This is a genomic window from Alloalcanivorax marinus, from assembly GCF_016906305.1.
GTDB classification, from domain to species: domain Bacteria; phylum Pseudomonadota; class Gammaproteobacteria; order Pseudomonadales; family Alcanivoracaceae; genus Alloalcanivorax; species Alloalcanivorax marinus.
On record NZ_JADDOL010000005.1, the window covers coordinates 112,988 to 228,330 of the forward strand.

General features: G+C 66.7%; 99 protein-coding genes and 1 tRNA gene (2 of these 100 running past the window's edge). 44 read left to right on the top strand and 56 right to left on the bottom strand.

The window, feature by feature from the left end:
* The 4 genes in view from IM760_RS06260 to IM760_RS06275 are tightly spaced (at most 60 nt apart) and all read left to right on the top strand, a layout consistent with a single transcriptional unit that may run on beyond the window.
* Positions 1-411 carry the final stretch of a SulP family inorganic anion transporter gene (locus IM760_RS06260; protein ID WP_204427677.1) on the top strand. Its footprint begins 1,281 nt before the window's first position, so 411 of the gene's 1,692 nt are visible here — the last part of the coding sequence; its start codon lies off the left edge, out of view; its stop codon occupies positions 409-411.
* A gap of 58 nt (positions 412-469) precedes the next feature.
* Positions 470-1,141 carry a monofunctional biosynthetic peptidoglycan transglycosylase gene (gene mtgA / locus IM760_RS06265; protein WP_204427678.1) on the top strand — a complete coding sequence of 224 codons (672 nt, stop codon included), beginning with the start codon at positions 470-472 and terminating at the stop codon, positions 1,139-1,141.
* Positions 1,142-1,201: 60 nt separating this feature from the next.
* Complete coding sequence (locus IM760_RS06270; RefSeq protein WP_204427679.1) at positions 1,202-2,275, top strand: META domain-containing protein; 1,074 nt, start codon at positions 1,202-1,204, stop codon at positions 2,273-2,275.
* A 23-nt stretch (positions 2,276-2,298) separates the two neighbouring features.
* Positions 2,299-3,000, top strand: coding sequence for a type 1 glutamine amidotransferase (locus IM760_RS06275; RefSeq protein WP_204427680.1), 702 nt, complete (start codon positions 2,299-2,301; stop codon positions 2,998-3,000).
* 149 nt (positions 3,001-3,149) lie between these two features.
* Here the strand turns inward: IM760_RS06275 and IM760_RS06280 are convergent, their stop codons facing one another.
* Positions 3,150-4,835, bottom strand: coding sequence for a 2-isopropylmalate synthase (locus tag IM760_RS06280; protein WP_204427681.1), 1,686 nt, complete (start codon positions 4,833-4,835; stop codon positions 3,150-3,152).
* Positions 4,836-5,113: 278 nt separating this feature from the next.
* Here IM760_RS06280 and IM760_RS06285 point away from each other — a divergent pair, with 278 nt between their 5' ends.
* The 3 genes from IM760_RS06285 to IM760_RS06295 all read left to right on the top strand — a co-directional run bounded on the left by IM760_RS06285 (position 5,114) and on the right by IM760_RS06295 (position 6,979).
* A complete protein-coding gene (locus IM760_RS06285) occupies positions 5,114-5,602 on the top strand; it encodes an Lrp/AsnC family transcriptional regulator (RefSeq protein ID WP_204427682.1) in 489 nt (162 codons plus the stop codon).
* 182 nt (positions 5,603-5,784) lie between these two features.
* Entirely contained in the window at positions 5,785-6,246 is a 462-nt protein-coding gene (locus IM760_RS06290) for a flavodoxin family protein (protein ID WP_204427683.1), read from the top strand.
* A gap of 112 nt (positions 6,247-6,358) precedes the next feature.
* The gene (locus tag IM760_RS06295; protein WP_204427684.1) at positions 6,359-6,979 is read left to right on the top strand and encodes a YbhB/YbcL family Raf kinase inhibitor-like protein; all 621 of its coding nucleotides are present in this window, start codon (positions 6,359-6,361) and stop codon (positions 6,977-6,979) included.
* Between the two features lie 115 nt (positions 6,980-7,094).
* Here IM760_RS06295 and bioD read toward each other — a convergent pair whose 3' ends face one another.
* Genes bioD through bioB form a run of 5 tightly spaced genes read right to left on the bottom strand, consistent with a single transcriptional unit; the run spans position 7,095 to position 11,669 of the window.
* Entirely contained in the window at positions 7,095-7,736 is a 642-nt protein-coding gene (gene bioD, locus IM760_RS06300; RefSeq protein WP_204427685.1) for a dethiobiotin synthase, read from the bottom strand.
* Positions 7,737-7,758: 22 nt separating this feature from the next.
* Positions 7,759-8,559, bottom strand: coding sequence for a malonyl-ACP O-methyltransferase (locus IM760_RS06305; RefSeq protein ID WP_204427686.1), 801 nt, complete (start codon positions 8,557-8,559; stop codon positions 7,759-7,761).
* Positions 8,522-9,340 carry a pimeloyl-ACP methyl ester esterase BioH gene (gene bioH, locus IM760_RS06310; protein ID WP_204427687.1) on the bottom strand — a complete coding sequence of 273 codons (819 nt, stop codon included), beginning with the start codon at positions 9,338-9,340 and terminating at the stop codon, positions 8,522-8,524. Before bioH ends, IM760_RS06305 begins: the two co-directional genes overlap by 38 nt.
* On the bottom strand, positions 9,328-10,485 hold the full coding sequence (bioF, locus tag IM760_RS06315; protein WP_204427688.1) for an 8-amino-7-oxononanoate synthase: 1,158 nt from the start codon (positions 10,483-10,485) through the stop codon (positions 9,328-9,330). The genes bioH and bioF overlap by 13 nt, the downstream gene beginning before the upstream one ends.
* 14 nt (positions 10,486-10,499) lie before the next feature.
* The gene (gene bioB, locus IM760_RS06320) at positions 10,500-11,669 is read right to left on the bottom strand and encodes a biotin synthase BioB (protein WP_204427689.1); all 1,170 of its coding nucleotides are present in this window, start codon (positions 11,667-11,669) and stop codon (positions 10,500-10,502) included.
* A gap of 85 nt (positions 11,670-11,754) precedes the next feature.
* On the opposite strand from bioB, the gene IM760_RS06325 reads away from it, so the two are divergent.
* Positions 11,755-12,456: a ComF family protein gene (locus tag IM760_RS06325; RefSeq protein WP_204427690.1), complete on the top strand. Its 702-nt coding sequence runs from the start codon at positions 11,755-11,757 to the stop codon at positions 12,454-12,456.
* A 4-nt stretch (positions 12,457-12,460) separates the two neighbouring features.
* On the opposite strand, the gene IM760_RS06330 is transcribed toward IM760_RS06325, so the two are convergent.
* A complete protein-coding gene (locus IM760_RS06330; protein WP_228233545.1) occupies positions 12,461-13,177 on the bottom strand; it encodes a 2-phosphosulfolactate phosphatase in 717 nt (238 codons plus the stop codon).
* A 137-nt stretch (positions 13,178-13,314) separates the two neighbouring features.
* On the opposite strand from IM760_RS06330, the gene IM760_RS06335 reads away from it, so the two are divergent.
* From IM760_RS06335 to IM760_RS06355, 5 genes are all read left to right on the top strand, one after another.
* A complete protein-coding gene (locus IM760_RS06335; RefSeq protein WP_204427691.1) occupies positions 13,315-14,547 on the top strand; it encodes an acyl-CoA dehydrogenase family protein in 1,233 nt (410 codons plus the stop codon).
* Between the two features lie 65 nt (positions 14,548-14,612).
* A complete protein-coding gene (locus tag IM760_RS06340; RefSeq protein WP_204427692.1) occupies positions 14,613-14,954 on the top strand; it encodes a 4a-hydroxytetrahydrobiopterin dehydratase in 342 nt (113 codons plus the stop codon).
* Positions 14,955-15,466: 512 nt separating this feature from the next.
* Positions 15,467-15,871 (top strand): hypothetical protein, encoded by a 405-nt coding sequence (locus IM760_RS06345; RefSeq protein ID WP_204427693.1) that lies wholly within the window; start codon positions 15,467-15,469, stop codon positions 15,869-15,871.
* Between the two features lie 15 nt (positions 15,872-15,886).
* On the top strand, positions 15,887-16,345 hold the full coding sequence (locus tag IM760_RS06350; protein ID WP_204427694.1) for a YiiD C-terminal domain-containing protein: 459 nt from the start codon (positions 15,887-15,889) through the stop codon (positions 16,343-16,345).
* A 348-nt stretch (positions 16,346-16,693) separates the two neighbouring features.
* Positions 16,694-18,808, top strand: coding sequence for an IgaA/UmoB family intracellular growth attenuator (locus IM760_RS06355; protein WP_204427695.1), 2,115 nt, complete (start codon positions 16,694-16,696; stop codon positions 18,806-18,808).
* Between the two features lie 16 nt (positions 18,809-18,824).
* Here IM760_RS06355 and hemE read toward each other — a convergent pair whose 3' ends face one another.
* From hemE to IM760_RS06410, 11 genes are all read right to left on the bottom strand, one after another.
* Entirely contained in the window at positions 18,825-19,886 is a 1,062-nt protein-coding gene (gene hemE, locus IM760_RS06360; RefSeq protein WP_204427696.1) for a uroporphyrinogen decarboxylase, read from the bottom strand.
* Between the two features lie 114 nt (positions 19,887-20,000).
* Entirely contained in the window at positions 20,001-21,422 is a 1,422-nt protein-coding gene (locus IM760_RS06365; RefSeq protein WP_204427697.1) for an FAD-dependent oxidoreductase, read from the bottom strand.
* A gap of 11 nt (positions 21,423-21,433) precedes the next feature.
* The gene (gltB, locus tag IM760_RS06370) at positions 21,434-25,900 is read right to left on the bottom strand and encodes a glutamate synthase large subunit (protein ID WP_204427698.1); all 4,467 of its coding nucleotides are present in this window, start codon (positions 25,898-25,900) and stop codon (positions 21,434-21,436) included.
* A 172-nt stretch (positions 25,901-26,072) separates the two neighbouring features.
* Positions 26,073-27,566: an SPOR domain-containing protein gene (locus tag IM760_RS06375; RefSeq protein ID WP_204427699.1), complete on the bottom strand. Its 1,494-nt coding sequence runs from the start codon at positions 27,564-27,566 to the stop codon at positions 26,073-26,075.
* The gene (aroB, locus tag IM760_RS06380; protein ID WP_204427700.1) at positions 27,556-28,635 is read right to left on the bottom strand and encodes a 3-dehydroquinate synthase; all 1,080 of its coding nucleotides are present in this window, start codon (positions 28,633-28,635) and stop codon (positions 27,556-27,558) included. Before aroB ends, IM760_RS06375 begins: the two co-directional genes overlap by 11 nt.
* Before the next feature lie 33 nt (positions 28,636-28,668).
* Positions 28,669-29,202, bottom strand: a complete 534-nt coding sequence (gene aroK, locus IM760_RS06385) for a shikimate kinase AroK (protein ID WP_338021372.1) — start codon at positions 29,200-29,202, stop codon at positions 28,669-28,671.
* The gene (locus IM760_RS06390) at positions 29,199-31,337 is read right to left on the bottom strand and encodes a type IV pilus secretin PilQ (protein WP_204427702.1); all 2,139 of its coding nucleotides are present in this window, start codon (positions 31,335-31,337) and stop codon (positions 29,199-29,201) included. Before IM760_RS06390 ends, aroK begins: the two co-directional genes overlap by 4 nt.
* A gap of 21 nt (positions 31,338-31,358) precedes the next feature.
* Positions 31,359-31,895 carry a pilus assembly protein PilP gene (locus IM760_RS06395; protein ID WP_204427703.1) on the bottom strand — a complete coding sequence of 179 codons (537 nt, stop codon included), beginning with the start codon at positions 31,893-31,895 and terminating at the stop codon, positions 31,359-31,361.
* Positions 31,896-31,906: 11 nt separating this feature from the next.
* Entirely contained in the window at positions 31,907-32,587 is a 681-nt protein-coding gene (locus IM760_RS06400; RefSeq protein ID WP_204427704.1) for a type IV pilus inner membrane component PilO, read from the bottom strand.
* The gene (locus IM760_RS06405; protein ID WP_204427705.1) at positions 32,584-33,174 is read right to left on the bottom strand and encodes a PilN domain-containing protein; all 591 of its coding nucleotides are present in this window, start codon (positions 33,172-33,174) and stop codon (positions 32,584-32,586) included. The genes IM760_RS06400 and IM760_RS06405 overlap by 4 nt, the downstream gene beginning before the upstream one ends.
* Positions 33,171-34,238 carry a pilus assembly protein PilM gene (locus IM760_RS06410; protein WP_204427706.1) on the bottom strand — a complete coding sequence of 356 codons (1,068 nt, stop codon included), beginning with the start codon at positions 34,236-34,238 and terminating at the stop codon, positions 33,171-33,173. The genes IM760_RS06405 and IM760_RS06410 overlap by 4 nt, the downstream gene beginning before the upstream one ends.
* Positions 34,239-34,435: 197 nt before the next feature.
* Between IM760_RS06410 and IM760_RS06415 the strand changes: the two genes are divergently transcribed.
* On the top strand, positions 34,436-36,973 hold the full coding sequence (locus IM760_RS06415) for a penicillin-binding protein 1A (protein ID WP_204427707.1): 2,538 nt from the start codon (positions 34,436-34,438) through the stop codon (positions 36,971-36,973).
* A 124-nt stretch (positions 36,974-37,097) separates the two neighbouring features.
* Here IM760_RS06415 and IM760_RS06420 read toward each other — a convergent pair whose 3' ends face one another.
* Together IM760_RS06420 and rpmE are read right to left on the bottom strand one after the other, a co-directional pair.
* A complete protein-coding gene (locus IM760_RS06420) occupies positions 37,098-38,372 on the bottom strand; it encodes a malic enzyme-like NAD(P)-binding protein (protein WP_204427708.1) in 1,275 nt (424 codons plus the stop codon).
* Positions 38,373-38,472: 100 nt separating this feature from the next.
* Positions 38,473-38,694, bottom strand: a complete 222-nt coding sequence (gene rpmE, locus IM760_RS06425) for a 50S ribosomal protein L31 (protein WP_204427709.1) — start codon at positions 38,692-38,694, stop codon at positions 38,473-38,475.
* Between the two features lie 128 nt (positions 38,695-38,822).
* Here rpmE and IM760_RS06430 point away from each other — a divergent pair, with 128 nt between their 5' ends.
* From IM760_RS06430 to tatC, 15 genes are all read left to right on the top strand, one after another.
* Positions 38,823-41,009 carry a primosomal protein N' gene (locus tag IM760_RS06430; protein WP_204427710.1) on the top strand — a complete coding sequence of 729 codons (2,187 nt, stop codon included), beginning with the start codon at positions 38,823-38,825 and terminating at the stop codon, positions 41,007-41,009.
* A 106-nt stretch (positions 41,010-41,115) separates the two neighbouring features.
* A complete protein-coding gene (locus IM760_RS06435) occupies positions 41,116-42,672 on the top strand; it encodes a DHA2 family efflux MFS transporter permease subunit (RefSeq protein WP_204427711.1) in 1,557 nt (518 codons plus the stop codon).
* 33 nt (positions 42,673-42,705) lie between these two features.
* Positions 42,706-43,845 (top strand): HlyD family secretion protein, encoded by a 1,140-nt coding sequence (locus IM760_RS06440; protein WP_204427712.1) that lies wholly within the window; start codon positions 42,706-42,708, stop codon positions 43,843-43,845.
* 72 nt (positions 43,846-43,917) lie between these two features.
* Positions 43,918-45,681, top strand: a complete 1,764-nt coding sequence (argS, locus tag IM760_RS06445) for an arginine--tRNA ligase (protein ID WP_204427713.1) — start codon at positions 43,918-43,920, stop codon at positions 45,679-45,681.
* Complete coding sequence (locus IM760_RS06450) at positions 45,681-46,331, top strand: SPOR domain-containing protein (protein ID WP_204427714.1); 651 nt, start codon at positions 45,681-45,683, stop codon at positions 46,329-46,331. The genes argS and IM760_RS06450 overlap by 1 nt, the downstream gene beginning before the upstream one ends.
* Before the next feature lie 98 nt (positions 46,332-46,429).
* On the top strand, positions 46,430-46,969 hold the full coding sequence (gene hslV, locus IM760_RS06455; RefSeq protein WP_204427715.1) for an ATP-dependent protease subunit HslV: 540 nt from the start codon (positions 46,430-46,432) through the stop codon (positions 46,967-46,969).
* A complete protein-coding gene (gene hslU / locus IM760_RS06460; RefSeq protein WP_204427716.1) occupies positions 46,969-48,318 on the top strand; it encodes an ATP-dependent protease ATPase subunit HslU in 1,350 nt (449 codons plus the stop codon). Before hslV ends, hslU begins: the two co-directional genes overlap by 1 nt.
* 183 nt (positions 48,319-48,501) lie before the next feature.
* Positions 48,502-49,200 (top strand): DUF8198 family protein, encoded by a 699-nt coding sequence (locus IM760_RS06465; protein WP_204427718.1) that lies wholly within the window; start codon positions 48,502-48,504, stop codon positions 49,198-49,200.
* Positions 49,201-49,211: 11 nt separating this feature from the next.
* Positions 49,212-50,000: a bifunctional demethylmenaquinone methyltransferase/2-methoxy-6-polyprenyl-1,4-benzoquinol methylase UbiE gene (ubiE, locus tag IM760_RS06470; protein ID WP_204427837.1), complete on the top strand. Its 789-nt coding sequence runs from the start codon at positions 49,212-49,214 to the stop codon at positions 49,998-50,000.
* Complete coding sequence (locus IM760_RS06475; protein WP_204427720.1) at positions 50,000-50,629, top strand: ubiquinone biosynthesis accessory factor UbiJ; 630 nt, start codon at positions 50,000-50,002, stop codon at positions 50,627-50,629. The genes ubiE and IM760_RS06475 overlap by 1 nt, the downstream gene beginning before the upstream one ends.
* Entirely contained in the window at positions 50,629-52,245 is a 1,617-nt protein-coding gene (locus tag IM760_RS06480; RefSeq protein ID WP_204427721.1) for an AarF/UbiB family protein, read from the top strand. The genes IM760_RS06475 and IM760_RS06480 overlap by 1 nt, the downstream gene beginning before the upstream one ends.
* Before the next feature lie 84 nt (positions 52,246-52,329).
* Positions 52,330-52,668, top strand: a complete 339-nt coding sequence (locus tag IM760_RS06485) for a phosphoribosyl-ATP diphosphatase (RefSeq protein ID WP_204427722.1) — start codon at positions 52,330-52,332, stop codon at positions 52,666-52,668.
* A gap of 2 nt (positions 52,669-52,670) precedes the next feature.
* A complete protein-coding gene (gene tatA / locus IM760_RS06490; RefSeq protein ID WP_138773009.1) occupies positions 52,671-52,901 on the top strand; it encodes a Sec-independent protein translocase subunit TatA in 231 nt (76 codons plus the stop codon).
* 63 nt (positions 52,902-52,964) lie between these two features.
* Positions 52,965-53,351: a Sec-independent protein translocase protein TatB gene (gene tatB, locus IM760_RS06495; RefSeq protein WP_204427723.1), complete on the top strand. Its 387-nt coding sequence runs from the start codon at positions 52,965-52,967 to the stop codon at positions 53,349-53,351.
* Positions 53,344-54,111, top strand: a complete 768-nt coding sequence (tatC, locus tag IM760_RS06500) for a twin-arginine translocase subunit TatC (RefSeq protein WP_204427724.1) — start codon at positions 53,344-53,346, stop codon at positions 54,109-54,111. The genes tatB and tatC overlap by 8 nt, the downstream gene beginning before the upstream one ends.
* A gap of 15 nt (positions 54,112-54,126) precedes the next feature.
* Here the strand turns inward: tatC and IM760_RS06505 are convergent, their stop codons facing one another.
* From IM760_RS06505 to dtd, 4 genes are all read right to left on the bottom strand, one after another.
* Positions 54,127-55,089 (bottom strand): alpha/beta hydrolase, encoded by a 963-nt coding sequence (locus IM760_RS06505; protein ID WP_239549650.1) that lies wholly within the window; start codon positions 55,087-55,089, stop codon positions 54,127-54,129.
* A gap of 59 nt (positions 55,090-55,148) precedes the next feature.
* Positions 55,149-56,963 (bottom strand): Lnb N-terminal periplasmic domain-containing protein, encoded by a 1,815-nt coding sequence (locus IM760_RS06510; RefSeq protein WP_204427725.1) that lies wholly within the window; start codon positions 56,961-56,963, stop codon positions 55,149-55,151.
* 68 nt (positions 56,964-57,031) lie between these two features.
* A complete protein-coding gene (locus IM760_RS06515) occupies positions 57,032-57,511 on the bottom strand; it encodes a DUF3015 domain-containing protein (RefSeq protein ID WP_204427727.1) in 480 nt (159 codons plus the stop codon).
* Positions 57,512-57,660: 149 nt separating this feature from the next.
* Positions 57,661-58,098, bottom strand: coding sequence for a D-aminoacyl-tRNA deacylase (dtd, locus tag IM760_RS06520; protein ID WP_204427729.1), 438 nt, complete (start codon positions 58,096-58,098; stop codon positions 57,661-57,663).
* Between the two features lie 47 nt (positions 58,099-58,145).
* On the opposite strand from dtd, the gene IM760_RS06525 reads away from it, so the two are divergent.
* Positions 58,146-58,709, top strand: coding sequence for a DUF3261 domain-containing protein (locus tag IM760_RS06525; protein WP_204427731.1), 564 nt, complete (start codon positions 58,146-58,148; stop codon positions 58,707-58,709).
* On the opposite strand, the gene pip is transcribed toward IM760_RS06525, so the two are convergent.
* The 10 genes from pip to IM760_RS06575 all read right to left on the bottom strand — a co-directional run bounded on the left by pip (position 58,609) and on the right by IM760_RS06575 (position 70,769).
* Entirely contained in the window at positions 58,609-59,592 is a 984-nt protein-coding gene (gene pip / locus IM760_RS06530; protein ID WP_204427733.1) for a prolyl aminopeptidase, read from the bottom strand. The genes IM760_RS06525 and pip overlap by 101 nt on opposite strands.
* A 76-nt stretch (positions 59,593-59,668) precedes the next feature.
* On the bottom strand, positions 59,669-61,093 hold the full coding sequence (ntrC, locus tag IM760_RS06535) for a nitrogen regulation protein NR(I) (RefSeq protein WP_204427735.1): 1,425 nt from the start codon (positions 61,091-61,093) through the stop codon (positions 59,669-59,671).
* The gene (gene glnL / locus IM760_RS06540; RefSeq protein ID WP_275579263.1) at positions 61,090-62,199 is read right to left on the bottom strand and encodes a nitrogen regulation protein NR(II); all 1,110 of its coding nucleotides are present in this window, start codon (positions 62,197-62,199) and stop codon (positions 61,090-61,092) included. The genes ntrC and glnL overlap by 4 nt, the downstream gene beginning before the upstream one ends.
* 125 nt (positions 62,200-62,324) lie before the next feature.
* Positions 62,325-63,074 (bottom strand): DUF4124 domain-containing protein, encoded by a 750-nt coding sequence (locus tag IM760_RS06545; protein ID WP_204427737.1) that lies wholly within the window; start codon positions 63,072-63,074, stop codon positions 62,325-62,327.
* A gap of 169 nt (positions 63,075-63,243) precedes the next feature.
* Positions 63,244-64,650, bottom strand: a complete 1,407-nt coding sequence (glnA, locus tag IM760_RS06550; protein ID WP_204427739.1) for a glutamate--ammonia ligase — start codon at positions 64,648-64,650, stop codon at positions 63,244-63,246.
* Between the two features lie 223 nt (positions 64,651-64,873).
* Positions 64,874-65,122, bottom strand: a complete 249-nt coding sequence (locus IM760_RS06555) for a sulfurtransferase TusA family protein (protein WP_204427740.1) — start codon at positions 65,120-65,122, stop codon at positions 64,874-64,876.
* 3 nt (positions 65,123-65,125) lie between these two features.
* Complete coding sequence (locus IM760_RS06560; protein ID WP_204427741.1) at positions 65,126-66,229, bottom strand: tRNA (5-methylaminomethyl-2-thiouridylate)-methyltransferase; 1,104 nt, start codon at positions 66,227-66,229, stop codon at positions 65,126-65,128.
* 75 nt (positions 66,230-66,304) lie between these two features.
* Entirely contained in the window at positions 66,305-68,158 is a 1,854-nt protein-coding gene (locus tag IM760_RS06565) for a sulfatase-like hydrolase/transferase (protein WP_204427742.1), read from the bottom strand.
* Between the two features lie 77 nt (positions 68,159-68,235).
* Complete coding sequence (locus IM760_RS06570) at positions 68,236-69,231, bottom strand: alpha-L-glutamate ligase-like protein (RefSeq protein WP_204427743.1); 996 nt, start codon at positions 69,229-69,231, stop codon at positions 68,236-68,238.
* Entirely contained in the window at positions 69,231-70,769 is a 1,539-nt protein-coding gene (locus IM760_RS06575; RefSeq protein ID WP_204427744.1) for an inactive transglutaminase family protein, read from the bottom strand. Before IM760_RS06575 ends, IM760_RS06570 begins: the two co-directional genes overlap by 1 nt.
* A 371-nt stretch (positions 70,770-71,140) precedes the next feature.
* On the opposite strand from IM760_RS06575, the gene typA reads away from it, so the two are divergent.
* A complete protein-coding gene (gene typA / locus IM760_RS06580) occupies positions 71,141-72,949 on the top strand; it encodes a translational GTPase TypA (RefSeq protein ID WP_204427745.1) in 1,809 nt (602 codons plus the stop codon).
* An 83-nt stretch (positions 72,950-73,032) separates the two neighbouring features.
* Here the strand turns inward: typA and IM760_RS06585 are convergent, their stop codons facing one another.
* The gene (locus tag IM760_RS06585) at positions 73,033-73,383 is read right to left on the bottom strand and encodes a putative signal transducing protein (protein WP_204427746.1); all 351 of its coding nucleotides are present in this window, start codon (positions 73,381-73,383) and stop codon (positions 73,033-73,035) included.
* Between the two features lie 89 nt (positions 73,384-73,472).
* On the opposite strand from IM760_RS06585, the gene trmL reads away from it, so the two are divergent.
* A complete protein-coding gene (gene trmL, locus IM760_RS06590; protein WP_204427748.1) occupies positions 73,473-73,943 on the top strand; it encodes a tRNA (uridine(34)/cytosine(34)/5-carboxymethylaminomethyluridine(34)-2'-O)-methyltransferase TrmL in 471 nt (156 codons plus the stop codon).
* Positions 73,944-74,060: 117 nt separating this feature from the next.
* Here the strand turns inward: trmL and secB are convergent, their stop codons facing one another.
* The 3 genes from secB to IM760_RS06605 are packed head-to-tail and all read right to left on the bottom strand — an operon-like array spanning position 74,061 to position 75,208.
* Entirely contained in the window at positions 74,061-74,522 is a 462-nt protein-coding gene (secB, locus tag IM760_RS06595; RefSeq protein WP_204427749.1) for a protein-export chaperone SecB, read from the bottom strand.
* A gap of 12 nt (positions 74,523-74,534) precedes the next feature.
* Complete coding sequence (grxC, locus tag IM760_RS06600) at positions 74,535-74,792, bottom strand: glutaredoxin 3 (RefSeq protein ID WP_204427843.1); 258 nt, start codon at positions 74,790-74,792, stop codon at positions 74,535-74,537.
* Positions 74,792-75,208, bottom strand: coding sequence for a rhodanese-like domain-containing protein (locus tag IM760_RS06605; RefSeq protein ID WP_204427750.1), 417 nt, complete (start codon positions 75,206-75,208; stop codon positions 74,792-74,794). Before IM760_RS06605 ends, grxC begins: the two co-directional genes overlap by 1 nt.
* A gap of 92 nt (positions 75,209-75,300) precedes the next feature.
* On the opposite strand from IM760_RS06605, the gene IM760_RS06610 reads away from it, so the two are divergent.
* From IM760_RS06610 to IM760_RS06620, 3 genes are read left to right on the top strand one after another with little or no spacing between them, the layout of a single operon-like run.
* Positions 75,301-76,452, top strand: a complete 1,152-nt coding sequence (locus tag IM760_RS06610) for a murein hydrolase activator EnvC family protein (RefSeq protein WP_204427751.1) — start codon at positions 75,301-75,303, stop codon at positions 76,450-76,452.
* A gap of 39 nt (positions 76,453-76,491) precedes the next feature.
* Entirely contained in the window at positions 76,492-77,802 is a 1,311-nt protein-coding gene (locus IM760_RS06615) for a S41 family peptidase (protein ID WP_204427752.1), read from the top strand.
* Positions 77,799-78,572 (top strand): divergent polysaccharide deacetylase family protein, encoded by a 774-nt coding sequence (locus tag IM760_RS06620; RefSeq protein ID WP_338021373.1) that lies wholly within the window; start codon positions 77,799-77,801, stop codon positions 78,570-78,572. Before IM760_RS06615 ends, IM760_RS06620 begins: the two co-directional genes overlap by 4 nt.
* On the opposite strand, the gene IM760_RS06625 is transcribed toward IM760_RS06620, so the two are convergent.
* From IM760_RS06625 to hisB, 8 genes are all read right to left on the bottom strand, one after another.
* Positions 78,569-79,450 carry a bile acid:sodium symporter family protein gene (locus IM760_RS06625; protein ID WP_204427753.1) on the bottom strand — a complete coding sequence of 294 codons (882 nt, stop codon included), beginning with the start codon at positions 79,448-79,450 and terminating at the stop codon, positions 78,569-78,571. The two genes, IM760_RS06620 and IM760_RS06625, sit on opposite strands and share 4 nt — an antisense overlap.
* Positions 79,451-79,519: 69 nt before the next feature.
* Positions 79,520-81,313, bottom strand: a complete 1,794-nt coding sequence (locus IM760_RS06630) for a toxin-antitoxin system YwqK family antitoxin (RefSeq protein WP_204427754.1) — start codon at positions 81,311-81,313, stop codon at positions 79,520-79,522.
* 41 nt (positions 81,314-81,354) lie between these two features.
* Positions 81,355-81,768, bottom strand: coding sequence for an alternative ribosome rescue aminoacyl-tRNA hydrolase ArfB (gene arfB, locus IM760_RS06635; protein ID WP_204427755.1), 414 nt, complete (start codon positions 81,766-81,768; stop codon positions 81,355-81,357).
* A 35-nt stretch (positions 81,769-81,803) separates the two neighbouring features.
* Positions 81,804-82,250 carry a YaiI/YqxD family protein gene (locus tag IM760_RS06640; RefSeq protein WP_204427847.1) on the bottom strand — a complete coding sequence of 149 codons (447 nt, stop codon included), beginning with the start codon at positions 82,248-82,250 and terminating at the stop codon, positions 81,804-81,806.
* 20 nt (positions 82,251-82,270) lie between these two features.
* On the bottom strand, positions 82,271-83,044 hold the full coding sequence (gene hisF, locus IM760_RS06645) for an imidazole glycerol phosphate synthase subunit HisF (RefSeq protein ID WP_204427756.1): 774 nt from the start codon (positions 83,042-83,044) through the stop codon (positions 82,271-82,273).
* A gap of 10 nt (positions 83,045-83,054) precedes the next feature.
* On the bottom strand, positions 83,055-83,837 hold the full coding sequence (gene hisA, locus IM760_RS06650; RefSeq protein ID WP_204427758.1) for a 1-(5-phosphoribosyl)-5-[(5-phosphoribosylamino)methylideneamino]imidazole-4-carboxamide isomerase: 783 nt from the start codon (positions 83,835-83,837) through the stop codon (positions 83,055-83,057).
* Positions 83,838-83,936: 99 nt separating this feature from the next.
* Positions 83,937-84,581: an imidazole glycerol phosphate synthase subunit HisH gene (gene hisH / locus IM760_RS06655; protein ID WP_204427760.1), complete on the bottom strand. Its 645-nt coding sequence runs from the start codon at positions 84,579-84,581 to the stop codon at positions 83,937-83,939.
* Positions 84,582-84,649: 68 nt separating this feature from the next.
* Positions 84,650-85,261 (bottom strand): imidazoleglycerol-phosphate dehydratase HisB, encoded by a 612-nt coding sequence (gene hisB, locus IM760_RS06660; protein ID WP_204427761.1) that lies wholly within the window; start codon positions 85,259-85,261, stop codon positions 84,650-84,652.
* 86 nt (positions 85,262-85,347) lie between these two features.
* Between hisB and IM760_RS06665 the strand changes: the two genes are divergently transcribed.
* Entirely contained in the window at positions 85,348-85,659 is a 312-nt protein-coding gene (locus tag IM760_RS06665; RefSeq protein ID WP_204427762.1) for a GNAT family N-acetyltransferase, read from the top strand.
* A 166-nt stretch (positions 85,660-85,825) separates the two neighbouring features.
* Here IM760_RS06665 and IM760_RS06670 read toward each other — a convergent pair whose 3' ends face one another.
* Complete coding sequence (locus IM760_RS06670) at positions 85,826-87,748, bottom strand: sensor histidine kinase (protein WP_239549652.1); 1,923 nt, start codon at positions 87,746-87,748, stop codon at positions 85,826-85,828.
* A 155-nt stretch (positions 87,749-87,903) separates the two neighbouring features.
* On the opposite strand from IM760_RS06670, the gene IM760_RS06675 reads away from it, so the two are divergent.
* The 5 genes from IM760_RS06675 (at position 87,904) to IM760_RS06695 (ending at position 93,442) form a co-directional block, all read left to right on the top strand.
* Complete coding sequence (locus IM760_RS06675; RefSeq protein WP_204427763.1) at positions 87,904-90,135, top strand: AsmA family protein; 2,232 nt, start codon at positions 87,904-87,906, stop codon at positions 90,133-90,135.
* A 4-nt stretch (positions 90,136-90,139) separates the two neighbouring features.
* Positions 90,140-91,207 (top strand): A/G-specific adenine glycosylase, encoded by a 1,068-nt coding sequence (gene mutY / locus IM760_RS06680; protein ID WP_204427764.1) that lies wholly within the window; start codon positions 90,140-90,142, stop codon positions 91,205-91,207.
* Positions 91,208-91,226: 19 nt separating this feature from the next.
* A complete protein-coding gene (locus IM760_RS06685) occupies positions 91,227-91,511 on the top strand; it encodes an oxidative damage protection protein (RefSeq protein ID WP_204427765.1) in 285 nt (94 codons plus the stop codon).
* Between the two features lie 49 nt (positions 91,512-91,560).
* Positions 91,561-91,636, top strand: a tRNA-Phe gene (locus tag IM760_RS06690).
* Positions 91,637-92,134: 498 nt separating this feature from the next.
* Complete coding sequence (locus tag IM760_RS06695; RefSeq protein ID WP_204427767.1) at positions 92,135-93,442, top strand: PstS family phosphate ABC transporter substrate-binding protein; 1,308 nt, start codon at positions 92,135-92,137, stop codon at positions 93,440-93,442.
* A gap of 53 nt (positions 93,443-93,495) precedes the next feature.
* Here IM760_RS06695 and IM760_RS06700 read toward each other — a convergent pair whose 3' ends face one another.
* Positions 93,496-94,278, bottom strand: coding sequence for a helix-turn-helix transcriptional regulator (locus IM760_RS06700; RefSeq protein ID WP_204427769.1), 783 nt, complete (start codon positions 94,276-94,278; stop codon positions 93,496-93,498).
* A 66-nt stretch (positions 94,279-94,344) separates the two neighbouring features.
* Positions 94,345-106,488, bottom strand: coding sequence for a filamentous hemagglutinin family protein (locus IM760_RS06705; protein ID WP_204427771.1), 12,144 nt, complete (start codon positions 106,486-106,488; stop codon positions 94,345-94,347).
* A gap of 178 nt (positions 106,489-106,666) precedes the next feature.
* On the opposite strand from IM760_RS06705, the gene IM760_RS06710 reads away from it, so the two are divergent.
* Genes IM760_RS06710 through IM760_RS06720 form a run of 3 tightly spaced genes read left to right on the top strand, consistent with a single transcriptional unit; the run spans position 106,667 to position 108,931 of the window.
* On the top strand, positions 106,667-107,389 hold the full coding sequence (locus IM760_RS06710) for an STN domain-containing protein (protein ID WP_204427773.1): 723 nt from the start codon (positions 106,667-106,669) through the stop codon (positions 107,387-107,389).
* Between the two features lies 1 nt (position 107,390).
* On the top strand, positions 107,391-107,942 hold the full coding sequence (locus tag IM760_RS06715) for an RNA polymerase sigma factor (RefSeq protein ID WP_204427775.1): 552 nt from the start codon (positions 107,391-107,393) through the stop codon (positions 107,940-107,942).
* Positions 107,939-108,931, top strand: a complete 993-nt coding sequence (locus tag IM760_RS06720; protein WP_204427777.1) for a FecR family protein — start codon at positions 107,939-107,941, stop codon at positions 108,929-108,931. Before IM760_RS06715 ends, IM760_RS06720 begins: the two co-directional genes overlap by 4 nt.
* Here IM760_RS06720 and IM760_RS06725 read toward each other — a convergent pair.
* The 7 genes in view from IM760_RS06725 to IM760_RS06755 are tightly spaced (at most 57 nt apart) and all read right to left on the bottom strand, a layout consistent with a single transcriptional unit that may run on beyond the window.
* Complete coding sequence (locus IM760_RS06725) at positions 108,928-109,359, bottom strand: YbjN domain-containing protein (RefSeq protein ID WP_204427779.1); 432 nt, start codon at positions 109,357-109,359, stop codon at positions 108,928-108,930. The genes IM760_RS06720 and IM760_RS06725 overlap by 4 nt on opposite strands.
* Complete coding sequence (locus IM760_RS06730; RefSeq protein ID WP_204427781.1) at positions 109,359-110,027, bottom strand: DNA repair protein; 669 nt, start codon at positions 110,025-110,027, stop codon at positions 109,359-109,361. Before IM760_RS06730 ends, IM760_RS06725 begins: the two co-directional genes overlap by 1 nt.
* Positions 110,028-110,048: 21 nt before the next feature.
* Complete coding sequence (locus IM760_RS06735) at positions 110,049-111,731, bottom strand: putative porin (protein ID WP_204427783.1); 1,683 nt, start codon at positions 111,729-111,731, stop codon at positions 110,049-110,051.
* A 44-nt stretch (positions 111,732-111,775) separates the two neighbouring features.
* Positions 111,776-112,483, bottom strand: coding sequence for an energy transducer TonB family protein (locus tag IM760_RS06740; protein ID WP_204427784.1), 708 nt, complete (start codon positions 112,481-112,483; stop codon positions 111,776-111,778).
* A 20-nt stretch (positions 112,484-112,503) separates the two neighbouring features.
* Complete coding sequence (locus IM760_RS06745; protein ID WP_204427785.1) at positions 112,504-112,929, bottom strand: ExbD/TolR family protein; 426 nt, start codon at positions 112,927-112,929, stop codon at positions 112,504-112,506.
* Positions 112,930-112,939: 10 nt separating this feature from the next.
* Positions 112,940-114,850: a DUF2341 domain-containing protein gene (locus IM760_RS06750; RefSeq protein ID WP_204427786.1), complete on the bottom strand. Its 1,911-nt coding sequence runs from the start codon at positions 114,848-114,850 to the stop codon at positions 112,940-112,942.
* A gap of 57 nt (positions 114,851-114,907) precedes the next feature.
* Positions 114,908-115,343, bottom strand: partial view of a ShlB/FhaC/HecB family hemolysin secretion/activation protein gene (locus IM760_RS06755; RefSeq protein WP_239549653.1) — the final stretch only. 1,187 nt of this gene lie beyond the right edge of the window; 436 of the gene's 1,623 nt are visible here — the last part of the coding sequence; its start codon lies beyond the right edge, outside the window; its stop codon occupies positions 114,908-114,910.

Here is a 115,343-nt window from a genome sequence, read left to right on the forward strand (position 1 = left end):
CTGGGCCTGCACGCCGCCGGCACCCTGCGCGACCGTCGCCTGCACAACCTGCCGCCGATCGCGCCGGGGGTGCTGGCGCTGCGCCTGGACGCCTCGCTCACCTACCTCACCGCGCCGCTGCTGGACCGCTTTATCCGTGAACGGCTGCGCGATGAACCGGACCTGCGGGTGGTGCTGATCTGCGCCTCGGCCATGAACGCCATGGACGCCACCGGCGCCGATACCCTGGAAAGGCTGCAGGCCGACCTGCACGCCCGGGGCGTGCGGCTGGCGTTCTCCGGCGTGAAGAAGCAGGTACGCGATGTCATGGCGCACACCGGCCTGCTGGAACGGTTCGGCGAGGCCAATCTGTTCGTCAACAACCGTGACGCCATCGAGGCTCTGGGCGAGACAACGGCCTCGGCCACCTGACAAGCGCGCCGGTTTTGGAGAGAATCGGGACTCCGAGAAGCAGGATACGATCCGCCGCATGAAGCGATTTTTTCTTTCCGTACTGGGCTTGCTGGTGATCGCCGCCCTGGCGTCCCAGCTCTGGTACCTGGGGCTGGTGCTGCAGCTGCGCGGCCAGAACCCGAAGGACACCGCCTTCATGGAGCGCGCCCGCGCCCATGGCCAGGTGAGCTACCAATGGCGCGATTACGAGCACATCGCCGACGACCTGAAGCGCGCGGTGCTGATCTCCGAGGACGCCCGCTTCGTGGAGCACTCCGGCTTCGACTGGCGCGGCATCCGCCATGCCATGGAGCGCAACGAGGAAGCCGGCCGCCCGGTGGCCGGCGGCTCCACCATCACCCAGCAGCTGGCCAAGAACCTGTTCCTGAGCTCGGAAAAAACCTATACCCGCAAGCTTCAGGAAGCCCTGATCGCGGTGATGCTGGAGCTGTCCCTGTCCAAGCAGCGCATCCTGGAGCTGTACCTGAACACCGCCCAATGGGGCAACCGGGTGTTCGGCGCCCAGGCCGCGGCGCGCCACTATTTCGGTGTCGACGCCGACCAGCTGTCCCCGGCCCAGGCCGCGCAGATGGCCGTGCTGCTGCCCCGCCCCAGCTATTACGACGTGCGCGGTACCACCGACTACGTGCAGCAACGCACGCTCTGGATTCAGGAGCAGCTGCCCCTGGTGCGTATCCCGTCGCCTTGAACTTGTCGGGCGCGCGGGACTCTGTGTTCCGTGGCCCTGTGAAATTCTGGAGACCGCCGTATGAGACCGTTCCGGTTACTCGTCCCTCTTGTGTTCCTGCTCACCGCCTGTGACGACCCGGCACCGCCCGCCGCCCCCGAGCAATCCACGGAGGTGCCCGCCGAAGCCCCGGCCACCCAGGCCCGTGAGGGCCTGGCCGGCATCTGGCGCCCGGCCGGTGACAGCGAACTGAACGCCCTGGTGCTGGAAGACGACGGCCAGCTGTATCTGGTCAATGGCGGGCCCCGCCGGGGCCTGCGCTGGGAGAAAACCGACCAGGGCGCACTGGCCCTGCACTACCTGGACGACGGCGGCCTGATCGTCGACCAGACCCTGACCGCGACCCTGGACAACCCGGCCCTGACCCTGGAGGGCGACTCCCCCTTCGCCGGCGAATACCGCCGCGACGCCACCGACATCGGCACCGTGGAAGGCCGCCTGATCCTGCCGGAGGACGCGGCCATACCGGAAACCGGGGTGGTGGTGCTGACCCTGCGCGACCTGTCCGGCGGCGACAGCGCGCCGCTGGCCCAGCGGCTCACCCGCCTGACCCTGGAGGGCGACCTGGCCCAGCCCTTCCGTCTCTATTTCGACCAGAGCCGGGTGGCCGCCGACCGCCGTTACGGCCTGGACGCCCGCGTGCTCGCCGACGGCGCCACCCTGTTCGCGATGCCCGCGCCCCTGCGCGTGCTGGACGACGGACAGCGTCCGGTGACCCTGCCGCTGAGCCCGGCCAGCGCCAACGCCGGCCTGGAAGACACCTACTGGAAGCTGCTGCAGGTGGAGGGCCGCCCGGTGCCGGCGCCGGAGGGGCAGAATCGCCAGGCGCACCTGGTGTTCCATGACCAGCAAGGGGAAGTGAAGGGCAACACCGGTTGCAACACGCTCAGCGGGCGCTACCAAAGCGAAGGGCAGCGGCTTACTCTTGAGAACCTGACCAGCACGGAAATGGCCTGCGCCGGCGACAATGTGGCCGAGGGATTCATGGACGTGCTGAACCGCACCCGGCGTTTCCAGGTGGAAGGCCAGCGCCTCAATCTCTATGACGGTGAAAACGGTCTGCTGGCGGTGCTGCGGGCGGAGTACCTCTATTAGGAACCTGTATCGGGAAACCCTCTATGCGCGTCCACTATCTGTCCCATGTACCGTTCGAAAAACTGGGAACCATGGCCGGCTGGCTGGAGCGTCAGGGCCACACGGTGAGCGGTTCGCGGCTCTATCACGGTGACCCGCTGCCGGACCCGGACCAGTTCGACGCCCTGATCGTGATGGGCGGCCCCATGGGCGCCGACGACGAGCAACGCTATCCCTGGCTGGACGGCGAGAAACGCCTGATCGCCGCCAGCCTGGAACGGGACCGCAAAATACTGGGCGTGTGCCTGGGCGCGCAGATCATCGCCCGGGTGCTGGGCGCGCCGGTGACCCGTAACCCGCAGCGGGAAATCGGCTGGTTCCCGGTGCAAAGCACCGAGGCCGGCCGCGCCGACCCGATCGGCGCGGTGTTCGACGACGGCCAGCCGGTGCTGCACTGGCACGGCGACACCTTCGCCATTCCCCACGGCGCCGTCCATCTGGCGCGCAGCTGGGGCTGCGAAAATCAGGCGTTCCGCTACGGCGAGCGGGTGCTGGGCCTGCAGTTTCATCTGGAGCTGGCGCCGGACAACGTGCGCGCCCTGTGCCACGAATGCGCGGACGAACTGCGCGATGGCGGCCCCTGGGTACAGAGCGAAGCGGAAATGCTGGCCCACCCGCCGCTGTTCGACGACGCCCGCCGACGCCTGAACCGCTTGCTGGAAGTCTTCCTGCCGGAGCCCGGCTGAAGGAAGCAGCCCACAGCGCCGAGGCTCGCTGCTAAGCGGCTCAGGGCGCGCCCCCGCTGGAGGGGACTTCCGCCAAAGCGCGATGAACCAAAAAAAGCCCGCCCCTCTTTCGAAGGGCGGGCTTTTTCGTGGCCCGGGGGCCGTTCCGGTCAGGCCCGGGCGCGGGCCGGCTGCTCGGCCTCGGAGGCCGCCACCCGGCCGGCGGCGGACAGAATCGCCTGCAGCGCGGCGGCGGTGGTGTCCGCCGCCAGGGCCACGGCGCTCTGCACCTGCTCGCCCACCTGCACCCGCACACAGGCCATGGCGTTGGCCTCGGTGTTGTCGCCGAGGGAGTACTCGTCGAACGCCTCCACCCGGATCTGCCAGCCGTGGCGACGATTGAGCGCGTCCACCAGGGCACCCATGGCGCCTTCGCCGCGACCTTCCAGGTCCACCGTGGCCCCTTCCTCGTCGCCGACGCTGATGCGCGCCCGCACGCCGTCGTCGGCGCGGTGCAGGTCGTAGGAACGCAACGTCCAGCCCGCCGGCACGTTCAGGTAGTCGCCGTTGAAGCGGCGGTGAATCCGCTCACCGGTGATCTCGCCACCGTCTTCCTCGGCGTCCTGCTGCACCACCATGGCCAGTTCCTGCTGCAACCAGCGCGGCAGGCTGATGCCGAAGTCCCGCTCCAGCACATGGGCCACGCCGCCCTTGCCGGACTGGGAGTTGATGCGCACCACTTCCTCGTAGCGGCGGCCCAGATCGTGCGGGTCGATGGGCAGATAGGCCACGCGCCAGATGTCGCCCGGGGTATAGCGCGCCAGGCACTTGCGGATGGCGTCCTGGTGGCTGCCGGAGAAGGCGGTGAACACCAGATCCCCCGCATAGGGATGACGCGGGTGGGTGTCGATCTCGGTGATCTCTTCCACCAGGGCGCGGATTTCCTTCATGCGCGAGAAGTCGATCTCCGGATCGATGCCCTGGGCGTACAGGTTCATACCCGCGGTCACCAGGTCCATGTTGCCGGTGCGCTCACCGTTGCCGAGCAGGGTGCCTTCCACCCGGTCGGCGCCGGCCATCACCGCCAGCTCCGCGGCGGCCACGCCGCAGCCCCGGTCGTCATGGGTGTGCACGCTGATCAGCACGTGCTCCCGGTAGCGGATGTTCTCGTGCACCAGTTCCACCTGGTCGGCGAACACGTTCGGCGTGCTCACTTCCACCGTGGCCGGCAGGTTGATGATCACCCGCTGGCCCTGGTCCGGACGCCACACTTCGTTGACCGCGTCGATCACCTCGATGGCGAAATCGGTCTCGGTGGCACTGAAGGTCTCCGGCGAATACTGGAACGACCATTCGGTGTCCGGCTGTTTGGCGGCGGCGTCACGCACCCACTCGGCGGACTTCACGGCGATCGCCTTGCAGCCCTCCTTGTCCACGTTGAACACCTGCTCGCGGAAGGTGGGCGAGGTGGCGTTGTAAATGTGCACCACCGCCTTCTTGGCGCCCTTGAGGGACTCGAAGGTGCGCTCGATCAACTCCTGGCGGGCCTGGCTGAGCACCTGGATGTGCACGTCGTCGGGCACCAGGTCTTCCTCGATGAGGGCGCGGCAGAAGTCGTAATCGATCTGGCTGGCGGACGGGAAACCCACTTCGATTTCCTTGTAACCGAGCTCCACCAGCAGCTTGAAGAAGCGTTTCTTCTGGGCCACCGACATGGGCTTGATCAGCGCCTGGTTACCGTCGCGCAGGTCCACCGCCGCCCATAGGGGGGCTTTCTCGATGCGCTTGGACGGCCACTGGCGGTCCGGTTTGTCGATGGTGGGGAAAGGCGCGTACTTGCGATGATCGAAACTCATGGGTTGCTCCAGATTGTGTTGTTTTGCCGGGTTGGCCTTGGCGTTGGGCCGCGACCGGGATCACCGGTGGGGCGCGGCGTGGCGCCGGAAAATCGGTCCCGGTTCCCGCCCGGTAAGGCGGGAACCCGACCGACCGCGAGGCGACTTGTGATCGTCTCGCGGCACAGGAACCAGTCTAGGCATCCGCACCGACAATGTGCTTGCTTTTTTCTTCTTATTTCGCCACCTTCCGCAATGTTCCGCTTTTTATTTTAATGATTCCGAGGTTTTGTTGCGCCATGGAGAAAAAACTCGCGAAACTCGACCGCACCGACGTGCGCATCCTCGACGCCTTGCAACGCGACGGCGGCCTGACCAACCAGCAACTGGCGGAGCAGGTCGGCCTGTCGCCCTCGCCCTGCTCCCGGCGGGTGCAGAAGCTGGAGGAAGCCGGCGTCATCCTGCGCCGGGAAACGGTGCTCGACCCGCGCCGGCTGGGGCTGGATCTGACCGCCATGATCCAGATCAGCATGGACCGCCACACCCCGGAGCGCTTCGCCAACTTCGAAGCCACGGTGGCCGAGTACCCCCAGGTGCAGCAGTGCTATCTGGTCACCGGCCAGGAAGCGGATTATCTGCTCAAGGTGGTGGTGCCGGACATCGACCAGTACCAGCAGTTTCTGCTCAACAAGATCACCCGCATCGAAGGCGTCACCGGGGTGCGTTCCAGTTTCGTGATGCGGCGGGTGATCGATACGTCGGCGCTGCCGTTGACGTACATGGATTGAGTTGAAAGTTAAAAGTTAAAAGTTGAAACGCGGGCGGGCGCCGGGAAGCTGGCCCGCCGTGCCCGCGCTTATGGCACCGAGCTGCCCGCCGTCTGTCCATTTTGGCCAGCGCCGCCCGTTCAACTTTTAACTTTCAACTTTTAACTTGCCCCTTTTCTCATCCCCCCTGCTACCCTGGCCCCATGAAGCGTTTACTGATCGTTGCCCATGCCCCTTCCCCCAATACCCGCCGGCTTGCCGAGGCGGCGCTGGAGGGCGCGCGCGATGGAGACGTCGAGGGGGTGGAGGCGGTCTGGAAACCGCCCCTGGAGGCCGGCGCGGAGGACGTCATGGCCTGCGACGGCATCCTGCTGGGCACCACCGAGAACCTGGGCTACATGAGCGGGGCGCTGAAGGATTTCTTCGACCGCACCTATTACGCGGTGATCGATGATAAGCAGGGGCTGCCCTGCGCCCTCTATATCCGCGCCGGCCATGACGGCACCGGCACCCGCCGGGGGATTGAGTCCATCGTCACCGGGTTACGCTGGAACTGGGTCCAGGACCCGCTGATATGCCGTGGCGAGTGGCGCGATGACTTTCTCGAACCGGTGCGTGAGCTGGGGCTGTACCTGGCCGCCGGCCTGGACGCCGGGATTTTCTGAACCGGAAAAGCGCCGTTGCCCACCCTCCTCCGGATTGGGTGTACCCTTGAAATCCGGGTGGCGGGCACACACCACTCAATCACGAGTTTCATTTCCCGAGCAGGAGGACAGCATGCGCATCACCGTGGAAGGTATTTCCGAAGGACAACCGATTCCCGGCCAGTTCGCGTTCGCGGTGCCCCATGCCCAGGACCACATGGCCCTGAGCGACAACCGCAATCCCCGGGTAACGTGGGACGGCGTGCCGGAAGGCACCCGCAGCTTCGCCGTGGTGGTGGTGGACCCGGACGTGCCGTCCGATGCCAGCAACGTCAATCAGGAAGGCAAAACCCTGGCCGAGGAAATGCCCCGGGTGGACTTCTACCACTGGCTGCTGGTGGACATCCCCGCCGAAGTGCGCGAAATCGCCGAGGGCGAGGACTCCGACGGCGTGACGCCGCGCGGCAAGAGCACCGGCCGGGTGGAGAAAGGCGTGCGCGGCGCCAACGACTACACCGACTTCATGGCCGGCGACCCGGACATGAAAGGCGTCTACGGCGGCTACGACGGCCCCTGCCCGCCCTGGAACGACGAGCGCCTGCATCACTACACCTTCACCGTCTATGCCCTGGACGTCACCAGCCTGGGCCTGGACGGCGACTTCCGTGGCGGCGACGTGATGAAAGCCATGGAAGGGCACATACTCGACCGCGCCAGTGTTACCGGCACCTATACGTTGAAAGCGAACGTTTGAGCCGTCAGCACGGCGATAGCCAGTTAAAAGTTAAAAGTTAAAAGTTAAAAGTTAAAAAAGGGGGAGGCCCGGTCGGGCCTCCCTTTCAACTTTTAACTTTTAACTTTCAACTCTCCTAGACCACCGTGAACGCCCCCGGCAAATGCTGCCGCAGGGTGAGCAGATTCTCCTCCCGCACATCCATCTCGCCGAAGCAATTGGCCACCGTCCCCGTGTAGTGCAACCCGTCGGCGCGGATCGCCTCGGCGGTGAGCAGGGCGTGGTTGATGCAGCCCAGTTTCATGCCCACCACCTGGATCACCGGCAGGTTCAGTTCCACCGCCAGGCCGGACAGCATTTCCCGGTCGTTGAGGGGCACCCGCCAGCCGCCGGCGCCTTCCACCAGCACCAGGTCCGCCGGGTGGCTGTTGAGGGCGCCGCGCACGTAGCCGGCCAGTTGCGCCAGGGTGATGCGCCGGTTTTCCTGTTGGGCGGCGATGTGCGGCGCGATGGCCGCGTCCAGGGCCACCGGGTTCACCACCTCATAGGGCAGCGCCACCGAGGAGGCCGCCATCAGGTTGAGCGCGTCCTCGTTGCGCGGGCCCTCGGCGGTGCGCTCGCAACCGGCGGCCACCGGCTTGAGGCCGTAGCAGCGCAGCCCGGCGTCCCGGGCCCGTTCCAGCAGACGACAGCCGACCCAGGTCTTGCCCACCTCGGTGTCGGTGCCGGTGATAAAGAACACGCCCTTGAGCACGGGCAGCGGTGGACGGTCACTCATGCGGGGTCTCCTTGAACCCGGGTCAGCGTAGGGCGTGCACGAACAGCACCCGCCAGGTCAGCGGCAGGCCGGCGGGCTGACGGCGCGCTTCGTAGGCGTCGCACATGGCGCGCCAGGCGCGTTTGCCGGTGAGCCCGGTGGCGCCGCCCTGGACATGGTCCACGCCGGTGGCTTTGAACGCGCGCACCAGGCTTTTCACGTCCGGGTAGTGTTCGGTGAAGGTCAGGTTTTCGGCGTGCTGAAGACTCAGCCCGGCGCCGGCCAGGGCGCGCCGCCAGTCCGGTTCCGCCGGCAGCCGGTTGACGTGGGGGCGGCGGTCCGCCGCCGCCCAGCTGTCGGTCATTTCGTGCAGGGAGCCGGCCAGCGGCACCGCCAGCAACAGCGAGCCCGCGGGCATCAGCACCCGCGCCAGTTCCGCCGCGACCCGCTCCGGCGCACACCATTGCAGGGCGAAGCTGGAAAACACCAGGGCCTGCCCGGCGTCCGCCAGGGGCAGGCGCTCGGCGTCCGCGCACAGGGGCTGGAAGCGCGGGCCGGTACGGCCGCGCGCCGCCGCCTCGGCGAGCATGGCCGGCGACAGGTCCACGCCCAGCCAGCGGCTGGCCGGCCAGCGCGCCTGCTGGGCGCGGGCCAGGGGCGCGGTGGCGCAGCCCAGGTCCAGGGCGCGCTCGCCGACCAGCTCCGCCGGCGCCATGTCCAGCAGGCTGCGGGCGCAGGCCAGCTGCAGACCGGCGTGGGCGTCGTAGCTGGCGGCGGCGCGCCCGAAGCGCTCGCCCACCGCCTGCTTATTCATCCAGGAAGCGGTGCTGGCGATGGAAGTCATCGACGGCGCGATTGAAGGTATCGGGAGCGGACAGAAACGGCACATGGGCGACCTGCTCGATCAGCGCCGTATCGCCGCGCTCGTTGAGCAGCGGCTCGACGGCGGCCATCGCCGCCGCCGGCACGATATGATCGCGCTCGCCGAAGATCATGCGCAGCGGCGGCGTCAGCGACGCCAGGTCCGCGCGCAGGTCGGTGTCGCGCAGGATCGCCAGCCCTTCGCGCAGGGCGCGGTGGGCCGGCAGACCACAGAAATAGAGAATCTCCTTGAGGCGGGCCACATCCTGACGCATGGACTCGGCGCCCTTGCAGTTCAGCGCCAGAAAGCGCACCAGGGTGCCTTCGTAGTCCTCCCGGCACATCTTCTCGAAGGCGTCGAGAATCTCCGGCTTCATGGCCGCCGGCCAGTCGTCGGCGGCGGTGAAGCGGGGCGTGGTGGCCACGGTGACGATGGATTGCACCCGCCGCGGTCGGGTCAGGCCCAGGCGCAGGGCCACCAGACCGCCCAGGGACCAGCCCAGCAGATGGGCCCGCTCGGGCATCACCGCCGCCACCTGGTCGGCCAGAAAGTCCAGGGTGTAGTCGTCGTTGGGCAGCGGGCTCTGGCCCATGCCGGGCAGGTCGATCACCGTGACCCGGAAGTGTTCCAGCAGCGCCGGCACGATGTCGTCGAACACGATGGCGTGCAGCCCCCAGCCGTGCAGCAGCACGATGTCGCCGGCGTCCTGATCGGCCCGGCCGGTGCACCGGTAGGTGTTGTGAAAGGGCATCAGCTTGGGCACTTGGCGGCCTCCAGAGCGTTCAGCAGAACATCCACGTCCGCCTCCTCGTGAGCGGCGGACAGGGTCACCCGCAGGCGCGCCTGCCCCTCCGGTACCGTGGGCGGACGGATGGCGGTGACGCGCACGCCCCGCTCCGCCAGCGCCCGGCTCAGCGCCAGGGCGTCGCCGTCGTCGCCGAGCCGAATCGGCTGGATCGGCGTGTCCGACGCCATCAACTCGTAGCCAAGCCCGGCGGCGCCGCGCCGGAAGCGGTCGATCAGCGTGGCCAGCTTGTCGCGCCGCCATTGTTCGCGGCGGGCTTTGTCCAGGCTCACCAGGGTGGCGGCGGCCACGGCGGCGGGCAACGCGGTGGTGTAAACGTAGGTACGGGCGAATTGGATGAGTGTCTCGATCAGATCCTCGGAGCCGGCCACGAACGCCCCGGCGGTGCCCAGGGCCTTGCCCAGGGTGCCCATGTACACCGGCACCCGATCATTGACGTCCTGGGCGAACAGGGTGCCACGGCCCTGGCCATCGAGCACGCCCAGGCCATGGGCGTCGTCCACCATCAGCCAGGCGTCGTGGGCCTCGCAGGCGGCCAGATAGTCGGCCAGCGGCGCCTGGTCGCCGTCCATGCTGAACACGCCGTCGGTGACCACCAGCTTGCGCGGCGCCGGGCTGCGCGCCAGCTGCCCGCCAAGGGCCTCGGCGTCGTTGTGGGCGAAGCGCCGGGAGCGGGCGCCGCTGAGCTGGCCGGCGTCGAGCAGGGAAGCGTGGTTGAGGCGGTCCTGAAACACGGCGTCGCCGGGGCCCACCAGCGCAGTCAGGGCGCCCAGGTTGGCCATATAGCCGTTGGAGAACAGCAGCGCCCGCTGGCGGCCGGTGTGCTCGGCCAGCGCTTCTTCCAGTTCCTGGTGGGGACGCTGATGGCCGCACACCAGATGGGAGGCGCCGCTGCCCACGCCCCAGCGCAGGGCGGCGTCGCGGAAGGCGGCGATCACCTCGGCGTCGTTGGCCAGGCCGAGATAATCGTTGGAACAGAAATTCAAAACCTCGCGGCCGTCCACCCGGGTGACGCGCCCACTGGGCGCGTCCATCATTTGGGGCCGGCGATAGCGCTGCCGGGCGCGCCGCTGGTCCAGGCGCGCCTTGAGATCAAAGCCCAACGGAGCGCTCCGGGTCAGGCGTCCACCGGCCGCTGGGCCGGGCGTCCGGTGTCCTTGTCGAGCACGTGCTTGGCGGCCCGCTTGCCGTCGGCCTGATAGGCCATGGCGTCGTGGTAGAGGCCGCTGTCCGCCGCTTCCTGCTCGGCCACCTGCTGGCGCAGGGCCTCTTCGTGGGCCTCGTCGGAGGCCTCGTGGCGCGGGTCCAGCGGGTGGATGCCCAGGCGCTCGAACAGCTGCTTGTCGTGGTTGGCTTCCGGGTTGTCGGTGGTCAGCAGGCGCTCGCCGTAGAAGATCGAATTGGCGCCGGCCAGGAAGCACAGGGCCTGGGCCTCGTCGTGCATTTCCTGGCGGCCGGCGGACAGCCGCACGTAGGATTCCGGCATCAGAATGCGCGCCACCGCCACGGTGCGCACGAACTCGAACGGGTCCAGGTCGGCCACGTCCGCCAGCGGCGTGCCCTCGATCTTGACCAGCATATTGATGGGCACGGATTCCGGATGGTGCGGAAGGTTGGCGAGCTGCTGCAGCAGGCCCACCCGGTCGTCCCGGTTCTCGCCCATGCCGACGATGCCGCCGCAGCACACCTTCATGCCGGCGTCGCGCACGTTGGCCAGGGTGGAAAGGCGATCGTTGTAGGTGCGGGTGGTGATGACCTGGCCGTAGTACTCCGGCGAGGTGTCCAGGTTGTGGTTGTAGTAGTCCAGGCCGGCCTCGGCCAGATCCTTCGCCTGGCCTTCGTCGAGCATGCCCAGGGTCATGCAGGTTTCCATGCCCAGCGCCTTAACCTGACGCACCATGTCCAGCACATAGGGCATGTCCTTGGCGCGCGGGCTGCGCCAGGCGGCGCCCATGCAGAAGCGCGAGGCGCCCTTGTCACGGGCGGCGCGGGCTTCTTCCACCACGCGCGTCACTTCCAGCAGCTTCTCTTTTTCCAGCTCGGTGTTGTAGTGGCCGGACTGGGAGCAGTACTTGCAGTCCTCCGGGCAGGCGCCGGTCTTGATCGACAGCAGGGTGCTCACCTGCACCGCGTTGGGATCGAACCGCTCCCGGTGTACCTGGGCGGCGCGGAACACCAGATCGTTGAAGGGCAGCGCGAACAGGGCTTCGATCTCACCCCGATGCCAGTCATGGCGTACGGCATTCATGGCGGATGGCTTACGGGGCGTGGCGGCGGCTACAGGCATGATGGTCTCTCCGAACGGTTGCCCAAAGCCTAGCAGGCCGCCGGGCTCTGTCAACTTGAGAACCCTTGCAAAGGTTTACGGATGGATGTTTTTTGATCTTTTTCGCGATGACGTGCCGCGTGGCCGCTGCGTGCTGTGTGCCCGGCCGGACGACACCGGCCTTTGCCGGCATTGCCGCCGGGAGCTGGACCTCCACTGTGCCCTGGACGGCCCTCTTTGCCGTTGCGCCCTGCCGGCGCCGGGGCTGGCGCCCGGCGATCTGTGCGGGCGCTGCCTGCGCCAGCCACCGGGCTTCAGCGCCGGCTATTGCCACTGGGCTTACCGCTTTCCGCTGGACCGGCTGATCAATGCCTACAAACACCACGGACGCCTGCCGGTGGAGCGCGCCCTGGAAGCGCTGGCCACGGCGGCGCCGCTGCCCTGGCCGGAGGCGGACCTGCTGTGCCCGTTGCCCGCCCATTGGCGGCGCCGCTGGGTGCGCGGTTTCGATCAGGCGGAACGGCTGGCGACGGCGTTGGCGGCCCATTGGCGCCGTCCCGTGGTGCCGCTGCTGCGGCGCCAGCGAGCCACCCGGCCCCAGCAGGGCCGCAGCCGGGCCTGGCGGGTGCGCAGCCTGCGCCACGCTTTCCGGGCACTGCCCGCCAGCCGTGGGCGGCGGGTGCTGCTGGTGGACGACGTGATCACCACCGGCGCCAGCGTGCGCGCCGCCACCCATGCGTTGCGGGAAGCGGGCGCGGAGGAAGTGCGGGTCTGGGCCCTGGCCAGGACGCTGGACGCGGGCCCCTAGAGGTCTAGCGCCCCGCCGGTACCACGTCGATACGGGGCACCGGCTCGTAGGTCACCCCCATCACCAGCGCGTCTTCGCCGGCGTCCGAGGCCGCCATCTCGATGTCCTGGGGACGCAGACGGGGGTGGCGGCCGTCCAGAAACTTGCGCGCGGCGAAGGCGTTGAGGGTGCGCTCCCGGGCCTCCTGCAAAGAGATGCCTTCGCCGCCCAGCAGAGTACGCAGGTATTCGGCGCAGGCCACGTCCTCGTCGCCGGTGGGGTGGGAGGCCACCAGCACCACCGTGGGCGGTGCCTGCTCGAGAATATAACGGGCGGTGGCGCGGGCATTGACCAGCGCCGCCACCAGCACCTGTCGGCTGTCCCGGGCGCGCAGGGTGGCGGCCACGCCGTTGGTGGTGCGCATGATCAGGTAGCGGTCACGCACATCGGTGTGGCGGATTTCCCAGGGCGAGTTGCCGTGGTCGAACCCTTCGATGGGCAGCGCCTCCACCTCGCCCACCAGCAGACCCTGCGGGTAATCGCGGCGCAGCGCGAAGGCGTCGTCGGGGCTGGCCACCGGATAGACATGGCTGGCGCCGCCGAGAAACGCCTCGTGGCAGGTGGTGAAGGCGCGAATCACGTCGATCACCACGGTGATGCCGTGAACGTTGTGGGGCGGGTTGTGCCCCTGGGCGATCTTGATCTCCATGCGCGCGGCCGGGTTGCTGAACGAAGCGGGCATTATGAAGGATGGCGCCGCCCCCTGAAAACGGCGGCGCCCCTGACCAATCCCACCAACGGCCCGGTCAAACCCGATCAATGACGCCCGCCGGGCGGCCTGCTAGCGTCGGGGCATCGTCAATCGACCCGGTGACCGTGATGATCGAATGGAACGAACAACAACAGATGATCCAGAAGATGGTGCGCGACTTCGTGGCCAGGGAAGTGGTGCCCAATCTGGACGACATCGAATACAACGGCGTGCCGCCCTACGACATCCTGCGCAAGATGATCAAAACCTTCGGCATGGACGTGATGGCCACGCAGAGCTTCGAGAAGCGCATCGCCCGCGAGAAAGCCGGCGAGACCGCCGCCGACCGGGGCGACCGGGAGGAAGGCGGCGGCTCCGGCGAACAGGCCGCCATGACCATGATCCCGATCATCGAGCTGAGCCGCCACGCCCAGGGGCTGGTCACCGCCATGGGCGTGTCCATGGGCCTGGCCGGCGGCGCCATCATGAGCAAGGGCACCCTGGAGCAGAAAGAGCGCTGGGCACTGCCGCTGCTGACCCTGGAAAAGGTGGGCGCCTGGGCGATCTCCGAGCCCAACTCCGGCTCCGACGCCTTCGGCCAGATGAAAACCCTGGCGCGCCGGGACGGCAACGGCGGCTATGTGATCAACGGCAGCAAGACCTGGATCACCAATGGCCCGTTCGCCGACACCATCATCCTGATCTGCAAGCTGGACGAGGAAGGCGTGGCGCCCCGGGACCGCAAGATCGTGTCCTTTATTCTCGACAGCGGTATGGAAGGGCTGGAGCAGTCCAAGCCGTTCAAGAAGATGGGCATCGGCAGCTCACCCACCGGCGAACTGTTCTTCAGTGATCTCAAGGTGGGCGCGGACCGGCTGCTGGGCGGCAGTGAAACCGCCTATGGCCGCTCCGGCGCCAAAGCCACCTTCATGCAGGAACGGGCCGGCGTGGCGGCCATGGCCCTGGGCATGGTGGAGCGGGCCCTGGAGCTGTGCACCGGCTACGCCCGGGACCGGGTGCAGTTCGGCCGGCCGATCGGCGACAACCAGCTGATCCAGCTCAAGCTGGCGAAGATGGAAGTGGCCCGCGCCAACCTGCAGAACATGGTGTTCCGCTATATCGAGATGACCGCCGCCGGCAAGCAGATGACCCTGGCGGAAGCCTCGGCCATGAAACTCTACGCCGCCCAGGCGGCCATGGAGGTGTCCACCGAGGCGGTGCAGATCCACGGCGGCTACGGCTACATGCGCGAGTCCCGGGTGGAGCAGCTGATGCGCGACGCCAAGATTCTGCAGATCTACGCCGGCACCGACGAAATGCAGATCATCGCCATCGCCCGGGATTTGATCGGCCGGGACTGAGCCGCTTGGAGCTTGTCGCCTGAAACTTGTAGCCTGAACCTTGTCGCCAACAAGGAGGATGTGCCATGACCCTGCAACAACAGCACTGTGAAGCCTGCCGCGCGGACGCGCCGCGCATCACCGAGCAGGAGGCCCGTGAGCTGCGCCCGCAGATTCCCGACTGGAAGCAGATCGAGGAGGACGGCGAGGAACGGCTGCAGCGGCAGTTTTCATTCAAGAACTTCGCCGAGGCCCTGGCCTTCACCAACCGGGTGGGCGACCTGGCCGAGGACGAAGGCCACCACCCGGCCCTGCTCACCGAATACGGCAAGGTCACGGTGACCTGGTGGACGCACAAGATCGGCGGCCTGCACCGCAACGATTTTATCTGCGCCGCCAAGACCGACGACCTGTACGAGCACCGCTGATGGACGCGCCGGCCCCCTGGCAACTGCGCGGCCGCGCCTTCGTGGCCGCCCTGGCCCTGCCCGCGTCGCTGCGCCACCAGCAGGGCGGCGCCGCCCCGGAGCTGGGCGAGCCGGTGCGCGGGCCGGCCCTGGTGATGCTGGTGGATTACCGGCGCTCCGAGGTGGGCCCCTATCAGGAACTGCTGTTCATGCCGGGCCCGTTCCGGTTTCCCGATGGCCGGCTGCGCTGGAGCATCGGCCGCATTTATGTGTCCATAGGGCCTGTTCACACTCCTTGCATCGCGCCTGCTGGGTGTCATTTTGGATCTCCAGCTAGGCGGAGGGAGTGCCGTTTGGTCAGTCCAAATAAGCGACCGACAACGACGCTGGAGGCCAAAAGGGCGCCAGCCCTTCGGGTTGCGGCTATAAATCCACCCCTCTGCGTTACTCGTCGTTCATTTGGAGCCACCAAACTTCTCTCCTCGTGCCTTGATGGGTGGATTTATAGCCGCAACAGGCACGATGCAAGGAGTGTGAACAGGCCCTGGGACAGCGCCGACAACGGCAACCGTAACTGGGGGCTGGACAAGCGGGTGGCCCGCTTCGACTGGCAGCGCCGGGGCCGGCGCGAACGGGTGGCGGTACACCACCAGGACCGGGAAATCGCCGCCCTGACCCTGGACCGGCTGGGCCCGGCCCTGCCCTTTCCCGGCGGCCTGCTGCCGGCCGGCTGGCGTACCCTGGGCCAGATCCGCGATGGCCAGCGTTTTCTCTACACCCCGTCGGTGCGCGGGCGGCTGGGCCTGGCCCGGCTGCGCGAGGCGCGCGGCGACGGCGAGCACTTTCCCACCCTGCAGGCGGGCCGTTCCCGGGGCGCCCTGGCACTGCCGGACTTTCATATGCACTTTCCGGTGGCGCGCACCGAGCCGCACCGATAACGGCAGGAGACTCCCATGGCCTTGAGTGAAACCGAAAAAGAACAAATCAAAGCGGCGTCGGACCGGACCTTTCCGTTCGTGGAACGCTGCGGCGCCCGCACCCTGGACGTGGACCGCGGCTATTGCCGCATGATGATGCCGCTGGCCCCCAATCTGAATCACGTGGGCATCATGTACGCCGGCGCCCTGTACACCCTGGCCGAGCTGCCCGGCGGCGTGATCTACCTGTCCTCGTTCGACGCGCGCCGCTTCTACCCCATCGTCAAGGACATGCGCATCCGCTTCCGCCGGCCGGCCACCACCGACATCACCGTGGAAGTCCACCTGGCCGAAGCCGAGATTCAGCGCATCCAGGCCGAGGCGGAGGCCAACGGCAAGTGCGACTTTGAATGGGACACGGAACTCAAGGACGCCCGGGGCGAAGTGGTGGCCCTCACCCATAACCTCTATCAACTGCGTCTGATCGGCAGCTGAGACCCGCCGTGACACAAAGGTCATTGTTCTGTACGCAAAGGGGACAGACCCCATTTTCACGGTTAATTACGCATGCTTAACAAAAATTTTGCCGTGGATGCAAAGCGTTTCTTGACAGTTCACGGAGGCCGGGGCTAGCCTGTAAACGCACCCTGAGGCGGGACGCCAAAAGGGTGCGATTTCGAGTGATATGAGAGTCTCTGGAAATCTTGCGCGGCCTTCGGGCCGCGTTTTTCGTTTGCGGCCCGCGGCCACCGGGAAGTGAACCGCATCACCCTCTCCCCTCCCCGGTCTTCCCGCTTCGCCAGGATACGTTAGCATGCCCGCTTGTTTCCCAAGGAGCCGGGCATGGTCCTTCTGATCCTGAAGTTCATTCTGCTGATGGTGGTGATCCTCACCTCCCTGTATTCCGCCCTGATGTATTCCGCCCGCAAGCGCGAGAGCGCCCGGCAGCTGACCGAGCTGCGCGGCCGTGCCGAGCCGCTGCGGCGCCTGTCCCTGGACGAGCGGCAGGCCCTGGCGCCCTTTCTGTTCCGTCCGGACCGCCCCGGCAAGCCGGTGCGCCTGCACAGCGAGGAGGTGTTTCCGCTGAGCGGCGCCTACCACCGTCACGGCATCAGCAGCCAGGGCAACCAGACCTGGCATCACATGATCGGTGGCGTGGAGGTGATTCTGCCGTTCGACGCCGAGCACTTTCTGGACCAGGACAACCAGGCCGAGGTGGTGTTCGCCGACAAGCTGGCGGTGGTGGTGCGTCTCAACGGCTTCGAGCTGCTGGAAGGCGCCGCCCGCGAGCAGCGCCGCGAGACCGCCCGGGACCAATGGCGGCGCGGCGAGTCCGGCCATCTGCAGGACGTGACCCTGGACGATGAAGACGCCCCCGGGGACCCGGCGGACGAAGACCTTCATCGGGTGGAGATTCTGCACCAGCGGGACGAAACCCCGGCGGAGATCGAAGCGCGCCAGGGGCGCGGCCTGGGGCTGCTGTCCGGGCTGTGCTGGTCGCTGGCCTTTGTCGCCGTGGCGCTGGCCGCCAGCCGGCAGAGCACGCTCTGGCTGGGACTGTGGGCGGCGCTGGCCGTGGCCGGGGCGGCCCTCGGGCTGTGGCTGTTCTGGCGACGCTGGCGCCCCGGCCCGGCGGGCAAGGTCAACCGGGTGACCGGCTACCTGAACCTGATGCCGGTGTCGGTGGATGAACAGCGGCAGACCGTTTCCGTGGCGCCGGTGCTGGGCGACAAGTTTCCGTTCTCCCTGCCCGACCACTGGCGCCCGCGCATCGAACTGGAACAGGGCCGGCGGCTGGACCTGGGCCTGCGCGTGGACGACTACTCGGTAGTGGACTATTCGGAGGCCAATACACCGGGGCGCCGTTTTTCCGTGGACGAGGAACAGCGGCGCCATCCGCCGGTGTACTGGGGCCGCCATCTGACCCTGGCCCTGGTGGGGCTGGTGGCGCTGGCCGCCGCCCTGACGGGCCCGGCCCGCCCGGTGCTGGACGCGGCGCAGGCCGGTCAGTGGCTGGCCGGTAGCGTCCCCTTGCCGGTGGACGACCCGGCCTCCCTGGCCACCGACCCGCCGGCGCTGGGGCGACGGCTGATGATCAGCGGCCGGGGCCGTTGCCAGGTCTCCGCCGGCGAGGGCCGTGTCCGTTGCGACCGGGTCCGCTGGGGCGGCGAGGCGCCGGTGCCGCCGGACCTGGAGGTGGACCCGCTGACCCGCTCCCTGCTGAACGGCGAGGTGCTGGAAACCCGCCGGGAGCGTTCCCTGGAGGTGATGGCGCTGATGCGTGGCGGCGGCACCGGTGACCGCCGGCCGCTGGTGGTCAGCAACGCCCGCGCGGTGCTGGCCACCATCGAGGAGGCCTGCCCGGATGACGGCGACCGGGCCTGCGCCGAACTGCGACGCCGGGCGCTCGCCACCTTCTATTTTCCGGCGGCGCCGGAAGAGGAGGACTGGGCCACCCTGCGCCGGCGCCTGGCCGAGGAGGACGATGCCCGGCACCGGGAAGCGGTGGCCCTGCAGGGACGCGTGGAGAATCTGCGTGGCGTCATGCGGCGGGTGGCGGAGCAGCGCCTGCGGCCACTCACCCGGCAACTGGCCGAGGCCCTGGCGGAGCAGCAGCGCGGCGGCGTGGTGCTCGGCACGGTGCGGGGCACCGACCTGATCGCGCTCCCGCAACAGGATCCCCACGGCCAGCGCTGGGACACGTTACGCGCCCTGGCCGGCGAACCGCATGACTTCAAACTGGATGGGGTGGTGGTGCGGCGTGACCACACCGAGGACGGCGCGCCGCTGTGGCTGCTGGACCCGGAGCGGGTGGACCGGGGCGGGCCGGCCCTGGCGAGGCTGCTGTGGGTGGCGGCCGCCGCGGGCCTGCTGCTGGTGCACGGCGTGCTGGCGCTGCGCGGCTATCTGGCCGCGAAAAGCCGGCGCCGGGCGCTGGAGCGCCAGTACCCGGCCTGAAGGCGAGGCGGGCGCCCTAGCGGGCGCCCAGCTCCACCACCGCTTCGATAAAGGCGCGGGCGTGTTCCGGGTCCACTTCCGGCGTGATGCCGTGGCCCAGGTTGAAGATGTGCCCCGGGTGGTCGCCGAAATCGTCGAGGATGCGCTTTACCTCGGCACGAATCGCCGCCGGTGGCGCGTACAGCACCGCCGGATCCAGGTTGCCCTGCAACGCCACCCGGTCGCCCACCCGCCGGCGCGCCTCGCCGATGTTGATGGTCCAGTCCAGACCCAGGGCGTCGCAGCCGCTGTCCGCCATGGTTTCCAGCCACAGGCCGCCGTTCTTGGTGAACAGGATCACCGGCACCTTGCGGCCCTCGTGGTCGCGGATCAGCCCGTCCACGATGCGCTTCATGTAGCCCAGGGAAAATTCCGGGTAGGCCTCCGCCGACAGGGCGCCGCCCCAGGTATCGAAGATCTGCACCGCCTGGGCGCCGTGGCGGATCTGCGCGTTCAGGTAGTCGGTGACCGCCCGGGCCAGCTTGTCCAGCAGGGCGTGGGCCAGCTCGGGACGACCGTAGACCATGCCTTTCAGATGGCGGAAATCCTTGCTGGGGCCGCCTTCCACCATATAGGTGGCCAGCGTCCAGGGGCTGCCGGAAAAACCGATCAGCGGCACCCGGCCGTTCAGTGCCCGGCGGATGGTGCTCACCGCGCGCATCACGTAGTCCAGGTCGCGCTCCGCGTCCGGCACCGGCAGCGCCGCGATGTCCTGCTCGCTGCGCACGGTCTTGCGGAATTTCGGACCTTCACCGGGCTCGAAGTAGAGCCCCAGCCCCATGGCGTCGGGGATGGTGAGAATGTCCGAGAACAGGATCGCCGCGTCCAGCGGGTAGCGCTCCAGCGGCTGCAGGGTCACCTCGCAGGCCAGCTCCGCGTTGCGGCACAGATCCATGAAGGAACCGGCCTTCTCGCGGGTGGCGCGGTACTCGGGCAGATAACGGCCGGCCTGACGCATCATCCACACCGGGGTGCGGTCCACCGGCTCGCGGGCCAGGGCTTTCAGGAAACGGTCGTTCTTCAGTGCGGCATAGGTCATCGGTGAACCCTCTTCTAAAAGTAGGAGCGGCTTTAGCCGCGATTGACCGTCGGACCCGATGCCGGCCAATCGCGCCTAAAGCCGCTCCTACACAGCCTTGCTCTACCGGGCGGGTTAAACGTCCAGGTAGTCGAGAATGCCCTTGGCGGCTTCGCGGCCTTCCCAGATGGCGGTCACCACCAGATCGGAACCGCGCACCATGTCGCCGCCGGCGAAGATTTTCTCGTTACTGGTCTGGAACGGGAACGCCTGCTTCTCCAGCGCGGTGACGCGGCCGGAGTCGTCGGTGGTGATGTTCTTGCCGTCGAACCAGTCCGCCGGGCTGGGGCGGAAGCCGAAGGCCACGATCACCACGTCGGCGGGCAGCACTTCCTCGCTCTCGGGGATCGGCTCGGGGCGGCGGCGGCCGTTGTTGTCCGGCTCGCCCAGTTTGGTTTCCACCACTTTGACACCGACCACCTTGCCGTTCTCGCCGACCACCTCGATGGGCTGACGGTTGAACAGGAACTGCACGCCCTCTTCTTTGGCGTTGGCCACCTCGCGGCGGGAGCCGGGCATGTTTTCCTCGTCACGGCGGTAGGCGCACACCACGCTGTCCGCGCCCTGGCGGATGGAGGTGCGGTTGCAGTCCATGGCGGTGTCGCCACCGCCCAGCACCACCACGCGCTTGCCGCTGACGTCGATGAAGTCCGCCGGGTCTTTCTCGAAGCCCAGATTGCGGTTCACGTTGGCCACCAGGAACGGCAGCGCTTCGTGCACGCCGTCCAGATCCTCGCCGGGGAAGCCGCCCTTCATGTAGGTGTAGGTGCCCATGCCCATGAACACCGCGTCGAACTCCTCGAGCAGCTCGTCGATGGTGATGTCCTTGCCCACCTCGGTGTTGAGGCGGAACTCGATGCCCATGCCCTCGAACACTTCGCGGCGCTTGGTCATCACCGGCTTTTCCAGCTTGAACTCGGGGATGCCGAAGGTCAGCAGGCCGCCGATTTCCGGGTAACGGTCGAACACCACCGGCTTGACGCCGTTGCGCACCAGCACGTCCGCGCAACCGATGCCCGCCGGGCCGGCGCCGATCACCGCCACCTTCTTGTCGGTCCACACCACCTTGGACATGTCCGGACGCCAGCCCATGGCCAGGGCGGTGTCGGCGATGTACTTCTCGGTGGCGCCGATGGTCACCGCGCCGAAGCCGTCGTTCAGGGTACAGGCGCCTTCACAGAGACGGTCCTGCGGGCACACGCGGCCGCACACTTCCGGCAGGGAGTTGGTCTGGTGCGCCAGCTCCACCGCTTCCATCAGGTTCCCCTCGCTGATCAGCTTCAGCCAGTTGGGGATGTAGTTGTGCACCGGGCACTTCCACTCGCAGTACGGGTTGCCGCAATGCAGGCAACGGTGCGCCTGATGCTCCACTTCCCGGGTTTCGAACGGGTAGTAGATTTCCTCGTAGCGTTCCTTGCGCTCCTCGATGTCCTTTTTCTTGGGATCGACCCGCGGAACATCCAGGAACTGAAAGTGATTGTTCAAACGTTCAGCCATGTTCTTCCCCGTTATGCCGGATTGGCGCGCGTGCTCTTGAGCAGGTCTTCCAGGCTGGCCGCCTTGGGTTTGACCAGCCAGAACTTACGGCTCATGGCATCGAAATTATCCAGAATGTGCTGGCCCCACTCGCTGCCGGTCTCGTCCACGAACTCCTGAATCACATGACGCAGGTGGCTGCGATGGGATTCGGTGGACTCGGAGCTGATGCGATGCAGCTCGATCAGTTCCGGGTTGATCCGGTCGAAGAAGTCGTTGTCCTCGTCGAGCACATAGGCGAAGCCACCGGTCATGCCGGCACCGAAGTTGTGGCCGGTGCGGCCCAGCACGGTGACGCAGCCGCCGGTCATGTACTCGCAGCAGTGATCGCCGGCGCCTTCCACCACGGCGTGCACGCCGGAGTTGCGCACGCCGAAGCGCTCGCCGGCGGTGCCGGAGGCGAACAGCTTGCCGCCGGTGGCGCCGTACAGACAGGTGTTGCCGACAATGGCGGTGTCCTGGGTCTTGAACGGGCTGCCCTTGGGCGGGCGGATCACCACCTTGCCGCCGGCCATGCCCTTGCCCACGTAATCGTTGGCGTCGCCTTCCAGGTACAGATGCAGACCGCCGGCGTTGAACACGCCGAAGCTCTGACCGGCGGTGCCGGTGAAGCGCACGCGGATGGGCGCGCTTTCCATGCCCAGGTTGCCGTGGTGCTTGGCGATCTCGCCGGACACGGTGGCGCCCACGGAACGGTCACAGTTGGTGATGGTGTAGTGGAAGGAACCGCCGGACTTGTTCTCCACGGCGGTGCGCATCTCGTCCACCATTTTGGCGTTGAGCAGGCCCTTGTCGAACGGCTCGTTGCGCTCCACCTGGCAATGGGTGGGCTTGTCCGCCGGGATGTGATCGTTACGCAGCATCGGCGTCAGGTCGAGGCGCTTGTGCTTGTCGGTGGTGCCTTCGATGCGCTCCAGCAGATCGGTGCGGCCGATCAGGTCCGGCAGGCTCTTCACACCCAGGGCGGCGAGCAGCTCGCGCACTTCCCGCGCCACGAAGGTGAAGTAGTTGATCAGCATGTCCGGAGCGCCGATAAAGTGATCCTGGCGCAGGTCGTCACGCTGGGTGGCCACGCCGGTGGCGCAGTTGTTCAGGTGGCAGATGCGCAGGTACTTACAGCCCAGCACGATCATCGGCACGGTGCCGAAACCGAACGACTCGGCGCCGAGAATGGCCGCCTTGACCACGTCCAGGCCGGTCTTCAGGCCGCCGTCGGTCTGCAGACGGATCTTGTCGCGCAGGTCGTTGGCGCGCAGCGCCTGGTGCGCCTCGGACAGGCCCAGCTCCCAGGGCGAACCGGCATAGCGGATCGAGGTCAGCGGGCTGGCCGCGGTGCCGCCGTCGTAGCCGGAGATGGTGATCAGGTCGGCGTAGGCCTTGGCCACGCCGGAGGCCACCGTGCCGACACCGGGCTCGGACACCAGCTTCACCGAAACCTGGGCCGCCGGGTTGACCTGCTTGAGGTCGAAAATCAGCTGCGCCAGATCCTCGATGGAATAGATGTCGTGGTGCGGCGGCGGCGAGATCAGAGTCACGCCGGGTACCGAGTGGCGCAGCCGCGCGATCAACGCGTTGACCTTGCCACCGGGCAGCTGGCCGCCCTCGCCGGGCTTGGCGCCCTGGGCGATCTTGATCTGCAGCACTTCCGCGTTGACCAGATAATGCGGGGTCACGCCGAACCGGCCGGACGCGATCTGCTTGATCTTGGAGACGCGCTCGGTGCCGTAACGGGCCGGGTCCTCGCCGCCCTCGCCGGAGTTGGAGCGCCCGCCCAGCCGGTTCATGGCGGTGGCTATGGCCTCGTGGGCTTCCGGGCTGAGCGCGCCCAGGGACATGCCCGCGGAGTCGAAGCGCGGCAGGATGGTTTCGATGGGCTCGACCTGATCCAGATCGATGGCGGTCACGTCCGGGCGCAGCCGCAGCAGATCCCGCAGGGTCGCCACCGGCCGCTCGTTGACCAGCGCCGCGAATTCCTTGTACGCCTCGTAATCGTCGTTCTGGGTGGCACGATGAATGGCGTGCACCACATCCGGATTGAAGGCGTGGTATTCCTTGCCGTGGATGTACTTGAGCACGCCACCGGCGTCCACCGGCTTGCGCTGCTTCCAGGCGTCCTTGGCGACGATCTTCTGATCGTTCTCGAAGTCCTCGTAGGTGGCGCCTTCGATGCGGCTCTGCACGCCGCGGAAACACAGGTCCACCACGTCGCTGGCCACGCCGATGGCTTCGAACAGCTGGGCGCCGCGATAGGAGGTGATGGTGGAGATCCCCATTTTGGAGAGGATCTTCATCAGGCCCTTGTTGATGCCCTTGCGGAAGTTTTTCTGCAGTTCCACCGGGTCACCGAGCAGCTCGCCGCTCTTCACCATGTCGGCGATCACGTCGTAGGCCAAGTACGGATAGACGGCGGTGGCGCCGAACCCGAACAGTACCGCGAAGTGATGGGAATCCCGCGCGGTGGCGGTTTCCACGATGATGTTGGCGTCGCTGCGCAGCCCCTTGGCGGTCAGGTGATGGTGCACCGCGCCGGTGGCCATGAGGGCGTGGATGGTGAGCTGGTCCTGGGCGATGCCGTGGTCGGACAGCACCAGGATCACCTTGCCGTCAGCCACCGCTTTTTCCGCCGCCGCGCACAGATCGCGCACCGCCTGTTCCAGGCCGGTTTCCGGCGGGTAGTGCAGGCTCAGGCGCTCATGGGCGTAGCCGGGCCGCTCGATCTTGAGCAGATTGGTGAACTTGGAGTGCGACAGCACCGGGGTGGCCAGGATCGCGCGGTCGGCGTGATCGGAGGTTTCCTCGAACACATTGCGCTCGGCGCCCACGCAGGTTTCCAGGCTCATCACGATGGCTTCGCGGAGCGGATCGATGGGCGGGTTGGTGACCTGGGCGAACTGCTGCCGGAAGTAGTCGTACAGCGGCCGCTGGCGCTGGCTGAGCACCGCCATGGGGGTGTCGTCGCCCATGGAGCCGGTGGCTTCCTGGCCGGATTCCGCCAGCGGGCGGATCACCTGATCGCGTTCCTCGAAGCTGATCTGGAAGAACTTCTGATAGCTCAGCAGGTCCTGCGGATCGATGTCGTCGGTACGCTCCACCTCGTGGTCGTAGTTGGCCTCGATGCGCAGGGCATTGTCCTTCAGCCACTGGCGGTAGGGATGGCGTACCTTGAGACGGTCGTCGATATCGCGGGTGTGCAGCAGCTCGCCCTTCTCGATGTCCACCGCCAGAATCTGACCGGGGCCGACCCGGCCCTTGGCGACCACGTCCTCGGGCTGATAGCTGTACACGCCGATCTCGGAGGACAGGGTGATGAAACCGTTCTTGGTGATCACCCAGCGGGCCGGGCGCAGGCCGTTGCGGTCCAGCATGCACACCGCGTAGCGACCGTCGGTCATCACCAGACCGGCGGGGCCGTCCCACGGCTCCATGTGCATGGAGTTATATTCGTAGAAGGCGCGCAGATCCGCGTCCATGGTGTCCACGTTCTGCCAGGCCGGCGGCACCATCATGCGCACCGCGCGGAACAGGTCCATGCCCCCGGCGAGCAGCACTTCCAGCATGTTGTCCATGCTGGAGGAGTCGGAGCCGCTGCGGTTGACCAGCGGGCTCAGGTCCGCCAGGTCCGGCAGCAGTTCGTTGTCGAACTTGTTCTGACGGGCCAGCGCCCAGTTGCGGTTGCCCTGGATGGTGTTGATTTCACCGTTGTGCGCCAGGAACCGGAACGGCTGCGCCAGCGGCCACTGCGGCGAGGTGTTGGTGGAGAAGCGCTGGTGGAACACCACGATGGCGGTTTCCATGGACGCGTCGCCCAGGTCCGGGAAGAACGCCGGCAGATCCACCGGCATCATCAGACCTTTGTAGGACACCACCGAAGCGGACAGGGAACAGACATAGAAGTAGCCGTCGTTCTCGATGCGCTTCTCGGCGTGGCGGCGGGCATAGAACAGCCGGCGGTTGAGCTCCTGCTCGGAGCCGTCGTCATCGGCGGACACCAGCACCTGCACGAAGCCCGGCAGGGATTGCCGGGCCAGCTCGCCCAGACAGGACGGGTCGGTGGGCACGTCGCGCCAGCCCAGCACGTTCAGGCCCTGGGCCTGGAGCTGCTCCTCGACGATGGCCTTCTGGGCGCGGGCGCGCTCCGCTTCCGGGTGGGTGAAGATCATGCCCACGCCGTAGCGTTCCGGCAGCGCCACGCCCAATTCGTCCGCCACCTTGCGGAAGAAGGAGTCGGGTTTTTTCAGCAACAGCCCGCAGCCGTCACCGGTTTTTCCGTCGGCATTGATGCCGCCCCGGTGGGTCATGCAGGTGAGCGCTTCGATGGCGGTTTGCAGGAGCTCGTGGCTGGCCTGGCCCTCCATATGGGAGATCAGACCAAAGCCGCAATTGTCCCGGAAATCTCCGGGCTCATAGAGCCCCTGCACCAGCTTGGAATTCTGCTGCATCAAAACCAATCCTCTTGAAATTCAGAGACTTACAGAAGGCGGTACGGGCGTCGAAAAGACAGCGACGGCAAAAAAGGGATAGGCATTCTACACGCTGAGCCCGGGGGCGACAAACGTCGCGAAGGCCCGACCCGGACAGGTCAGGCCGTGAAGCGGTCCGTTTCGGCGACGTTCAGCGCAGTTCCTTACGAATTGCCCCCATGTCCCGGGGGAAGGGGCCGCCCCGGCGCAACGTTTCGGGCAGCGATTCGCGGGCCTTGAGGGCCGCGTCGCGGCTGGAATACGGGCCCGCCAGCACCAGATAGACCTGTTCTCCGCCTCTTTCCGTGCGGTAGTAGGCACCCTCGCGGCCGATCTGGTCAAGCACCGCGCGGGCGCCGTCCTCACGACCGGTGGCCACCAGCTGCAGGAACCACTGATCGTCGCCCCGGGTGGCCAGCCAGTCCTCCTGGCGGTAGCCCAGGCGCGCATCCAGGCCGGACAGTTCCGGCTGGCCGCCGGGCACCGTGCGGTCGTCGGCGGCGGCGGTCTTGGTATCGGCGGTGTCAGCGGCCTTGGTGTCGGCGTTCGAGGCGGGCCGGGACGGCGTGGCCGGGTCCCGCGACGGCGTCGCCGCGGGCGCCTCGGCCGGGACCGGCCTGGTCGGGGTTTCGGCGCGTGCCGGCGCGGCGTCCGGTTCCGTGGGCGGCACCGGAGCGCCACCGGCGGTGGACACCGCCTGCTCGTCGCGGCGGCGGCTTTCCGCCTGCTCGAAATCCGCGGCGTTATCGTGGAATTCCGCCAGGGCGTTGCGGCTGCTTTCCGGATCCGACACCAGACCGTAGTCGTGGCCGTCCTCGCCGGTGCGCGGCGCCAGGCTTTGTTCCGGCGTTTCCGCCGGCGCCGCGTCCACGGTGCTGGCGGGCCCCTGGGGCAGCTCCAGATTCACTACCTTGTCGGCGCGCTCCGTGTCGTCGTCGCCGCTGGCCAGCCACAGCACCAGCACCACCAGAACCAGCGCGCCCACCGCCAGGCCATGACGCCAGGGCACCGGCTTGCGGGCCACCGGCGCGGCCTCGTCGGCGCGCTCGTCCAGCAGATGAAGCACCGTGCCCAGCCGCCCCTGACTGCGCGCCAGAATCTCGTCGGCGTCTTCCCGGTCCAGGGACAGGGCGTAAAAATCGTCGGCCAGCGCGATCACGTCATCACCGTCCAGGGGCGGCAGGCTGAGCGTATCGACCACTTCCAGGCCGCCCGCGCGAACCGCCTCGGCGCTGCCCGGCGCGCCGCCGAACACGTAGGCCAGACGCTGGCCCAGCTTTTCCTTGAGCGAGGCCATGGTGGCCAGCGCCGCCTCCGGCATGCTTTCGGTGTTGTCCACCACCACCACCAGGCGGCTGTGGGCCAGGGCCTGCTTGAGGGTGTCGGCCAACTCCGCCCGCTCGATGCCGAAGTGCACCAGCATGGCGTCGACCACGGCGTTGGCGCCGGGCTCCTCGGCGCCGTCCAGGCGGATCAGTTCGTAGTCGCCGACCAGGGCCATGGACAGCATGCCCAGCAGCGTGGACACTCCGCTGCCGGCCTCCCCTTCCAGTACCACCGTGGCGCTTTCGTGGGCGTGACCGTTCAGCGCGTCGAGCAGGTCGCCGCGCTCCGCGCCCTCGTAGAAAAAGTCCTCATCTCTCACAAAAGGCCTCGAGCGTTCGCGTCAATGCATTCGGATCGTATTCGCCTGTGACCAAAGCGTCGCCGATTTGGTTCAGCAGCACCAGCCGCAGGCGGCCGTTCTGGACCTTCTTGTCCAGGGCCATGAGATCGCTGAAATCCGCCCGGGTCATGCCCGGCGGCGCGGTGACCGGCAGCCGCCAGGCGGCCAGGCTGTCGATCACCCGGCGGCGGTCGGCGGCGTCGACCCAGCCCAGCTCACCGGACATGTGCGCCGCCATCACCATGCCGGCGGCCACCGCCTCGCCGTGCAGCCAGTCCCGGTAGCCGGTGAAGGTTTCCATGGCATGGCCGAAGGTGTGCCCCAGGTTGAGCAGCGCCCGGTTGCCCTGCTCGGTTTCGTCGGCGGCCACCACCTCGGCCTTGTTGCGGCAACTGCGCAGGATGGCTTCCGCCAGCGGCGCTTGCTGGCGGGCGGCCAGGGCCGGCTGATGTTCGATCAGCCAGTCGAAAAAGGCCGGGTCACGGATCAGCCCGTACTTGATCACCTCGGCCATCCCCGCGGCGAATTCCCGATCCGGCAGGGTATCCAGCACGGCGGTGTCGATCACCACGGCGCGGGGCTGGTGAAAGGCGCCGATCATGTTCTTGCCACGGGGGTGGTTGACGGCGGTCTTGCCGCCCACCGAGGAATCCACCTGCGCCAGCAGCGTGGTGGGCACCTGAATAAAATCCACGCCGCGCTGATAGCAGGCGGCAGCGAAGCCCACCATGTCGCCCACCACGCCGCCGCCCAGCGCCACCAGGGTGGTGGTGCGCGAATGGCGGTTCGCCATCAGGGCGTCGAAGATCGTTTCCAGGGTGGCCAGGGTCTTGTGGCTTTCGCCGTCGGGCAGAATCAGGGTGTCGCACTGCAGATCCCCGAGCCCGGCGGTGACCCGCTCCAGGTACAGCGGCGCGATGGTCTCGTTGCTGATCACCATCACCTGGTTGCCGCGCACGTGCTCGCGGATCAGGCCGCCGTCGAGCAGACCGCGACCGATATGAATGGGGTAACTGCGCTCGCCCAGCGCCACATCAAGCTTGTGCATAGTGTCTCGAATCGCCGGTGGGAAGGATCGGCATTATCGGTTGGCGTGTTCGCCCAGACAACCGAGCACCTGATCGGTGACCTTCTTCAGGTTACCGGAAGCGGTGGAGACCACGGCGTGCGCCACTTCGCGGTAAAGCGGGTCGCGTTTTTCCAGCAACGCCTGCAGCTTGCGCTCCGGATCGCCGGTCTGCAACAACGGTCGGTTGCGGTCGTTGCGGGTGCGCGCCAACTGAAGCTCCACCGGCGTCCACAGATAGATCACGCAACCGCGCTCGTGCAGATGACGCCGGTTGTCGTCGTTGAGCACGGCGCCGCCGCCGGTGGCCAGCACGATGCCGTCCAGGGCGGTGAGTTCATTGATCACGTCCCGCTCGCGACGGCGAAAGCCGTCCTCGCCTTCCACGTCGAAGATCCACGGGATATCGGCACCGGTTTTTTCCTCGATGACCCGGTCGGAATCGTAGAAGGGGCGGTCCAGGACCTGAGCCAGGTGGCGGCCCAGGGTGCTTTTGCCGGCACCCATGGGCCCCACCAGAAAGAGAGAGGTTACTGCCTTTTCATTCACCGACTGACCATTGCGTCTTTCACCAGGCGAGGCGTGATAAAGATCAGCAGTTCCTGCTTGTTATCACGGTTCACCTTCTTGCGGAACAGGGCACCCAGCCAGGGAATGTCACCCAGGAAAGGCGTTTTGATCACGGAGTTTACCGTTTCCTGTTGGAAAATGCCGCCCAGAACCACGGTTTCCCCATCATTGACCAGCACCGTGGTTTCCACCCGGTTGGTGTTGATGGCCGGGTTGTCCAGGTTGGTGCCCAGGGAGTCGTTGTTGACCTTGAGCTGCATGATCACGTCGCCTTCCGGGGTCACCTGGGGAGTGACCTCGAGACGCAGTTCCGCCTCGATGAATTCCACCGCCGTGGCGCCGGAGGCGGTGGCCACGTTGAACGGCACCTGCTGACCGGAGGCGATCACCGCCGGCTGCTGGTCGGCGGTGAGCACCTTGGGCGTGGCCACCAGCTCACCGTGCCCCTCGGATTCCAGGGCCGACAGTTCCAGTTCCAGCAGGCCGGAGTCCAGGGAGGTGAAGCCGATGGAGAAGCGGGTGGCGTCGGTGGATTCCACGCCCATGTCCACGATCAGGTCGTTGTTCTGTTCCTCGTCGAACTCCTCGAACTCGCCCAGGGAACCGTCGTCGTCGCGGTCGATGTTGGCGTAATGCAGCTGGCGCAGGGAGGTGTGGCGCCCGGACACGGCCCAGGATTCGCCGTCGCTGTAGAGGCTGTCGGTCCAGCCCAGGCCGCCCCAGCGTACGCCGAACTCATCGGCCACGTTGGTGCTGGCCACCACCACCCGGGCCTCGATCAGCACCTGCTGGACCGGCACGTCCAGACGCTGGATCAGGTCACGAATGTCCTCCAGACGAGAGGCGGTGTCCTGCACGATCAGGGTGTTGGTGCGCTGATCCACGGTCACCGAGCCGCGCTCGCTGACCAGAGAGGAGCCGTCGCCGCCACCCTGGGCGGTGATCAGCCCCTGCAGCTGTTCGGCGCGGGCGTAGTTGATGCTGATGTATTCGGTGCGCAGGGGCGCCAGGGAGGCCAGCTGCTTCTGCGCTTCCAGCTCCTGCTTCTCGCGGGCGGCGATCTCGTCCGCCGGCGCCACCAGCAGCACGTTGCCCACCTGACGCTTGTCCAGGCCCTTGGTCTTGAGGATCAGATCCAGGGCCTGATCCCAGGGCACGCTCTGCAGGCGCAGGGTGATGCGCCCGGACACGGTGTCCGAGGCCACCAGGTTCAGATCGGTGAAGTCGGCGATCAGCTGCAGCACCGAGCGCACCTCGATGTCCTGGAAGTTCAGGGACAGCTTCTCGCCGTCGTACTTGAACGCTTCCCGGCGCTGGCGCTCCTTCTCCGCCGGCGTCAGCGGTTTGACGTTGATGCTGAACAGATTGTCGGCCTGATAGGCCAGGTATTCCCAGGTGCCCTCGGGCTCGATGGTGACCACGGTGCCGCCGTCGGTGCGACGGGTGTCCACGTACTTCACCGGCGTGGCGAAGTCGGTCACGTCCAGCCGGCGCACCAGGTCGTCGGCGATCTCGGCGCCCACGAAGCGGGCGACGATCTTGCCGCCCTCCTCGCTCACGTCCACCGGCATGGAGGCCTTGGACAGGTTGATCATGACCCGGCCCTCGCCGTCGCCGCCGCGACGGAAATCGATGTCGCTGATGGCCGCCTCGCTGGCCACCATCGGCGACGGGCTGGCCGGATCCATGCGCGGCGTGCTCTGGCCGCCCCCCAGGGTGATCACCAGCTGCTGGCCCTCCACCCGGGTTTCGTAGCCGGTCAGCTGCTCCATATTGAAGATCAGCCGGGTGCGGTCCTTGGCCTCCACCACGGTGACGCTGCGCGCATTGCCGGTTCCCAGGTTATGGCGCTTGATGCCCACCGCGCTGTTGGTGTTCAGCAGGTCCAGGGCGATGCGCGCCGGCCGTTCGATGCTGTAGCCCTGCACCTGCGGCGCCCCGCCCTGGAAATCCAGCCGCACTTCCACGCCGTCGCCGGGCAGGGTATTGGCCTGCAGGTCGGTGAGCGTCGCCGCCCGTACCGGGGAAAGCAGGCTCACCCCGACCAGAACCAGCAACGCCGCGAACCAATGCCGGGGCGCTGCGCCTGTTGTTTTCAAATTTAAGAAACTCATAACTGGCATCCCCAGCAGCAGTTAGTCAGCAAGCGTAATATTCCGGGAGCGTTCCACCCAGCCCCCTTGTCCATCCGGCACGATTTCCACCAGCCCGAGCTGGCCGGCGCCCACGTCCACCACGCGCCCGTAGTTCTTGCCCATATGGCTGCCCACCCGCACCCGGGTGACCGCGCCGGAGGGGTCGGCGATCAGCGCTTCCAGCGGATTGCCCGGCCGGGTGATGGTACCGACCATGGCCAGCGAGTCGAGGCTGAACCCTTCCAGGTATTCCTTGGGCCGGCTCAGATCCGGCTCCACCGCGCGGCCTTCCGGCACTTCCAGCAGTTTCTGGTCCTGCGGCGGGCTGAACGGCGGGCGCAGCTTGTGCGCCGCGTAACTGTAGGTGGCGATCGGCTTGAACTCCGGCGGCGGCTCGATGCGGCCGCGCGGTCGCGCCTTGATCTCTTCCAGCCGGGCGTCCAGCTGGCCCAGATTGGCGCCGCCGCCGCAACCGCCGAGCAGGGCCGTTACGGTCACCACCATGATCCCCCGCGCGATGGCGTTTCGTGCTCTCATCTGTGTTCCCCTCAGGAGCGACCCTTCTTCCCGGCCTGTTTCTTATTGCCGTCGCTGCCGTCCCCGCCTTCCGCGTAGCGGTAGGTCTTGGCCGTGATGGCCATGTCCAGCAGCCCCCCGGGCTCCTTGTTGTCGCTCTTCAGCGGTGCGATCTTGAAATCATGGAGCGTGACGATCCGTGGCAGTGCCGCCACCCCGGACACGAATGAGCCGAAGCCGTGGTAATCGCCGATCACCCGGATATCGATGGGCAGCTCGGCGTAGAACTCCTTCTTGACCTCGTCCTTGAGCTCGATGGTCTCGAACTCCAGACCGCTGCCCAGGCCGGTGTGAGTGATGTCCTCGAGCAGGCCCGGCACCTCGGTGTCCCGGGGCAGCTGGCTCTTCAGGGTCTCGAAGCTGGCCTCCATTTCCACCAGCTGCTGGCGGTACTGTTCCAGGTTGTGGGCCTGGAACGCTTTTTTCTCGTAGCTTTCCAGCAGCGAGGCCTCTTCCCGCTCCAGCTGCCCGTGACGCGCGTTCAGATCCTTGATGGCCAGGAAGTAGCCGAGAAACAGAATCGCCCCGAACACCAGGATGGCGGCGCCGATTTTCACCGGCAGCGGCCAGCCGCCCACGTTCTCGAAGTCCAGGCTGTTGAGCTCGTCGATCAGCTCGCGCACATCCAGATTTTTCAGTTCGGACGCTTTCATTGGCCGTCCTCCTGTTCGTCCTCGCCGCGCGGCGAGCCCTGTTTGACGGTGAGCAGGAAGGCGTTGGCCTGGGCCTCGCCATCACTGCCACGGCTGGATTCCAGAGCGCGCACATTGAGCAGGTTGGGCTCGACGAACCAGTCGGAGGCGTCCAGGTTGCGCATCAGCCGGGAAATGCGGTTGTTGGATTCCGCCACCCCCTCGATGGTGTAAGTGTCGCCATTGCGCTCCACCAGGGTGTAATAGACGCCGTCCGGCAGGGTGCGCACCATCTGGTCGAACACATAGACGATGGTGGGCCGGTTGCCCTGCAGCTCCTGAATCACCTTCATGCGCGCCACCAGCTCGTCGCGGCGGCGCTGCAGTTCCTTGATTTCCTTGATCTGGGTGTCGAGCTTGGCGATGGCGCTCTGAATATGGTTGTTGCGGCTCTGCTGGTCGGCGATCTGGCTTTCCACCGCGCCTTTCCAGAGCCAGAAGATCAGCCCGGCGACGATGGCGGCGAAAATCAGCCCGGCCAGGAATTCCTGTTTCTTCTGCTTGCGCCGTTCCTCGCGCCAGGGGAGCAGGTTGATGGTGGTGGTCATTGTTCAAAGCTCCTCAACGCCAGGCCGCAGGCGATCATCAGCGCCGCGGCGTCGTTCGCCAGCGCCCGGGCGTTGACCTTGTTGGCCAGCGCCATGTCGGCGAACGGATCGGCCAGGGAGCACCCGGTTCCCACCTTCTCCTGGATCAGCTCGGGCAGCCCCGGAATCGACGCGGAGCCCCCCGCCAGCAGGATGTAGTCCACTTCGTTGAACTGGGTGGAACCGTAGAAAAACTGCAGGGAACGGTTGATCTGCTGAACGATGGATTCCTTGAACGGAAACAGCACCTCGCTCTCGTAGTCCTCCGGCAATTCGCCGGTCTTCTTGGCGAGCCCCGCCTCTTCCATGGAAATGCCGTAACGGCGCTGAATTTCCTCGGTCAGCTGCTTGCCGCCGAACAGCTGCTCGCGGGTATACACGCTGCGGCTCTGATGGAAGACGTTGAGGGTGGTCATGGTGGCGCCGATGTCGAATACCGCCACCGTATCCAGCTCGCCGGCATTGGGCAGGGTCGGCAGGATCATCTGGAAGGTGCGTTCCATGGCGTAGGCTTCCACGTCCACCACCTTCGGCTGCAGCCCGCCGATTTCCAGGGCGTCGGCGCGCATTTCCACGTTCTCGGTGCGCGATGCCACCACCAGCACCTCGACCCGCTCGGCGTTGTCCTGCACCGGGCCCAGCACCTGGAAGTCCATGCGCACTTCATCGAGGGGGAAAGGAATGTACTGGTCCGCCTCCACCCGCAGCTGGTTTTCCAGGTCGTCCTCGCTGAGCGAGGCGTCCATTTCGATCAGCTTGGTGATGGTGGCGGAGCCGGGCACCGCCACCGCGGCGGTCTTCACCCCCGGCCGGGCACGCCCCACCAGCCGCGCGATGACATCGCCGACCCCTTCCACATCGCTGACGTTCTTTTCCACCACCGCGTTGGCGGGCAGGGGTTCCACCCCGTAGCTCTCCACCTTGTAGCGGCCCCCCGTCCTGGACAGCTCCAGCAATTTGACGGCGGTGGAACTGATATCGATCCCCAGCAGTGTCTGGGCCTTTTTTCTGAGAAAAGGCAGCACAGTCGTCGTCCCATGTGTTTTTTATGGAGGCTTTTTTGCTTCAAAAATATGTAGTTACGTGGCTTTTATGCTCAACCACTTTAGAAATTAGTAATAACAGAACGGATATTAGATCACAACAACCTTTCCACCGTATAATGACCTGCTTCACGGGTCTGCTAGCCCTTTCTTCTGATCGTCAGAGCTATTGCAACAATATGCACTTGACCGCCTCCTGGATCCGGGCCCTCGCGCTCCTCGCCCTCGCCGCCATCACCGGCGCCCTGCTGATCCTCGCCGCTTGTTATCTTTACCTCGCCCCGCAGCTGCCCGCGGCCGTGGCCATTCGTGAAGTGGAGTATCAGATTCCGCTGCGCATCTACACCGCCGACGGCAAGCTGATCGCCGAGTACGGCGAGAAGCGCCGCGAGCCGATCACCTACGACGAGATCCCGCCGCTGTTCGTCAAGGCGGTGCTGGCCGCCGAGGACGAGCGCTTCTTCGAGCACCCCGGCGTGGATCCCAAGGGCCTGCTGCGGGCCGCCCTGGAACTGGTGCGCTATCAGGAAATCCGCTCCGGCGGCTCCACCATTACCATGCAGGTGGCGCGCAACTTCTTCCTCGACCGGGAACAGCGCTTCCTGCGCAAGTTCAACGAGATCGTGCTGGCGATCCAGATCGAGCGCATCCTCAGCAAGGAAGAGATCCTGGAGCTGTACCTGAACAAGATCTATCTGGGCCACCGCGCCTACGGCGCCGAAGCCGCCGCCCAGGTCTACTACGGCAAGCCGATCGGCGAGCTGACCCTGCCGCAGCTGGCGATGATCGCCGGCCTGCCCAAGGCGCCCTCCGCCTACAACCCGATCACCAACCCGGAGCGGGCGCGGCTGCGCCGCAACTGGATTCTGTTCCGCATGGAGGAAACCGGCGCCATCAGCCAGGAACAGATGGAGACCGCCCGCCAGGCACCGGTCACCGCCCGCTACCACGCCGCCAGCCCGGAGGTGGAAGGGGCCTATATGGGTGAGATCGCGCGCATCGCCGCCCAGGACCTGGTGGACAAGGACGTGTACACCGAGGGGGTGCGCATCTACACCACCCTGGACAGCGAACGGCAGAACGCCGCCGTCACCGCCCTGCGCCAGGGCCTGCACGACTACGATGAGCGTCACGGCTACCGGGGCCCGCTGGCCCACATCGACACCGGCGACCTGCCGGACCCGGGCTGGCCACGCCCCCAGGACACCGAAGCGGCGCCGGACCAGGACCAGCCGGAACCGGAACTGGCCAAGGCCACCGAACCGGACGACAGCAACGAGTTGGACGACGACCGGGCGGCCTGGGTGAAACGCTTCGGCGACCAGCCCGCCTATGGCCCGCTGCACACCGCCGTGGTCACCGCCCTGCGCGAGCGCCAGGCGGCGGTGCTGCTGGCGGACGGCAACCAGGCGGTGCTCGAATGGGACGACCTCAAGTGGGCCAGACCCGCCCTCAATAAAGGCTACATGGGCGAAGCGCCGAACCGCGCCGGCGACGTGCTCAAGGTGGGCGACGTGATCTACGTGCGCCCGGTGGGCGACAACCAGGACGCTCACTGGCGCCTGGCCCAGCTGCCCCGCGCCCAATCCGCCATCGTGTCCCTGGACCCGGACACCGGCGCGGTGCAGGCCCTGCAGGGCGGCTACAGCTTCTACGCCTCCAAGTTCAACCGCGCCACCCAGGCCCGCCGCCAGGTGGGCTCGGCGTTCAAGCCGTTCGTGTACACCGCCGCCCTGGAGAACGGCTTCACGCCGGCCACCATCATCAACGACGCGCCGGTGGTGTTCGACAGCAGCGAACTGGACGAAGCCTGGCGCCCCACCGGCGCCAGCGAGCGCTTCTACGGCCCCACCCGGCTGCGCGAGGCGCTCTACCGGTCGCTCAACCTGGTGTCGATCCGTATTCTGCGTCAGGTCGGCATCGGCCAGACCATGAACACCCTCAACCATTTCGGGCTGCCCACCGAGCGCTTCCAGCGGGACCTGTCCCTGGCCCTGGGCAGCGCCTCCCTGACACCCCTGGAGCTGGCCGGCGCCTACGCCATCTTCGCCAACGGCGGCTACCGGGTAACGCCCTACTTCCTGGAACGCATCGAGGACAAGAACGGCAAGGTGCTGTGGAAGGCGCCCCGGGTGGAAAAATGCGAAGCGCCCTGCGCGGTGGTCGACGACGGCGACGCGGTGGCGGAAAGCACCCCGGACCTGGATGAGGACGGCAAACCGATCCAGCCGCCGCCGGTGAAGGCGCCCCGGGTGGAAGACGAGAACATCATCTGGCTGATGAACAGCATCCTTCACGACGTGGTGGAACGCGGCACCGGCCGCGACGCCCGCCGGCTGGGCCGGGGCGACCTGCACGGCAAGACCGGCACCACCAACGACCAGGTGGACGCCTGGTTCTCCGGCTTCTCGCCGGCCCTGGTGGCCACCGTCTGGGTGGGCTTCGACAGCCCCGCCACCCTGGGCTGGGGCGAATACGGCGGCCGCGCCGCCCTGCCGATCTGGATCGACTATATGGGCAAGGCCCTGGACGGCGTGGAGGAGCGGTACCCGCCGCAACCGCCGGGCATCGTGTCGGTGCGCATCGACCCGGAAAGCGGCCTGCAGGCCCGGCCGGACAATCCGAATGCGATCTTCGAGTACTTCCGCGAGGACAATGTGCCGGAGCTGGAGTCGCCGCACAGCAACGACGGCCGCACCCCGGAGCAGATTTTCTAAATCCGTTGAAAGCGACAAGTTAAAAATTGAAAGGCAAAAACAAGAAGGGGGCGCTGCCGATTGGCAGGGCCCCCTTCGCGTTTCAACTTTTCACTTTCAACTTTTAACTGCCGCGCCAGCGGCCTTACAGCTCCGGGAAGATCTCGCTCAGCGAGTTGAGCGGGTAGTGGGACGGGTAGCCCTTGCGCGCCACGCCGGATTCCACCGCCGCGTTGGCCACCGCCGCCGACACCCGGCCCAGCAGACGCGGGTCATTGGGCTTGGGAATGATGTAGTCGGCCCCGAACTTCAGCTCGCCGCCGCCGTAGGCGTCCAGCACTTCCTTGGGCGGCGCCTCGCGCACCAGCTCGGCGATGGCGTGCACCGCGGCGATCTTCATTTCCTCGTTGATGGAGGTGGAGCGCACGTCCAGGGCGCCCCGGAACATGTACGGGAAGCACAGTACGTTGTTCACCTGGTTTGGGTAGTCCGAACGGCCGGTGGCGATGATGGCGTCGGCACGGGCGGCCTTGGCCACCTCCGGGCGGATCTCCGGGTCCGGGTTGGCCAGCGCGAAGATGATCGGCTTGGGCGCCATCTTCTTGACCATCTCCGAGGTCAGCATGTCCGGGCCGGACACGCCGATGAACACGTCCGCGCCATCCACGGCGTCGTCCAGGGTGCGCTTGTCGGTGTCGTTGGCCAGCGCCGCCTTGTACTGATTGAGGTCGTCACGGCGGCTGTGGATCACGCCCTTGCGGTCCAGCACCAGGATGTTTTCCTTGCGCGCGCCCATTTCGATCAGCAGCCGCACGGAGGCGACACCGGCGGCGCCGGCGCCCACGCACACCACCTTGATGTCCTGGATGCGCTTGCCCTGGATCTCCAGGGCGTTGAGCAGACCGGCGCCGACCACGATGGCGGTGCCGTGCTGGTCATCGTGGAACACCGGCACGTCGCACTGCTCCTTGAGCACGCGTTCGATCTCGAAGCATTCCGGCGCGCGGATGTCTTCCAGATTGATGCCGCCGAAGGTGCGGTGAATGCGCATCACGGTGTCGATGAATGCCTGCGGGTCCTCGGCTTCCACCTCGATATCGAACACGTCGATACCGGCGAACAGCTTGAACAGGATGCCCTTGCCTTCCATCACCGGCTTGGAGGCCAGCGCCCCCAGATTGCCCAGGCCGAGGATCGCGCTGCCGTCGCTGATCACCGCCACCAGATTGCCCTTGGACGTGAACCGGTAGGCCAGCTCCGGTTCGCGCGCGATCTCGCGCACCGGCTCCGCCACCCCGGGGCTGTACGCCAGGCTGAGGTCGCGGCTGGTCGCCGCCGGCTTGGTCACCTCAACACTGATCTTCCCCGGACGCGGTTTGGCGTGGTATTCCAGGGCCGCCTTTTTCAGATCCTCGGACATGGGGGTCTCCACAAACACTCAATGACAAAAAACACACTTTGAAAAGCAAAAAGCACCCTGGCGGGTGCTTTTCACAGGCAAGACTTCGAGCTTGTAGTATTTACTTGTTCTTGCCTGAGCGCATCATGCCGAAGCGCTGTTTGAACTTATCGATCTGGCCACCGCTGTCCGCCTGCTTCTGCTTGCCGGTGTAGAAAGGATGGCAGGCGGAGCACACGTCCACTTCGAGGCTGCCGCCACGGGTGGAACGGGTTTCGATCACGTTACCGCAACTGCAGGTCACGGTGACGTCCTGGTAATCGGGATGAATCTCTGGTTTCATAGCAAAGCTCCTTCTGGTGTCGCCACCCGAGCCTCTCGTCGGGCACCACACTGGCTTGCGCCGGGCAAAAGTGAAGGCGAATCATAACAGCTTGACACCGATGCGCAAGAGATAACCGGACGCTCCCCGTGCCTTCTCCCTCCGTTGTACAGGTCGCCCTGCCGGTGCCCCTGCCCGGCTGCTTCGACTACCGCCTGCCGGCGGACGGCCCGCGGCCGGAACGCGGCTGCCGGGTGGAAGTGCCGTTCGGCCGCCGCACCCTGGTGGGCGTGGTGCACGGCCTGGAACCCAGCGACCGCAAACAGCTCAAGGCCGTCAAACAGGTGCTCGACGACGAGCCGGTCATCGACCCCTTCCTTTATAGCCTGTGCGAGCGCGCCGCCCGCTACTACCACCACCCCCTCGGCGAAGTGCTCAACTTCGTGCTGCCGGCGTTGCTGCGCCAGGGCCAGCCGACCCGCGCCGGCGGCGAGGTGCGCTGGCGCCTCACCGACCGGGGCCACCACGTGGCGCCGGAGCGGCTGGCGCGGGCGCCCCGCCAATTACAGGCCCTGGAAATACTGGGCGAGCACCCGCGCGGACTGACCCCGGCCATGCTGGAGGCCCTGTCGGTGTCGCGGCCGGCGCTGCAGGCCCTGCGCGACAAGCAATGGGTGGAGCGGGTGGAAATCGGCCCGGCGGCGCCAGCGGAGGTGGAGGAAGTACGCGCCGAGCCGGCCCTGCGCGCCAGCGGCGAGCAGCGCGCCGCCATCGAGGCGATCACCGCCGCCGAGGGCTTCCAGCCATTTCTGCTCGACGGCGTCACCGGCAGCGGCAAGACCGAGGTTTACCTGCAGGCGATGGCGCCGGTGCTGGCCGCCGGCAAGCAGGTGCTGGTGCTGGTGCCGGAAATCGGCCTGACCCCGCAGACCCTGCGCCGCTTCCGCCAGCGCTTCGCGGTGCCGGTGACGGTGCTGCATTCCGGCCTCACCGACCGGGAGCGACTGGACGCCTGGGTGGCCGCCCGGGACGGGCGGGCACGCATCCTGATCGGTACCCGCTCGGCGGTGTTCACGCCGCTGGCCCGGCCCGGCCTGATCATCGTCGATGAAGCCCACGACGCCTCCCTGAAACAGCAGGACGGGTTCCGCTACCACGCCCGCGATCTGGCCACCTGGCGCGCCCAGCAACTGGACGTGCCGGTGGTGCACGGCAGCGCCACCCCGTCCCTGGAAACCCTGCAACTGGCCCGCGCCGGCCGCTACCACTGGCTGCGCCTGCGCGAGCGCGCCGGCGGCGCCGTGGCCCCGGCCATCGAACTGCTGGACGCCCGCGACGCCACCCCGGACCGGCCGCTGCTGCCCGCTTCGCTTTCCGCCATCGAGCGCACCCTGGCCAAGGGCGAGCAGGCGCTGGTGTTTCTCAACCGGCGCGGCTTCGCGCCGGTGATCCTTTGCCGGGATTGCGGCTGGCAGGATGAATGCCCGCGCTGCGACAGCCTGATGACCTGGCACCGCAGCGAGCACCAGCTGCGCTGCCACCACTGCGGCCACCAGCACCGGGTGCCGCAGCGCTGCGGCCAGTGCGGCTCCACCAACCTTACCGACGCCGGCGCCGGCACGGAAAAACTGGAAGCCCTGCTCAGCGACCATTGCGACGCCCCGGTGGTACGCATCGACCGCGACACCACCCGCCGCAAGGGCAGCCTGGACGCCAAGCTGGCGCAGATCCAGAAGGGCGAGCCGGCGGTGCTGGTGGGCACCCAGATGCTGGCCAAGGGTCACCATTTTCCGCGCCTCAGCCTGGCGGTGATCATGAACATGGACGCCGGCTTTCTCAGCGCCGATTTCCGGGGCCCGGAGCAGGCCGCGCAATTGCTGCTGCAGGTGGCCGGCCGCAGCGGCCGTCAGGACCGCCCCGGGCGGGTGCTGATGCAGAGCCGCCACGGCGACCACCATCTGGTGCGCCTGGCCGCCGCCGGGGACTACCACGCCCTGGCCGATGCCCTGCTGGACGAGCGTCGCGGGGCCGGCCTGCCGCCGTTCGGACATCTGGCCCTGCTGCGCTGCGAGGCCATGGCCATGGAGCAGGCGATGCAGTTTCTCGACGAATGCGCGCAACGGCTGCCCGGCCATCCCCAGGTGCAGGTGCTCGGCCCGGTGCCGGCGCCCATGGAGAAACGTGCCGGCCGCTACCGCGCCCAATTGCTGCTGCAAAGTCCCCAGCGCCCGCCCCTGCACGGCGTGCTCGACGCCCTGATGGCGCTGGCCCGGGACCTGCCCTCCGGCCGGCGCTGCCGCTGGCACCTGGATGTGGACCCCATCGACCTGCTCTAGGGCCCCTTCAGCCGAAGACGAAGGCGCCGATAGAAAATTCCGATGGAAATAAGTCATCTAAGTTGACTAAAATACCGGCCTTTCCAATCTCAGCCGGGAGACCTCCATGAGCCAGGTCGACGCCCTGTTCGACCGCTATGGCACGCGCTATCGCCTTTGGGTAACCCTCACCGTAATGCTCGGCCTGGTGGCGCTGGGCATGTCGATCACCATCGTCAACGTGGCCATTCCTTATATAAAGGGCGCCTTCGGCATGAGCGACAGCCAGGTACAGTGGCTGTCCACCGGTTTTCTGGCTTCCACCACCGTGTCGCTGCTGATCGCCCCCTGGCTGGTGGCGTCGGTGGGCCAGCGCGCCACCTTCATGGGGCTGTTGCTGGTGTTCATCGCCGCCTCCTTTTTGGGCGGCCTGGGCCAGAGCATGGGCATGCTGATCGCCGCCCGGGTGATCCAGGGCGGCATGACCGGCCTGATCCGGCCGGTGGCCATGGAAGCCCTGTTCGCCGCCTACCCGCCGCAGAACCGGGGCATGGCCACCGCCATGTACGGCATGTGCCTGGGGCTGCCGCTGACCCTGGCCACGGTGATCGGCGGCTGGCTGGTGGAGCACTTCACCTGGCGCTATGTGTTCTTCATTACCCTGCCGATCTGCGTGGCGGCGGTGGTGATGGGCTTCTTCTTCCTGCCGCCCCGCGAGCACAAGGGCCCCCGGCCGCCGTTCGATTGGGCCGGCGTGGTGCTGCTGTTCACCGCCGTGTTCACGGTGCTGGCGGCGCTGTCCAATGGCCAGCGCTGGGGCTGGGACGACCCCTATGTGCCCACCCTGCTGCTCACCGGCCTGCTGTGCGCGGTCACCTTCGTGGCCTGGCAGAAGCGTACCGCCCATCCGCTGCTGGATCTGGCCATCTTCGAGAACCGCACCTTCGTGATCGGCACCCTGGCCATGCTGCTGTTCGGCGGCACCTTCTACGGCATCATGTATCTGCTGCCGCAGTTCGTGCAGTCGATCCTGCATTACAGCCCGATCAGCGCCGGCCAGATCTTCCTGCCTTCCACCGCGGTGCTGGCGGTGCTGGTGCCCATGGTGGGCCGGCTCAGTGACCGCTACCCACCGCACTGGATCACCCTGCCGGGCCTCGCCTGTACCCTGGCGGCGGTGTGGCTGATGACGCACATGGACTGGAACACCAGCTTCACCTACCTGGCGGTGGCCATGGCGGTGCTGTCCATCGGCATGGCGGCCTTCCCGCCGCCGACCCTGTCCAAGGCCATCGCCGCGCTGCCGCCACGGCTCACCGGCCACGGCTCCGGCGCCATCAACTTCGCCATGCAACTGGGCGGCGCCATGGGCACCGCCGCGCTGGTGATCCTGCTCGACCGCCGCACCGCCAGCCACGGCCAGCACCTCAACGCCGGGGTACACGCCGGCAACAGCCAGGCCCGGGAGCAACTGGGGCAGCTCGCCGAGCTGGCCGGCCGGCTGGGCGTGCCGGACACCCAGCAAGGGGCCATCGCCGGCCATCTGATGGGCCGGGTGGAGGCCATCTGGGCCTCGATCCTGGCCTACCAGGACGGCTTCTGGATCCTGGTGGCCAGCCTGGTGGTGGTGGCGATCCCCTCGCTGCTGCTCAGCCGGCAGGGCGGCACCGCCACCGCCCGCTGAGTTCATTCACGTGACCGAATCAAGGAACGCACCATGACTTCGTCCTCCTCCGTCTCCCCGCGCCGTCCGTCGCGGCGGCTCAAGCTCGCCGCCCTGGCGATCCTGGCGCTGCTGTGCCTGGTGTGGATGGCGTTCGCCATTGCCCACCGGCTCACCCACGTGAGCGCCCAGGACGCCCGCATCATGGCCAGCCAGGTCACCGTCAGCAGCCGCCTGGACGGCTGGGTCACCGACTTCACCATTACCGAGGGTGACCACCTGAACCAGGGCGACACCGTGGCCCGGTTGTACAGCGAGCCGGAGCAGCGGCGGCTGGCCTCCCTGGAAGCGGAGGTGGCCACCCGGCAGGCCAAGGTGGACTACGAGCGCACCCGGCTGGCGCTGGGCGAACAGCAATTCCAGGGCGGGCTGACCATCACCGGCCAGGAACTGGACTCGGCCAAGGCCGCCGAGCAGGCGGCCCGCTCGCGCCTGACCAGCGCCCGGGAGGACTACAAACGCACGGAGGCCTTGTATAAGAAGGGCTCCATCTCCAAGCAGCGCCGCGACCAGGACTACTACGCCTACCAGACCGCCCGCGCCGAGTATCAACGCGCCAAGCAGGAAGTGGCGGTGAGCCGGTCCCAGGCCGACAACGCCCATGTGGGCTTTCTGAACGGCGTGCAGGTGCCGCTGCCGCCGCCGGAGGTGATGCGCTCGCGCATCAAGGTGGCGGAAAACGAGCTGGCCCGCGCCCGCGCCGATCTGGAAGAGGAACAGGTGCGCATGCGCGACCTGCGGGTGCCCAGCCCGATCAGCGGCGTGGTCAACAAAACCCTGGTGGACCAGGGCGAGTACGTGAGCGCCGGCCAGCCGCTGCTGATGATGCATAACCCGGACGACCTGTGGGTGGAGGCCAACATCAAGGAAACCGACATCGGCGAACTGCACCCGGGCCAGCCGGTGGCGATCACCGTGGACGCCTACCCGGACCAGCATTTCGCCGGCGAGGTGCGCATTGTCGGCCGCGCCGCCACCAGCCAGTTCGCCCTGCTGCCCGACCCCAATCCGTCCGGCAACTTCACCAAGATCACCCAGCGCATTCCGGTGCGCATCGCCCTCACCGAGGGCCCGGTGGAACGCATCGGCCCCGGGATGATGGTGGAGGTGGATATCGATATCAGCGGGGATTGAGGCGCCCCGGGGGGCGGCATTCCGGCCTGCTTTGCCGTACAATCGGCGGCCCATCCACGGCCCCGGAAGACCATGAAAGACCGTCTTGTCGCCCTGATCGAGCAAGCGCTCGAGACGCTGACCGCCAACGGCACCCTGCCCGCCGACGCCCGGCGGCCGGTGCAGATCGACCGCACCAAGGACAAAAGCCACGGCGACTTCGCCACCAACATCGCGCTGATGCTGGCCAAGCCGGCGGGCAAGAAGCCCCGCGATCTGGCCGAGGCGCTGGTGGCGGCCCTGCCCGCGGACCCGGCGGTGGCGCGCACCGAAATCGCCGGCCCCGGCTTCATCAACTTCTTCCAGGCGGAAAGCTGGCTCACCGATCAGCTGGAGGCTGCCCTGGCGGATCCGCATCTGGCGGTGCCGCGCCCGGCCCGGGCGCGGACCGTGGTGATCGATTACTCCTCGCCCAACCTGGCCAAGGAAATGCACGTGGGGCATCTGCGTTCCACCATCATCGGCGACGCCGTGGTGCGCACCCTGGACTTTCTGGGCCACAAGGTGGTGCCGCAGAACCACGTGGGCGACTGGGGCACCCAGTTCGGCATGCTGCTGGCCTACCTGGAAGAGCGTAAGGACGAGGACGGCGACCAGGCCCTGAGCCGCGAGTTGTCCGACCTGGAGACATTCTACCGGGCCGCCAAGCGGCGCTTCGACGAGTCCGCCGACTTCGCCGACCGGGCCCGCGCCCTGGTGGTGGAGCTGCAGTCCGGCGACGACTACTGTCTGAAACTCTGGCGTGAATTCAACCAGGTGTCGCTGAGTCACTGCTTCGCGGTCTATGAGCGCCTGGGCGTGCGTCTGGGCCCGGACGATGTACGCGGCGAAAGCGCCTACAACGACGACCTGCCCAAGGTGGTGGCGGACCTGGACGCCGCCGGGCTGCTCACCGAGGACCAGGGCGCCCTGTGCGTGTTCCTGGACGAATTCCGCAACAAGGACGGCGACCCGCTGCCGGTGATCGTGCGCAAGGCCGGCGGCGGCTATCTGTACGCCACCACCGATCTGGCGGCGGTGCGTTACCGGGCCGGCGCCCTGGGCGGCGACCGGCTGCTGTATTTCGTGGACCAGCGCCAGGCCCTCCACTTCCAGCAGATCTTCACCGTGGCCCGCAAGGCCGGCTTCGTGGACGCCCATGTGGAGATGGAGCACATGGGCTTCGGCACCATGAACGGCGCCGATGGCCGCCCGTTCAAGACCCGCGACGGCGGCACCGTGAAGCTGATCGACCTGCTCGACGAAGCCGAACAGCGCGCCTACGACCTGGTCAAATCCAAGAACGCGGATCTGGCCGAGGACGAGCTGCGCACCATCGCCCGGGCGGTGGGCATCGGCGCGGTCAAGTACGCCGACCTGAGCAAGAACCGCACCAGCGACTACATCTTCGACTTCAACCAGATGCTCAGCTTCGAGGGCAACACCGCGCCCTACCTGCTGTACGCCTACACCCGGGTGGTCAGCGTGTTCCGCAAGGCCGGGCTGAGCCTGGACCGGGTGGGCGATCTGGACGGCGGTTTCCGCCTCGGCGAGGACGCGGAGCAGGCCCTCGCCGCCCGGCTGGTGCAGTTCGGCGAGGTGGTGGAACAGGTGGCGGCCAAGGGTCAGCCCCATTTCCTTTGCGCCTATCTGTACGACCTGGCCGGCCTGTTCTCGGCCTTCTATGAACATTGCCCGATTCTCGCCGCCGATGACGAGGCGGTGAAAACCAGCCGACTGAAACTGGCCGCGCTGACCGCCCGCACCCTGGGCCGCGGCCTGACCCTGCTGGGCCTGGATCCCCTGGAGCGCATGTAATGGCGAAGAATACCCCCCGCCGCGGTGCCAGCCGTGGGCCAAGCAAGAAAAAAAGCCGCCAGGTCCCGGGCTGGGTCTGGCTGTTCACCGGTCTGGCCGCCGGCCTGTTCGTGGCCTTCCTGGTGCACCTGACCCAGGTTCAGATGGACCAGGGTCGGGCGCCGAACGGCAACGCCGGCGCCGAGCCATCGGCGACCCGGGACGGCGATAAGGAACAATCGGATCAGAAGGCGGGCCAGGACGACGATCAGCCCAAGTTCGACTTCTACGCGGTGCTGCCGAAGATGGAAGTGATCGTGCCCAAGGGCGAGGACGAGGACGGCCCGTCCCGTCCGGTGAAGGAGGCCCAGCCGGCCCGCCCCGCCGAGCAGAAACAGCAGGACGACGACGCCCCGGTGGCCGGCCGCAACGACAAGCGCTTCGTGCTGCAGGCCGGCAGCTTCCGCAGCCAGGGCGACGCCGACCGGCGCCGCGCGGAGCTGATCCTCAAGGGCTACGAGGTGCGCATCCAGCCGGTCAAGCTGGACAACGGCGACACCTGGCACCGGGTCATGATCGGCCCCTACAACAACATCAACGCCCTGCACCGCGCCCAGGACAAGCTGGCCGCCAACGGCGTGGAAACCCTGCCCATCCAGCTCAAGGAATAAGCACCGCACGCCCGGCCTGCCGCGCCGGGCGTCCGCGCCACCTTGAATTTCCCCGGCGGCCCCTCACATCCTTCTCAAATCAGGATAAGGAGACCTCCGTGGAGCAATATCACGGCACCACCATCGTCTCCGTCCGGCGCGGCAACAATGTCGTGATCGGCGGCGACGGCCAGGTGACCCTGGGCAACACAGTCATGAAAGGCAACGCCCGCAAGGTGCGGCGCCTCTACCACGGCAAGGTGATCGCCGGATTCGCCGGCGGCACCGCCGACGCCTTCACCCTGTTCGAACGCTTCGAGGCGCAGCTGGAAAAACACCAGGGCCACCTGGTGCGCGCCGCCGTGGAGCTGGCCAAGGACTGGCGCACCGACCGCGCCCTGCGCCGCCTGGAAGCCCTGCTGGCGGTGGCCGACAAGGAAAACTCCCTGATCATCACCGGCAACGGCGACGTGGTGGAACCGGAGGAAGGCGGCCTGATCGCCATCGGCTCCGGCGGTCCCTTCGCCCAGGCGGCGGCGTCCGCCCTGCTGCGCAACACCGACATGCCGGCCCGCGAGATCGTCGCCCAGAGCCTGAAAATCGCCGGCGATATCTGCATCTACACCAACCAGTCTCACACCTTCGAGGAGCTTGAATAGTGGCTTCCCTGACTCCCCGCGAGATCGTCAGCGAACTCAACCGGCACATCGTCGGCCAGGAAGAGGCCAAGAAGGCCGTGGCCCTGGCCCTGCGCAATCGCTGGCGCCGCATGCAGCTGCCGGCGGAAATGCGCGCCGAAGTGGCGCCCAAGAACATTCTTATGATCGGCCCCACCGGCGTGGGCAAAACCGAAATCGCCCGGCGCCTGGCCAGACTGGCCGACGCCCCCTTCCTGAAAATCGAGGCCACCAAGTTCACCGAGGTGGGCTACGTGGGCCGCGATGTGGAATCGATCATCCGCGACCTGGTGGAAGTGGGGGTCAAACTGCTGCGCGAGAAAGAGATGGAGCGCCAGCGGCACAAGGCCGAGGACGCCGCCGAGGAGCGCGTGCTGGACGCCCTGCTGCCCGCCGCCCGCGGTGGCCAGTCGGACTCCGACTGGGCCGAATCCCGGGAGACCAGCACCCGCCAGGTCTTCCGCAAGAAACTGCGCGAAGGCGAACTGGATGACAAGGAAATCGAGGTGGAGGTCACCGCCCAGCCCCAGGGCGTGGAGATCATGGCGCCGCCGGGCATGGAAGAGATGACCAGCCAGCTGCAGCAGATGTTCTCGCGGATGGGCAACAACGGCCGCAAGAAAACCCAGAAGCTCAAGGTGCGCGATGCCCTGCGTATCCTGCGCGACGAGGAAGCGGCGCGCTTCGTCAATGAAGACGAACTGAAGGTGCAGGCGGTGGATCTGGTGGAAAACCACGGCATCGTCTTTATCGATGAGATCGACAAGGTGGCCAAGCGCTCCGAGACCGGCGGCACCGATGTGTCCCGGGAAGGCGTGCAGCGCGACCTGCTGCCTCTGATCGAGGGCTCCACGGTAAGCACCAAGTACGGCATGGTGCATACCGACCACATCCTGTTCATCGCCTCCGGCGCCTTCCACCTGGCCAAGCCCAGCGACCTGATCCCGGAACTGCAGGGCCGCCTGCCGATCCGCGTGGAGCTGGACGCCCTGACGCCGGACGACTTCGAGCGCATTCTCACCGAGCCGAAATGCTCGCTCACCGAGCAGTACCGCGCCCTGCTGGAAACCGAGGGCCTCAAGCTGGAGCTCACCAAGGACTGCATCCGCCGCATCGCCGAGGTGGCCTGGCAGGTCAACGAACGCACCGAGAACATCGGCGCCCGCCGGCTGCACACGGTGCTGGAAAAGCTGCTGGAAGAAATCAGCTACGACGCCGACGACCTGGCCACCCAGTACCACGACAAACCGCTGGTGCTGGAAGCGGAAGCGGTGGACCGCTATCTCGGCGAACTGGCCAACGACGAGGATCTGAGCCGGTACATTCTTTAAGAAGTTGAAAGTTAAAAGTTGCAACGCGCCCGCCCCCTATGGGGCCTGCAACGATGAGGCCGCGTCTCAGGCTTGGGCGCGGCCTCGTTGTTATTGGTCCCCACCACCGGTGCCCGCGTTGTAACTTTTAACTTGTCACTTTCAACTGGGTTTTATTGCTATCATCCCTCGCCGGAGGGACCCATGAGCGCCGGCGAACATCTGCAAGACTCCCTGAACCGCTTTTTCCAGCTGCGACAGCACCAGGACGACGACGTCTTCCTGGCCCGTCTGGCGCGGCTGCGCGCGTTTCAGCGGAACCGCTTCCTGGCCACCCATCGCGACCTGTTCGACGACCCGCGCCTGCGCCCGGGCATCGGCTTTTTGCTGGACGACGTCTACGGCGGCCGCGATTTGCCGCCGGTGGCCCGGGAAATCCGCCGCGCCCTGCCCAAGGCCATGCGTCTGCTGCCCGACCGGGTGATGGTGACCTCCGCCAGCGCCCTGGAAGCCGCCATCCTCACCCAGGAACTGGACGAAGCCCTGGCGCGGGACCTGGACCGGCGCCTGGACCAGCCCCTGGCCGAGGCGGACTATCTGGCCGCCTACCGGCTCGGCGATGAATCCGCGCGCCGCCGCCAGCTCACGCTGGTGGCCGGGCTGGGCCACCATATCGACCGCTATGTGCGCTCGCGCACCCTGCAGACCACCTTCCGGCTGGTACGCCGCCCCGCCCATGCGGCGGGCTTCACGAACCTGTATGATTTCATGGACCGCAGTTTCCGGGTGATGAAGCCGGTGCCCAGCGTGGGCCGGCTGCTGGAACAGGTGGCCCACCGTGAGGGCGCCATCCTGGACCGGGTTCTGGCCGATCACCCCGCTCCCTTCAAGGACGTTCCATGACCGACCCCGACATGACCGAACCGAACACCCCCAACGCCGGCCAGGCCGACGCCAGCCGTGACAAGGTCACCCACTTCGGCTACCAGCAGGTGCCGTGGCGGGAGAAGCAGCAGAAAGTGGCCGGCGTGTTCCGCTCGGTGGCCGCCCGCTACGACGTCATGAACGATCTGATCTCGATGGGCAGCCACCGGGTGCTCAAGCGCATGACCATCGAACTGGCCGGCGTGCGCCCGGGCCAGCGGGTGCTGGACCTGGCCGGCGGCACCGGCGACCTGGCGATCAAGTTCTCGCGGCTGGTGGGCGACACCGGCGAGGTGGTGCTGGCGGACATCAACGACGCCATGCTGGCGGTGGGTCGCGACCGGCTGATCGACGCCGGCTGCGGCCACAATACCCGGGTCGCCCAGGTCAACGGCGAATGCCTGCCGTTCGCCGACAACAGCTTCGACTGCGTGACCATCGCCTTCGGCCTGCGCAACATCACCGACAAGGACGCCGCCCTGCGCTCCATGCTGCGGGTACTCAAACCCGGCGGCCGGCTGCTGGTGCTGGAGTTTTCCAAGCCGGTCAATCCGCTGCTGGGCAAGGCCTACGACACCTATTCCTTCGCGGTCTGGCCGCGCCTGGGCAAGCTGGTGGTCAACGACTCGGAGAGTTATCAGTACCTGGCCGAATCGATCCGCATGCACCCGGATCAGGACACCCTCAAGGCGATGATGGACGAGGCCGGTTACGGGCGCACCGAGTACTTCAACATGATCGGCGGCATCGTCGCCCTGCACCGGGGTTTCAAGCTCTGATGCGTCAGCCCGGCCTGCTCTCCACCACCACCGTCGCCACCGCCGAGCGCGCCATCAACGCCGCCCTGCGCGGTGACCCGGCCACCGCCGCGCGCCTCAACCGGCACGCCGGCCGGCTGCTGGCGGTGCGTCTGACCCTGCCCTCCGCCGCCTTCTACGCGCTGATCGTGGAAGACGGCGTGGAACTGTACCTGCGCAGCGACGCCGAGCCGGACGTGGCCGTCACCGGCAACCCGGTGGATCTGGCCGCGCTGCTGCTGGACTGGCGCCGCCAGCCCGGTGTCATCGGCGGCCCGGTGCGCGTGGAAGGCAACCGGGAGCTGTTGCAGGACCTGCGCGACCTGGCCGGCGACCTGCGCCTGGACTGGGGCGCCCTGCTGGAGCCGCTGATCGGCGGCGAACTGGCCCAGCAGGTGGACCTGGGCGCCCGCCGTCTGTTCGGCTGGGCCCGCGCCACCCTGGACCGGCTCGGTGACCAGCTGGGCGACTATCTGGGCAGCGAGGCCGGCCTGCTGGCGCTGCGCCGGGACCTGTACGAGTTCTACCAGGACGTGGATGAACTGCGCGGCGACGTGGACCGTCTGGACGCCCGCGTGCAACACCTGACCCAGCGGAGCCCGCGCCCCTGATGCCTCCCGTTATCCGTTTGCTGGTGGTGGTCCATGTGGCCTGCCGTTACCGCCTGTTTTCCCTGCTGCCCGCCCACCCGGCCCGCCCGCTGCTGGTGGGCCTGCAATACCTGGTGCCCTCCAGCTGGCGCGGCACCGGCGGCCTGAGCGACGGCGACCGGCTGCGCCTGGCCCTGGAGCGGCTGGGCCCGATCTTCATCAAGTTCGGCCAGCTGATGGCCACCCGCCGCGACATGCTGCCGCCGGAATGGACCGAGGCGTTGGCGAAACTGCAGGACAAGGTGGCGCCGTTCGACGGCGCCGAGGCCCGCGCGCTGGTGGAAGGCGCTCTGCCGGCGCCCATCGATCAGGTGTTCAGCCGCTTCGACGACACCCCGCTGGCCTCCGCTTCGGTGGCCCAGGTGCACCCGGCCACCCTGGCCGAGGGCGGCGAGGTGGTGGTCAAGGTGCTGCGCCCGGGCATCGAGCAACGGGTGGACCGCGACCTGAAGGTGATGGACTTCGGCGCCCGCCTGCTGGAACGGCTGTGGGCCGACGCCCGCTATTTCCATCCGGTGCGGGTGGTGCGCGACTACCAGCACGTGATCCGCGCCGAGCTGGACCTGGAGCGGGAAGCCCGCAACAGCGAAACCATGCGCCGCCACTTCCTGTTCAGCCCGCTGCTGTACATCCCCGCCGTGCATCTGACCCTGTCGTCCCGGCGGGTGATGGTGTCCGACCGCATTTACGGCATCCCGGTGAACGACACGGCGCGCATCGAGGCCGCCGGCATCGACCGGCGCCAGCTGGCCGAGCGCGGCGTGGAGATCTTTTTCACCCAGGTATTCCGGCACAATTTCTTCCACGCGGACATGCACCCGGGCAACATCTTCGTCAATCCGGAGCACCCGGAGTCGCCCCAGTACATGGCGGTGGACTGCGCCATCGCCGGGCGCCTGTCCAAGCAGGACCTGAACGTGCTCGGGCGCATGGTGCTGGCGGTGATGCGCGAGGATTACCCGGGCCTGGTGGATCTGGTGATCCGCGCCGGCTGGGCGCGCGGCCCCATCGACCGGCACCGCTTCGAGCAGGCGGTCACCGAGCTGATCGAACCGGTGCGCGGCGCCTCCCTGGAGGCGCTGGAGTTCGCGCCGCTGATTCTCAAGCTGTTCGATCTGGCCCGCGCCTACCACATCGAAGCGCCGGTGCAGTACATCCTGCTGATGAAAACCCTGGTGCACATCGAGGGCCTGGGCCGCAGCATCTACCCGCAGTTGGACATCTGGACCACCGGCCGGCCGCTGCTGGAGCGCTGGATGATGGAGGAATACGGCCCCACCGCCACCGCCCGCAAGCTGCGCAACCGGCTGCCGGAATGGACCGCCCAGCTGCCGGACATGCCGGACCTGCTGCGCGATGCCCTGGAGAACCTGCGCCATCAGCCCCAGCAGCAGCGCGAGACCGCCCGCCGCTTCGAGGACGGCCTGCGCCGCCACCGCCACACCCTGCTGGGCGGCCTGGGCGGCCTCGCGCTGGCCGGCCTGGCCGCCGGCGATGCCCTGTTCGCCGGGGCCGTCGCCGCGCCCTGGCTGGCCGCCGGCGGGGCCGTCCTGCTGATCTGGGCCTGGCGCCGATAGGCGCCGGCACCGCTGGGGTATCGCCGGCGCCGGTGCTAGACTGGCACCATCATTGAAACCCGAATCGTCGTGAATCCGCCCCCCATGTCCGATATTCTCAATCAGCTCCATCAGGTCCTGGAAGCCCGCAAGGGGGCCGACCCGGACTCGTCCTACGTGGCGAGCCTGTACGACAAGGGCCTCAACAAGATTCTCGAAAAGGTCGGCGAGGAAGCGGTGGAAACCCTGCTCGCCGCCCGCGACACCGAAGCCGGCGGCGACCCGGAGGCCCTGATCGGCGAAACCGCCGATCTGTGGTTCCACTCCATGGTCATGCTGGCGCACCTGGGCCTCGGCCCGGAACAGGTTCTGGCCAGGCTGGAGCAACGCTTCGGTCTGTCCGGACACGATGAAAAAGCCGCGCGGAAAGCGCGAGGAGAGTAACTATGCTTGGCGGTATCAGTATCTGGCAATTGCTTATCGTTCTGGCCATCGTGGTGCTGCTGTTCGGCACCAAGAAGCTGCGCAATATCGGCAGTGATCTGGGCGGCGCGGTGAAAGGCTTCAAGGACTCGGTCAAGGACGGCGAGAAGGAACAGGATCAGAAGCGCATCGCCGGCGACGACGACGGCGAAGGGCAGACCCGGGAACAGGAAAAGCACAAGGACCAGGCATAACGCACCCCGGCCGGACACGGCCAGGTTTTATTGAGCCCGGTTTTATTAAGAGGGTCCCGGCGCATGTTTGATATCGGCTTTTCCGAGCTGACGCTGATTTTCGTGATCGGCCTGGTGGTGCTGGGCCCGGAGCGGCTACCCAAGGCGGCGCGCACGGTGGGCTACTGGATGGGCCGTGCCCGCTCCACCTTCAACCATCTCCGCAACGAGCTGGAGCGCGAAGCGCTGAACCAGGACATGCGCGAGCGCATGGAAAGCCAGATGCGCGAGATGGGGCTGGACGAGGACAGTATCCGCGAGGCCCGCGACAATCTGCTGTCCGAACAGGAAGTGGCCCGCGCCCGCCGCCGGCCTTCTACCCTGGAACATGAGCGCCTGGAACATGACACCGGCGACTCGCCGTCGCCCGCCGCGGAACACCCCGAGTCCGAGAAGAAATCGAATGACTGAGGAACACGGGGAGGACACCCCGCAAACGCTGATCTCCCACCTGCTGGAACTGCGCAACCGCCTGCTCAAGGCGGTGATCGCCGTGCTGGTGGTCTTTCTCTGCCTGTTCTACTTTTCCCGGGAGCTGTACACCCTGGTGGCGCGGCCGCTGATGGACGCCATGCCGGTGGGCACCCAGATGATCGCCACCGGCGTGGCCTCGCCGTTCCTGGCGCCGTTCAAGCTGACCCTGTACCTGAGCATCTTCGGCGCCATGCCGTTCATCCTCCACCAGGCCTGGGCGTTCGTGGCGCCGGGGCTGTACAAGCACGAGAAACGGCTGGCGGTGCCGCTGCTGGTGAGCAGCGTGCTGCTGTTCTACGCCGGCGCCGCCTTCGCCTACTTCGTGGTGTTCCCGCTGATGTTCCAGTTCTTCACCACGGTGGCCCCGGAAGGGGTGGCGGTGACCACCGACATCAGCAGTTATCTGGACTTCGTGCTGGCCCTGTTCCTGGCGTTCGGCTTCGCCTTCGAGCTGCCCATCGCCATCGTGCTGCTGGTGGCCACCGGCCTGGTCACGGTGGAGAAGCTGTCCGCCTCGCGGGCCTACGTGGTGGTGGGCTGTTTCGTGATCGGCATGCTGCTGACGCCGCCGGACATCGTCAGCCAGACCCTGCTGGCGGTGCCCATGTGGCTGCTGTTCGAGATCGGCCTGCTGTTCGGCCGCGCCGTGCAACGGCGCCAGGCGGACCAGGACGACCCGGCCACCGACGGCGACTGACCCGCCCTAACGGAGTCAGAAACGGTAGGCGCCCACCGGCGTAATGCCGATCTCGCCGGCCGGCTCATCCGCGTCCACGGCCTCCCGGGCCACCGGCGCGGGCCGCGCCCGGGGGAGCGGAGCGGACGCCGCCGGCGCGCTGGCCATGCAGCCATTTTGCTCCAGAAACGCCAGCAGGCGGTCGCGCACCGCCGGATCCCGGGTGCCCTGCCCGTGCCCGCCCTTGAGCGCCTGGAAGGTCTTCGGCTCGGCGGCGGCCTGGAACAGCGCCTCCCCCTGACGGAACGGAATCACCGGGTCTTCCCGGCTGTGCAGGATCAGCAGCGGGCGCGGCGCCAGCGCGGCGATGTGGCGCTCCGGGTCCCGGGCCCGCTCCGGCAGCGTCGGCAGCACCATCCAGCGCAACGGCCACAGCAGCCAGCTGCGCCGCATGACGTCGTCGGCGATGCCGCGATAGCTGGCGAAGCTGGCCTCCAGCATCACGCAATCCACGCGGCCGCGATTGTCGTCCCGGGCCAGCACGCCGGTGCCCAGGGCACCGCCCAGGCTCTGCCCGAACAGCACCAGAGGCTTGCCGTCCAGGCGCCCGGACGCGGTCAGCCAGTCGAGCCCCAGCTGTACGTCCGCCAGCGCGCCGGGCAGGTCCGGATCGCCCTCGGACAGACCGTAACCCCGGTAATCCAGCAGGAAAACGTTATAGCCCCGCTCCGGCAGCCAGTGCACGTTCATCAGATGGGTGCTGATGTTCTCCGCGTTGCCGTGCAGGAAGTAGACGGTGCCCCGTTCGAACCCCTGGGCCGGCAGCCACCAGCCGTGCAGCCGCAGCCCGTCCGGATGGATCAGCACCACGTCCTCGTAGGCCAGGCCCTGGCGGGCCGGATTCTGCACCCAGGGTTTGGCCGGATAGAAAAACAGACCGCTGCACCCATACAGAGCCGACAGGCCGAACAAGGTGACGATCAACCCCAACGCTTTCAAAGCCGGTACCCTCAAGAGAACTCCCACGCCCTGACCCCACGCCGAACGGTCGCTACCGTTCAGTCGTAATACCAACGCCACTGCAGTTTGAATTCGGTTTCGCCGTCGCCGCGCCAGCCCTCGCGCTCCACTTCCGCGCGCAGGCCCTGCTGACGGGTAAGCGCGTACTGCACCGCCAGGGTGGAGCGATGGCGGTAGACGTCGTTGACGAAGTAGTGACCGGCGCCGCCGGCCTGCCACTGCCAGCGCCCGGCATGATACAGGATTCCCGCCTCGGCGCCGCCACCGGTGGTGATCAGGGGCGCGAACTCGCTGTTGTTCTCGGCCCGGGCACTGGCCAGTACATAGGGCTGCAGGTTACCCAGCCGCCAGCTGGCGCCGGCGCCACCCTGCACATAGCGCACCAGGCGACGGCGCCCGGCCCAGGCCCGCTCCAGGCCCCCTTCCACGTACCAGCTCAGGGGCTTGGAAAAGCGGTCCCGGGGCGCCAGGGAACGAATGCTGACCAGATCCAGGGCTTCCAGGTCCACGGCCTGGGATTCGGTGCCGCGCAGGGTGATGCCCAGCCCCTGGATCTGCGCGCCGGACAGAAAGCCGCGATTGTTGTCCAGCAGGTCGTGGTAGGTGAGCCGGTAGGTGAACTCGCCAAAGTCATCGCTGCCCCGCTGCCCGCCGGCGACGGCCAGCATTTGCGAGCCGTGGCCCTGCTCCGGCGGCACCCGCTCCGCCGGCGCCGGGTCCGCCACCGGTGGCAGCCGGTTCATCAGGCTCAGCAACGCGAAGGAGCGGCCGGCCACGTCCTCGGAACGCTGCGCCTTGCGGTTCACGAAACGCACATAGCGGTAGGCGGTGTGCGCCATCAGGGCCTGCCTGTCCGGCGCGAAGGCCCGGAAGTCCGCCCGCTCCGCCACCGAAGGGTCGTCCGCCAGGGACCGGGCCAGGGCGCGCTCGCGATCGTCCAGCCGGTCGCTGAACGCTTTCAGTTCCTGCTCCTTGGAGGGTCGGTAATGGCGCTCGGTGACCAGGCCTTCCTGGTCCAGGGCGCGCACCGTGTTCACCGGCAGCTCGGCGAACCGCAGCTCGTCCAGCAGGCCGCTGCCCGGCCTTGCCACCTCCACCAGCTCCAGCAGACGGAACGAGCAGTTCTCGTCGAAAAAGTAGTAATCGAAATTGATGTCCTTCAGTTCCCACAGGTGATCGATCATCCAATCGATCTCCTGCTGATTCAGGTCCAGGCTGTACTCCCAGATGTCGCGGCTCTCCATATTGGAGTACTGCTGGATTTTCTGGACGTAGGGCACCAGGTTGAAGCGGCCCGGGTAACCGCCGGCCAGCCCCCGGTAGATGTAGAACAGGGAGTTGTCCTGCTCGGTGGTGACGGCGCCGAAGTTGATCGCCCAGGACAGCCACACGGCCCCGTCCTCGCCCTGGTCCAGGCGCATCAGGGTATGACCGAACATGGAGGACGGGCTGTTCAGATAGGAAGCCGGAAAGACCAGCACCGCCCGCTTGGCGTGCACCGCCGCGCGCCACTCCCGGTACTCCGCGCAATGGCTGAACGGCGCCGGGTCGCGCCAGTTCAGTTGCCCGGCGAGAAAACGGTAACGGGCCGGGAAGCGGCAGCGCGCCGGGGCTTCGTCGGGTCGCAGGGCGACCACGGACGCCCGCAGTTCCGCCAGCGGGTCGTCGGCGCCGCGCTCGGCGAGAAAGAAATCGTCGTCGTCCACGTAGCTGCGGTGGCGATCACGGAGGGTGGCACCGGGGTTGATGTGCAACAGCGCCCGCCAGCGGGGATGCTCGGCGAGATGTTCCAGGTCGTCGGCCCAGGCCGGCGCGCAAAAAAACACAACCGCGCACAGCAGTGCGAAACGCATGAGGTTTTCCGGGAAAGCGGATACAAAAAAGCCCGCCCTTCATAAAGGGCGGGCCCGTTGGAGCCGGCTTATACGTATTTGGCCAGCTTCTGGTCCTGCTGCATCACCGCGGTGATGTTCTGCATCACTTCGGCGGCGCTCACGTCCTGGCTCGGGAAGATGGCGGCGAAGTTGTCGCGCATCAGACCGTTGAAGTGGGCGCGGTCCTCGGTGGAGATGCCCATGGAAACGGACAGCGCGGTCAGGGCTTCGCCCTCGCCGGTGGCCATGTCCTGAGCCACTTCCTCGAGCACGCCGTTCATGCTCAGCAGGCTCTCGCCGGAGTAGGTCAGCGCGCCGCTGGTGTCACAGCCGTTGGTGCCGCTGGTCATGCCGAAGGTGGCGTTACCGGAGGTGCCGTTGACGATGGTCGCCAGCAGGTGCACCGGCATGCCGGACTTGCCTTCGAAAATCAGGTTGCCCCAACCACAACCGGGACCACCGGGTGCCACGGCGTGGGCGGAAAAGGAAGCACCGAGCAGTGCTGCAGCCAGAAAAGCTCTTTTCATGGGTCAGTCTCCTGTTATCAAAATGTTATCCATAAGCTCCCCATGCGGGTTCCCCGGGAGCCGAGCCTTCATCATAAAGAAGGGTCATGAGGTTGCAATATAGCGGCGGCAAGGAAATGGTCGCGCAACAAAATGCAATCGGACCTCGATCACAACTCCAACAGAAAGGTCACCGGTCCGTCGTTCACCAGATGGACCTGCATATCCGCGCCGAACCGCCCCCGCGCCACGGCGACACCCCGGGCTTCCACGGCGGCGATCAGCGCCTCATAGAGTTGCTCGGCGCGGGCCGGCTCGGCGGCGCTGGAGAACGAGGGACGGCGGCCCTTGCCGGTATCCGCCGCCAGGGTGAACTGGGACACCAGCAGCAGCGCGCCGCCGGCCTCGCGCACATCCCGGTTCATGCGGCCCTGGTCATCGCTGAACACCCGGTAGCCCACCAGCCGTTCCGCCAGCCGTTCGACGACGCGCTCGTCGTCGTCCTTCTGCACGCCCACGAACACCAGCAGACCGGGCCCGATCCGGCCAACCGTCTCGTCGTGTACATCCACACGGGCCTCACGGACGCGCTGCAAAAGCAGTTTCATGATTTCCCCTGTATGAAGGCGCGCGATTGTGCTGTATTAAACGCGCCATGAAAATATTGCCCCTGTTGCTGACCCTGCTGCTCGCCGGCTGCGCCCTGTGGGCCGGCCCGGACGCCGTGCCCCGGCCGCTGGCGCCGGCGTTCGGCGAATACCGCAGCTTCCAGCGCGATCTGACCATCCGCTTGGGCGACCTCACCGTGCACTATCGGGTGTCGCTGGCGCTGACGCCGGAGCGCACGCGGATCCGGCTGCTCGCCGACGACGGCGAAGCGGTGCTCACCTATGAGCAGAGCCCGGGCCGCAGCGAGATCAGCCGCACGCCCGGGCTGCCGGCGCGACTGTCGGCGGACGCGCTGATCGGCGATATTCAGTTGGCGTTCTGGCCGGAGGCCCGCTTGCAGCGCATGGTGCGCCCGCCCTGGCGCCTGGAGCGCCTGGACAATACCCTGCGGCTTTACGAAGGGCGCCGTCTGGAAGCGCGGGTGTCGTTTCAGGGGGACAACCCCAAGCTCACGACGATCCCTGTGTATAACGCCCGCTACGATTATCTTCTGCTGCTCGTGCCGCCCGGGCAGTCAGCGCCTTCACCGAGCGCACCAGCGCCTGACTGATGGCCGGCTCGGCGCTGGAGTGGCCGGCCGCCGCCACCCAGTGCAGGCGGCTGTCCGGCAGCACCTGGTGCAGCAGCCAGGCCTGCTCCGGCGGGCACACCATGTCATAACGGCCGTGCACGATTTCCACCGGGCAGCGGATTTGATCGGCCCGGGGCAGAATCGGCCGGTCCAGAAAACCGCCGTTGACGAAGTAGTGGGTCTCCAGCCGGGCCATGGCCCGGGCGTTGTGGTCCACGTTCAATTCCGGGGGCGGGGTGAGGCTGGACAGGCGCGCCTCCCAGAGCGTCCACTCGCGGGCCAGCCGTTCACCGTCCGGGTCGCCGTCCGCGCCGTTCAGGGCGTGGTGATAGCGGTGCATCAGGTCCCCATCGCCTTCCGGCAGGGCCTCGATCAGCCGTTGCCAATGATCCGGGTAGAAGCGGCCCGCCCCTTCGGCGGTATAGAGCCAGTCGATGTCCTGTTGGCGGCAAAGAAAGACGCCCCGCAGCACCAGCCCGGCCACCGACGCCGGGTACGCCAGGGTGTAGGCCAGCGCCAGGGTCACGCCCCAGGAGCCGCCCAGCACCAGCTCCCAGCGGGGCACGTTCAGGTGTTCGCGAAGGCGCTCCAGGTCATCGACCAGATGCGGCAGGGTATTGTGCTCGGTGCCGGCGTAGGGCTGGCTGCGCCCGGCACCGCGCTGGTCGTAGACCACGATGCGGAAGCGGGTGGGATCGAACAGCCGGCGCAGCAACGGCGAACTGCCGCCGCCGGGGCCGCCGTGCAGCGCCACCACCGGCAGGCCATCGGGATTACCGCTTTGTTCCACGTAGAGGCGATGACCGTCCCCCACGTCCAGAAAATCACGGTGGTAGGGTTCGAGCGGGGGAAACAAGGACATGGAAACGGCATCCGAGGAAAAGACCGGGTCAGCTTAACCGGGGAGACAACGGGCGGCCAGCCGGCCGCCCGCCGCCTCAATCGTCGCCGCTGAACTCCGCCTCCATGTCCAGCTCCTTGATCTTGCGGGTCAGGGTGTTGCGGCCCCAGCCGAGCAGCGCGGCGGCGTCCCGTTTGCGGCCGCCGGTGTGCTGCAGGGCCACTTCGATCATGGTGCGCTCGAAGGCCGGCACCGCCTGATCGAGAATGCCACGGTCACCGCGGGCCAGGGCCCGGTCGGCCCAGTGGCGCAGGGATTTGAGCCAGTCGCCGCCGGTTTCCATGGGCTTGCTGGCGCTCTGCCGCAGCTCCGGGGGCAGATCGTCCACCAGCACTTCCCGGCCGGAGGCCATCACCGTCAGCCAGCGGCAGGTGTTTTCCAGTTGCCGCACGTTGCCCGGCCAGGGCATGGCGGCCAGGTATTTCTCGGTGTCCTTGTGCAGCACCTTGGGCTCCACGCCCAGCTCGCTGGCGGCGTGCTGCAGAAAATAGCCGGCCAGGCGGGGAATGTCCTCGCGGCGCTCGGCCAGCTTCGGAATATGGATGCGGATCACGTTGAGGCGGTGGAACAGGTCTTCCCGGAAGTCGCCATCGCGAACCAGCTTCTCCAGATCCTGGTGGGTGGCGGCGATGATGCGCACGTCCACATGGATCGGGGTGGTGCCACCCACCCGGTAGAACTCGTTTTCCTGCAGCACCCGCAGCAGCCGGGTCTGGGCCTCCAGCGGCATGTCGCCGATTTCATCGAGAAACAGGGTGCCGCCGTTGGACTGCTCGAAGCGCCCCACCCGCTGGCTGTTGGCGCCGGTGAAAGCGCCTTTCTCATGGCCGAACAGCTCGGACTCGATCAGATCCTTGGGGATCGCCGCCATGTTCAGGGCCACGAACGCTTTTTCCCGGCGCATGGAGTGGTTGTGCAGAGCACGGGCCACCAGCTCCTTACCGGTACCGGACTGACCATTGATCAGCACCGTCACGTTGGAGTGGCTGAGCCGGCCGATGGCGCGGAACACCTCCTGCATGGCCGGCGCCTCGCCGATGATCTCGGTGGGCGTCTGCTCGGCGGTGGGCGCCACTTCCTGCTCCGCCTCCTGGCGGTGCTTGATGGCGCGCTTGACCAGCGCCACCGCCTCGTCCACGTCGAACGGCTTGGGCAGGTACTCAAAGGCACCGCCCTGGTAGGAGGCCACCGCCGAGTCCAGGTCGGAGTGGGCGGTCATGATGATCACCGGCAGATTCGGATTGTTGCGCTGCAGGATCTTGAGCATGCGCAGGCCGTCGGTGCCCGGCATGCGCACATCGGAAATCAGCACGTCCGGTTCGGCGGCGCCCTCGTCCAGCCGGTTCAGCGCTTCGTCGGCGTCCTCGAAACAGGCCAGCTGGAACCCTTCCTGGCTGAGCGCTTTTTCAAGCACCCAACGAATGGAACGATCATCGTCGATCACCCAAATGGTTGCCGTCATGATCCATTACTCTCCGTCGTATCCAGCGGTTCCATGGGCAGCAGCAGGCTGAACAGGGTGCGTCCGGGCACGCTTTCGCATTCGATCAGGCCCTGATGCTGGCTGATGATCGACTGGGCGATGGACAACCCCAGCCCCGAGCCGTTGGCCCGGCCGCTGACCATGGGATAGAAAATCGTTTCCTGCAGGTCCTCGGGAATACCGGGACCGTTGTCTTCGATGTCCACGCGCAGCACCAGCCGGTGGCGCTGGGCGCCGATGGTGAACTGGCGCAGCACCCGGGTGCGCATCACCACCCGCGCGTTCTCGGTGCCGGCTTCCAGCAGCGCCTGCATGGCGTTGCGCATCAGATTGAGCAGCACCTGGATCAGCTGATCCCGGTCGGCGGTCACGTCCGGCAGGCTGACGTCGTAGTCGCGCACCAGGGCCACGCCCCGCGGGTATTCGGCGAGCAGCAGCTGGCGCACGTGCTCCAGGCATTCGTGCACGTTCACCGGGGCGAACGCCGGCGGTTTGCGCGGGCCCAGCATGCGGTCGGCCACCGAGCGCAGGCGGTCCGCCTCGTCGATGATCACCCGGGTGTATTCCGCCAGCTCCGGGTCCGGCAGCGCCCGCTCCAGCAACTGGGCGGCACCGCGAATCCCGCCCAGCGGGTTCTTGATCTCGTGGGCCACGCCACGCACCAGCGCCCGGGTGGCCTGGTGAGCATGAATCAGCCCCTCCTCCCGGGTGATGCGCAGCAGCCGGTCCAGGGACTGCATCTCGATCAGCAGCGCCATGGGCTGGCCGGGTTCGTGGATCGGGCTGACGCTGTAATCGACCATCGCCTGCTGGCCCGGGGCCACGTTGAGCCGCGCCTCCCGGCGGGTAAAGGGGTGCCCTTCCTCAATGCACTGTTTGAGGGCACCCCGGGCGTCCTCGTCATCGAAAAAGTAGTCCGGCAGGGGCTGGCCCAGCACCCGGGCGGCACTGGTGGACAGCAGCATTTCCGCCGCCGGATTCAGGTAGCGCACACGCAGGTCGGCGTCGAGCATCATCACCGCGGTGCGGAGGTGGTCGAGCAATCGTTTCTGCAGCACCGTTTCGGAATTCATCATTCGGCCCATAACAGGGCATAAGCAATTATCAGGCCACCCGGAACGGGGCTCCTGGCCCCGTCAGCGGGCGATCCGCCGAATCTTACCGGTGCAGTGTAGAAAGTCGGCGCGAAGAATGCACCGATTCAGTGCATTCAGGGGTTGGCGGGACGGGTGACGCGCTGGGCACCGCTGCCCATGGAGGCGCCGCTGCCCCGTTGGGCGGCACCGCCGGAACGGGCGGCGCCGGCCCGGCCGGCGCTGTCGCCGCGCTGGGCGGAGCCGGCGCGGGTGGGAAAGGCGCTGCCGCCGCCGGCCTTTCCGGAGCTGTCGATATTGGTGCGGTGCACATAGAGCGTCACCGGGGAGGAGGTGATCAGCCGGCGGCCGTTTTCGTCCTCGATGGCCGCCTGCAACCGGTGGGTGCCGGGGTTCGGAAAATCCAGCGCGCCGCCGTCCACCGGCTGGCCATTGTCCAGGATCACCAGCCGGTGGCCGCTGAGCAGGGCCGGCTCGGCGCTGGCCTGCACCGCCACCGGGTTGTCCTGGGGCATGCGCACGGTGGCGCCGTCCGCCGGGGTGGTGATGCGCAGGGCCCGGTAGCCGGTGTCCGCCGGCGCGGGTTCCTCGCTCTCCCCGACCGATTCCGGGCGGTCCGGCGCCATCACCGGCAGTGTCTCCCGGCGGCCATCCATGGTATTCACCGGCCCGATCCGGACCGGTTCGGCGCGGCCCTTGTCCGGCGGGTTGTCGGTGAACAGCACGTTGCCGTTCTCATCCACGGTGCGGTAGATGGCGCCGCCCTCGTCGCCGGGCCGGTCCACCCGGGTGTCCACGGTCTGGGCCGGCGCGGCGGCGGCCACCACCATCAAGGAAACGGCTGCGAGAATCTGCCTGGTGCTCATGGATCCTTCCCCGGATACGGTGCGGTAGTGGTTTGATTCTGCGGGCTGGCGAGCCGCGAAAAAAGGGCCGGTGCCACAAATCTGGCTGGCGGGACCGGCGGGCCCCACCGCGATAAGCCATAAAAAAACCCCGCCGGAGCGGGGTTTTTCGTGACTGCGTCGCCGGAGCTTAGCAGCTGTAGTACATGTCGAACTCGACCGGGTGCGGAGTCATGTTCAGGCGCTCCACTTCGTCGCGCTTGAGCTGGATGTAACCGTCGAGCATGTCCTCGGTGAACACGTCGCCGGCCATCAGGAACTCCTTGTCCTGCTCCAGGGCGTCCAGCGCCATGGTCAGGGTGTGGGCCACGGTCGGGATGTCCTTGGCTTCCTCGGCGGGCAGGTCGTACAGATCCTTGTCCATGGCGTCGCCCGGGTGGATCTTGTTCTTGATGCCGTCCAGGCCGGCCATCATCAGCGCGGCGAAGCACAGGTACGGGTTGGCGGAGGGATCCGGGAAGCGGGTCTCGATACGACGCGCTTTCGGGTTGCTCACCCACGGAATCCGGATGGACGCGGACCGGTTACGGGCGGAGTACGCCAGCATTACCGGAGCCTCGAAACCGGGCACCAGACGCTTGTAGGAGTTGGTGGAACCGTTGGTGAAGGCGTTCAGCGCGCGGGCGTGCTTGATCACACCGCCGATGTAGAACAGCGCTTCCTCGGACAGACCGGCGTACTCGTCACCGGCGAACAAGTTCTTGCCGTCCTTCGCCAGGGACATGTGCACGTGCATACCGGAACCGTTGTCACCGATCAGCGGCTTGGGCATGAAGGTGGCGGTTTTGCCGTAGGCGTGGGCCACGTTGTGCACGCAGTACTTGAGGATCTGCACTTCGTCGGCTTTCTTGGTGAGGGTGTTGGCGCCCACACCGATCTCGCACTGGCCGGCGGTGCCCACTTCGTGGTGGTGCACTTCGATTTCCAGACCCATCTGCTCCATGGCGGCACACATGGCGCCACGCAGGTCGTGCAGGCTGTCCACCGGCGGTACCGGGAAGTAGCCGCCTTTCACGCCGGGGCGGTGACCGATGTTGTTCTTCTCGAACTCATCGGCGGACACCCAGGCCGCTTCCTCGGAGTAGATGTTGTACATGGAGCCGGACATGTCGGACTTCCACTGCACGGAATCGAACACGAAGAATTCCGGCTCGGGACCGAACAGGGCGCTGTCGGCGATGCCGGTGGACTTCAGGTATTCCTCGGCGCGCAGCGCCACGGAACGCGGGTCGCGCTCGTAACCCTGCATGGTGGCGGGCTCAACGATGTTGCAGCGCAGGTTCAGGGTGGCCACGTCGGTGAACGGGTCGAGAACCGCGGTTTCGTCTTCCGGCATGAGGATCATGTCGGATTCGTTGATGCCTTTCCAACCGGCGATGGAGGAGCCGTCGAACATCTTGCCGTCCTGGAAGAAATCGTCGTCGATTTCGCCCACCGGCAGGGTTACGTGCTGCTCCTTACCACGGCTGTCGGTAAAACGCAGGTCCACCCACTTCACGTCGTTGTCTTTGATCAGTTTCAGCGTCTTTTCAGACATTGTTGAGCGTCCTCCTGGAACGGGTATGTTTCTGGCTGCTCGCCGCCGCGGCGCGGACACGCGAAAAACCGGTATTCTCGGCCACCTGGGCCTGCACGCCAATAGGGAGAGCAATTATTGTGCCAGCCCTTTTTTGGCGCATTCCGGGCCGTTGGGGGCTTACAGCGCTCCGCGTCGGGCCATGAAGCACCAAATTAGTGCGCACCTCAAGCTATGCGCACCACTACAGTGCAACCGAAGGCTCCCCCACCCGGAGAGTGATCACCACGTCGTGGTCATCGCGCCGGGTTTCCAGCACTTCGTGGCCGTTGATGCGGCACCAGGCGGGAATATCGTTGAGCGCGCCGGGGTCCGTGCAGGTTACCCGCAGCACGTCCCCTCGCGCCAGTTGATTCACCCGGTTCTGGGTTTTGATCACCGGAATGGGGCACAGCTGACGACGCACATCCAGATCGTGAACGGTTTCGGTCATGATTCAGCCCACATTCCACTGCAGCGGGATCTGATCCGGCCGCGCCGGGGCCACCGCCACTTCCCGGGCCACGCCGCCGGGTTCCTTCACTTCCACCACCACCTGGTCGTCGGCGCGGCCCTTGGAATAGCGCGCCACGATGGCGGCGGCCTGGCGCAGTTCGTCGTCGGATTCGAACCGGCCGTCCACCAGGGCCAGGGGCCCCGGGCAGCTGGCCGTGGTCAGGCTGGTGAACTGGTAGCGGTAGCCTTCCAGGAAGCGGTTCTCACCCTCCTCCCGGCTGATGATCAGCTTGTAGTGCCGAGCCGGGCGGATATGGCGGCCCACCTTCAGCAGCATGATGTCGTCCAGCTCATAGCGGCGCTCGTTGCGGGCATGCCACAGGTCGGCCAGCTTGCGGGAGTAGGACTCGTCGGTGAGGAAGCAGCAACCGCCGGCGGGTTGGGCGTATTCCTCCAGGCCGAAGCGTTTGGCCAGCGCCATCTGCGGCTTGCGGTTACGGCCGGAGAAATCGTAGAGCTGGTCCCGGTCCACCCAGCCTTCACGTTCGGGCAGGGTTTCCGGCAGGTTGCGCGCGCTCAGCGGCCGCAGCAGCCGGTCGTCGGCGCCGGACTCGCTGCTGATGATGGGCATGGTTTCCTTGCGCTGGCTCTTCGGGCGCTGGCCCACCACCTCGCCGGTGACGATGAAGTCGAAGCCCTTCTCGCCGGCCAGCTCGCGGGCCTTGTTGAGCATCAGGGTGGCCTGGTTGACCATGAAGATCTTGCAGTCCAGGCAGGGGTTCAGGTTGGCCCCGTAGCCGTGCTTGGGGTTGAGCACCACATCCTTGTACTCCTCGGAGATGTCCACGATGTGCAGCTTGATGCCCAGCTTTTCGGCGACCCAGAGGGCGTTGTTGCGCTTGTTCTTGTCCTGATCCTTCTTGCGGATGGCGTGGGTGTGGCCTTCCACGCAGAAGCCGGTGAAGAAATTCACCCCTTCCACATGGATGCCCTGCTCCTGCATCACCTTCACCGCCAGCATGGAATCCAGCCCGCCGGACACCAGCGCCACGGCGCGACGCTGGAGGGGTTCGGGTGGGGCGATCGGGGTTGCGGCCTCGGACATAACTCTGCTCAGCGCGTTGCTCAAAAATTGGGCGGCAGAGTATAGCAAATCCCGGGCCCTCAAATCACGGGGCCTTCACCGTCGATAGAAACGGGACATGTCCTCCAGCACCCGCGCCAGCGGGTCCCGCACCCGCACCATCACCGCGTCGGCGTCCACCACCGGTTGGTCGCCGGCCCGGGCCACGGTCATTTCGCCGAGGCCGCCGGCGTTGGTGGGCATCGCCACCTTGTAGTCCGGGCCCAGGTAGGCCACCGCGTCCCAGCTGGCGGCCAGCCGGTAACGGCCCGACCGCGCCCGGTCCAGGGGCACGCCCACGGCGAAGTCGGCGGAGGGATTGGTGACCCCCAGCCGCCGCAGCAGGGTCGGCGCCACGTCCAGGTGGCTGGTGGGCCGGTCCACCACCGCCGGCGTGACGCCGGCGCCGGCCATCACCAGCGGCACGCGCACCTGCTCGTCGTGGAAGGCGGAGTTGTGCCCCCAGCGCCCGTGCTCCATGAATTCCTCGCCGTGATCGCCGGTGATCACCACCAGGGTGTCGTCCAGGCGCCCGTCCCGCTCCAGACGGTCCAGCACCCGGCCCAGCTGCTGGTCCAGGTGATGCACCGCGTTGATATAGCGGTTCAGGATGCCGGGCATGTCCCGCTGCACGTCCATGGTGGCGTAGTTCAGCTCGCGCAGATAATCCGGCCGGATCACGCTCTCCTCGGGGAAGTAATAGCGGGCGTGGGGCGACTCGAAGAACATGAAGCCGAAGAACGGTCGCGGCTGGTCATCGCCGGTCCGGTCATCGCCAATAAAGTCCAGCAGGCGGCCCACATTGCGCCGGTCCCGGCGCCAGCCCGGGCCCTCATCGTCACTGACCATGGCCGAGGACGGCACCGAGGCGAACACGGTGCGGTCGAACTCCGGATAACTGAAACGCGCGCTGGTGTAGAGGCCGAAACGATAGTCCCGGCGCTGCAGCTCACTGATCAGCACCGGCGGCCGGCGGCTTTCCAGGAACGGAAACCAGTAGTTGCCCGGCAGCCCATAGAACAGGGAAAAAATGCCCATGCGCGTGCCGTTGCCGCCGCTCATATGGTCGGTGTAGCGACGCCCGTGACGTTCGGCGAAGCGCCACAGATTGGGCATGATCTCCGGCTTCAGCATGTCCGCGCGCAGGGATTCCGCCACCAGCACCAGAATGTTCGGCGACGGCGCATCGGCGGCCACGGTCAACGGATGAAGCGGATAATTGAGCGGCCCGTCGGCGGACACCGACAGCGCCGTGCGCGGCGCCGGGGTGTAGCCCAGATCCCGGGCCAGGCTCTCGAAGGTGGCCGGCTGATAGAACGGCACCGCCCGGGCGGCGTTGAGCACCGGCCGGTAGGCGTCCAGGTCGCTGAGCCCGTAGGCCACCCGTTCGCCGGCCATGCACAGCAGCAGCCCCGCCAGCACCCAGCGCCAGCGCAGCCTCGGGGGCGGCCGGCGCCGCGCCAGCGCCATCAGCCCGGTCTCCAGGCCCACCACCCCCACCGCGATCAACACCACGGTCAGGGTGGTGCCGTCACCGCCGCCCATGGAGTCGATGCCGCCGGGGGTGATCAGCAGATTCCAGACAAAGCCGTTGATGTGGAAGCCGTAGAGACGGTGGATCTGGCTGTCCACCAGCAGCAGCAACAGGGTGGCGGAGGCCAGCGCGACCGCCAGCCAGCGTGCCGGGCGGGGGCCCGGCCAGCGATGGCAGAGCGCGCTGAGCAGCCAGGCGGGCAGCAGATACAGGGCGGTGTAGCCGGCCAGCGCCGCGATCACGAACAGGGCCGCGGGCCCGTCCTTCGGCGGCAGCCATTGGCCGTGGGCGATGTACAGGCCCACCGCCAGCAGCAACAGGTAGTTGAGCACGAAAAACAGCCCGGGAAACCCGGCGCGGGGGGAGGCAGGCTTCATGACGAAACAGGGGGTCGGCTGATAACGAGCCGACGTTACGTCGCCTGCCTTAATAAAAACTTAATGGGCCGGACGGTTCAGGGGGCGCTGGGCGCCTCCGGCAGCTCCGCCACGGCGAACCACTGCTTGGAGCGCTCCACGCGGCTGGCGGTTTCCTCGGTGCCGGCCTTGCGGCCCCGTTGCTCAATGTGCTTCTCGATGATCTGGCAGCGGCGCACCAGGCCATCGTCATTGGCGATCTGGATGTTCAGCCCGGGCCGCGCGTTGAGTTCCAGCATCAGCGGGCCCTTGTGCTTGTCCATCACCAGATCCACGCCCAGATAACCCAGACCGGTGAGGTCGTAGCAGCGCGCCGCCAGCGCCAGGCACTCTTGCCAGTCCGGCATCTGCACGCCGGCCACCGGGTGAGCGGTGTCCGGGTGGCGGTCGATTTTCAGGTTGTGCCAGGTACCGCTCAGGGTAATGCCGGTGGCGATGTCCACGCCCACGCCGATGGCGCCCTGGTGCAGGTTGGCCTTGCCGTCGGACTGCCGGGTGGGCAGGCGCAGCATGGCGGCCACCGGGTAGCCCTGCAGCACGATGATGCGCACGTCCGGCACGCCGCCGATGCTGATGCGGTCGAACAGGTCGGTGGAACGCACCCGGTATTCGATCAGGGCGCGGTCGCGGTGGCCGCCCAGGGAATAGAGGCCGGAGATGATGCCGGAGATGTGGAACTCCAGTTCCTCGGGGCTGACCATGCGCCCGGAGGCGGTGCGGTAATAGCCTTCGAAGCGGTCGGAGATCACCAGGATGCCGTCACCGCCGGCGCCCTGGGACGGCTTGATCACGAAGTCGCCGTGGGTCTCGACGATGCGCTCCAGCTTGCTGATGCCCTGCTCGGTGTCGACGATGCCGTACATGTCCGGCACCTGGATACCGGCGTCCAGCGCCATCTTCTTGGTGCGGATCTTGTCGTCCACCAGCGGGTACAGCCGGCGGTCGTTGTACATCAGCACGTAGTCGCCGTTGCGCTGGTTGATGCCCATCACGCCCCGGCGCCGCAGGGCTTTCCAGGTCTGGATGCCGAACATCAGCGTTCACCCTGCTCGGTCATGGCCCGGAAGCGCACCAGTTCCATCAGGCGGTAGCCCCGGTAGTGGCCCATGAACACCATCACCGACGCCAGGATCAGCAGCACGCCCGGGAAGGTGAATACGAAGTAGACCAGCGGTTTCCAGACCATCAGCAGATGGCAAAGCACCGCCGCCACCAGGGTGCCCAGGGCGACCTTGAGCGACTGCACGCCGCCGCGCTCTTCCCAGACGATGGAGACCCGCTCGATCACCATGGTCAGAATCACCATCGGGAACAGCGCCACCGACAGGCCGGTGGAGAGCCCCAGCTTGTAGGTCATCAGGCTGATCAGGCCGATCATGATCACCACGAAGGTCAGCACCACCGACAGCCTGGCCAGCAACTGTAACTTCAGGTGTTCCAGATACCCCCTCACCGACAGACCGATGGCGGTGATGAAGGTGAACAGCAGCACGCCCCAGATCACCTGGGTTTCGCGGAACGCCAGGGCGATCAGCACCGGCGTGAAGGTGCCCAGGGTTTCCATGCCCACCAGGGAACGGATCAGCAGCACCAGCAGCACGCCCACCGGAATCATCATCAGCACCCGGAACAGCTGCTGGGACGGCACCGGCAGTTCATAGAGGGAGTAATCGATAAAACTGGAGGCGTCCTGGGAGCGCAGGGTCTGCGCCAGCCGCAGGGCGCTCATCTCGTTGCGGTGCACGCTGAACGACACCCGGGAGTTGCGGGCGCCTTCCAGGGTCAGCAGCGGCTTGTCGCCGCTCCACCACACCAGCCGGTCCTGGGGCAGGCCCTGGCGGCCGTCCACCGGGTTGAAGTACAGCCAGTTCTGGCCGTTGAAGCTGCGCAACCACAGCTCCGGCTGCTGGCTGTTGGATTCTTCCAGTTTGAGGGTGTGCACCGGCTCGGCGGGAATGTGCGCCACCGCCAGCAGCAGGTCCACCACCTTGGCCTTGTTCTGGTCGCTGTGGTCGCCGCCCAGCAGCAGGCGCACGTTGTCGCTGTCTTCGTTGTTGACCCGCTTGATGGTCTCGCTGATGAAGGTCTCCACATCGGCGGAGTGCTGGCGGATCGGCGCCAGCAGCGCGTCCGCGGCCACCCGCTCGGCGCCTTCCAGGGCCGGGCTGGGGCGGAACTGGGGGCCGTTTTCCGGCAGCGGCGCCGGCTCCGCGTAGCGGGCGGTGATCATCAGCCGGTAATAGAGGTTCTGCTGGCCCTCGCCACGGCGCGCCGACCAGGTCACCAGCCGGTTGCCGTTTTCCCGGTTCACGTTGACGCCGTAATTGTTGGAGATAAAGCTCTCGTTCAAGGCGGTGAAGCCGCTGGCCAGCGGCGGCACGTACATGCGCGCCTTGATCGGGGTATTGGGACGCGCCTGGAACGACACCTGGGTGTCCACCACCCAGACCGGATCGCTCTCGCTCTCGGTCACCGGCACCTTCTGAATGAAAATCTGGTAAGCAATACTGCCGCCGCCCAGTACCAGAAGAAACAGCGCCAGCAGGCGGGCGTGCAATTTAACAGAACGCATTTGTCAGCCTTATTCCAATCCTTCGGCGAGGGTGCCGCGACCGCCGCACATGGTCCAACAACGGGGCCTCAATGTCACCGCCCCGGGGCACCGAAACCGCCCCCGGGACGCAAATAGTTGTCAAACCTGCCCGCCCGGGGGCCCCTTTCGGGCGCAAAAGATTGCACTGGTCGGCGCGGCGGCGAACGGCGGCCTATTCTGCCACGAAACCGGCCACTTTGGCGGTGTCACGGTGTATTGGTGGCTTCATCGGGCGAAGGGACTGTACAATGCGCCGCCTATTTGCCCGCCTCCCCCTTTGCCGTTGCCCTTGCACGGCCCGCCGCCGTTGACCGGCCGGAGGCACTTTGATCCCTACGGAGCCACAATCTGTGATTGAACGCCTGCGCAATATCGCCATCATCGCCCACGTTGACCACGGCAAGACCACCCTGGTGGACAAGCTGTTGCAACAGTCCGGCACTCTGGGAGACCGCGCCGGCGACGTCGAACGGGTGATGGACTCCAACGACCTGGAAAAGGAACGGGGCATCACCATCCTTTCCAAGAACACCGCCCTCAAGTACGGCGACTACCGCATCAACATCGTCGACACCCCCGGCCACGCCGACTTCGGCGGCGAGGTGGAACGGGTGATGTCCATGGTCGATTCCGTGCTGCTGCTGGTGGACGCGGTGGACGGCCCCATGCCGCAAACCCGCTTCGTGACCCAGAAAGCCTTCGCCGCCGGCCTTAAGCCGATCGTGGTGATCAACAAGGTGGACCGCCCCGGCGCCCGCCCGGACTGGGTCATGGACCAGGTGTTCGACCTGTTCGACAACCTGGGCGCCAGCGACGAGCAGCTCGACTTTCCGGTGGTCTACGCCTCGGCGCTGAACGGCATCGCGGGCCTCGACCAGGACAATCTGGCCGACGACATGACGCCGCTGTTTCAGGCCATCATCGACCGGGTGCCGGCACCGGAAGTGGACGCCGACGGCCCGTTCCAGATGCAGATTTCCTCGCTGGACTACAACAGCTACCTGGGCGTGATCGGCATCGGCCGCATCAAGCGTGGCCAGGTGAAGACCAACACCACGGTGAAAATCATCGACCGGGAAGGCAAGGTCCGTAACGGCCGGGTGCTGCAGATCATGGGCCACCACGGCCTGGATCGGGTGGATGTGAGCGAAGCCGGGGCCGGCGACATCGTCTGCGTCACCGGCATGGACCCGCTGGACATCTCCGACACCCTGTGCGACCCGAACAACGTGGAAGCCCTGCCGCCGCTGACCGTGGACGAGCCCACCGTCAGCATGGTGTTCCACGTCAATACCTCGCCGTTCGCCGGCCAGGACGGCAAGTTCGTCACCAGCCGCCAGATCCGCGAGCGCCTGGAAGCGGAGCTCAAGCACAACGTGGCCCTGCGCGTGGAAGAAACCGGCAGCGCCGATCAGTTCCGCGTGTCCGGTCGCGGCGAGCTGCACCTGTCGGTGCTGATCGAGAACATGCGCCGTGAAGGCTTCGAGCTGGCGGTGGGCCGCCCGCAGGTGATCGTGCGCGAAGTGGACGGCAAGAAGCAGGAGCCCTACGAGAACGTCATGGCCGACGTGGAGGACCAGCACCAGGGCGCCATCATGGAGCACCTGGGCCTGCGCCGCGCCGAGATGACCAACATGGAGCCGGACGGCAAGGGCCGCGTGCGCCTCACCTTCGTGGTGCCCAGCCGTGGCCTGATCGGCTTCCGCAGCCTGTTCCTGACCCTCACCTCCGGCACCGGTATCCTCAACAGCACCTTCAGCCACTACGGCGACTACAAGCCCGGCGAGATGGCCCAGCGCAACAACGGCGTGCTGGTGTCCATGGTGAAAGGCAAGGTGCTGGCGTTCGCCCTGTTCAACCTGCAGGAACGCGGCCGCATGCTGATCGATCCGAACGTGGAAGTGTACGAAGGCCAGCTGATCGGCATTCACAGCCGTGGCAACGACCTGGTGGTAAACCCCACCAAGGGCAAGCAGCTCACCAACATGCGCGCCTCCGGCACCGATGAGAACGTGATTCTCACCCCGCCGGTACGGTTCAGCCTGGAGCAGGCCCTGGACTTCATCGAGGACGATGAGCTGGTGGAAGTGACCCCCAACCACCTGCGTCTGCGCAAGAAGCTGCTCACCGAAACCGAGCGTAAGCGCGCCAGCCGCTAACCCCTATCGCGACTGAAGTCGCTCCTACGGCAAATGTAGGAGCGGCTTCAGCCGCGATAAGGCGCTACTCGCCGCATCCCCCCCTAGGCAAGGAACCAGGCCATCAGCGCCGCACCCAGCAACACCCCCACCAGCAGGCCCTGACGAAAAGCCCGGCCACTGTCCGGCTCGCCACGACCCGGCTCGCGGATCCGTTCCCGCAGGGTGGGCGCGGACGCCGGCGGCTGGCTGGCCTCGAAGTCACCGATCACCTGCCGGGCCCGCTGCTCGTCGCCGTCCGCCACCCAGACACTGGCCAGCCCGGCGGCGGGCAGATCGCCGACGCCGCCCTGCAGCATGTCGCCGTTCACCTGCGCCATGATGCCGGCCTGCTCGATCAGCCCCGCCACCATGTGCGCTTCCAAGCCGTCGCGCGCTTCGTAGACCCGTTTCATGGCTCCTCCGGCCGCCTGGTCATTCCGCCATTATCGGCGCCACCGCCAGCGGTTACCATGGGCACCCCCGCCACCTGGTCGACCCCGTTATGCTGCACATCGCCCTGTTCGAACCGGAGATTCCCCCCAACACCGGCAACATCATCCGGCTGGCCGCCAACACCGGCGCCGCCCTGCATCTGATCGAACCGCTCGGCTTTCAACTGGACGAGAAGCGTCTGCGCCGGGCCGGCCTGGACTACGGCGAGTTCGCGCGGGTGCGGGTGCATCGGGATTACCCGGCCTTTGTGGAGGCCATGGACGGCGCGCGCCAGTTCGCGCTCACCACCAAGGGTGGGCCGGCGCCCAGCCAGGCGGCGTTTCGGGACGGGGATGTGCTGCTGTTCGGGCCGGAGACCCGGGGCCTGCCGGCGGCGATCCTGGAAGGGTTGCCGGCGGAGCGGCGGCTGCGCCTGCCGATGGTGGCGGACAGCCGCAGCCTGAATCTGAGTAACGCGGTGGCCGCCACCCTCTACGAGGCCTGGCGGCAGTTGGGTTATCCTGGATCTGATCGCGGCTAAAGCGGATCGCCGCCCGGCCGCTCCCACTTGCTCTGACTGGCGCCGTGGTATCGCGACTAAAGTCGCTCCTACACAGCATTTGTAGGAGCGGCTTCAGCCGCGATTAACGGGCGGTGGTTACTGCACCGTGGCGGCGCCGGCCTGCTGCTGCTCACGTTGCTGCAGGTACAGCGCCTCGAAATTGATCGGCTGCAGCAGCATCTGCGGGAAGGAGCCCTTGGCGACCAGGTCGGACACCACCTCGCGGGCATAGGGGAACAGCAGGTTCGGGCAGTAGGCGCCCAGCAGCTGCTCGCGCTCCTCGCCTTCGATGCCGGCGATGGTGAAGATGCCGGCCTGCTTCAATTCCACCAGGTAGAAGGTTTTCTGCTCGTCCTCGGATTTGGCGGTCACCGTGACGGTGATTTCCACCTCGTATTCATTGCCCTCGCCCAGGCGGCGGGCGGCGCTGTTCAGCTGCACGTTCATCTTCGGCTTCCACTCCTGGAGGAAGATGTCCGGCGCCCCCGGGCATTCGAAGGAGGTGTCCTTCAGATAGACACGCTGCAACTGGAAGGTTTTCTTCTGTTCTTCGGCCATGGTCCTTCTCCGTTAGCTGTCGGCGAGCAGGGAGTCCAGTTCCCCCGCCCGCTCCAATGCGAAAAGTTCATCGCAACCGCCCACGTGGCGGTCGCCGATCCAGATTTGCGGCACCGTGCGGCGGCCGCTGCGCGTCATCATCTCCTGGCGGGCGCCGGGCTCACGGTCCACGTCGATCTCGTGCACGGTGGCGCCCTTGGCGGCCAACAGACGCTTGGCGCGCACGCAGAACGGGCACCAGGCGGTGCTGTACAGCGTGACCGTCACGATCAGCCCTTGGCGACCGGCAGGCCGTCGTTGCGCCAGGCGGTGACGCCGCCCTGCATGCGGTACAGCTCGGCGAAGCCCTTGCCGCGCAGCTGGCGGCCCAGGTGCGACGCCTGGTTGCCCATCTTGCAGGTGAGGATAAGAGGTTTATCCTTGTGCCGCTCCAGCTCGCCCATGCGGTCGGTGGCCTGGCTCGCCGGGATGTTCAGGCTACCCGGGATATGGCCGGCACGAAACTCGTCGGCGGGGCGCAGGTCCACGATCACGGCGTCCTTCTGGTTGACCAGATTGGTGGCCTGCTGGGGCGAGATCGGGTTGCCGCCGCGCCGCGACTCGATCACGAAGAACACCGCCCACAGCAGAAAGAAGGCGGAAACCAGGAGATAATGGTTGCTGGCGAATTCGATCAGACGATCCATACGGGGTCCTGTTAGCGCTGGCGCCGTCTTGCCGGCGGAAAATCGGCGCCAAGTATACACATCACCGGTCGGTTAAGGTAAAACCCGCAGCCATGAAGCCGCTTTTTCTGCTATTTCTGATCTTGCCCGTGCTGGCCCGCGCGGAGTCGCCCAGCGAAGCCGACCTGGACAAGCTCAAGGACCGTATCGAGACCCTGTCCGCCGAGCAACAGCGCGAGGCCGAGCAGCGCGACGACCTGCAGACCCGCCTGCGCGAGACCGAGACCCGGGTCGGCGAACTGGCCCGGGAGGGCCGCCGCCTGGAACGGGAGGCCGCCGCCGCCCGCCAGCGGCTGGACAAGGTGGAAGCCGACCAGGCGCGGCTGGCGGCGGAGAAGAAAACCCAGCTCACCTGGCTGGCGCGCACCGTCCGCGCCAGCTACCAGAGCGGCCGGGAAGCCCGCATCAAGCTGCTGCTCAACCAGGAGGAACCGGACCGCATCGCCCGGCTGCTGCGCTATCAGGAGTATTTCCAGCGCGCCCGCACCGACCGGCTGGCCTCCCTGGAAGGGGAACTGGTGGAGCTGCGCCGGGTGGCCGAGCAGGTGGCCAGCGCCCGCGCCGACCTGCTCGACCGCCGCACCCGGCTGGCGGACAGCAAAAAGGAACTGGAAGCGGCGTCCAAACAGCGCGAGCAGGCGCTGGCCAAGCTGGACCGCTCGATCAAGCAGCGCGGCGGCGACATCGACCGCCTCAAGGCGGACCAGCAACGGCTGGAGAAGCTGCTCGCCGACATGCAGCGCAGCATGCCGTCGATCCCGCCGGCGGACCGGGGCGAGCCGTTCGGCACCCTGGCCGGCAAGCTGCCCTGGCCGGTGCCCGGCCAGGTGGTGTCCAGTTTCCATTCCGCCCGTGAAGGCAAGCTGCGCTGGGAAGGGGTGGTGCTGGCCGCCGACGAGGGCGCGCCGGTGCGCGCCATTCACCCGGGCCGGGTGGTGTTCGCCGACTGGATGCGCGGCTATGGCCTGCTCACCATCGTCGATCACGGCGGCGGTTACCTGACCCTTTACGGCTACGCCCAGAGCCTGCTGCGCGACGTGGGCGAATGGGTGGCGGCCGGCGATCCGCTGGCCCTGGCGGGCCGCTCCGGCGGCAACGCCAGCAGCGGTCTGTACTTCGAAATCCGCCGCAAGGGCGAGGTGGTGAACCCGGCGCGCTGGTGCGACCGCCGTGTTACACTGCCGCCCATTGCCCGCAATGACTGACACGCTCCCGGGACCGGAGCGCCCGAATTGGGGAAACACATGCTGAAAACCTCCCGTCTTGTTTTGCGCTGCGCGCTGGCCACCCTGGTATTCATTGCCCCGACCGGCCAGGCCCGGGATGCGCAAACCGATCAGCTGGCCGAACAGGACGGCGTGCCGGTCACCGAACTGCGGGCCTTCGCCGAGGTGCTGGAGCGGGTACGCGGCGCCTATGTGCAGGAGGTGGACGAGAAGGAACTGATCCAGGCGGCGATCCGCGGCATGCTCATGGAGCTGGACCCGCACTCCGCCTATCTGACCCCGGACCAGTTCGAGGACCTGCAATCCAGCACCACCGGCGAGTTCGGCGGCCTGGGCCTGGAAGTCACCATGGAGGAAGGCTTCGTCAAGGTGGTGGCGCCCATCGACGACTCCCCCGCCAGCCGCGCCGGCCTGCGGGCCGGTGACCTGATCCTCAAGATCGACGACACCTTCACCAAGGGCATCGGCCTGGCCGACGCGGTGGAACTGATGCGCGGCGAAGCGGGCACCGAGGTGACCCTGTCGGTGCTCAGCGAGGGCGACGAGAAGCCGCGCACGGTGACCCTGAAGCGCGACCGCATCCAGGTGGAAAGCGTGAAAAGCGAACAGCTGGAGCCCGGCTACGGCTACCTGCGCATTTCCCAATTCCAGAGCCGCACCGGCCAGGACGCCCAGCGGGCCCTGGAGAAGATGGCCTCCGACGGCCAGCTGCGCGGTCTGATCCTGGACCTGCGCAACAATCCCGGCGGCGTGCTGGGCGGGGCGGTGGAAGTGGCCGACCTGTTCCTCAACAGCGGCCTGATCGTCTATACCCAGGGCCGCGACCCGCAAAGCCGCAACGACTACAACGCCACCCCCGGCGACCTGCTCGGCGGCCTGCCGCTGGTGGTGCTGGTCAACGGCGGTTCCGCCTCGGCCTCGGAGATCGTCGCCGGCGCCCTGCAGGACCAGGGCCGCGCCGTGGTGGTGGGCACCCGCACCTTCGGCAAGGGCTCGGTGCAGACGGTACTGCCGATCAGCGGCGACGCCGCGCTGAAACTGACCACCGCCCGCTATTACACGCCGGACGGCCGCTCCATCCAGGCCGACGGCATCCACCCGGACATTCCGGTGGAAGTGGCCAGCGTGGAGCTGCTGCAGGAGAACCGGCCACGGGAGTCGGACCTGCCCCACCACCTGCTCAACCAGCGTGACGAGGAAGCCCGCGCCGGCGACCGGGAAGCGCCGCTGGCCAGCCGCGACTATCCGCTGTCCCAGGCCCTGTCGATCCTCAAGGGCATCAACCTGGCCGAGCGCCGCCGGGCCGGCGACGACACCGAACAACGGTGAGGCGCGCCGCCACCCGGGTGGCGGCGCTGTGCCTGATGCTGCTGGCCGGGTCGGCCGCGGCGGCGCCGCGCATCGCCATTATCATCGATGATCTGGGCTACAACCGGGCCGCCGGCGAAGCGGTGCTGGCGCTGCCGGCGCCGCTGACCTGCGCGGTGATTCCGGAAACGCCCCACGGCCGGCGCCTGGCCCGGGAAGCGGCCGCCGCCGGCAAGGAAGTGATGATCCACCTGCCCATGGCCACCCTGGATGCCCGCCGGCTGGACGCGGGCGCGCTCCACGACGGCATGAGCGAGGCCCAGATCGGCGCCGTGCTGGACCGCGCCCAGCGCGCCCTGCCCGACGCCCGCGGCCTCAACAATCACATGGGCAGCGCCCTCACCGCCGAGGCGGAGCCGATGCGCCGGCTGATGGAGCAGTTGCGCCACCGCCATTTGTATTTCATCGACAGCCGCACCAACGCCGCCACCGTGGCCGAGCGCAGCGCCCGCCAGGCGGGCCTGGCCGCCGGCCGCCGCGACGTGTTCCTGGACAACCAGCGCGACCTGCTGCACATCAATGCCCAGTTCAACCGGCTGCTGCGGCTGGCCCGCCGCCACGGCCAGGCCATCGCCATCGGCCATCCCTATCCGGAAACCCTGGATTATCTGCGGCAGGTGCTGCCACTGCTGGAGCAGGCCGGCGTGCGGCTGGTGCCGGTGTCGCAGTTGCTGACCGCCCCGGTGGCCACCGCCGGGGCGGCGGCGCGGCCGGGGCGCGAAAACGGCTAGCGGGCCGGGGCGGCGCGGCCGATGCCGGTGAGCCGGCTGTAGCCGAGCATCAGGAAGCCAAACAGGAACATGAGCACGCCGTACACCGCCGCCGGCACCGACATGGCGTCGGAGTGCAGCAGGGTCAGGGTCACCATCAGCCCCAGGGTGCCGTTCTTGATGCCCAGCTCGATGGCCACGGTGAACGCCTGGGGCCGGTCCAGACCGAGCAGCCGGCCGCCCACCATGCCCAGCACCAGGCCGATCACGTTGAGCAACACCACCGCCAGACCGCCCTGACGCAGCAGCACCAGGGCTTCCTCGCCCAGATCCACCAGCAACAGAGCGATCACCAGGATCAGCACCAGCAAGCCGAACACGCTGACCAGCTTCTCACCCTTCTCCGCCCAGTGGCGTTTGAAATGACGGATGGTCATGCCGATGGCCACCGGCACCAGGATGATCACCAACAGGGTCAGGATGGTGCGCAGCACCGGCAGCTCCAGCACCCGGCTGCTGTCCTGGAAGTGGCCCAGGGCCCAGCTGGTGAACATGGGCAGGGTGACGATGGTGATCAGGCTGGCGGCCACCGTGAGCACGATGGACAGGGCCACGTCGCCGCGCCCCAGAAAGGCGAACAGATTGGAGGTGGTGCCGCCCGGGCAGGCGGCGATGATCACCAGCCCCACCGCCAGCGCCGGCGACAGGTCCAGGCTCACCGCCAGGCCCACGCCCACCAGCGGCAGCAGCACGATCTGCGCCACCAGGCCGAACACGGTGGCGCGCGGCGCCACCAGCACTTCGCGGAAATCCCGGGGCGTCAGGGTCAGGCCCATGCCCACCATGATCAGAAACAGGGCGGCGGGCAGTCCCACGGAAATCAGAGCGGCCTGGTCCATGCGTTGTTCCTCGTTCTTTTATCGCGTTGTTGTTATGGAACGATCGTACCTTAGCCGGCCGCTCCGGGGCTATTGCGCCGAATGGGACTGCATCAGGTATTCCCAGGTATTGTTGCGCCGCATCGGGAAGCCGATCCAGCCCGCCCGTGGGGCACGGGCGTGGCGCGGCTCGCCGGGCTCGGCGGTGTCACCCGGGCCGGCCAGGGCCACCAGCTCGGTGAACCAGGTGGCGGCGTTGTCCAGCAGCTGCTCCGCCGGGCGCCCCAGCAGGTTCGGGTCACCGGATTCCACGTGTGCCTTGAGCACCACCCGGCCGGCCTCCGGCGCGTACCACAGCAGCTCCCGGGTGAAGCCGTCCACCTGCCCGTCGCCGCCGTTCTCGATGCGCTCCAGAGCGTCGCCTTCGCCGCTGGCCTGATCCTTGCGCCAGGCGATCTCGCGGCTGATGCGCAGCGCCTTGAAGGTGCCGGCGCCCACCTGGATGGTTTCCACCGCGCTGACCTTGCTGGTGGTTTCGGTGCGGTAGCGGTACTGCCAGTGGGCGCCGTCCGCGGCCGGCACCTGGACGATATCCTCGGTGCGGTAGTGCCACACGTCCCCGGGGTGCAGGGGGAAGCGCAGCATCGGGCCGTCTTCCTGATCCACCGGCTGATAGCGGTCCAGGTCCTCTTCCAGGGTGGCTTCGCCGCCCCCCACCTCATAGCGGGCCAGGTCGCCGTCCTTTCCGGTCAGGGTGAGCGCCACCGGCTCCGCGTCGTTGAACTGGTACAGCCAGGTGGTGCCCACCTCGGGCAGAGTGCGCGCCACTTCCTGGAACGCCTCCGGCACGCCGGGTTTGCCGTCGTCGTCGAGGACCACCAGATCGGCGCCGATTTGATAGCCGCCCTGGTGCTCGCCGTTGTCGTCGTAGCGGGTCACGGTCACCTGGCCGCTGTCCGGGTCCACCTCGAACCAGCGACCCACCGGCTGGTCATTCCGGTAGAAACCCCGGGCCAGCCAGGTGTCGCCGCGCCGGCGGGTGAACTCACCTTCCCGTTTGCCGTCGCGATAGTGATCCACCTGGCGCACGCCATCGTCGTCGGTGAAAATCTGCTCGCCGTCCTGTTCGTATTCCGGCAGCAAACGGCGCTCCCGCGACACCAGCTCGCCGCTCTCGTTGAAGCGCTCGCGCACGGACCAGGTGTCCGCCAGGTCCGTGGTAAGCCGCTCCACCACCCGGCCTTCCTTCAGTTCCTCACTGACACGGGTGGCGTCGTCCGTCACACGGCGCCGGGTCAGCTCGCCCGCCGCGTCATAGCTCAGCTGCACCTGGCGGACACCGCCACCGTCCGCGGGCTCGGAGTACTCGCTCAGCATCAGCGTGCCGTCTTTCCGGTACTGCTTCTGGCGGTTGGTGCGCCCGCCCTTGTCCGGCAGGTTTTCCAGAGCCACCCCGCCGTCTTCGTGGAAGCCCTTGAGTACCCGATAGCCGCCCGGATTGAAGTCACGGACTTCGCGCACCTGGCCGTTCTCCCAGTACAGGGTGGCGCGGCCGTCGATCCGGCCCTGGTCGCTGTAGCGGCCCTCCATGCGCGGCTGGCCGTTGTCGTAGTAGTAGGTGAAGGGACCGCGCCGGTTGCTGTCGTCGAGCAGGTCCTCCGCGTCCGGATCGGCGATCCGGCCTTTGAAATAAAGGGTGCCGTCGGCCTTGTCGACCACCACCCGCCAGCCGCCCTCCCCCTGTTCCAGCGGCCAGTGCAGCTGGTAATACGGCTCGCCGTCGGTGAACAGCATGTTGCCGTCCAGCGCGCGGGTATCGGCACCGGCCAGCGCGCTCAGCAGTAAAGCAAACAGGCCGGTCAGGATCGGGAGTCGGTGAAACATGGGCATCCTTCCTTGAAGCGGAACCATCGGGATCGGGAAATTCAGGGGCGCACCTTGCCGCGCAGGGCCTTGGTCTGGCCATGCCGGGTCTTTTTGTCCATGCGCTTGTTGCGGGCGGCCTTGGAAGGCCGGGTGGCTTTGCGTTTCTTACGCTCCACCGTGGCGCTCTGGATCAGCGCGCGCAGGCGCTCCAGGGCGTCGTCCAGGTTCTTTTCCTGGGTGCGGAAACGCTGCGCCTTGATCACCACCACGCCCTCCGCGGTGATGCGGCGGTCGGACAGAGCCAGCAGGCGTTCCTTGTAGAACTCGGGCAGGGAAGAGGCGCGGATGTCGAACCGCAGGTGCACGGCGGAGGCCACCTTGTTGACGTTCTGGCCGCCGGCGCCCTGGGCACGGATCGCCTGCCACTCGATCTCCGCCTCCGGGATGGTCACGTTGTTGGAGATGTTCAGCATGCTCCGTCCTTGAAGGTTGCGTCGTCGATACCGCGTCAGCGGGCGCGGGCGAGAAACCGGTCCAGGGCGTTGGCGAAGGTCTGCACGTCGCCCTTGCTCAGCGACGAGGGCCCGCCGGTCTGTACCCCGGCGGAACGCAGCTCCTCCATGAAGTCGCGGCGACCGAGATGTTCACGGATGCTCTCCGCGTCGTAAAGCGTGCCACGGGGGTTGAGCGCCGTGCCACCGCTTTCCACCACCCGGGCGGCCAGCGGTATGTCACCGGTGATCACCAGATCCCCGGCGCTCACCTGGGCGGCGATGTGATCGTCCGCCTTGTCGAAGCCCGACGCCACCTGGGTGGAGCGCAGGTACGGCGAGCGCGGCACGCGGATGTGGTGATTGGCCACCAGCGTGGTGGTGATGCCCAGCCGGTTGGCGGCGCGGAACAGGACGTCCCGGATTACCGCCGGGCAGGCGTCCGCGTCCACCCAGATCTTCAACGTCACCCCGTCTCCTTGCGTCAGAGGCGCATCTCGATGCCGGCGCGGGCCATGTATTCCTTGGCCTCGGCGATGGAGTACTCGCCGAAGTGGAAGATCGAGGCCGCCAGCACCGCGTCGGCGCCGCCCTGGATCACCCCGTCCACCAGATGCTGCAGGTTGCCGACGCCGCCGGAGGCGATCACCGGCACCGGCACCGCGTCGGAAATGCCGCGGGTCAGGGCGATGTCGAACCCGTTCTTGGTGCCGTCCCGGTCCATGCTGGTGAGCAGGATTTCGCCGGCGCCGTAATCGGTCATGCGCTTCGCCCATTCGATGGCGTCGATGCCGGTGGGCTTGCGGCCACCGTGGGTGAAGATTTCCCAGCGGTTGTTTTCGCTCTCGCCGCTGACCTTCTTGGCGTCGATGGCCACCACGATGCACTGGGAGCCGAACCGTTGTGCCGCCTCGCGCACGAAGTCCGGATCCTTGACCGCCGCCGAGTTGATGCTGACCTTGTCGGCCCCGGCATTGAGCAGGTTGCGGATATCCTGAATGGTGCGCACGCCACCGCCCACGGTAAGCGGGATGAACACCTGGCTGGCCATGCGCTCCACGGTTTCCAGGGTGGTGTCCCGGTCCTGGTGGCTGGCGGTGATGTCCAGGAAGGTGATCTCGTCGGCGCCGGCCTCGTTATAGCGGCGCGCCACTTCCACCGGGTCGCCGGCGTCACGGATCTCGACGAACCTGACCCCTTTGACCACCCGGCCGGCGTCCACGTCGAGACAGGGGATGATGCGTTTTGCCAGCGTCATGTCGCGGCCCTCATTCACGTACTCCACTGCCGGTGGTGCCGGACATGCCGGGCCCACGGGAATCCAGCTCGTCGGCCAGCGCCTGGCCCTTCTCGAAGTCCAGGCTGCCCTCGTAGATGGCGCGCCCGGTGATGGCGGCGGTGATGCCGGCGGACTGGCTGCCGCACAGCTTGCGCACGTCTTCCAGGTCGGTGATGCCGCCGGAGGCGATCACCGGGATGGAAACGGCGTCGGCCAGCCGCTCGGTGGCTTCCACGTTGACGCCCTGCAGCATGCCGTCGCGGCTGATGTCGGTATAGACGATGGCGACCACGCCGTCGTCCTCGAACTGGCGGGCCAGGTCCACCACGTCGATATCGGTGACCTCGGCCCAGCCGTCGGTGGCCACCTTACCGTCCTTGGCGTCCAGGCCGACGATGATGTGGCCCGGGAACCGGCGGCACATGTCCTTGACGAATTGCGGTTCCTTCACCGCCTTGGTGCCGATGATCACCCACTGCACGCCGGCGTCCAGGTAGGCCTGGATGGTCTCGGCGCTGCGGATACCGCCGCCGATCTGGATCGGCAGGCCGGGATGGGCGCGGGCAATGGCCCGCACGATTTCGCCGTTCACCGGCTCTCCGGCGAAGGCGCCGTTCAGGTCCACCAGATGCAGGCGGCGGGCGCCCTTTTGCACCCAGTGATCGGCCACCGAAACCGGGTCTTCGGAGAACACCGTGTCATCGTCCATGCGGCCCTGCTTGAGGCGCACGCATTTACCGTCCTTGAGGTCGATGGCGGGAATCAGCTGCATGGGGTTCTCTCTTTCGATTCAGGATTTTCAAAAAGGGCGAGCCAGCGGCGTGGAAATTCAGCGCCGCCAGCGCCAATACCAGGGCCGCCAGCGCGAATATCAAGGCTGCCAGCGCAGGAAGTTGCCCAGCAGCCGCAGGCCGGCGTCGGCGCTTTTTTCCGGGTGGAACTGCACCGCGAACACATTGTGCTTGGCGACGGCGGCGGCGAACGGCAGGCCGTACTCGCAGCGCCCGGCCATTTCCTCCTCCGGCACCTCGACGGCGCAGTAGCTGTGCACGAAGTAGAAGCGGCTGTTGTCGTCGATGCCGTCCCAGAGCGGGTGGTCCACGGTCTGCCGCACCTGGTTCCAGCCCATGTGCGGCACTTTCAGACGGCCGCCGGTCTCGCCGTACTGTTCGCCGAAGAAGCGCACCCGGCCGGCGAACACGCCCAGGCAGTCGACGCCGTCGTTCTCCTCGCTGTGGTCCATCATCGCCTGCATGCCCACGCAGATGCCGAGCACCGGCTTATGGGCGTCGATGGCGTCGAGGATGGCCCGGTCCAGGCCGGTTTCGGTGATCACCTTGATGCAGTCGCGGATCGCGCCGACACCGGGAAACACCACCCGGTCGGCGGCGCGCAGGGCGTCCGGATCACCGGTGATGTGAATGCGCTGGCCGTCGGCGGCCATCTTCTCCAGCGCCTTGCCGGCGGAGTGAAGATTGCCCATGCCGTAATCGACCACGGCCACGGTTTCAGTCATGGGGGAGCCTCTATCCAATACGCTTGCACAAAATAGCAAGTCAGCATTGACTTACTATTAGAGCAAATTTAGGAATTGTCAGCCTCGGTCAGGGTACCCTTGGTGCTGGGCGTCACGCCGTCCATGCGCGGGTCCGGTTCCACCGCCACCCGCAGGGCCCGGCCGAACGCCTTGAACACGGTTTCGGCCTGGTGGTGGGCGTTCTTGCCGCGCAGATTGTCGATGTGCACGGTGATCATGGCGTGGTTCACCAGCCCCTGGAAGAACTCGTAGAACAGGTCCACGTCGAAGCCGCCGATCTGGCCGCGGGTGAAATCCACGAACATTTCCAGACCCGGGCGGCCGGACAGGTCGATCACCACCCGCGACAGGGCCTCGTCCAGGGGCACATAGCTGTGGCCGTAACGGCGCACGCCCTTCTTGTCGCCCCAGGCCCGGGCCAGGGCCTGGCCCAGGGTGATGCCGATGTCTTCCACGGTATGGTGGGCATCGATGTGCAGGTCACCGTCGGCGTGGATCTCCAGGTCGATCAGGCCGTGGCGGGCCACCTGGTCGAGCATGTGCTCCAGGAACGGCAGGCCGGTGTCCAGCTTGCTGTGCCCGGTGCCGTCCAGATTCACGCTGACGCGGATCTTGGTCTCCAGGGTGTTGCGCTCCACGGTGGCGCGGCGTTCGCTCATCGGTACCTCCAGAAAACAGAACCCCGTATTATACGTGCCCCCCGCGCCCCTCACCAGCGGGCGCGCCATCGCGTTTGGGAGACCGCATGCCGATCACCGTCGAATTTCACCCGTCCCGCCCGGAATTGGCGCAAACCTTCGCCCAGGTACTGCGCGACGATCCGGACTACGCCGCCGAACTGGAGTTGACCCTGCAGGAAGGTGCCGCCAACGGCGGCGAAATCGCCGCCGCCCATTTCAACGGCCGGCCGGTGGGCGTGGCCGTGCTGCACGGCGACAATCTGGCCTGGATGGTGATTCACCCGGCCACCCGCGGGCGCGGCGTGGGCCGGGATTTCCTGCGCGGCATCGAAGCGAAGCTGGGCCACGGCGTTACGTTGCCGGAGAAATGTCGCTAGCGGCCTTTGGCCGCGATACAGGTTGCAGGATACAGGATACAGGCGCGGTGAGGGCCGAGGAGCCTGCCACGCCGTGCCCGCGCAGCACCGGTTCGGCGCGGGGCCGGAGCGAGCAGAACGCACCGAGCGAGTCCCGCGCCTGTATCCTGCATCCTGAATCGTCCTTTCAGGCCAAAGGCAGCCGGATCACCAGGGCGAAGCCGGTGCCCGGCCCGTCGCTTTCCGCCCAGATGCGGCCCCCGGCCTGCTCGATCATGACCCGCGCCATGGCCAGGGACAGGCCATAGCCTTCCTCGTGGTGCCGTGAGCCGACCACGAAGAACGGCTCGAACAGGCTTTCCAACTGATCCGGCCCGGCACCCCGGCCGTGGTCGCGCACGCGAATCTGCGCCTCGCCGGCCAGGGCCCGCCCGGTCACCTCGATGCTGCCCCCGGGGCCGCCGAAGCGGATCGCGTTGTCCAGGGCCATGCCCAGCACCTCACCCAGCTCCCCTTCATCGGCGAGCACGGTAAGATCCGCGTCCATATCCGCGTTCACGGTCAGCCCCTGCCGGGCCAGCACTCCGGCGCGGCTGGCCAGCAGGGCATCCAGCAGAGCGCCGGGGCGGCAGCGCCGCGCCGCCGGCGGCCGGTCCCGGTCGGCCAGATCGAAATAGCGCAGCGAGGTGCTGACCATGCCGATCAGCCGCTTCTGTCCCTTGCGCACCAGCTGCCAGACGCCTTCCTGATCGTCCCCGCTTCCCAGGGAGTCGGCGGCGCCGATCCAGTTGATCGGCGTGTTCAGCTCATGGCTGACGTACTGCAAAAAGGTGGATTTGTCCCGGTTCATCTGCTCGATCTCGGCCAGGTGCCGCTCCAGAGTGTCCCGCGACTGGCGGGCCAGCAGATTGCGCTCCTGCTCCAGAAAGCGGATCCGGTCGCCCAGGGCCAGGGACAGCATCACCACCACCCAGAGCGCGCCCAGGTGCGGCAGCATGCTGATCAGCGAGTCGTAGGGAATCCAGTCCAGATTGCCCAGCACGAACACGAAGATCAGCCCCAGAAACACGAACCAGGCGGCCACGTACAGCCGCGCCGCCCGATAACCCGCCGACCACACCGTCCAGCCCAGCCAGCTGAACAGCAGCACGGTGACCACCACCAGCAGGGTGGACAGGTAGTAGGACCAGGGCGCGGCCACCAGCAGCTGCACCGGCAACAGCAGCGCCACGCCCAGCAGGTACCCCCGGATCAGCCGGTCGTAACGGGGGAAGCGCTCTTTGAGGCTCAAAAAATGGCGCGAGTACATGGCCAGCGCCGGCGTGCAGATAAAAATCCCCAGCCAGTAGTATTCGTTGAGCTTGGGCACCGACGGCCACAGAAACTGCAGCCCGAAGCCGTTCACGTTCAGGTTGAACACCGTGATGCCCACCAGGAACGCCACGAAATACAGGTACACCGGCTCCTTGAGGGACAGCGCCAGCAGCGCGTTGTAGACCACCATGATCAACAGGCAGCCGTAGAAAATGCCGTACACCAGCAGATCCCGATAGGTGTATTCCACCAGCCCGCTGGCGCTGTACAGCATCGGCGACATGTTCAGGGCGCCCTTGCCGCTGACGCGCACGAAATAGTCCCGGTCCGCCGACACCGAGGTATCCAGCGGAAAAATAAACGCCCGGTGTTTCATCAAGCGATGATCGAACGGCAGGGTGTCGCCCATGTCCACCCGCCGGTAGCCACCGTCGGGCAGGGGCGCGAACAGGGTAATGTGGTCGAGAATCGGGTAGCGCTCCACCAGGTACCAGTCCTCGCCGGCCACGCCACGGGCGTCCACCGCGAAGCGCAGCCAGATCACACTGCCGGTGAAACCGAAATTGAGGGCATCGCTGTGATTGGCCTGGAAGCGGCTGGCGAAGCGGTCGCGCACCGCCTGGAAGTCCCAGCCGCCCTCCGGGTCCACCAGCACCGACATATGGCGCGCCACGGCCACCGCGTCCCGCTCACCGGTGAGCACGGCGGGGGTGCCGTCGGCGGCGCGGGCGATGCCGCCCATCGCCACCAGGATCAGTAACCCCGCCCACACCAGGATATTACGGAACTTTAACAAAAGAAGGCCCCCAAAGCGTGATACTGGAGCATGCGCCTGCGAGCTTCGCGCCGGCCCGTCCGTGCGCGCTATACTCGAAGGCTTATTGTCATGCGTTATCATGTCCCGCAGATATAATCCCGGCCCCCGGCCCGGGGCGCAAGGAGAGGCTTGTTATGGCACGCGCGATAAAAATCGTCGTTATCGTCCTGGTGGCCATTGTGGTGCTGCTGGCCGCCACGGTGTTCGTGATCACCCAGGTGATCGATCCCAACGACTTCAAACCGCAGATCCGTGAGCAAGCGCTCTCCCAGGCCAATCTGGAACTGGAGATCCCCGGCGAGCTGGATTGGCAGTTCTGGCCCAGCCTGGGCGTCAGCCTGGGCCGCACCGAGGCCCGCCTGCCCGGCGAGGAAGACCTGTTCGCCGCCATCGACAGCGCCAGCGTCGGCGTCGCCCTGTGGCCGCTGCTGTTCGGCAACGTGCAAATGGACGGCGTCACCCTGGACGGCCTGGAGCTGAACCTGGTGGAAACCGCCGACGGCGGCAACTGGGAGAAAATCGGCCCGCAAGACGGCGCCGCCGACGAAGCCACCCCGGACCAGCCCGCCACCGAACAGGAAGAAGGCGGCGCCATGGACATCCCGCTGACCATCCCCAGCGTGGCCATCACCAACGGTCAGGTGCGCTACCGCAACACCACCGACGGCACCGACATCCGCGTGGAGCATTTCAACTTCAACGCCCAGGACGTGAGCCTGGAAGAGCCGTTCCCGATGCAGCTCTCCCTGCGCTACCAGGACCAGAGCGACGTGCGCGTGGACCTGAACCTGGACACCACCCTGGCCGCCGACCTGAACACCAACCACTTCGTGCTCGACCCGATGACCCTGGACGCCCAGATCGGCGGCCTTACCGTCAATCCCGTGGACGTGCATCTCGAGCAGAAGCTGGACGTGAACCTGGACGAGGACCGGGCCGCCGTCACCGACCTGGTGCTGGAAGCGGCCGGCACCCGCACCACCGGCCAGGCCACCGTGACCGGCCTGACCGGCGAAATGAAAGTGGCCGGCCAGATCAATACCGCTCCGTTCGACGTCAACAAGGCCCTGGAGGCCATCGGCGAGCAGCCCATCGAAACCCGTGACGACGCGGCGCTCAGCAAGGTGGCCCTGGACGCCACCCTGGCCGGCCCCGCCGGCAGCGTGATGGCCGACCCGCTCAAGGTGACCCTGGACGGCAGCACCCTCAGCGGCAAGGCCGGCCTGGAGAGCCTGGACACCGGCAAGATCGTGTTTGACCTGGTGCTCGACAAGATCACCCTGGACGGCTATCTGCCTCCGGAAAGCGCTGACGACGAGAGCGCCCCGGCCAGCACCGCCGGCGCCGGCGGCAACGCCGGCAAGCAGGCCGGCACCGAGCAGCTCTCCGAGGCGGAGCTGATTCCGGTGGAGAGCCTGCGGCCGCTGCTGATGGACGGCAAGCTCAAGATCAACGAATTGAACTACGAGACCATCCAGGCCAAGGACCTGACCGTCAAGGTCACCGCCAACAACGGCGTGCTGCGCCTGGCCCAGGCCTCCGGCCAGACCCTCAACGGCAGCTTCTCCGGCAGCGGCAGCCTGGACGTCTCCGGCAAAACGCCCCGCATCAACTACAAGCAGCAGGTCACCAGCATGCAACTGCAGCCGCTGGTCACCCTGGCCCTGGGCGAGGATCTGGCCAAGGGCCTGTTCTCCCTGGACCTGGACTTCAGCGCCTCCGGCAACAGCGAGAAGGCCCTGGTGCAGTCCGCCAAGGGCAACGCCACCGTCAATCTGGCGGACGGCACGGTGCGCGGCCTCAACCTCTACAACACCCTGGTGGGCGGCGTGAACGACATGCTCGGCCGCTTCCAGGCGCTCAGCGCCCTGATCCCCAACCAGGAATCCGGCAAGCTGCCGGCGGCGCTGTCCGAGGACACCAAGATCATCGACCTGACCACCAAGGCCAGCCTGGACAAGCAGGTGGCCAACCTGAACAGCCTGGAAGCCAAGCTGGATAAAGGCACCATTTCCGGCAACGGCTGGCTGAACACCCTGACCCAGGAGTTCGACCTCAAAATCGGCATGCAGTCCCCGGAACTGGGCGGCAGCAAATACCTGGAAGGTGCCACCTGGCCGCTGCGCTGCCAGGGCAGCCTGGCCGGCAACCCGGCCAAATGGTGCGGCCCGGACCGCGACGGCTTCGCCAAGATCGCCCAGCAGGCGGCCACCAACGCCGCCAAGAGCAAGCTCAAGGACAAGCTCGGCATCGACGCGGAAGGCGACACCACCGAGGAAGTGCTCAAGAACGCCGCCAAGCAGAAAGCCGAGGAAAAAATCCAGGAAGAGCTGGGCGACAAACTCAAGGGGCTGTTCAATCGTTAAGGCAATGTTGAGCGAACCCGCCTTCAGCGACGCCGTGCTGGCCTGGTACGACCAGCACGGCCGCAACGACCTGCCCTGGCAGCACCCGCGCACCCCCTACCGGGTGTGGGTCTCGGAGATCATGCTCCAGCAGACCCAGGTGGCCACCGTGATCGGCTACTTCGAGCGCTTCATGGCCACCTTCCCGGACGTGCACGCCCTGGCCGCCGCCGACGTGGACCAGGTGCTGCACCTGTGGACCGGCCTGGGCTACTACGCCCGCGCCCGCAACCTGCACAAAGCCGCCCGCCAACTGGTGGAGGAGCACGGCGGCGACTTCCCCGAGACCGTGGAGGAAGTGGCCACCCTGCCCGGCATCGGCCGCTCCACCGCCGGCGCCATCCTGGCGCAAAGCCGTGGCGTGCGCGCCCCGATCCTGGACGGCAACGTCAAACGGGTACTCGCCCGTCTGCACGCCGTGCCCGGCTGGCCCCGCAAGAAACCGGTGGAAAACCGCCTCTGGGAACTGGCCGAACGGCACACCCCCGATGCCCGGCTGGCGGACTACACCCAGGCGGTCATGGACCTGGGCGCCACCCTTTGCACCCGCCGCCCGGACTGCCCGCGCTGCCCGGTGATGCACCTCTGCCAGGCCCACGCCGACGGCAATCCCCAGGACTACCCCGGCCGCAAACCGGCCAAGGACAAACCGGTGCGCGCCACCCGCATGCTGATCCTCCAGGACGACCAGGGCCGCGTCTGGCTGGAACCGCGCCCGCCCAGCGGCATCTGGGGCGGCCTCTGGTGCTTCCCGCAGCTGGATCCGGAAGACGCCCGCCGCGACGCCCTGGAACGCCGCGGCCTGACCGCTGGCCACCAGGAAAACCTGCCCGGCTTCCGCCACACCTTCAGCCACTTTCACCTGGACATCGAACCGCAACTGATCCGGGTGGACAGCCACGGCCACGCCGTGCAGGATGCCGCCCAAGGCCGCTGGATCGACCCCGCCGCCCCCGGTGAACTGGGCCTGGCGGCACCGGTAAAGAAACTGCTCGACCAGCTCCACGGCCCCCGCCAACGGGGCCTGCTGTAAACCGAACCACGAGGACGCCATGACCCGCACCGTGTTCTGCCGCAAGCACCAGCAGGAACTGGAAGGCCTGGACAAACCGCCCTTCCCCGGCCCCAAGGGCCAGGACATCTACGACAACGTGTCCCGCCAGGCCTGGCAGGAATGGCTGCACCACCAGACCCTGCTGATCAACGAGAAGCACCTGAACGTCATGGACCCCAAGGCCAAGGCCTTCCTGGACGAACAACGCGAGCGTTTTTTGAACAACGAAAGCGTAGAAAAAGCAGAGGGTTACGTTCCCCCCACCAAAGACGCCAATCAATAGCCCCGCACCCTTGACGGGGCCAGGGCCAGCCGCTTTAATACGCCCCCACGCCCGGATAGCTCAGTCGGTAGAGCAGGGGATTGAAAATCCCCGTGTCGGTGGTTCGATTCCGCCTCCGGGCACCAGATACAAAAAAGCCCCGCTCGCAAGAGTGGGGCTTTTTTGTATCTGGTGCCCGGAGGCTGGATGATGAACCACCGCCTGGTTCGACCAAACGCACCGCGTTTGGCGACGAGCGCGCAGCGCGAAGCCCGCAGGGTCGGAACAGCCCAAAGGCTGTTCCGATCAATCCGCCTCCGGAATAAAAAGCCCGCTCGCCAGAGCGGCGCCTTTTTACACCCGGCCCTTTGCGGCCTCCCGCACCGTCCGGCCACCAAACCGTCATTCCCCAATACCCTCCCCGTAGTCCCGCCCACTCAACAACAACCACTTAGCGGCCCCCCTGGCCCGATCGGATTCCGGCTGCCCTTCCCCGCACCCCCTGACAACGATCTGTCGTTTCCCGGAAGCGCAAAATTATTCGTAATGGAACCAAAGCGACATTCGCTCTCGATAGCGTAATTCATGCGGCACCCGCCGCGGGGATTACTCATAAATCGCACCCAACATCGAGGGAATGACTCATGAAGACCATCATCAAGAAGGCGGCCCTGGCCGCCGCCATCATCAGCGCACCGTTGGCCGCTTCCGCCACCGATCTGGTCGGCGGCGGCGCCTCTCTGCCGGCACTCGCCTACATCGGCGACGGCTTCACCACCACCAACCCGGAATCGCGTCTGTCCACCGACGCGGGTCTGTTCGCAGGCTTCGATCCGACGTTCACTCCGTATCAGCAAGTCGGTGTGACCTCCGGCTCCATCTTCGCCGCTTTCCAGAGCGCCAATCCGTCCGATACCGCCAGCTACTGCCAGACCGGCAGCGGCACCGGCAAACGGGTTCTGGTAGGTGTCAGCGGCTTCAGCGCCGACGGCGACTGCCGTGACTACAGCGCCAGCCCGGTGGGCTTCAGCGCTCCGGCCGGCCAGAGCCGCCCGGACTTTATCGGCTCCGACGCTCCGCTGACCGCCGACAATGTGGATGACTTCGTCAACGGCCCCAACACCACCGGCGACGGTATCTTCCAGATGCCGGCCCTGGGTGCTCTGATCGCGCTGCCCGTGAACCTGATCGGCAGCTCCCGCCCGGATCTGTCCAACCAGCAGGTGTGCGAGATCTTCTCCGGCACTTCCCAGACCTGGAACGACGTGGACAGCAGCCTGCCGACCCAGCCCATCCACGTGATCGTGCGTCAGGACACCAGCGGCACGGTGTTCGCCTTCACCCAGTACCTGGCGGCCACCTGTAACGGCAACTTCGGCCTGGCGTCCAACTTCTTCAAAACCTCCGAAAGCTTCACCGCCGCCATTTCCCCGGCCAATCCCAGCAGCCTGTACGCCAACTACAGCGAAGAGTCCGGCAACGCCGGTGTGGTTGCCGGCGTCGGCGCCAATTCCTGGTCCATCGGCTTCGCCAACCTGGCCAACGTACTGGACGCCGGCCAGGACTACGCCGACGTCAACAGCACCGACCCGGCCACCGTCACGTCCGTGAACTACGGCACCGGCGACCTGCTGGCCGACACCGTTCTGGGCGATGTGGACCCGAACACCGGTCTTCCGCAAACCCAACCCGTCTCCGACATCCCGGTCAGCAACCCCAACACTCCTGACGGCTGCGTCAACGTCATCGACCCGGCCGCCCAGCTCAACCAGGGCTACCCGATCGCCGCGGTCACCAACCTGCTCGGCTACACCGCGAACAACGCCGATCCGCAGGCCCTGCGTGCCCTGGCCCGTGAAGTGGTAAATGGCTCGGGCTCCCTGCCCACCGGCTATGTCCGCCTGGGCACCGCCAACGCCATGGATCAACTGGCCGGCACCTGCATCAACTGATCGACCCATCAAACGCACGCCAGTGCGGAGGGCGCCCACCCGGCGCCCTTTTTTTATGCGGTTTGTTCGGGGACGGTCGTCGGCGTCGGCAGGAAGAAGCGGTCGTACAGCTGATAAGAAAGCAGGGCCTTGGTGATGGCATGCTGGCGATTACGGGCACGCAGCTTGTGGCAGGCCCGCTGGATATGGCTGGACACGGTGCGTTCACTGATACCAAGCGCCGCGCCGATCTCGGCGTTGCAAAGCCCCTCACTGGCACCGCGCAAACAGGCCCGTTCACGATCACTGAGCGGTTCCTCGGGGCGCTCGTCGGGCTCGGCGGCATCGGCAAGAAAACGCCCGACCCGCTCCAGCAACACCCGGCCGAGCAAGGTGGCGCAGGGCAGGTAAGTCCGGATATGCAGCCAGGCCTGGTCGTCATCACGGTCCATCGCCAGATCCAGCCAGGCCAGTTCACCGGGACCATTCAAAAGCGGCACCGTGCAGCCCGCCCGTAGCCCAAGGGCGGCACGGCGACGCATGGTGACCCGATAGGCCCGTTCCTGGAAATCCGCGCGCATCATCAACGCCCGCCAATCGATCGGCAGCGCCCCTTGGGTGGCGTACCGGGCCAGCGGGTCGTTGTCCACCGGCCAGTCCGGTGAGATCGGGTTCAGGGAGAGGTTATGCAGCGTGAACAGACCCGCGCCCCCCAGCGACTGCCCCCGCCAGGTGAACACGTAATGTCGGAAGCCGTGCGCTTCCATCAGATAGCTTAAACCGGCCCGCAACCGGCCCGGGGTGGTGATCCGGGCCAGGGACAGTATCTGGCCGGCGGTATCCTGTTCGTAGAACATCCGTGTTCCCCCTTCCTTTCTTATCGTTAATAAAACGCCCCCCTGCGCGGGACGGCGTATTCGCGGTTACAACATGCTGCGGCGCTCCGCCTCGGTGAGTTCGGCGCTTTGCCGTTCGTCCAGGGCGCCGGCGCCCAGCACCCGCACCGCGCCATCGGGCCGGTAGTCCGTGGTACCGGCGCTGCGATCCTGGTCAGGCACCAGCCGCTCCTCGCCGTAGCCGAGGATCTCCACCGTGATCACCGAGGGCCGGTCGCCGCGGTTGCCACGGCTCACCTGCTCCGCCGCCTGCACCGCGCTGTTGGCGGCGTTGGTGGCGTTGGTGAGGGCCCCCACATTGACCCGCGCCACCGCCGGCAGGCCACTGGACTCGCCTTGCACCTGGATGTTTTCCGCATTGACCACTTGCAGGGCGGCGATGTTCACGTTGCCGGATACCCGAATACCCGCCTCGCCGGCGTCGATCACCCCCAGCGGCGCGATCAGGTCGATATCGCCGGGCGGCACTTCCGGGATGGGGGCCAGGGTGGCGATACCGGCCCCGGTGGTCGGCGCCACCGGCGACAGGCTCACATTGCCCAGGCCGTCATAGACCCGGCGCGGCGGCGTGTACACCAGGGTGGTTTTGGCGCCACGGCCGGCGTTGATGTCGCCGGCGGCGGACCAGGCGAAGATGTCGCCGCCGTAGGTGGTGAAAATGCGCGACAGCCCCAGGGCGATATCGCCCTGGCTATATAGCTGGATATCGCCCCGGCCCTGGGTAAGGATGCCGTTGTCGCCGCCCTCCGGGCGCACGCCGTCCACGCCCACGATCAGATCGCCGCCGGGCACCAGCATTTGGATATCGCCGCCGCCCTCGGTGCGCACCAGGCCGGAATATTCACCGGTGGAGAACATGGTGTAATCACCTTGGTAGCCGGAGGTGCCCGCCTCGCTGTCCACCTTGGGCAGGAAGGTAGAGATAACACGACGGCCGCGCAGGTAGCTGCCGGTGCGGTCACCATCAGCATCGTTGTATTCCCGACCGCCGGCGCGCAGTTCCGCATAGTAGAGCTCGCGCAGGAAGATGCGTTGCTGTTCCGGCGACAGCGCCTCGAAATAGGCCAGCGCGGTGGTGCCGTCCAGGGCGGCATCGCCGTAGCGGTCTTCCAGCCAGGAGCTCAGCTCCTGATCGTAAACCTTGACCACCTTGTCCGGCTGGTCCGCCAGGGGCCGGCCCGGATCGGCCAGGTTGGCCGGGTTCAGGTAGGCGTCGATCAGCGCCTGATAATCCGGGCCGTCCGCGCCCATGCCCACGTTGATGGCAATGTCCGCGCCGCTGCCGATATCGCCGGAAAGGCCCGCCATGCTGCGCACCCAGCCCCGATCCGCCTGGTAGAAGTTACGGCCCGCGGTGACCTCCAGTGTGCCCGGCCCTACCGCGGCGGCGTCGATATAGATCAGGTCGCGGCCCGCCTCGATCAGGGACACGTCCGTCGAGGCGTTGTGACCGAAAGCCGCCGTCCGACGCTGGAAGGTACCGTCGAGGTTCACGCCCAAGCCCACAATATCGCGACCGGCACGAATCCAAGCCGGCCGGCCCAGCAGCCCCGAGCTTCCTGTGGACGGCAAGGTTCCATAGCCCAGGCTGTAGATATCGCCGTCCACCGCGTAGAAGCGGGTCGGCGCCAAACCAGAAACGCCCTCGGCATCTTCATACGCCTCGCCCCCCAAACCAAAGCGGTAAATGGAATCCGCGGCGAGCACCTCCACCCCCCCATCCAATGAAGGACGCACTTGAATGCTATCCCCCGAGTTACGCGTTCCGTAAATAGAGCCTTCGGACGCCACCAGACTGAGAGTGGAGGGGGCCTCGATACCCGTTGATAGGCTGCTCATCGTTATGTCCCCACCCGCCGCGAAAACAGAGGTTTTTGTCCCGTCGGTCCATAGCCCGGCGCCCGGCAGACCGGCGGTCGGGTTCAGGGTCCGGAATACCGCGTCCCCCACGCTCAACAGACGAGCCGAGCCATCACCCTGTGTCACTGAAAGAATGCCGTAGGCATTAACACGGGCCCGGGTGATCAGATCGTCCGGCCGAGGATCAGAGTTGCCTGGCACCTGAAACGTCTGCCAGGTCTGCCCGATGGCGCCGGCCCGCACCCGGATATCACCACGCAGATTGGCCACGTTACTTCTCGTACCGTCCCGCAAAGGATTGATCGCCCCGGCGCTGACGCGAAGCTCGCCACCCCCGGTTTGCCGGACGGTACCGTCCGCGTCACGCCAACCGCTGGCGCCCACCACCAGGTTCAGGGCCCCCACCGGTGTGGCGTCGGCACCGATAAAGGCGTAGGTGCCAAGCTGCTGGGCGGCGGACACCGACAGATTGCCGCCACCCAAGGCCCCGATGCCCTGGAACGTGGAGAATTTGGCCCTGGAGGTACTGTTTTTGCTATAGGTGCCCGGATGAATCCACCAGGCGTCCAAGGCGCCGTCGGCGGAGGCGCCCTGAGTCCAAAGCCAATCCGACGCCGGTAGATCGCCATTCAAATCGCCGCTGGTATAGCCATGGAGGTTACGGCCGGCCTGTACCAACACCTCGCCACCACCGGTCAGGAAACCGGCCTGCACATCGGTAACCGCCTCGGAATCCTGGTACTCGGCATAGCTCGCTCCCAGCTCTCCCCCGTCCGGGCGGGCCACGTCGGGCACCTCCCCGGCCGGCAGCGCATTGCCGACGGTGTAGACACCATAGGCGGAGTCATGCCGGTAATCCCGGGCGGCAAGCAGTTCCAGGTCCCCCTGGCCGGTGCGGATCACACTGGTGACTGGCCGCTCTTCGTTGGTGATGCCCCGAAATACCAGAGGTGCGTCGGGATTATCCAATACCAGGTCTCCGGCCAGGGCGCCGGCACGCACCGCGCGCCGGCTGGCGGAGGCCAGATCGGCGCCCGCCACCATGCGGATATCCCAGGACTCCTGGCCCCGGTCCAGCACCGGTGCCAGCGGTTGCAGGGGCACATTGATCGTTTCCGATCCGTTGAGACTGGAAATTCTGAACCCCTCGGGAAGAACCATGCCGGCTGTCAACTTGATCTCTCTGTTCGTCTCCGTGAGAGGCAAGCTAATACTTTGATACCTGGAAAGATCGGTTCCGGCGGGGATGGTATCCACCTGAATCTGCGGCGACAGGAAGAACACATAGCCGGCGGCGAATTCCGTCGCGGGCGGCGCGAGAAACGTAGCCGAGGTTCCTGCGGGAACGAGACCCGGACCATAAGTTACCCCCGTGCGAAGATCCCTGACCGCAACGGGTAACACTACATCCGCCGCCAAAACACCACTCACGACGGTCTGTACGGCAATGACCACGCTTTCCTCAATTGGAACCCCGGCAGGGAGGGCCACCTGAGAGGGATTGATCGCGAAGGGAAGGCTCCCGTCCACTTGAGAGATGTTCCATCCACCTGCCAGGGTCAAATCCTGCGGCAAGGTGTAGTCCGACTGGAAACGATTAGCGGTATCCAACAGACCCGGCTCCAACTCGAAGTCCACGGAAATTTCACTGTCCGGGCTGGTCAGCGGCACGCCGAAGCCGTCGCTGATATTGCCGTTCACGGTGAGATCGCCGCCGGCCCGCAGGTTGAAGACGCCGGCGGTGCCGGAACCTCTCACCGCCGGGTCCACATCCGGACCGTAGCGGTAGTTCGCCAGGTCCAGATCCCCTTCCACGCGCAGGTTACCGTCCTCGGTGGCGGAGACGATCTCCACGCCGGGGCGCAACTGGAAGGTCTCGGTGGCGTCGCGCAGGCCGGCCAACCGTGCCATCAGGTCGGCATTGGCCAGCGCGCCGTTGACGAAGGCTTCGCTGTCCTGGTGAATGCCGTCCATATAGGCTTCGTCGACCACCTGAGTGGTGCCGTCCTCGGCGTCCACCGGGGCATCGTCGTAGGTCCAGAAACCGTTCACCGCCAGTCGCTTGGCACCGCGCACGGTGAGCGGGCCGCCGGCGTCCACCGCCACGTCGTCGCCCTGGCTGCCGCCCAGACGGGGGGCATTCAGGTTGATCAAGCCACGGGCCTCGCCGCCGGCGCTCACGTCCAGGGTGGCGCCGTCCGCCAGCACCAGGCGGCCATCCCGGGCGGTGAGATCCAGGGTGGCCCGGTTGCTGCCCTCGATGGCGCCGCCGTGGCTGTCGCGTTTGAGCGTGTCGCCACTGGCGTCGAGCACCGCGCCGCTCTCGATGGTCAGATCGTCGCGGGCGGCCAGCCGCAGGCTGCCGGCGTGGTCGCCGCCGGCGCGAACCGTTCCGGCCACGGTGAGGCTGCCGCCATCGGCGGTCACGGACAGATGACGCGCCCGCAGTTCATCGCCGATGACCAGGTCACCGCTGCCCAGGGTAAAGTCCCGGCCGTAATCGAAGCCGCCTTCGCCAAGCCGCTGGTTGAGGCCGACGAAGTCGAGGATGGTCAGCCCCTCCACCTGAATCGAGCCGCCTTCGAAGCCGTTGTCCGGCTGATCCCCGGCGCGGGCGATCAGGTCACCTTCCAGCGCCACCTGCCCGTTGGCTGCGGTGGCCTTGACGGTGCCGGCGTCGCTGCCCCGGGCGGACACGTCCAGGGTCGCGCCGGCGGCCTGGCGCACATCGCCCTGGCGACTTTCCAGCACCACATCACCGCCGAAGCTGTGGCGGGTCACATCGAAGAAGGTCACTTCCCGGCCGGCCACGTCCAGGACGCTGCCCGCCGCCAGTTCCACATCTTCCTCGGCGCGGATTTCAATATGCCCGCTGGGCGCCGCCACGGTGCCGTCGATGCGCACCCGGTTGCCGTCCAGGGTGAGCCGCCCGCCCAGGTCCAGGCCGCTCCGGTCCACCGGTTCGGCGCCCTCCGGTCTGGCCACCGTCAAATCACCGCCAGCGCGGAAGGTCATGTCCGAGCGTGCCTGGCCGGTGAGCACCGGCGCGTTCAGCGTCAGGTTACCGCCCTGATAGTCACCGTCGCCGATCGCCCGCTGGTACACCGAGAGCTGGCTGGCCCGTTCACTGCTGATGCGATCCGAGGCATTGAAGGTCACGTCCGCGAAGCCCAGCATCCATCGCTCAAGGGTCAGGTTGGTCGATTCATCGGTGAGAGGCCCGTTGAATCCGAACAGCACTTCATCGGCGTCCACCTGGAAGGCCCCCGTGCCGGTGCCGGCACCGCCGTCGATTACCGGGCCCGGCTGCGCCGCCACCGGATCGGCGCCTTCCATATAACCCAGCCCGCTCCAGGTGAACCGTTCGGTGCGAATGGTGGCGGTGTCCCCGTCTCCACCCAGGCCGTAGATGGCCGGTGTGATAAAGCGCAGATCCGCGCTGGATTCGCCGGTGCCCGGGTCGAAGGTATCCAGACTGACCGGCCCGATGAAGTTAATGGAATTGGAGGCCTGGAAGCTCAGGCTTTCGATGCCGGGCCCGTCGGCCGGGCGCAGCAGACCGTCGAGCACACTTTGAGTCAGCCGCCAGCCGGAGGACAGCACACCGTCGGAAGCAGCCTGAGCGAGCGCCGCGTCGGTGCCCACGTTGATGTCTTCCACACCCAGCAACAGGTCCCGGGCGCCCAGGGAAATATCACCGATTTCCGCGCCGCCGGATGCCAGCAGCGCCACCGAGCCTTCCCCGAACAGCGCCGCGCCGTCCTCGACCCGCAGGCGGCCGTCGCCGCTGGCGCCGCCGAAGGTCATCAGATCATTGCCGACCACCAGCAGGGCCTGATCCTCGGCCGGGGCCAGAACAATACCGTTGGCCGCGGTCCAGCCCGCCGCCTCGAAGCCCCGGGTGTCGATGGTGGCGCCGGATTCCACCACCACGTCATCGGCACCGTTGACCTGCCCGCCCAGCACCACGGTCCCCGCGCGCAGGGTGGCGCCGGAACGCACCACCGTGGACACCCGGTAGGAATCCAGTCTGCCGTCGAATGACGGCGCGCTCACCCCCAGACCGAGAATAGTGGCGCCCAGGGCGTTGATGTCGTCGTCCACCAGGGTGATGCGGTCCCCCGCGCCCTGCCCTTTGTCGGCCACCACCTCCAGCGGTTTGCCGGTAAACGCCACCATGCCGCCGGCGCCGCCCTCGACCTGCCGGTTGCGCAGCTCCCCGTCGAAACGAAAGACCTGTTCCCCATCGTCCCGCGCGCCACCGAAATCGAAGGTCAGGCTGCGCATGTCCTCGGGAATCAGATACGGCGCCCGCGCGGCACCGAACTCCGCCTGGCGGTTCAGCACCCATTGCGTCAGCGTGGTCTCATCAAAGTCGCCGTAGCGGCGTACCTGGGCGCCGGACATGATCGAGGCCCGGCGCGGCTGCCGGGCCAGCAGCCCGGTATGCGCCACCCCCAGATAAACGCTGGCATCGTACAGCCCGGGCGCGCTGCTTCGAACACCCTGGTCGAAACGCTCGGAAGCGCCGAGTTCCACCCGGTACCCACCGGGCATCAGGGCGTATTCGGCGGGCAACAGGGTATAGGTGCCCGCCGGCAGGCCAGGCACGCCGGCGCCGATGGTTATCCGCTCACCCACCCGGGCGGGCCCGGCCAGGGCCGGGTCGATCGGCGCCACATCGCCGTAGTGGCCCGGGACGATGGCATACACTTCGGCATCACTGTCGCCAGCGTGCCAGGGCGCCGCATTGGCCAGGGCGGTATCAAGAATATTCACTGAGCCCCGCTGGCCGGACCGGAATCCGATGCCCTGGAGCACGCCGCCGGCGGAGGTGTCCACCACCGCGCCTTCCCGGGCGAGGAAAGTGGCGACATCAAAGACGATGCCACCGCCGGTACGCTGCCTCTGGGCGGCGTCGGAATTCGTTTCGTCAAACTCAACCTTTTCGCCGTCGTAGTAGTAGTTGATGCCATCGCTGGTGTACCCGTAGGGCAGGATCAGACCATCGGCACTGATCGAGGTGATGCTGTTTGCCCCTAGCGCCACATCCACGTGCACATTACGGACGTCATAGGGCGGGTTGGCCCCGCTTCCGAAAGCGGTGTTCACGACGTCCTTCCCCACCGAGATCAACCCCAACGGCGCCATCACCGCGCCGTTCTGTTCGATGTTCGGTGCCAGTAAATACAGCGCACCGAATACCGAAGGTGGCAGATCCGGGGTCCCCTCCCCTCGCCGCCGGATACTGAGCACGGCGTCGCCGGCGTTTTCGATGTCCGGATTGATATCACCGACTCTCAGGGCATTATTGGTGCTGTGGGTAACCGGATAGAGGCGCTCGGCGATCACCTCCAGCTCGTGCTGCGCGGTCAGCACGGCGTTGTCCATCCGGATATCGCCCCGGCTGTCCAGGGTCACCCGCGCGAAGCCCGGCAAATCCACCTCTGCTTCACCGCCGCCGAGCAGTCCCCGGGTACCATGCCCGCCGAAAGCCACCGCCCCCTGGCCCAGATCGATCAGGTCCGCGCTCACCGAAAAGCGGCTGCTCTCATGGGTGGAATTCGGTGAGATATGGCCATTCTCGAACTCGAAGAACGGACCGGTGCCTTGCTGGTTGCTGCTGCCGGGGACCGTCGGCAGCTCGGTACGACCGGCCAGCCTGACGTAGGGCGCGGCCAGCGCCACCTCGATATCCGGGGTTTCCGGGGCGGCGCCGATCACGGCGGCGGACAATTCAATCTTGCCGCCCAGGTCGAGGCCGGTGTCGCCCTCGAACAGGATCGCGTCTTGAGCCCACAGCGACAGACTATCAACCCCCCAGTCCTCGATGTCCTCGCTGTCGAACCGGGCCTGGCCGAAACGCAGGGCGGAATCGTCCTTGCCGGCGGTCAGGTCCGAGGGCAGACCGGACTCAATGCCCTCGCCAACCACGATGGTACGCAACTCGGTTTGGCGTTCGTCACCGATGTTCACCGGCAACGCGATGGTTTCCAGCATCACATCCAGGCTGCCACCGGCGGCGCCATCACCACCGCTTTCGGCACGCAGCTCACCATCGAAGTAGATGCCGGCATTGGAGCGCATCGCCAGGCCGCCGGCGTCGCCGGATACCGTGGTGGGTCCTTCGAGGCCCAGATCCAGGTCCGCCTGCGCGCCGGACACGTCGATGACCGCGCCATCCCGGACAATGATGAATTGATTGTTGACCGGATAAAGGCCATCCACCTTTTCCCGAGGCAGGTTGCTGCCCAGGGTCACCTGCCCGCCATTCAGTACCTCTCCATAGCGACGGCCTCTCAGGTCGGTGCCGGTGTGAGCAACCCCGGAGACGTCCAGCAGCGCATTCTCGCCGATCCAGATGGAACGAGCCGGCGTCGCCGCCTGCAGTTGAGCATCGCTGGACGGGTTGAGAATATCGATGCGCCCGGCCCGGGCCCTCAGGGTACCGTCCACGGTGGTCTGGCCACCCCGCAGGACAATGGACTGCTCCGGGTCCACCTGGATAACCGCATCTTTGCCCACGCTAATGGCACCGGGCCGGCCCTGGCCCTCTGATCTGAGGGTAAGGCTGGCTCCCGGCCGCCGGGACATTCTTTCGTCCTGGTCCGCCATCGGCAGGTACAGGGGCGGTGTCCATACTTCCAGGGCATCGTCACGCGTCGTCGCCGAGGCGGCGTTCGATCGGAAGCGATATACGGGCAGGGTTACATCAATGCGCTCGCCTTCGGCGACGGATACCCCTTTATGGCCGTTGACGTCGTAATGGGAAAAACCACGCTGGAAATCCTCGGCGGCCAGTTGCAGCACCGGCTTCACCCGCACATCGCGACTCAGCACGCTGCCCGCGGCCAGGATTTCCCCGGCGGCGAACACCACATCGTTGGGTAGGGGCGTACCCGCCGGCAGCGTTTGCTGGCTGGGCTGCACGGGAATGCCGTTGGGGAAAGCATCGGCGGGCACGATGTAATCGGAAGGCAAGGTGCCGACGGAGGCGCCCACCACATTGGTGATCACCGATCCGGCCGGCACCGTCTGGCTGGAACCATAGACCGTCCGGCCGACCAGGACCCGGAAGGTGCCCGTGGCCGACTCGGGTATGGTCCAGTCCGCCGCCAGGGTCAGCGTATTGGTGGGGCTGATGGTGATGGCGCTGTTACCGAGCGCCTCACCGGGCACGGCGACGGTGCGTTGGTACTGATAGTCGAACGGCAGGGTCTGGCCGGCGGCGATGACCACTTCCTCCAGCAAGGTCAGGTCCACCGGTGCCGTTTCACCGGCGGCCAGCAGCCCGCTGGTTTCGAAGGCGTCGCCGCCCACCACCACCGCTTCCCCGGTGCGCAACGTAAGCGTGCCGCCGCCGTCCACGCCAAACCCGCGCAGATCGCCATCCAGGGTCAACACGCCGTTTTGCTGGGCGCCGCTGTTTTCATTGACGGTGGTGGCGGCACTCAATGTGATGTCGCCGCCACGGCCGCCCATCAGGTTGCCGTCGGCGCCCACTGCGGCGCCAGAGGAAACATCGATGCGGCTGCCCGACTCCAGGGTGACATCCTGGCTGGAAATGACCTGGACGCGGCCGCCATCGCGGTGCGCCAGGGAAGCCCGGAATGGTTCACGGCGCTGATTGCTCCACAGGCCCCGGGCATCCAGGAATCCTTCGGCGCCCAGGCGCATCCGGGTTTCGCCGTCCGCGCCTTCCAGGGCGGTACGCACCCGGGAACCGCTGCTGTTGTACGCCTCGATAATGTTGGTCAGCGTAATATCACCGCCCCGCGCGGTAACGGTGGCGTCCACGTCCACCCGGCCGGAGGCCAGGCGGACATAGCCGCCCGGAGTGACGGTCAGATCGTGGTCCACGCGGATGGCGCCGGCGGACACCAGATCCACGCCGCCCAGATTTTGCTGGTTGAGGTGTTCAGCATCCAGCCAGACGGTGTTGAGTCGCTCGCCGAGTTCCCCATCCCTTTCCAACTGGTCGGCGATGGCGTCGAAGTCGCCGATGCGCACATCAGATTCGAAGCCGCCGGCAAGTCCCCGCACGCCGTATTTCCCGATCAGCAATCGTCCGCCCAGGGCGACGCGATTCTGAGCTTGCTGGTAGCCGTCCAGGCCGGCGTCACGGGGACGGTCCTGACGTTCGCCGTTGTAGACGCTGGCATCGATGTCGCCCTCAAGGACGACGGTGGGGGCGCTGACGATCAGTTCACCGGCATCGCGACCGGTGACATAACCACTTTCCAATCGCCGCTCGCGGATCACAGCCGGGTTGTAATAGGCATCGGTCTGCCCCCAGCGCGCACTGTGACGCTGATAGCCCCGGTAGACGCCGGTATAGCGCAGATAGCCCGGCGCCGAGGCGGCGTTGTAAACATTGCCGTCGGCGCCCATCAGCCAGGTCTGACGCACATAGCCGCTTTCCACGTTGAGCGTGCCACCGGACAAATTAACGCTGGAACCACTCTGGCTGATCACCGCGTTACCTTGCAGGCGCACGGTGCCGCCGGCGGCGGCCCATTCCCGGGCGGAGTGTTCGCTGGTGTCCAGGTAGCCGCTCACTTCCAGCAGACCGCCGGCGGTGTACCAGCGGTCTTCTTCGTAACCACCGGTGCCGGCCGGCACCAGGATAAGGTCACGACGGTCAAGCCACACGTCGCCGTTCTTCAGCGCCGCGCTGTCCCGGTTGAAGGGCGAATCGCGCAGCTCATTACTTTGCACATCCACCAACACATTGTTGGACTCCATCGCCACGCGCACGCCGACGGCGCCGGCCACGTCCACTTCGGCGCCGCTTTCCAGGCGTACCCGGTCCGCGGCGGCCACGGCGACCTGGCCGCCGGTGGCCAGGGTCAGAGAGTCTTTTTCGAACATCACGTCGTTGCCGGAGACGATCTCCACCCGGGACTGGTCGCGGCGGTCCGGCAGATCCGCCAGATTATCGAAATGGCCATCGGTCATCTGGTCGCGGAGCAGGTCCTGGTCCGCGGACTCGTCGATCAGTTGCTGGCGGCGGCTGTCCGTGGCGGTGCCGCTGTCCTCGTCGATAAGCACGGCGGTGACGCTGTCCGCGCCCAGGGTGACGCTGCCTTCCGTGTCGCTGGCGGCGTTGAGCAGGTGCACCGTGCCGCGGGCATCCACGCTGGTGGTCGCCACCGCCACCCCTTGCTGGCGCACCTCATGGCCGGTGAGCGTGATGTCGCCTTCCGGAGAAAGAATCAGGCCCTCGTTGAGGACCTGGCCGGCATCGCTGCCGGCGTCCAGCGAGGCGGCCACTTCGTTGCCCCGGGTGGTGGAGGCGGTGTTCTGTTCGGTGCCCTGTCCCTTGCGAATATAGAAATCGTCACCGGCGGCCAGGGTGGTCTGGCCCCGGTCGGTGACGATCTCGCCGCCATTGTTGACGCTGCGCCCCAGAAACATGGCGTAGCCGCCACCCTGGGTGCTGGCTCCCGGCGCCCGGGTGGTGATGCGCGCGCCAGCCTGAATATCGATATCACCGGCGGCATCGGTGAACACCGGCTGGCTGCCTTCCGCGTCGAAGTAGATGCCCCGTTCACGAAACTGCTGGTCACTGATATCGGCAGCGGCGGCCACCAGATTACGTACGTTGACCTGACTGGAGCCGCTGAACACCACACCGTTGCGGTTCACCACCATGACGGTGCCGTCGCCCTGGATGCGACCCTGAATCTGGCTGGGTCGTGCCTGCGGGTCATTGATGCGGTTGAGCGCCGCCCAATTGGATTGCTGTTCGAAGTCGACGGTGGTGTCGCGGCCGACATTGAAGGTCTCCCAATTGAGAATGGCCTTATCCCCGGTTTGCTTCACCGTCACCGTGGTGTGACCGTCCTTGATCGACTGGCTGGGCCCTTCCGCGTTGTGCCATCCGGCGGTATCCGGATTGGCGTCCACCTTGAGCCCGCCCTCGGCCAGACCGTTGGGAATATTCGATGCGGCGTGCCGCGCCGCCTCGCGGGCCGCCTGCTGGGCGGCCCGCTGCGCGGCGAGGGTGCCGGCGGTACGGCGCAGGTTATCGATGGAGTGACGCAGCTTCGCCGCCGCCTGCTGTTCCGCCAGGGTGGCGGCCCGGGAGCGCCCACTCACCGCCGAGGCGGACGCCTGGGCAGCAGCCCGCGCCGAGGCCTTCGCGGCCATCCAGTCCGCACCCGCCACCCGCGATCCGGCCTCCGCCACCGGCAAGGCGCCCACCGCCAGCATCAGGGCCATCGCTCGCGCCAACGGCTTGAGGGTAAAGGTGGCGTCACCGGGGCGTTTCGCCGACGGGCGCGGCGGGGCGGCATGCTTCAGCTTCATGGGGTTCTCTCAACGCGGACAAAAAAGGGTCGGCCGACGTGGCAATGATCGCCGGTCTTCCTGGCATAGACGTTCCGGAACGCCGTGGAATGAACCCATTTCATGGAAAATTCATAAAGCCGGCGAAACACGCTAGTCGTGAAATATTTCCGACATACTTCCGCGCCATAATGCGAAGTTGCGCATTCATAACCGTTTCTTCCCGATCCATGACCGGACCGTTGGCGCCGTGGCCGTAGCCGCTGTTAAACGCTTTGGGGCGACCGTTTCAACCACATTGCGCCTTCTCGCAATTGGATCCCTGCTTATCGGTACCACGGTATTCGGCGACGACGACGCACGGGAATTCGACGTTCCCGCGCAGGCTCTGTCCCGTGCGCTCGAACAATTCAGCGAACAAACGGGGGTGTCGATTTTGGTGACCAGTGATCTGACCAGCGATAAGAAATCCAGCACGGTACGCGGACATTTCAGGCCGATGGCGGCGCTCACCCGGCTATTGGAGGGCACCGGATTGCGGGCGCGTCGCATCGGCCCCTCGGCCCTGACCCTGGTGCCGGCTCCGGCGGCACCCGCCGCCACCGATACCGCCACCGTTCCGGTACCTTCCCTCTACGCCGCCCGGTTGCAACAGCACTTCGCCGACCGGGTTTGCCAGCGGCTTGGCGATGCATACGGTCGGATCCGCGTGGCGGTTCAGCTCTGGATCGCCGCCGACGGCACCGTCGAACGGGTTCATGTGCTGGATTCCCACGACGCGCCGCGCTGGGGGGACAAGGTGCGCGCGGCGCTGGCCGGCAGTCGGCTGGCGCCGCCGCCGCCCGGCCAGCCCAATCCGGTAACGGTACTGTTGATTCCGTCGGAAGCGGCGACGCCCTGCCCGTCCTCGGGGAGCCGCTGACATGCCCGATACACTGCAACAACCGCTGCGCGATTTGTTCCTCGAACGCTACGAGGAGTTCCGACAACGGCTGCGTACACGGCTGGGGTCCCATCAACTGGCGGAGGACGCCCTGCAGGAAACCTGGCTGCGTCTGGAAACCCTGCGTGGTAGCACCGTGGTGGTAAAACATCCCGCCGCCTATGTGTTTCGCATCGCGCTGAACGCGGCCGAGGAACAGCGACGTAAGCAGTCCAGACTGATGACACTCGATGACGTTGAAGATCTGTATGCCATGGCCGACGAACTGGCGGACCCGGCTCGGGAAGCGCTGGGCGAACAGGAAATCCTCCTGTTCCGCCGCGCCCTGTCGGAGCTTCCCCGCCGGCGCCGCGCGATTGTCACCGCGGCGCGCCTGGAAGAAGTGCCCCACGCGGAAATCGCCGCCCGCCACGGCGTGTCTCTGAGAACCGTGGAAAAGGAACTGCGCGCGGGATTGGAACACTGTTGCCGGCGCCTCGATCGTGAATACGTTCAACGTTTCGGCCCCAAAAACAGAAGGCCCTCTGAATGAACCACCCTTATGATCCCGGTCTGATGGAGGAGGACCGGATCCAACGAGAAGCCCGGGAATGGCTGATACTGCTCGAATCCGGTCGCGCCACCGCGGCGGACGGCGATGCCTTTCGCCAGTGGTGCGCGCGCAGCCCCGCCCACGCCCGGGCTTTCTCTCACTGCCGGCGTGTCTGGCAGGGCATGGGACAGGCCGCCCGTGCCGACCAGCAAGACGCCGAGCAGCGTCACAAGGTGGTGCCACTCACGTCGCGCCGCCCCGCCGGCTTCAGCCGGCGCGCGTTTCTGGGCGGGGCGGTGGCCGCGTGCGCCGGCTGGGTGGCGCTGCGCTCCCCGCTGGATCTATGGCCCGGAGCCGACGTTCTGAGCGCGGATCTGTGGACCGCCACCGGCGAGCAACGCCGGGTGGTGCTCCCCCACACCGCCACCCTGGAGCTGAACACCCAGACACGTATTGATCTGCGTAAAAGCGGCGACACCGTGACCGGGCTGATGCTGCGCGCCGGAGAAACCGAGGTGACCACATCGACCACCAACCATCAGCGTTTCACGGTGACGGCGGGACGCGGCCGCGTGGAAGCCCGGCACGCTCGCTTCAATGTGCGCTTTACCGACGACCGGGTGCAAGTCACCTGCCTGAGCGGCGACCTGACCGTGGCCCATGGGCAGGACCGGGCGCGCCTGCAATCCGCCCAGCAGGTTGTGTACAACGAGGAAAGACTGACCGACGTAAAGGCGGTGGACACGGACCGGGTAAGCGCCTGGCGCGAGCGCCTGCTGGTTTTTGACGGGACGCCCTTGTCAGCGGTTGTCGAGGAAGTGAATCGTTACCGGCCGGGCCGTATCCTGCTGCTTGATGACCGCCTGGGCCGCACCCCGGTGCAAGCCTACCTGTCCCTGGACCGGCTGCAGGACTTCGCGGCACTGGTGCGCGAAGTCCATGGCGCCACCGTGCGCGATCTGCCCGGCGGCGTGCTGATCATCAGTTAGCCGGTGGGCGCGGTGTAATTCCTGAGAAATAACAGAAATTCCCGCATCAGGCGGTCCCAGAGCTCCACGGCAGTACGCAGGTACCCCTGACTGACACCGCCGGCCACCAGCACGTCCATCTCCAGCACCAGAAAATCTCCCTGCTCACTCAGGCGCCCAAAGCGTTTTCCCCGGTTCCAGGCCGTCACCATGCCTTCCGGCAACTCGCCGTCGATGCGCAGGGCGCAGCTGAGCGTAAAGTCGAGCAAACCGGTTCCGCCCTCCCGGGTGTTGCCCGGGCGTACCGCGAAACCGATCCCCTGGCTGGCGCTGAGCAACTGCCGCGTGCCGTTCTGTTCGCTGTCGTTGGTGCGATAGCCCGCTTCCTGCAACAGCGCGGCAACGCCGTCGAGCTCGATGTCTTCGATAATGTCCTGCTTTTTACTCATTACTGGTCCCCGTCGGGTGTCGGTTTGGACTCGGCATCCGGTACCACCGCATCCACCTGATTGTTGTAGAGCCGGTCGCCGTAGGCCTGCGCCCCTTCTTCAAACTCCACCCGCGCGGAGGCCGCCAGCGGCTGGCGTAGTTTGAACAGACCACCGGCGCCCAGACTCTCGTAGGCATCAAGAATTTCACGCCCGGCGCGGTACAACTCACCGTTGCGTGCCGCACAGGTTTCCAGCGCCTGGGCCTGTTCAGTGACGCGCCGCGCCAGCTGCCGGCGTTCCACTTCCTTGTCGCGGGCCATGCCCAGCAATTGGTCGTAGGCATCACGCACTTGCTGATTGCGTTCGCGGCTTTCCGCCAACCGGCCGGCGCTGGCCCGGCGCTGAGCGGCCAGCTTCTTCTCGCTGTCACTCAGGTGCGCCTGCATCGCTGCCAGCTTCTCCTCGGCGGCGCGGCGCTCCGCTTCGGCACGGGCCGCCCGGGCCTCCCACTGCGCCTGTTGTGAGCGCAACATTTGCAACTCCTGCCGATTATTGCGCAATTCGGCACGCAGGCGCTCTTCCAGGCTTTGCCCGGTCTGGGCGAGGACCGGCAGGCTCAGGGCCAGGCACAGGCCGGCCAAAAATAACCGCGGCGTCGGTCGCCGCCCTGGGTTTGCATTGGTCATGACATTTCTCCCGCGCCTCGCTTAGAAGCGCGCATTGAGCTCCAGTTGCAACACATCGATGGCGAAGGGCTGACCATAGACTTCCTCTGCGCTCAGCCAGCGGCCACGGGTGGAGAGCCGCTCGGTAAAGGCGTAGGCGCCACCGAGGAAATAACCCTTGGCGTTGGTGCCACCGAGGTGGAAAGTGGAATCGTTGAAACCGTCCGGCAGCGCATCCGGCTCGATATACTTGTAGCCCAGGAACATCTGCCAATCACCGGAACGCTTCAGATCCAGGCCTTCGCCAAAGGCGGCCTGCAGCATCCAGGCATCGGAACCGCTTTCCAGCTCGCCATTAAAGTCGAAGTTGTTGTAAATCTGGCCTTCGGAATGCTCCAGCATTTCGTCTTCGTCGTAGGCCAGGTTGTGCACATAATTGGCGGCCATGCGCAGCTGGTAATCGCGGAACAAAGAGGTGTCCCAACGCAGATTGATATCCAGCAATTGGAACTCCGAGGCCAGGCCCACCAGCTGCGGCTGGGGGGTGGCGGCTTCATTACCAGGTTCCAAAGCGATGTCACGCAACAGGAAAATGGTATTGCCTTTTTGCATGAAAGCCGGTGCCGACCAGTCGGTGTCGCAGGTCTGGTAATCCAGATACAGGAAGCACTGCTGTGAACGCTGCCCCCGAATATTGTCGAAGTCGTAATAGGCCACCGCCGCCAGCAGACGATTCTGGTCGGTAAAGCGCCAATTCACACCCAACTGGGCGCCGAACAGCCACTTGTCCTCGCTTTCCGTTTTGTTCTGTTCATCGGAGGGAAAGTCATCGGACAGATATTCCAATGGGAAGGCCCCCAGCGTGCCGAAAAAGCCGCCTCCCCGGGCCATGCCGGTACCGCGCCAGGCCGCCGAGACGCCATCGAAGGCGAGCTCATCGGAATACAGAATATCGGTGGACACAAACGGATTGTCGGCGCGGCCCGCGGTGAAGCTCCAGGCGCCCGGTGTCCAACGGATATGGGCGCGGTCCAGCCAGATGTCCTTTTTGCTCAGCCCGCCCCCGAGTGTCTGGGTGGTGGACACCGGGCTGTCGCTACTGCCGGTGGCCAGCCGCACACCGGCGCTCCATTGCTTGCCCAGTTCCGCTTCCAGACCGAACCGGGCACGAATGCGCATGAGATTCTCGCGATCCTTACGAGTGTTCAGTAATGGAGGAAAAGTATCGTCGTCAAGACGCACATCGTACTTATCCTCGTTCCACTCCTGGAAATCGACGATCAGGTTGCTGTTGTCGTCGGCCAGGAAGCGGGACTCATTGCGCACTCGTACGTCACCGGACAGGGTGATGCGCGAAGTCCAATCCGGGACGGTATTCGGCGCCGCCCAGTTTTCCCGTCGGGCTTGTGCCATCACCTCCTCCTTGACCTCGTCGCGGATGCCTTCGCGCACGGTCTCCGGGATGTACGGTACCCGCACATCGCCTTCTTGCACCTGGGGCTGCCGACGCTGTTCCGCCAGCGCATCGCGGCGGGCCTGTTCCAGCAGCCCCTGGGCCTGACCTTCGGTGATCACGCCCTGCTCCACCAGCAAGCGGATCAGGTGTACCGTGGTATTGCCCGACGCCGACGGCGCCTGCGGTTCCGGGGTCTGTGCCCGGACCGGACCGGCCAGCGTGGCGGCCACCGCCACGGCCAGGGTCCAGCGAGAAATTTGCCTGTTCATGCTATCGGCTCCTGAAAGAAGTCTTAGGGAGGGCGGCCGGCGGGTCATCCCGGACGGCGCCCTTGCAGGGACATGTGCACCGGCAACGTCAGCGACGCGGGCGGCTTCTGGTCGAGCGGCTCGAGCTCGCGCAGAGCAGCGACGATGCGTCGGTCCACGTCCTCGTCACCACTGGATTCCAGCACTTGTACCCGGGTCACTCGGCCGTCCGGGTCGAGCCACAAATTGACCTCCAATCGGTAGCTCAGATGCCGGATGTCACGGTCTTCGCGCAGCCGCCGTTGAAAGGCGTAGGACAGGTACTGACCATAGGTCGCATTACCCACGCCGGCGCCGGATCCGCCCCGACCGCTGCCGCTGCCAGCGGCGATATTGAAGGCATCACCGCCGGCCTGGGCCTCGCCATCGATCTGCATGGCCTCGGAGAGATCCTGGGACGGCGACGGCTGCTCTTCCGGCGTCGGCTCTTCCACCGGCGTGGGCTCCGGCACCGGCTCCGGCTCCACCACGTCCTCCGGTTCCGGTTCCGGCTCGGTTTGCTCCTCCGGCGGCGGAGGCGGCGGCGGTAGCGGCACGATCATGTCCGGCTTTGGGACCTGCCGTTGCACGCCCGCGCTGTCGTTGGCCCATCGCCACAGCAGTACGCCCAGTACCACCAGCGCCAGCAACACCGCCGGCGGCCAGGCCAGGGCGGCGAGGCGTCGCTGCCGCGCCGTCCGCGTCCGGCTTGATTTGCGTGATTGGTGTGGCATCTCGGTCGGATCCGTTCCAGTCAGTTCTTCGGTTTACCGGTCACCAGGCCCACCTGGGCGAGCTCCAGGCGACGCAGGACGTCGAGCACTTCCACCACTTTCTGGTACTGCACCGCCGCGTCACCGCGCACCACCACCGGAAAATCCGGATTGGTGGCCTTTTCCGTACGCAGGCGGTCCTCGAGCTCATCCAGGGTCACCGGGTAGGCGTCGAGAAAAATCTGACCATCGTTGTCCACCGATACCGCCTTGGTCTTCGGCTCCGACAGCGACACCGACGCGCTGGCCTTGGGCAGATCCACCTGAATACCGGCCACCTGGGCGGTGGCGGTGAGGATGAACATCACCAACACCACCATGAGCACGTCCACCAAGGGTGTGATGTTGATGCCGTCGACCGGACCGTCCTGCTCGTCGTCATCCATGGATGCTTTTACTGAAGCCATCTCGCTCTCCTTACACCAGGGCGTCGTGTCGGGTGTCGGTGGTGCGGTCGTCGGCGTGGTGGGCCACGCCGGCACCGGCACCGCGCAGCTCGGCCAGGCGGGTGACGAACTCGTCGAGAAAAACGCGCATGTCGGAGCTGATGTCCCGATTGCGGCCGTTCAGGCGGTTGTAGGCGAACAGCGCCGGGATCGCCACGAACAGACCGGCGGCGGTGGCCAGCAGCGCGGCGGCCATGCCCGGCGCCACCGCGTTGATGTTCACGTTGCCGGCCATGGCGGTGCCGAGAAACACCACCATGATGCCCAGCACCGTGCCGAGCAGGCCGATATAGGGGCCGCCCGCGATGGCATTGGAGAGCACCCCCAGCCGATGGCCCAGCGCTCGGTTCTCATTAGTGCGTACCGCATCCATGGACGCGCGGATCGCCTCCAGCGTTTCCGAGGAAATGCGATCGGTATCGGCGCCCTGTTCACGGCGAATCCGCAGTTCGCGCACCGCCACCTGGTAGAGGCGCCACAGCGAGGAGTACTCCAGACGCTCGGCCAGCGCCCGGTCATCTGCCAGCTTTTCCAGCCGCGTGCCGACCCCGGCAAAAACTTCGCGGAATTCGGCGTTGGCTTCGTCGGTACGCCGTGCCTGGCGGAACTTCTGGAACATCACTACCCAGGTTTGCAGCATCATGATCGCCAGCACGCCGATGATGACCCAGGCATCCACCGGTACCGATGCCAGCAGGAAGCCCAGCGCGCCAAAGCCGAAACCGGATTGCTCCTCGTCGACGCCGAACGTCAGCAGGCTTGCCCGCGGTCCCTGGGACAGGGCGCTGGCACGGATCAGCGCGGGGGAACGCGCGACGCGGGACAGGCGCACCTCGTCCATGGCCCCGGTAAAGCCGGCCGCCGTGGCGGGCGCCTCGCTTTCCGCGCCGGCCCCGGCGGCGAGCTCGCCGGAACCGTCTTCTCCGACGCCTTGCGTCCCATCGGTGATGGCACCCGGATCAACCGCCGCCTGATGGCCAAGCGGATCGCCGCCCAGGGCGGCGGCGCCGTTGAAGGCCGGCAAGGCGACGACCATGCGACCCGCCGGCTGGCCGTTGAGATAGAGAGTCACCCCCCGGGCACCGACGGTGACCGCCAGATGCTGCCATTGATCGGCGACCAGCGGCTGATCGGCGCGCGCACGCTGACCGTTGATCGCCACGAACGGCACCCCGTTATCAATGCCGATCAGCAAGCTGTTGCCGGCGTCCCGGCGCAGATAGAGGGTCTGCTCGCCGGCCGCCTGCGGTGCCTTGATCCAGGCGCTGAAGCTGAACGCGCCGCCGGCGCCAATCGCCAGTGACGGGGCCGCCGGCAGCATCAGCGGCTCGCCACTGAAGCGGGCGGCCTGACCGATCACACCAGCCGTGGAGGCCGATACCGGACTATCGGAGTCGTTGCCGTAGGCGGTGGCATCGCTCGCCGTAGCGCCCGGCGCGCCGTCGAAGTGATACACCCCGGTGTAGTCCGCATCGTAGATCTGGCTATCGCCGGGCGCCGGCGCTTCAGCGTTGCCGTAGTACATCCAGATGTCCTGGCGGGCGCCGCCCTGCACCTCCGGCACATCCACCCAGATGTAGGCCACGCCCAGCAGAGCGTCGAAGCTCTCGATCCGGTGGTTGAAGACGGTCTCGTCATCCGCCGAGACGAAGCGAATGTCGGCGCCGTTCTCTCGCACCCCATCGAAGCTGAAGTTGCCCGTGTGCAGGCGAACCAGCACCGGCATTCGGCCCACCGGCTCACCGATGTCCGCCCCCGCCGAAGTGGTGTCAATGGTGATTTGTTTCCGGTAACTCCAGTCTTCCTGCCACCAGGCCTGTGCCAGGGAAGGCGCCAACGCCCCCAGGCAGGACAGGATGAAGACGAGCAAACGTTGTCGCATGGTCAGGCACTCCGAAGATAACTCTGTAATTCGTTTGGTTTGGATGGTCCCGGGTAGTTAAAAACGCGCGGTCACACTGAAATGAACGCGCGGGTCGTATTTTTCCGTATCGCCGGTTTCCAGCAGCGGATAGCCCAGGTCCACGGAGCCGCTGAGAAAATCCCAAAGCTGAGCTCGGGCGCCGACACCGACGCTGGCCAGATCAAACCGGTAGTCCTGCTCCGGCAGCGGGTCCTGCAGTCTCAGCCAGGCGCCTTCACTGAAAACGTGGAACCGCAGCAATCTCCAGGGATTGCCAAACCAGCTATCCAGCGAAGGCGTGCGCAATTCCAGGCTGGCCAAATAACCTTCATCACCGGCCTGCTCGGCGGCCAGGTAGCCACGGACCGTGCCGGCGCCGCCGACCGCGAACTGTTCATTCGAGACCAGCGGTCCCGAGGCGAATTGGGTGGAGAGCTTGCTTGCCAGCACCCATTCATCCAGCTGCCATTCC

Coding starts and splice junctions, on each gene's coding strand:
- mtgA (WP_204427678.1), top strand. CDS start 470: ATGAAGCGATTTTTTCTTTCCGTACTGGGCTTGCTGGTGATCGCCGCC.
- IM760_RS06270 (WP_204427679.1), top strand. CDS start 1,202: ATGAGACCGTTCCGGTTACTCGTCCCTCTTGTGTTCCTGCTCACCGCC.
- IM760_RS06275 (WP_204427680.1), top strand. CDS start 2,299: ATGCGCGTCCACTATCTGTCCCATGTACCGTTCGAAAAACTGGGAACC.
- IM760_RS06280 (WP_204427681.1), bottom strand. CDS start 4,835: ATGAGTTTCGATCATCGCAAGTACGCGCCTTTCCCCACCATCGACAAA.
- IM760_RS06285 (WP_204427682.1), top strand. CDS start 5,114: ATGGAGAAAAAACTCGCGAAACTCGACCGCACCGACGTGCGCATCCTC.
- IM760_RS06290 (WP_204427683.1), top strand. CDS start 5,785: ATGAAGCGTTTACTGATCGTTGCCCATGCCCCTTCCCCCAATACCCGC.
- IM760_RS06295 (WP_204427684.1), top strand. CDS start 6,359: ATGCGCATCACCGTGGAAGGTATTTCCGAAGGACAACCGATTCCCGGC.
- bioD (WP_204427685.1), bottom strand. CDS start 7,736: ATGAGTGACCGTCCACCGCTGCCCGTGCTCAAGGGCGTGTTCTTTATC.
- IM760_RS06305 (WP_204427686.1), bottom strand. CDS start 8,559: ATGACTTCCATCGCCAGCACCGCTTCCTGGATGAATAAGCAGGCGGTG.
- bioB (WP_204427689.1), bottom strand. CDS start 11,669: ATGCCTGTAGCCGCCGCCACGCCCCGTAAGCCATCCGCCATGAATGCC.
- IM760_RS06325 (WP_204427690.1), top strand. CDS start 11,755: ATGTTTTTTGATCTTTTTCGCGATGACGTGCCGCGTGGCCGCTGCGTG.
- IM760_RS06330 (WP_228233545.1), bottom strand. CDS start 13,177: ATGCCCGCTTCGTTCAGCAACCCGGCCGCGCGCATGGAGATCAAGATC.
- IM760_RS06335 (WP_204427691.1), top strand. CDS start 13,315: ATGATCGAATGGAACGAACAACAACAGATGATCCAGAAGATGGTGCGC.
- IM760_RS06340 (WP_204427692.1), top strand. CDS start 14,613: ATGACCCTGCAACAACAGCACTGTGAAGCCTGCCGCGCGGACGCGCCG.
- IM760_RS06350 (WP_204427694.1), top strand. CDS start 15,887: ATGGCCTTGAGTGAAACCGAAAAAGAACAAATCAAAGCGGCGTCGGAC.
- IM760_RS06355 (WP_204427695.1), top strand. CDS start 16,694: ATGGTCCTTCTGATCCTGAAGTTCATTCTGCTGATGGTGGTGATCCTC.
- hemE (WP_204427696.1), bottom strand. CDS start 19,886: ATGACCTATGCCGCACTGAAGAACGACCGTTTCCTGAAAGCCCTGGCC.
- IM760_RS06365 (WP_204427697.1), bottom strand. CDS start 21,422: ATGGCTGAACGTTTGAACAATCACTTTCAGTTCCTGGATGTTCCGCGG.
- gltB (WP_204427698.1), bottom strand. CDS start 25,900: ATGCAGCAGAATTCCAAGCTGGTGCAGGGGCTCTATGAGCCCGGAGAT.
- aroB (WP_204427700.1), bottom strand. CDS start 28,635: ATGCACAAGCTTGATGTGGCGCTGGGCGAGCGCAGTTACCCCATTCAT.
- IM760_RS06390 (WP_204427702.1), bottom strand. CDS start 31,337: ATGAGTTTCTTAAATTTGAAAACAACAGGCGCAGCGCCCCGGCATTGG.
- IM760_RS06395 (WP_204427703.1), bottom strand. CDS start 31,895: ATGAGAGCACGAAACGCCATCGCGCGGGGGATCATGGTGGTGACCGTA.
- IM760_RS06400 (WP_204427704.1), bottom strand. CDS start 32,587: ATGAAAGCGTCCGAACTGAAAAATCTGGATGTGCGCGAGCTGATCGAC.
- IM760_RS06405 (WP_204427705.1), bottom strand. CDS start 33,174: ATGACCACCACCATCAACCTGCTCCCCTGGCGCGAGGAACGGCGCAAG.
- IM760_RS06415 (WP_204427707.1), top strand. CDS start 34,436: ATGCACTTGACCGCCTCCTGGATCCGGGCCCTCGCGCTCCTCGCCCTC.
- IM760_RS06420 (WP_204427708.1), bottom strand. CDS start 38,372: ATGTCCGAGGATCTGAAAAAGGCGGCCCTGGAATACCACGCCAAACCG.
- rpmE (WP_204427709.1), bottom strand. CDS start 38,694: ATGAAACCAGAGATTCATCCCGATTACCAGGACGTCACCGTGACCTGC.
- IM760_RS06435 (WP_204427711.1), top strand. CDS start 41,116: ATGAGCCAGGTCGACGCCCTGTTCGACCGCTATGGCACGCGCTATCGC.
- IM760_RS06440 (WP_204427712.1), top strand. CDS start 42,706: ATGACTTCGTCCTCCTCCGTCTCCCCGCGCCGTCCGTCGCGGCGGCTC.
- argS (WP_204427713.1), top strand. CDS start 43,918: ATGAAAGACCGTCTTGTCGCCCTGATCGAGCAAGCGCTCGAGACGCTG.
- IM760_RS06450 (WP_204427714.1), top strand. CDS start 45,681: ATGGCGAAGAATACCCCCCGCCGCGGTGCCAGCCGTGGGCCAAGCAAG.
- IM760_RS06465 (WP_204427718.1), top strand. CDS start 48,502: ATGAGCGCCGGCGAACATCTGCAAGACTCCCTGAACCGCTTTTTCCAG.
- ubiE (WP_204427837.1), top strand. CDS start 49,212: ATGACCGAACCGAACACCCCCAACGCCGGCCAGGCCGACGCCAGCCGT.
- IM760_RS06475 (WP_204427720.1), top strand. CDS start 50,000: ATGCGTCAGCCCGGCCTGCTCTCCACCACCACCGTCGCCACCGCCGAG.
- IM760_RS06480 (WP_204427721.1), top strand. CDS start 50,629: ATGCCTCCCGTTATCCGTTTGCTGGTGGTGGTCCATGTGGCCTGCCGT.
- IM760_RS06485 (WP_204427722.1), top strand. CDS start 52,330: ATGTCCGATATTCTCAATCAGCTCCATCAGGTCCTGGAAGCCCGCAAG.
- tatA (WP_138773009.1), top strand. CDS start 52,671: ATGCTTGGCGGTATCAGTATCTGGCAATTGCTTATCGTTCTGGCCATC.
- tatB (WP_204427723.1), top strand. CDS start 52,965: ATGTTTGATATCGGCTTTTCCGAGCTGACGCTGATTTTCGTGATCGGC.
- tatC (WP_204427724.1), top strand. CDS start 53,344: ATGACTGAGGAACACGGGGAGGACACCCCGCAAACGCTGATCTCCCAC.
- IM760_RS06510 (WP_204427725.1), bottom strand. CDS start 56,963: ATGCGTTTCGCACTGCTGTGCGCGGTTGTGTTTTTTTGCGCGCCGGCC.
- IM760_RS06515 (WP_204427727.1), bottom strand. CDS start 57,511: ATGAAAAGAGCTTTTCTGGCTGCAGCACTGCTCGGTGCTTCCTTTTCC.
- dtd (WP_204427729.1), bottom strand. CDS start 58,098: ATGAAACTGCTTTTGCAGCGCGTCCGTGAGGCCCGTGTGGATGTACAC.
- IM760_RS06525 (WP_204427731.1), top strand. CDS start 58,146: ATGAAAATATTGCCCCTGTTGCTGACCCTGCTGCTCGCCGGCTGCGCC.
- pip (WP_204427733.1), bottom strand. CDS start 59,592: ATGTCCTTGTTTCCCCCGCTCGAACCCTACCACCGTGATTTTCTGGAC.
- ntrC (WP_204427735.1), bottom strand. CDS start 61,093: ATGACGGCAACCATTTGGGTGATCGACGATGATCGTTCCATTCGTTGG.
- glnL (WP_275579263.1), bottom strand. CDS start 62,199: ATGGGCCGAATGATGAATTCCGAAACGGTGCTGCAGAAACGATTGCTC.
- IM760_RS06545 (WP_204427737.1), bottom strand. CDS start 63,074: ATGAGCACCAGGCAGATTCTCGCAGCCGTTTCCTTGATGGTGGTGGCC.
- glnA (WP_204427739.1), bottom strand. CDS start 64,650: ATGTCTGAAAAGACGCTGAAACTGATCAAAGACAACGACGTGAAGTGG.
- IM760_RS06555 (WP_204427740.1), bottom strand. CDS start 65,122: ATGACCGAAACCGTTCACGATCTGGATGTGCGTCGTCAGCTGTGCCCC.
- IM760_RS06560 (WP_204427741.1), bottom strand. CDS start 66,229: ATGTCCGAGGCCGCAACCCCGATCGCCCCACCCGAACCCCTCCAGCGT.
- IM760_RS06565 (WP_204427742.1), bottom strand. CDS start 68,158: ATGAAGCCTGCCTCCCCCCGCGCCGGGTTTCCCGGGCTGTTTTTCGTG.
- IM760_RS06570 (WP_204427743.1), bottom strand. CDS start 69,231: ATGTTCGGCATCCAGACCTGGAAAGCCCTGCGGCGCCGGGGCGTGATG.
- IM760_RS06575 (WP_204427744.1), bottom strand. CDS start 70,769: ATGCGTTCTGTTAAATTGCACGCCCGCCTGCTGGCGCTGTTTCTTCTG.
- IM760_RS06585 (WP_204427746.1), bottom strand. CDS start 73,383: ATGAAACGGGTCTACGAAGCGCGCGACGGCTTGGAAGCGCACATGGTG.
- trmL (WP_204427748.1), top strand. CDS start 73,473: ATGCTGCACATCGCCCTGTTCGAACCGGAGATTCCCCCCAACACCGGC.
- secB (WP_204427749.1), bottom strand. CDS start 74,522: ATGGCCGAAGAACAGAAGAAAACCTTCCAGTTGCAGCGTGTCTATCTG.
- IM760_RS06605 (WP_204427750.1), bottom strand. CDS start 75,208: ATGGATCGTCTGATCGAATTCGCCAGCAACCATTATCTCCTGGTTTCC.
- IM760_RS06610 (WP_204427751.1), top strand. CDS start 75,301: ATGAAGCCGCTTTTTCTGCTATTTCTGATCTTGCCCGTGCTGGCCCGC.
- IM760_RS06615 (WP_204427752.1), top strand. CDS start 76,492: ATGCTGAAAACCTCCCGTCTTGTTTTGCGCTGCGCGCTGGCCACCCTG.
- IM760_RS06625 (WP_204427753.1), bottom strand. CDS start 79,450: ATGGACCAGGCCGCTCTGATTTCCGTGGGACTGCCCGCCGCCCTGTTT.
- IM760_RS06630 (WP_204427754.1), bottom strand. CDS start 81,313: ATGTTTCACCGACTCCCGATCCTGACCGGCCTGTTTGCTTTACTGCTG.
- arfB (WP_204427755.1), bottom strand. CDS start 81,768: ATGCTGAACATCTCCAACAACGTGACCATCCCGGAGGCGGAGATCGAG.
- hisF (WP_204427756.1), bottom strand. CDS start 83,044: ATGACGCTGGCAAAACGCATCATCCCCTGTCTCGACGTGGACGCCGGC.
- hisA (WP_204427758.1), bottom strand. CDS start 83,837: ATGCAGCTGATTCCCGCCATCGACCTCAAGGACGGTAAATGCGTGCGC.
- hisH (WP_204427760.1), bottom strand. CDS start 84,581: ATGACTGAAACCGTGGCCGTGGTCGATTACGGCATGGGCAATCTTCAC.
- hisB (WP_204427761.1), bottom strand. CDS start 85,261: ATGAGCGAACGCCGCGCCACCGTGGAGCGCAACACCCTGGAGACCAAG.
- IM760_RS06665 (WP_204427762.1), top strand. CDS start 85,348: ATGCCGATCACCGTCGAATTTCACCCGTCCCGCCCGGAATTGGCGCAA.
- IM760_RS06675 (WP_204427763.1), top strand. CDS start 87,904: ATGGCACGCGCGATAAAAATCGTCGTTATCGTCCTGGTGGCCATTGTG.
- mutY (WP_204427764.1), top strand. CDS start 90,140: ATGTTGAGCGAACCCGCCTTCAGCGACGCCGTGCTGGCCTGGTACGAC.
- IM760_RS06685 (WP_204427765.1), top strand. CDS start 91,227: ATGACCCGCACCGTGTTCTGCCGCAAGCACCAGCAGGAACTGGAAGGC.
- IM760_RS06695 (WP_204427767.1), top strand. CDS start 92,135: ATGAAGACCATCATCAAGAAGGCGGCCCTGGCCGCCGCCATCATCAGC.
- IM760_RS06700 (WP_204427769.1), bottom strand. CDS start 94,278: ATGTTCTACGAACAGGATACCGCCGGCCAGATACTGTCCCTGGCCCGG.
- IM760_RS06705 (WP_204427771.1), bottom strand. CDS start 106,488: ATGAAGCTGAAGCATGCCGCCCCGCCGCGCCCGTCGGCGAAACGCCCC.
- IM760_RS06715 (WP_204427775.1), top strand. CDS start 107,391: ATGCCCGATACACTGCAACAACCGCTGCGCGATTTGTTCCTCGAACGC.
- IM760_RS06720 (WP_204427777.1), top strand. CDS start 107,939: ATGAACCACCCTTATGATCCCGGTCTGATGGAGGAGGACCGGATCCAA.
- IM760_RS06725 (WP_204427779.1), bottom strand. CDS start 109,359: ATGAGTAAAAAGCAGGACATTATCGAAGACATCGAGCTCGACGGCGTT.
- IM760_RS06730 (WP_204427781.1), bottom strand. CDS start 110,027: ATGACCAATGCAAACCCAGGGCGGCGACCGACGCCGCGGTTATTTTTG.
- IM760_RS06735 (WP_204427783.1), bottom strand. CDS start 111,731: ATGAACAGGCAAATTTCTCGCTGGACCCTGGCCGTGGCGGTGGCCGCC.
- IM760_RS06740 (WP_204427784.1), bottom strand. CDS start 112,483: ATGCCACACCAATCACGCAAATCAAGCCGGACGCGGACGGCGCGGCAG.
- IM760_RS06745 (WP_204427785.1), bottom strand. CDS start 112,929: ATGGCTTCAGTAAAAGCATCCATGGATGACGACGAGCAGGACGGTCCG.
- IM760_RS06750 (WP_204427786.1), bottom strand. CDS start 114,850: ATGCGACAACGTTTGCTCGTCTTCATCCTGTCCTGCCTGGGGGCGTTG.